93 protein-coding genes, 2 tRNA genes, 3 pseudogenes, 1 CRISPR repeat array and 1 riboswitch are annotated in these 112,449 nt (G+C 41.6%); of the genes and pseudogenes, 52 read left to right on the forward strand and 46 right to left on the reverse strand.

Annotation, left to right across the window (positions count from 1 at the left end; genetic code table 11):
- The 7 genes from V7K84_RS12020 to V7K84_RS12050 form a co-directional block, all read right to left on the reverse strand.
- Positions 1-1,936, reverse strand: a 1,936-nt coding sequence (locus tag V7K84_RS12020) for a tetratricopeptide repeat protein (protein ID WP_334838293.1), incomplete at its 3' end; no start/stop codon positions are given.
- Entirely contained in the window at positions 1,893-3,239 is a 1,347-nt protein-coding gene (locus V7K84_RS12025) for a P-loop NTPase fold protein (RefSeq protein ID WP_334838295.1), read from the reverse strand. The genes V7K84_RS12020 and V7K84_RS12025, both read right to left, overlap by 44 nt.
- 152 nt (positions 3,240-3,391) lie before the next feature.
- Positions 3,392-3,661, reverse strand: coding sequence for a hypothetical protein (locus V7K84_RS12030; protein WP_334838296.1), 270 nt, complete (start codon positions 3,659-3,661; stop codon positions 3,392-3,394).
- A 294-nt stretch (positions 3,662-3,955) separates the two neighbouring features.
- Positions 3,956-5,296 carry a hypothetical protein gene (locus V7K84_RS12035; RefSeq protein ID WP_334838298.1) on the reverse strand — a complete coding sequence of 447 codons (1,341 nt, stop codon included), beginning with the start codon at positions 5,294-5,296 and terminating at the stop codon, positions 3,956-3,958.
- 342 nt (positions 5,297-5,638) lie between these two features.
- A complete protein-coding gene (locus V7K84_RS12040; RefSeq protein WP_334838300.1) occupies positions 5,639-6,556 on the reverse strand; it encodes a hypothetical protein in 918 nt (305 codons plus the stop codon).
- A gap of 660 nt (positions 6,557-7,216) precedes the next feature.
- Positions 7,217-9,205 carry a pentapeptide repeat-containing protein gene (locus tag V7K84_RS12045; protein ID WP_334838427.1) on the reverse strand — a complete coding sequence of 663 codons (1,989 nt, stop codon included), beginning with the start codon at positions 9,203-9,205 and terminating at the stop codon, positions 7,217-7,219.
- A gap of 303 nt (positions 9,206-9,508) precedes the next feature.
- Positions 9,509-10,516, reverse strand: coding sequence for a zinc-dependent alcohol dehydrogenase family protein (locus V7K84_RS12050; protein ID WP_334838301.1), 1,008 nt, complete (start codon positions 10,514-10,516; stop codon positions 9,509-9,511).
- 335 nt (positions 10,517-10,851) lie between these two features.
- Between V7K84_RS12050 and V7K84_RS12055 the strand changes: the two genes are divergently transcribed.
- Together V7K84_RS12055 and V7K84_RS12060 are read left to right on the forward strand one after the other, a co-directional pair.
- Positions 10,852-11,532, forward strand: coding sequence for a HEAT repeat domain-containing protein (locus V7K84_RS12055; RefSeq protein ID WP_334838303.1), 681 nt, complete (start codon positions 10,852-10,854; stop codon positions 11,530-11,532).
- 75 nt (positions 11,533-11,607) lie between these two features.
- Positions 11,608-12,174 (forward strand): phycobiliprotein lyase, encoded by a 567-nt coding sequence (locus tag V7K84_RS12060; RefSeq protein WP_334838305.1) that lies wholly within the window; start codon positions 11,608-11,610, stop codon positions 12,172-12,174.
- Positions 12,175-12,407: 233 nt separating this feature from the next.
- On the opposite strand, the gene V7K84_RS12065 is transcribed toward V7K84_RS12060, so the two are convergent.
- A complete protein-coding gene (locus tag V7K84_RS12065; protein WP_334838306.1) occupies positions 12,408-12,911 on the reverse strand; it encodes a 2TM domain-containing protein in 504 nt (167 codons plus the stop codon).
- Positions 12,912-13,257: 346 nt separating this feature from the next.
- Between V7K84_RS12065 and V7K84_RS12070 the strand changes: the two genes are divergently transcribed.
- Both V7K84_RS12070 and V7K84_RS12075 read left to right on the forward strand, forming a co-directional pair.
- Positions 13,258-13,974, forward strand: coding sequence for an ROK family protein (locus V7K84_RS12070; RefSeq protein WP_334838307.1), 717 nt, complete (start codon positions 13,258-13,260; stop codon positions 13,972-13,974).
- A 790-nt stretch (positions 13,975-14,764) separates the two neighbouring features.
- Entirely contained in the window at positions 14,765-15,319 is a 555-nt protein-coding gene (locus V7K84_RS12075; protein ID WP_334838309.1) for a peptidoglycan-binding domain-containing protein, read from the forward strand.
- A gap of 167 nt (positions 15,320-15,486) precedes the next feature.
- On the opposite strand, the gene V7K84_RS12080 is transcribed toward V7K84_RS12075, so the two are convergent.
- The 3 genes from V7K84_RS12080 to V7K84_RS12090 form a co-directional block, all read right to left on the reverse strand.
- Positions 15,487-16,143: a DUF4276 family protein gene (locus V7K84_RS12080; RefSeq protein ID WP_334838310.1), complete on the reverse strand. Its 657-nt coding sequence runs from the start codon at positions 16,141-16,143 to the stop codon at positions 15,487-15,489.
- Positions 16,140-17,234 (reverse strand): AAA family ATPase, encoded by a 1,095-nt coding sequence (locus V7K84_RS12085; protein WP_334838311.1) that lies wholly within the window; start codon positions 17,232-17,234, stop codon positions 16,140-16,142. Before V7K84_RS12085 ends, V7K84_RS12080 begins: the two co-directional genes overlap by 4 nt.
- A 404-nt stretch (positions 17,235-17,638) precedes the next feature.
- A complete protein-coding gene (locus tag V7K84_RS12090; RefSeq protein WP_334838312.1) occupies positions 17,639-20,059 on the reverse strand; it encodes a sucrose synthase in 2,421 nt (806 codons plus the stop codon).
- A gap of 470 nt (positions 20,060-20,529) precedes the next feature.
- On the opposite strand from V7K84_RS12090, the gene V7K84_RS12095 reads away from it, so the two are divergent.
- Positions 20,530-21,630, forward strand: coding sequence for an S-layer family protein (locus V7K84_RS12095; protein ID WP_334838313.1), 1,101 nt, complete (start codon positions 20,530-20,532; stop codon positions 21,628-21,630).
- 197 nt (positions 21,631-21,827) lie between these two features.
- On the opposite strand, the gene V7K84_RS12100 is transcribed toward V7K84_RS12095, so the two are convergent.
- Positions 21,828-21,900, reverse strand: a tRNA-His gene (locus V7K84_RS12100).
- 124 nt (positions 21,901-22,024) lie between these two features.
- On the opposite strand from V7K84_RS12100, the gene V7K84_RS12105 reads away from it, so the two are divergent.
- The 12 genes from V7K84_RS12105 to V7K84_RS12160 all read left to right on the forward strand — a co-directional run bounded on the left by V7K84_RS12105 (position 22,025) and on the right by V7K84_RS12160 (position 33,679).
- Positions 22,025-22,408, forward strand: a complete 384-nt coding sequence (locus tag V7K84_RS12105; RefSeq protein ID WP_334838315.1) for a DUF4359 domain-containing protein — start codon at positions 22,025-22,027, stop codon at positions 22,406-22,408.
- Between the two features lie 143 nt (positions 22,409-22,551).
- Complete coding sequence (locus V7K84_RS12110) at positions 22,552-23,277, forward strand: sirohydrochlorin chelatase (protein WP_334838316.1); 726 nt, start codon at positions 22,552-22,554, stop codon at positions 23,275-23,277.
- Positions 23,274-24,053, forward strand: coding sequence for a uroporphyrinogen-III C-methyltransferase (cobA, locus tag V7K84_RS12115; protein WP_334838317.1), 780 nt, complete (start codon positions 23,274-23,276; stop codon positions 24,051-24,053). The genes V7K84_RS12110 and cobA overlap by 4 nt, the downstream gene beginning before the upstream one ends.
- Before the next feature lie 49 nt (positions 24,054-24,102).
- Positions 24,103-24,274, forward strand: a riboswitch (cobalamin riboswitch).
- Positions 24,275-24,296: 22 nt separating this feature from the next.
- Positions 24,297-24,716 (forward strand): DUF1636 domain-containing protein, encoded by a 420-nt coding sequence (locus V7K84_RS12120; protein ID WP_334838318.1) that lies wholly within the window; start codon positions 24,297-24,299, stop codon positions 24,714-24,716.
- Between the two features lie 276 nt (positions 24,717-24,992).
- Complete coding sequence (locus tag V7K84_RS12125; protein ID WP_334838429.1) at positions 24,993-25,730, forward strand: cobalt-precorrin-6A reductase; 738 nt, start codon at positions 24,993-24,995, stop codon at positions 25,728-25,730.
- A gap of 92 nt (positions 25,731-25,822) precedes the next feature.
- Positions 25,823-26,428 carry a PEP-CTERM sorting domain-containing protein gene (locus V7K84_RS12130; protein WP_334838319.1) on the forward strand — a complete coding sequence of 202 codons (606 nt, stop codon included), beginning with the start codon at positions 25,823-25,825 and terminating at the stop codon, positions 26,426-26,428.
- Positions 26,429-26,977: 549 nt separating this feature from the next.
- The gene (locus V7K84_RS12135) at positions 26,978-27,847 is read left to right on the forward strand and encodes an inositol monophosphatase family protein (protein WP_334838321.1); all 870 of its coding nucleotides are present in this window, start codon (positions 26,978-26,980) and stop codon (positions 27,845-27,847) included.
- A 20-nt stretch (positions 27,848-27,867) separates the two neighbouring features.
- Entirely contained in the window at positions 27,868-28,449 is a 582-nt protein-coding gene (locus V7K84_RS12140; protein WP_334838322.1) for a GNAT family N-acetyltransferase, read from the forward strand.
- 275 nt (positions 28,450-28,724) lie between these two features.
- Entirely contained in the window at positions 28,725-29,702 is a 978-nt protein-coding gene (locus V7K84_RS12145) for a 2-dehydropantoate 2-reductase (protein ID WP_334838323.1), read from the forward strand.
- Positions 29,703-30,180: 478 nt separating this feature from the next.
- Positions 30,181-31,374 carry a Fic family protein gene (locus V7K84_RS12150; RefSeq protein ID WP_334838324.1) on the forward strand — a complete coding sequence of 398 codons (1,194 nt, stop codon included), beginning with the start codon at positions 30,181-30,183 and terminating at the stop codon, positions 31,372-31,374.
- Positions 31,375-31,470: 96 nt separating this feature from the next.
- Positions 31,471-32,952, forward strand: a complete 1,482-nt coding sequence (locus V7K84_RS12155) for an ABC transporter permease subunit (RefSeq protein WP_334838326.1) — start codon at positions 31,471-31,473, stop codon at positions 32,950-32,952.
- Entirely contained in the window at positions 32,945-33,679 is a 735-nt protein-coding gene (locus V7K84_RS12160; protein WP_334838327.1) for an amino acid ABC transporter ATP-binding protein, read from the forward strand. The genes V7K84_RS12155 and V7K84_RS12160 overlap by 8 nt, the downstream gene beginning before the upstream one ends.
- Here V7K84_RS12160 and V7K84_RS12165 read toward each other — a convergent pair.
- Positions 33,676-34,254 carry an NUDIX hydrolase gene (locus tag V7K84_RS12165; RefSeq protein ID WP_334838329.1) on the reverse strand — a complete coding sequence of 193 codons (579 nt, stop codon included), beginning with the start codon at positions 34,252-34,254 and terminating at the stop codon, positions 33,676-33,678. The two genes, V7K84_RS12160 and V7K84_RS12165, sit on opposite strands and share 4 nt — an antisense overlap.
- Positions 34,255-34,267: 13 nt before the next feature.
- Between V7K84_RS12165 and V7K84_RS12170 the strand changes: the two genes are divergently transcribed.
- A complete protein-coding gene (locus tag V7K84_RS12170; protein WP_334838330.1) occupies positions 34,268-34,846 on the forward strand; it encodes an NADPH-dependent FMN reductase in 579 nt (192 codons plus the stop codon).
- A gap of 169 nt (positions 34,847-35,015) precedes the next feature.
- Positions 35,016-35,926: a CRISPR direct-repeat array (repeat unit 37 nt; unit sequence GTTTCAATCCCTAATAGGGATTTTGATGAATTGCAAT).
- A 264-nt stretch (positions 35,927-36,190) separates the two neighbouring features.
- Here the strand turns inward: V7K84_RS12170 and cas2 are convergent.
- From cas2 to V7K84_RS12190, 4 genes are all read right to left on the reverse strand, one after another.
- Entirely contained in the window at positions 36,191-36,478 is a 288-nt protein-coding gene (gene cas2 / locus V7K84_RS12175) for a CRISPR-associated endonuclease Cas2 (RefSeq protein ID WP_322666482.1), read from the reverse strand.
- Between the two features lie 13 nt (positions 36,479-36,491).
- The gene (gene cas1d / locus V7K84_RS12180) at positions 36,492-37,496 is read right to left on the reverse strand and encodes a type I-D CRISPR-associated endonuclease Cas1d (protein ID WP_334838332.1); all 1,005 of its coding nucleotides are present in this window, start codon (positions 37,494-37,496) and stop codon (positions 36,492-36,494) included.
- A 276-nt stretch (positions 37,497-37,772) separates the two neighbouring features.
- Positions 37,773-38,297, reverse strand: a complete 525-nt coding sequence (cas4, locus tag V7K84_RS12185; RefSeq protein ID WP_334838431.1) for a CRISPR-associated protein Cas4 — start codon at positions 38,295-38,297, stop codon at positions 37,773-37,775.
- 274 nt (positions 38,298-38,571) lie between these two features.
- Entirely contained in the window at positions 38,572-39,165 is a 594-nt protein-coding gene (locus V7K84_RS12190; RefSeq protein ID WP_334838334.1) for a hypothetical protein, read from the reverse strand.
- 135 nt (positions 39,166-39,300) lie between these two features.
- Between V7K84_RS12190 and V7K84_RS12195 the strand changes: the two genes are divergently transcribed.
- The 5 genes from V7K84_RS12195 (at position 39,301) to V7K84_RS12215 (ending at position 42,433) form a co-directional block, all read left to right on the forward strand.
- Complete coding sequence (locus V7K84_RS12195; protein ID WP_334838335.1) at positions 39,301-39,645, forward strand: hypothetical protein; 345 nt, start codon at positions 39,301-39,303, stop codon at positions 39,643-39,645.
- A 318-nt stretch (positions 39,646-39,963) separates the two neighbouring features.
- Positions 39,964-40,281, forward strand: coding sequence for a hypothetical protein (locus V7K84_RS12200; protein ID WP_334838336.1), 318 nt, complete (start codon positions 39,964-39,966; stop codon positions 40,279-40,281).
- 137 nt (positions 40,282-40,418) lie between these two features.
- Positions 40,419-40,706, forward strand: coding sequence for a hypothetical protein (locus V7K84_RS12205; RefSeq protein ID WP_334838337.1), 288 nt, complete (start codon positions 40,419-40,421; stop codon positions 40,704-40,706).
- A gap of 204 nt (positions 40,707-40,910) precedes the next feature.
- On the forward strand, positions 40,911-41,360 hold the full coding sequence (locus V7K84_RS12210; RefSeq protein WP_334838339.1) for a hypothetical protein: 450 nt from the start codon (positions 40,911-40,913) through the stop codon (positions 41,358-41,360).
- 620 nt (positions 41,361-41,980) lie between these two features.
- The gene (locus tag V7K84_RS12215; protein ID WP_334838341.1) at positions 41,981-42,433 is read left to right on the forward strand and encodes a hypothetical protein; all 453 of its coding nucleotides are present in this window, start codon (positions 41,981-41,983) and stop codon (positions 42,431-42,433) included.
- A 97-nt stretch (positions 42,434-42,530) separates the two neighbouring features.
- Here the strand turns inward: V7K84_RS12215 and V7K84_RS12220 are convergent, their stop codons facing one another.
- The 3 genes from V7K84_RS12220 to V7K84_RS12230 form a co-directional block, all read right to left on the reverse strand.
- The gene (locus tag V7K84_RS12220; RefSeq protein WP_334838343.1) at positions 42,531-43,943 is read right to left on the reverse strand and encodes a tyrosine-type recombinase/integrase; all 1,413 of its coding nucleotides are present in this window, start codon (positions 43,941-43,943) and stop codon (positions 42,531-42,533) included.
- A 176-nt stretch (positions 43,944-44,119) separates the two neighbouring features.
- Entirely contained in the window at positions 44,120-44,953 is an 834-nt protein-coding gene (gene cas6, locus V7K84_RS12225) for a CRISPR-associated endoribonuclease Cas6 (protein WP_334838345.1), read from the reverse strand.
- Complete coding sequence (locus V7K84_RS12230; protein WP_292847330.1) at positions 44,943-45,563, reverse strand: 2OG-Fe(II) oxygenase; 621 nt, start codon at positions 45,561-45,563, stop codon at positions 44,943-44,945. Before V7K84_RS12230 ends, cas6 begins: the two co-directional genes overlap by 11 nt.
- A 109-nt stretch (positions 45,564-45,672) precedes the next feature.
- On the opposite strand from V7K84_RS12230, the gene V7K84_RS12235 reads away from it, so the two are divergent.
- Positions 45,673-46,083: a hypothetical protein gene (locus V7K84_RS12235; protein WP_334838347.1), complete on the forward strand. Its 411-nt coding sequence runs from the start codon at positions 45,673-45,675 to the stop codon at positions 46,081-46,083.
- Here V7K84_RS12235 and cas5d read toward each other — a convergent pair whose 3' ends face one another.
- Genes cas5d through cas3 form a run of 6 tightly spaced genes read right to left on the reverse strand, consistent with a single transcriptional unit; the run spans position 46,084 to position 53,987 of the window.
- Complete coding sequence (gene cas5d / locus V7K84_RS12240; protein WP_334838349.1) at positions 46,084-46,791, reverse strand: type I-D CRISPR-associated protein Cas5/Csc1; 708 nt, start codon at positions 46,789-46,791, stop codon at positions 46,084-46,086. It lies immediately after the preceding gene.
- Between the two features lie 5 nt (positions 46,792-46,796).
- Positions 46,797-47,831, reverse strand: coding sequence for a type I-D CRISPR-associated protein Cas7/Csc2 (gene cas7d / locus V7K84_RS12245; RefSeq protein ID WP_334838350.1), 1,035 nt, complete (start codon positions 47,829-47,831; stop codon positions 46,797-46,799).
- Positions 47,832-47,874: 43 nt separating this feature from the next.
- Positions 47,875-51,189 carry a type I-D CRISPR-associated protein Cas10d/Csc3 gene (cas10d, locus tag V7K84_RS12250; protein WP_334838352.1) on the reverse strand — a complete coding sequence of 1,105 codons (3,315 nt, stop codon included), beginning with the start codon at positions 51,187-51,189 and terminating at the stop codon, positions 47,875-47,877.
- Positions 51,189-51,569, reverse strand: coding sequence for a DUF5615 family PIN-like protein (locus V7K84_RS12255; RefSeq protein ID WP_334838354.1), 381 nt, complete (start codon positions 51,567-51,569; stop codon positions 51,189-51,191). Before V7K84_RS12255 ends, cas10d begins: the two co-directional genes overlap by 1 nt.
- Positions 51,566-51,826 (reverse strand): DUF433 domain-containing protein, encoded by a 261-nt coding sequence (locus V7K84_RS12260; protein ID WP_334838355.1) that lies wholly within the window; start codon positions 51,824-51,826, stop codon positions 51,566-51,568. Before V7K84_RS12260 ends, V7K84_RS12255 begins: the two co-directional genes overlap by 4 nt.
- Before the next feature lie 28 nt (positions 51,827-51,854).
- On the reverse strand, positions 51,855-53,987 hold the full coding sequence (gene cas3 / locus V7K84_RS12265) for a type I-D CRISPR-associated helicase Cas3' (protein ID WP_334838356.1): 2,133 nt from the start codon (positions 53,985-53,987) through the stop codon (positions 51,855-51,857).
- Positions 53,988-54,307: 320 nt separating this feature from the next.
- On the opposite strand from cas3, the gene V7K84_RS12270 reads away from it, so the two are divergent.
- Complete coding sequence (locus V7K84_RS12270) at positions 54,308-55,177, forward strand: WYL domain-containing protein (RefSeq protein ID WP_334838358.1); 870 nt, start codon at positions 54,308-54,310, stop codon at positions 55,175-55,177.
- 264 nt (positions 55,178-55,441) lie between these two features.
- Here V7K84_RS12270 and V7K84_RS12275 read toward each other — a convergent pair whose 3' ends face one another.
- The 5 genes and pseudogenes from V7K84_RS12275 to V7K84_RS12295 all read right to left on the reverse strand — a co-directional run bounded on the left by V7K84_RS12275 (position 55,442) and on the right by V7K84_RS12295 (position 60,755).
- On the reverse strand, positions 55,442-56,080 hold the full coding sequence (locus V7K84_RS12275; RefSeq protein WP_334838360.1) for a histidine phosphatase family protein: 639 nt from the start codon (positions 56,078-56,080) through the stop codon (positions 55,442-55,444).
- A 126-nt stretch (positions 56,081-56,206) separates the two neighbouring features.
- Entirely contained in the window at positions 56,207-57,070 is an 864-nt protein-coding gene (locus V7K84_RS12280) for a fructosamine kinase family protein (RefSeq protein ID WP_334838362.1), read from the reverse strand.
- A 174-nt stretch (positions 57,071-57,244) separates the two neighbouring features.
- On the reverse strand, positions 57,245-58,573 hold the full coding sequence (locus V7K84_RS12285; protein ID WP_334838363.1) for a M16 family metallopeptidase: 1,329 nt from the start codon (positions 58,571-58,573) through the stop codon (positions 57,245-57,247).
- Positions 58,574-58,932: 359 nt separating this feature from the next.
- Positions 58,933-59,304 carry a DUF3011 domain-containing protein gene (locus tag V7K84_RS34255; protein ID WP_442940945.1) on the reverse strand — a complete coding sequence of 124 codons (372 nt, stop codon included), beginning with the start codon at positions 59,302-59,304 and terminating at the stop codon, positions 58,933-58,935.
- Positions 59,305-59,667: 363 nt separating this feature from the next.
- Positions 59,668-60,755, reverse strand: a pseudogene (locus V7K84_RS12295) (ISKra4 family transposase).
- Positions 60,756-60,874: 119 nt separating this feature from the next.
- Between V7K84_RS12295 and V7K84_RS12300 the strand changes: the two are divergent.
- The gene (locus V7K84_RS12300) at positions 60,875-61,414 is read left to right on the forward strand and encodes a DUF4241 domain-containing protein (protein WP_334838432.1); all 540 of its coding nucleotides are present in this window, start codon (positions 60,875-60,877) and stop codon (positions 61,412-61,414) included.
- 164 nt (positions 61,415-61,578) lie between these two features.
- Here the strand turns inward: V7K84_RS12300 and aspS are convergent, their stop codons facing one another.
- The 3 genes from aspS to V7K84_RS12315 all read right to left on the reverse strand — a co-directional run bounded on the left by aspS (position 61,579) and on the right by V7K84_RS12315 (position 64,831).
- Positions 61,579-63,366, reverse strand: coding sequence for an aspartate--tRNA ligase (gene aspS, locus V7K84_RS12305; protein ID WP_334838365.1), 1,788 nt, complete (start codon positions 63,364-63,366; stop codon positions 61,579-61,581).
- Between the two features lie 389 nt (positions 63,367-63,755).
- Positions 63,756-64,415 (reverse strand): hypothetical protein, encoded by a 660-nt coding sequence (locus V7K84_RS12310; RefSeq protein WP_334838367.1) that lies wholly within the window; start codon positions 64,413-64,415, stop codon positions 63,756-63,758.
- A gap of 146 nt (positions 64,416-64,561) precedes the next feature.
- Complete coding sequence (locus tag V7K84_RS12315) at positions 64,562-64,831, reverse strand: hypothetical protein (protein ID WP_334838369.1); 270 nt, start codon at positions 64,829-64,831, stop codon at positions 64,562-64,564.
- A gap of 148 nt (positions 64,832-64,979) precedes the next feature.
- Between V7K84_RS12315 and V7K84_RS12320 the strand changes: the two genes are divergently transcribed.
- Together V7K84_RS12320 and V7K84_RS12325 are read left to right on the forward strand one after the other, a co-directional pair.
- Positions 64,980-65,684 (forward strand): response regulator transcription factor, encoded by a 705-nt coding sequence (locus V7K84_RS12320; RefSeq protein ID WP_334838371.1) that lies wholly within the window; start codon positions 64,980-64,982, stop codon positions 65,682-65,684.
- Positions 65,681-67,216: a sensor histidine kinase gene (locus V7K84_RS12325; RefSeq protein ID WP_334838373.1), complete on the forward strand. Its 1,536-nt coding sequence runs from the start codon at positions 65,681-65,683 to the stop codon at positions 67,214-67,216. The genes V7K84_RS12320 and V7K84_RS12325 overlap by 4 nt, the downstream gene beginning before the upstream one ends.
- 178 nt (positions 67,217-67,394) lie before the next feature.
- Here the strand turns inward: V7K84_RS12325 and V7K84_RS12330 are convergent, their stop codons facing one another.
- Positions 67,395-67,724, reverse strand: a complete 330-nt coding sequence (locus tag V7K84_RS12330; protein WP_334838375.1) for a hypothetical protein — start codon at positions 67,722-67,724, stop codon at positions 67,395-67,397.
- Positions 67,725-67,740: 16 nt separating this feature from the next.
- Complete coding sequence (pyrE, locus tag V7K84_RS12335; protein ID WP_334838377.1) at positions 67,741-68,364, reverse strand: orotate phosphoribosyltransferase; 624 nt, start codon at positions 68,362-68,364, stop codon at positions 67,741-67,743.
- Positions 68,365-68,470: 106 nt separating this feature from the next.
- Here pyrE and V7K84_RS12340 point away from each other — a divergent pair, with 106 nt between their 5' ends.
- Entirely contained in the window at positions 68,471-68,905 is a 435-nt protein-coding gene (locus V7K84_RS12340) for a hypothetical protein (protein WP_334838379.1), read from the forward strand.
- A gap of 148 nt (positions 68,906-69,053) precedes the next feature.
- On the opposite strand, the gene V7K84_RS12345 is transcribed toward V7K84_RS12340, so the two are convergent.
- A tRNA-Ile gene (locus tag V7K84_RS12345) sits at positions 69,054-69,126 on the reverse strand.
- Between the two features lie 295 nt (positions 69,127-69,421).
- Here V7K84_RS12345 and V7K84_RS12350 point away from each other — a divergent pair.
- Together V7K84_RS12350 and V7K84_RS12355 are read left to right on the forward strand one after the other, a co-directional pair.
- Positions 69,422-70,123, forward strand: coding sequence for a hypothetical protein (locus tag V7K84_RS12350; RefSeq protein ID WP_322692395.1), 702 nt, complete (start codon positions 69,422-69,424; stop codon positions 70,121-70,123).
- 54 nt (positions 70,124-70,177) lie between these two features.
- Positions 70,178-71,599 (forward strand): hemolysin family protein, encoded by a 1,422-nt coding sequence (locus V7K84_RS12355; protein ID WP_334838385.1) that lies wholly within the window; start codon positions 70,178-70,180, stop codon positions 71,597-71,599.
- Positions 71,600-71,687: 88 nt separating this feature from the next.
- On the opposite strand, the gene queC is transcribed toward V7K84_RS12355, so the two are convergent.
- Positions 71,688-72,365, reverse strand: a complete 678-nt coding sequence (gene queC, locus V7K84_RS12360; RefSeq protein ID WP_334838387.1) for a 7-cyano-7-deazaguanine synthase QueC — start codon at positions 72,363-72,365, stop codon at positions 71,688-71,690.
- 338 nt (positions 72,366-72,703) lie between these two features.
- On the opposite strand from queC, the gene V7K84_RS12365 reads away from it, so the two are divergent.
- The 8 genes from V7K84_RS12365 to rdgB all read left to right on the forward strand — a co-directional run bounded on the left by V7K84_RS12365 (position 72,704) and on the right by rdgB (position 86,555).
- Positions 72,704-73,786 (forward strand): Gfo/Idh/MocA family protein, encoded by a 1,083-nt coding sequence (locus tag V7K84_RS12365; RefSeq protein WP_334838389.1) that lies wholly within the window; start codon positions 72,704-72,706, stop codon positions 73,784-73,786.
- A gap of 469 nt (positions 73,787-74,255) precedes the next feature.
- Positions 74,256-74,879: a DedA family protein gene (locus V7K84_RS12370; RefSeq protein WP_094347282.1), complete on the forward strand. Its 624-nt coding sequence runs from the start codon at positions 74,256-74,258 to the stop codon at positions 74,877-74,879.
- A gap of 240 nt (positions 74,880-75,119) precedes the next feature.
- Positions 75,120-76,271: a ParM/StbA family protein gene (locus tag V7K84_RS12375; protein ID WP_322637407.1), complete on the forward strand. Its 1,152-nt coding sequence runs from the start codon at positions 75,120-75,122 to the stop codon at positions 76,269-76,271.
- Between the two features lie 5 nt (positions 76,272-76,276).
- Positions 76,277-76,756 (forward strand): plasmid segregation centromere-binding protein ParR, encoded by a 480-nt coding sequence (locus V7K84_RS12380; RefSeq protein ID WP_334838393.1) that lies wholly within the window; start codon positions 76,277-76,279, stop codon positions 76,754-76,756.
- A gap of 412 nt (positions 76,757-77,168) precedes the next feature.
- Complete coding sequence (locus V7K84_RS12385) at positions 77,169-78,470, forward strand: P-loop NTPase fold protein (RefSeq protein WP_334838395.1); 1,302 nt, start codon at positions 77,169-77,171, stop codon at positions 78,468-78,470.
- Positions 78,471-78,511: 41 nt separating this feature from the next.
- Positions 78,512-84,211 carry a tetratricopeptide repeat protein gene (locus tag V7K84_RS12390; RefSeq protein WP_334838396.1) on the forward strand — a complete coding sequence of 1,900 codons (5,700 nt, stop codon included), beginning with the start codon at positions 78,512-78,514 and terminating at the stop codon, positions 84,209-84,211.
- A gap of 242 nt (positions 84,212-84,453) precedes the next feature.
- A complete protein-coding gene (locus V7K84_RS12395) occupies positions 84,454-85,890 on the forward strand; it encodes a phosphoglucomutase/phosphomannomutase family protein (protein WP_334838398.1) in 1,437 nt (478 codons plus the stop codon).
- Between the two features lie 86 nt (positions 85,891-85,976).
- The gene (rdgB, locus tag V7K84_RS12400) at positions 85,977-86,555 is read left to right on the forward strand and encodes an RdgB/HAM1 family non-canonical purine NTP pyrophosphatase (RefSeq protein ID WP_334838399.1); all 579 of its coding nucleotides are present in this window, start codon (positions 85,977-85,979) and stop codon (positions 86,553-86,555) included.
- A 152-nt stretch (positions 86,556-86,707) separates the two neighbouring features.
- Here the strand turns inward: rdgB and V7K84_RS12405 are convergent, their stop codons facing one another.
- The 3 genes from V7K84_RS12405 to thiD all read right to left on the reverse strand — a co-directional run bounded on the left by V7K84_RS12405 (position 86,708) and on the right by thiD (position 89,041).
- Positions 86,708-87,046, reverse strand: a complete 339-nt coding sequence (locus tag V7K84_RS12405) for a P-II family nitrogen regulator (protein WP_012410794.1) — start codon at positions 87,044-87,046, stop codon at positions 86,708-86,710.
- A gap of 360 nt (positions 87,047-87,406) precedes the next feature.
- Positions 87,407-88,015 carry a hypothetical protein gene (locus V7K84_RS12410; protein ID WP_334838401.1) on the reverse strand — a complete coding sequence of 203 codons (609 nt, stop codon included), beginning with the start codon at positions 88,013-88,015 and terminating at the stop codon, positions 87,407-87,409.
- Between the two features lie 192 nt (positions 88,016-88,207).
- Positions 88,208-89,041, reverse strand: a complete 834-nt coding sequence (thiD, locus tag V7K84_RS12415) for a bifunctional hydroxymethylpyrimidine kinase/phosphomethylpyrimidine kinase (protein ID WP_334838403.1) — start codon at positions 89,039-89,041, stop codon at positions 88,208-88,210.
- Positions 89,042-89,684: 643 nt separating this feature from the next.
- On the opposite strand from thiD, the gene V7K84_RS12420 reads away from it, so the two are divergent.
- Complete coding sequence (locus V7K84_RS12420; protein ID WP_334838404.1) at positions 89,685-89,819, forward strand: hypothetical protein; 135 nt, start codon at positions 89,685-89,687, stop codon at positions 89,817-89,819.
- 306 nt (positions 89,820-90,125) lie between these two features.
- Complete coding sequence (locus V7K84_RS12425; RefSeq protein ID WP_334838405.1) at positions 90,126-93,011, forward strand: choice-of-anchor D domain-containing protein; 2,886 nt, start codon at positions 90,126-90,128, stop codon at positions 93,009-93,011.
- Between the two features lie 330 nt (positions 93,012-93,341).
- On the opposite strand, the gene V7K84_RS12430 is transcribed toward V7K84_RS12425, so the two are convergent.
- Positions 93,342-93,776, reverse strand: coding sequence for a hypothetical protein (locus tag V7K84_RS12430; protein WP_334838406.1), 435 nt, complete (start codon positions 93,774-93,776; stop codon positions 93,342-93,344).
- A gap of 119 nt (positions 93,777-93,895) precedes the next feature.
- Between V7K84_RS12430 and V7K84_RS12435 the strand changes: the two genes are divergently transcribed.
- Positions 93,896-95,746: a S8 family peptidase gene (locus V7K84_RS12435; protein ID WP_334838408.1), complete on the forward strand. Its 1,851-nt coding sequence runs from the start codon at positions 93,896-93,898 to the stop codon at positions 95,744-95,746.
- 109 nt (positions 95,747-95,855) lie between these two features.
- A complete protein-coding gene (locus V7K84_RS12440) occupies positions 95,856-96,089 on the forward strand; it encodes a hypothetical protein (RefSeq protein WP_334838410.1) in 234 nt (77 codons plus the stop codon).
- On the opposite strand, the gene V7K84_RS12445 is transcribed toward V7K84_RS12440, so the two are convergent.
- Both V7K84_RS12445 and recA read right to left on the reverse strand, forming a co-directional pair.
- Positions 96,076-96,399 (reverse strand): thioredoxin family protein, encoded by a 324-nt coding sequence (locus V7K84_RS12445; protein WP_094347267.1) that lies wholly within the window; start codon positions 96,397-96,399, stop codon positions 96,076-96,078. The genes V7K84_RS12440 and V7K84_RS12445 overlap by 14 nt on opposite strands.
- A 487-nt stretch (positions 96,400-96,886) precedes the next feature.
- Positions 96,887-97,966, reverse strand: a complete 1,080-nt coding sequence (gene recA, locus V7K84_RS12450) for a recombinase RecA (RefSeq protein WP_289796248.1) — start codon at positions 97,964-97,966, stop codon at positions 96,887-96,889.
- Positions 97,967-98,460: 494 nt separating this feature from the next.
- Between recA and V7K84_RS12455 the strand changes: the two genes are divergently transcribed.
- The 3 genes from V7K84_RS12455 to V7K84_RS12465 are packed head-to-tail and all read left to right on the forward strand — an operon-like array spanning position 98,461 to position 99,908.
- On the forward strand, positions 98,461-98,994 hold the full coding sequence (locus V7K84_RS12455) for a hypothetical protein (protein ID WP_334838412.1): 534 nt from the start codon (positions 98,461-98,463) through the stop codon (positions 98,992-98,994).
- Between the two features lie 12 nt (positions 98,995-99,006).
- A complete protein-coding gene (locus V7K84_RS12460) occupies positions 99,007-99,447 on the forward strand; it encodes a hypothetical protein (RefSeq protein ID WP_334838413.1) in 441 nt (146 codons plus the stop codon).
- Positions 99,448-99,455: 8 nt separating this feature from the next.
- Complete coding sequence (locus V7K84_RS12465; RefSeq protein ID WP_334838414.1) at positions 99,456-99,908, forward strand: HNH endonuclease; 453 nt, start codon at positions 99,456-99,458, stop codon at positions 99,906-99,908.
- A 175-nt stretch (positions 99,909-100,083) separates the two neighbouring features.
- Here V7K84_RS12465 and V7K84_RS12470 read toward each other — a convergent pair.
- A pseudogene (locus tag V7K84_RS12470) lies at positions 100,084-100,950 on the reverse strand (ARPP-2 domain-containing protein); the annotation flags it as partial.
- Between the two features lie 233 nt (positions 100,951-101,183).
- Between V7K84_RS12470 and xseA the strand changes: the two are divergent.
- From xseA to V7K84_RS12495, 5 genes are all read left to right on the forward strand, one after another.
- The gene (gene xseA, locus V7K84_RS12475) at positions 101,184-102,416 is read left to right on the forward strand and encodes an exodeoxyribonuclease VII large subunit (protein WP_334838415.1); all 1,233 of its coding nucleotides are present in this window, start codon (positions 101,184-101,186) and stop codon (positions 102,414-102,416) included.
- 189 nt (positions 102,417-102,605) lie between these two features.
- Complete coding sequence (gene xseB / locus V7K84_RS12480) at positions 102,606-102,833, forward strand: exodeoxyribonuclease VII small subunit (protein WP_334838417.1); 228 nt, start codon at positions 102,606-102,608, stop codon at positions 102,831-102,833.
- Between the two features lie 341 nt (positions 102,834-103,174).
- Entirely contained in the window at positions 103,175-105,469 is a 2,295-nt protein-coding gene (locus V7K84_RS12485) for an ATP-binding protein (protein WP_334838419.1), read from the forward strand.
- Positions 105,466-105,945 (forward strand): response regulator, encoded by a 480-nt coding sequence (locus V7K84_RS12490; protein ID WP_334838421.1) that lies wholly within the window; start codon positions 105,466-105,468, stop codon positions 105,943-105,945. The genes V7K84_RS12485 and V7K84_RS12490 overlap by 4 nt, the downstream gene beginning before the upstream one ends.
- Before the next feature lie 108 nt (positions 105,946-106,053).
- Entirely contained in the window at positions 106,054-110,571 is a 4,518-nt protein-coding gene (locus V7K84_RS12495) for a PAS domain-containing protein (protein ID WP_334838422.1), read from the forward strand.
- A gap of 245 nt (positions 110,572-110,816) precedes the next feature.
- Here the strand turns inward: V7K84_RS12495 and V7K84_RS12500 are convergent, their stop codons facing one another.
- The gene (locus tag V7K84_RS12500) at positions 110,817-111,827 is read right to left on the reverse strand and encodes a chemotaxis protein CheB (protein WP_334838424.1); all 1,011 of its coding nucleotides are present in this window, start codon (positions 111,825-111,827) and stop codon (positions 110,817-110,819) included.
- A gap of 424 nt (positions 111,828-112,251) precedes the next feature.
- Between V7K84_RS12500 and V7K84_RS34260 the strand changes: the two are divergent.
- Positions 112,252-112,362 (forward strand): annotated as a pseudogene (locus V7K84_RS34260) (helix-turn-helix domain-containing protein); the annotation flags it as partial.
- Between the last annotated feature and the right edge of the window lie 87 nt (positions 112,363-112,449).

The following is a 112,449-nucleotide window of genomic DNA, read 5'->3' on the forward strand; positions in this document are numbered from 1 at the left end:
CTTGGGCAAGGTATCCCAAGTTGTGGTAAGTGTTAGCACTCGAATAGCGATCGCCAAATTCGATTTTGATTTCCAGGGCTTGTTGATAATAATCCCGTGCCTGGTCGTATTCCCGCAACTCTTGGGCAAGGTATCCCAAGTTGTGGTAAGTGTTAGCACTCGAATAGCGATCGCCAAATTCGATTTTGATTTCCAGGGCTTGTTGATAATAATCCTGTGCCTGGTCGTATTCCCGCAACCGTTGGGCAACGATTCCCAACTGGTGGTAAGTGCTAGCACTCGAATAGCGATCGCCAAATTCGATATATATTTCCAGGGCTTGTTGATAATAATCCCATGCCTGGTCGTATTCCCGCAACTCTTCGGCAACCCTTCCCAACTGGTGGTAAGTGCTGGCACTCGCATAGCGATCGCCAAATTCGATTTTGATTTCCAGGGCTTGTTGATAATAATCCCGTGCCTGGTCGTATTCCCGCGAATCTTGGGCAACGCTTCCCAAATTGTGGTAAGTCCTAGCACTCCAATAGCGATCGCCAAATTCGATATATATTTCCAGGGCTTGTTGATAATAATTCCGTGCCTGGTCGTATTCCCGCAACCGTTGGGCAACGATTCCCAACTGGTGGTAAGTGCTAGCACTCGAATAGCGATCGCCAAATTCGATATATATTTCCAGGGCTTGTTGATAATAATTCCGTGCCTGGTCGTATTCCCGCAACTCTTGGGCAACGATTCCCAACTGGTGGTAAGTGCTAGCACTCGAATAGCGATCGCCAAATTCGATATATATTTCCAGGGCTTGTTGATAATAATTCTGTGCCTGGTCGTATTCCCGCAACTCTTGGGCAACCATTCCCAACTGGTGGTAAGTGCTAGCACTCGAATAGCGATCGCCAAATTCGATATATATTTCCAGGGCTTGTTGATAATAATCCCGTGCCTGGTGGAACTGTCGCATATCCAGAGAGACATTACCTAAATAAAACAAGGAATTGGCGACAGCATGACGATTTTTCTGCTTTTTGGCAATATCTAAAGCTTGTTGATGATAGCTGTTTGCACTTTCAAACTGTCGTTGCTGCTGATAGCTTTTACCTAACTGATTGATAACTTCGATTTCTAAGGAATAATCAGGAAATTGCTTGGCAATTTTTCCAGCTTTTTCTAAATATTCTCTAGCTTTGATTGGTTTGTGCTGGCTTAAATATGCTTTGCCCAATTCATTTAAAATATTACAGCAATTGCGGAGATGTTCTGGGCTGGGTATTTCTCCAGTTGGGTGATATTCCATCAACAGCCCATGTAATAAATCGATACGTTCTTGTTGTTCTGGTGTTGGTAAGCGTTCTATATCTATGTCTGTATTCAGAGTATTGTCAATTGCCCTATCTCTAGTCAATTCTGTAGTTTTAAAGCGAAATAAACCTGATTTCCAAGCCCAAAAATCAGGTGCAAATTTTGCTAACCGCGAAATCGCATAATCTGGCAATATAAATAAAAGCGGATGGGGTACGGTTTGACGATAAGAATCGCGAACGAAGTTTAAATCCTGTAAAACTGGTGGATAATCTCCAAACACACCAATCGATTTTTCTAAATTCCGAATTAATAAAACAAGTTTTTTATTTGTTTCTTTAGTAATTTTGGCTAATTGCTCCACCAATTCATCCCGCAGAAATCGTAAATTCCCATCAGGAAAATCTAAAACCACAAATTGGATTTCTTGACATTGAGGGTTCTGTTGCAATCCAGAAATTAATAAGTCTATATCGGGTGTAAAGTTAATTTCAATAAAACCTAATGTAAATTTTTCTGCAAAATCGACAAATGTCACTAATTCAGCAAATTCATCTTGATTATAGGCAATAAATTTACCTATTTCGGCTTGAAGTTCACTGTTTTTGTGCTGATTGGAGAGCTTCTTGGAAGAACTCATTTCGCTTCACCACCGGATTTGGATAATTCCACCGTTTATCACCGTTATATTCCAATACGGAAGTATTAAATAACATTAATTGTCCAATTTCATCTTTACTGACATTTTTAGTTAAGCAAACCTGAGCCAAATGAGCATAATGTTCTTCAGGAATAAACCGCTCAAAACTAAATTGTTGCTGTTTAACTGCATACTCTATATCTTCGGACATAATTTTTGCGTGTTTTTTGGTACTCGCTGTTTGACATGCAGAGCGCATCATTTGCATTAACTGACGCACATGGCCACCACTTGCCTTTGCTAGTTCTAATAATTGATTACGGCTCTCAAAAATTGCATCAATATCAACCCGCTTTTTAATTACACTTGCCATCGCATCCAAGCCCGTCTGATCGTAATTTAAATCGCATTTATGCCGTTCAAATTCATAGATATTAATCATCGGCACAATATGAGGATTCCCATCAAATTGATTCAGGGGATTTTTCGGCGAGCAAAGAATTGAAATTGGTACTGTATAAATAATTGTACAATTTAATTCTTGCATCTGAGCCGCATAATCAAAGAATAAATGTTCTGCTACGGCAGGAGGAACCCGATCCAAATTATCGAAGATAATTAATAAACCTTTACATTGAGGAAATCTTTGCCGCAATTTTGCGTAAGCGTCGCTTAATAACAGATTAGTATCAGATTTGAGGCGAGATAAATCTTTTTCTAGAGTTTGCCGAATAGTTGTCTTTTGCTTGTCCGAGCCTTTAATTTGTGCCAGCAATTTGACCATTAGTTTGGCGATAAATGGCGCAGTAGGGCTGAGAGTGGCTTCTGCCTCGACGTTGACTGATTTTTCGACACTTTGCTCGTTTTCTTGAGTAATGTCTTTAAACCATGATTCAAAACTTTTTAATAAATCTTGATTAAAAGTCAAACCTAATTTTCGTAATTCAAATTCAACTTGTTTAATTACAATTAAATATAAATCTGTATACCGGGTATCATTAATATCTGTCTCTTCATTCGCTTCCAAATAAATAACCCGATAATTGTTTTCCCAAAGACTCTGAATTTTTTTTAGCTCTGTACTTTTTCCACAACCGCGATGTCCGGTGAATAAAATTGTTGTAAAATCACCTGCTTCTTGAAAATCCAAAATTGTACTGACATTATCAATAGCCGAAGTTTTCCGCACCAGCGACAGATCGACATAATACCGTTCCATTTCTGCTGGTTCAAGCGGCTCAACATTACAAGCCAAAAAAGCCGCTTTAAGAGTATTTGCACGCTGAAAACTTGAGTGAGGCATTCTTTTGAGCAGATAACAATCACCAACTTTTAAATTTTAAGCGATCGCCCATCAAATTTAGCAAATACAGCTATAGGACTCATAAAACTCAGCGCGCAAGGAAAGGAAATTAGTTATGATTCCTACACTCATTGCACCCCAAACAGCCAAAGCTATGCGTTGTCTCCCCTTTCTTTGGTATCAGCACTTGTAACTCGCTTAACCCTGAAAACTAGTTGCCAAAATTGAAGCGTTTGCAACAATTGCTCTTTCATGTATAAGAAAGGCTTAAGTATTTCCAGGAAATGTATAAATAATTGCTGCAAAGGCTTCATACTTTGCAACAATTGCTTCTTCATGTATAAGAAAGGTTTAAGTATTTCCAAGAAATGTATAAGCAATTGCTGCAAAGGCTTCATGCTTTGCAACAATTGCTGCTTCATGTATAAGAAACGTTTAAATCATTGCAGCAATCGTTGTAATTAACTTATGAGTTGCTCTATAGCGCGTCACTGAGCGCAGCCGAAGTGACCGCACTTCTCTACGAGACGCTGCGCGAACGACATGGTTCGACTCCGCTCACCAGCCGCTCAGTGACCATCGTAGACATCGCAAACCGTCTCCATGAGCATAGCTTGGCGCGGACAGCATCAATTTTCGCTAATTACTGCTGTAAGCCAACCTGGTAGAGAAACAGAAAGTGCGATCGCAATCAGCTTAGAAATATTGAATTTACGTTAACAGTGTTGTTGCTTTTTGAAGAGTGACAACAGTAAACACACGATTCCCATTACTACCAACGACACTGAAGAAGCAGGTTCTGAGACAGGCTGAGGGTTTTGCACAGGCTGATAATTGATAAAATTTCCTTGAATTGGACTGAGTGATGCCAAAAGTTGCTCAATATCGCTAGATATATTAGTGTCATTACCAACACTTTTAGAAGAAATGAGGCGGTTAAACGTTTGGCTACTCGATTCATCAAAATCTCCTGTGAACCCAAGAAAATTTTGACCTATTTTACCTATAAGAGAGTCAATCAGATTATTAACATCAGTTTTTATCCCTAATGGGGATAAATTTAAACTGCTGATATTGTTGACGTTTCCAATCGTTGTGTTATCAGTCTTTGTTAACCAATTGCCATTACCAATAATTTCATTTCCATTGGTAAAAACCCAGTTACCATTACCAATAATTGTGTTATCAGTACCAAAATCCCAATTACCGTTTCCAATGGTTGCGTTGTCACTGCCGAAGTGCCAATTTCCATTACCTAATGTTGAATTATTACTGCCGTTGTCCCAATCCCAGTTGCCATTGCCAAGGGTTGTGTTACTCTTTCCAAATAGCCAGTTGCCATTACCGATGGTTGTGTTGTCATTATTAAAGTTCCAGTTCCCGTTGCCAATGGTTGCGCTGTCACTACCATAATCTGAGTTAAAATTACCAATAGTTGCGTTATTATTACCAAAATTCTTGTTACCTTTCCCAACCGGTGCGTTGCTCTGATTAAAGGTTTGGCTACCTGAATTAGATGTATTGCCAGTGTTACTAAAAGGTATATTGTTACCAAGGACTTCTTTCAACGGATCGAAAGGCGATTGTTGAAGCAGACTTCCAGCACCTGCGATCGCATTACCACCGCCTACAAACGGGTTACTACCGCCTGCAAATGGGTTACTTCCTCCTGGAATCGCATTACCGTTACCTGCCAAAGGGTTAGTAGCCCCACTTGGAATCGGATAACCGCTGTTTGCAAAAGGATTACTACCTCCTGCTAATGTGTTGTCAATACCCTGGAAATAGTTATCACCCAGAACTAACTTTAATCGCTCAAAGATTAATTTCTGAAGCCCACTGCCACCATCGCCTGCAAACGGGTTAATACCGCCACCTGGAATAGGATTGTTACCGTTACCTAATAACAGATTGCTACCACCCGTCAACAGGCTGCCTTTAGCAGCAGACAAACTGTCATTGGCAGCAAAGGAATTACTGTTATATAGGTTGCTAGCGCCACCTGTACTTAATGGATTAAATCCACCATTTATGGGATTGACAGCAGACGCTTCCATTGGCACTAATTCTCCTATTTTTAGTTAAAAAGTTATGGAGTCTTCAGTACTTCTTATATCAATTATGATTTTGCGAAACTCAAAATCTCTCTAAAATAAAGGCTTTAATAATCTTACCGTCAAACTAAGAGAAGATATTGCCTAAACCTTTACCTGAGAAGAGTTTCGGGCGTAAAATAGCAAACTAGTACAATAAGGCAAAAGGCACATCAGCGATAATACACGCTTTTCCGGTTTATCGAATAATATGTTTATTTGCGCCAAGCTGTACTAGCATACTATGTACTGAAGAACTCATCATTGTTCCTTTCTATTTATCTGTTGGTTTTCGCAAATATTGTATTAAGCGAAGGGGTTTTGTCCACCTGTAGGAAATGGCGAGGTTTGTCCACCTGTAGGAAATGGCGAGGTTTGTCCACCTGTAGGAAATGGCGAGGTTTGTCCATCAGTAGGAAATGGCGAGGTTTGTCCACCTGTAGGAGATGGCGAGGTTTGTCCACCTGTAGGAAATGGCGAGGTTTGTCCACCTGTAGGAAATGGCGAGGTTTGTCCACCACCCACTTCCTTGTCAAGCTTTGAGTTAACTAGCTTGTCAATAGTAGCCCTCAAAGTGAACCCGTCCGGTATTTCAGTTGTGCTAATACCATAGGTCTGGCTGCTACTACCAGTCAAAGGATCGTAGCCACTACCTTGGTTTCCGCCGCCTGTGGATGGAATACCGCTACCTGTGGATGGGATACCGCCGCCTGTGGTTGGGATACCGCCGCCTGTGGATGGAATACCACCACCTGTGGATGGGATACCGCCGCCTGTGGATGGAATACCGCCACCTGTGGATGGGATACCACCGCCTGTGGATGGGATACCACCGCCTGTGGATGGAATACCGCCACCTGTGGATGGAATACCGCCACCTGTGGATGGGATACCGCCGCCTGTGGATGGGATACCGCCGCCTGTGGATGGGCTACCACCGCCTTTGGATGGGTTGACACCGCCTGCAAAGATATTCCAGAAGTTGTCGCCAGCGAAAGGATTACCACCATAGGCTAAATCAGGCTTACTGCCGCCACCGCCAGCAGCAGCACCGCCACCAAATGGGTTACTGCCACTTTCTCCATTACCAACACCACTGAATAGATTTTTGACGCCTTCCTTACCGACAACTACTTCCAAGCGACCGAAGGGTGATTGGCTAATCGAATTGTTCCCACTAGTAGAGGAGTTACTGCTACTGCTATTACTCAAATCTTCTGCCATTAGGATTAATCCTCTTATTGTTTTGATGAAAATTTTGCTAGATCGCCAATACAAAATAGACAAAAATCAAGTGTGCTTTATAACTTTATTGTTGTCTTTTTGTAAGCAGAACTAGTTAGTAGCTATTAAATTATTTGGTTATCTTCACTTAGCAAAGATAATCTATTTTTAATCACTGCTACTCACACCTACAATGTATATAATTTGATTTTGAAGGACAATGAAAAATATTTTGATGTGTTTATCAAATTTTTAGATATTTGTAGACAATGATTTAAAAAACTTAACTAAAATATTTTGATAATAAAATTAAATTCGGGTTAAATATTATATTGCAATGAATAATCTTTTGATAAATTTACCAAATTTTTAGATATTTCATTTATCTGTATTTATCCTGGGTTCTATCAGTTTTAACCAACGTTGTAGCGCCAGACTGATAACAATAAACAGCACAGTTACTTCCACCTAAAATAGGTAGTTTGGCACAATAAAAGCAATCTGTGTGAATAAAAGCAAACAAGGTTGAAATGCTTTTTCTGCCTGCCCTCTGCCCCTACTTCCTGCTTTATCCCAACGATAATTATTTACGCCGACCTAGTTATCTTGCATCATATTAGCACCACTACGAAGTGCAGCGAAAAAAGTCAGGTGCAGGGATTACTTCAGATAAATCAGCAAATTCAATCCCGGAATTGTACGCGAAAGTGTCCACAAAACCAGCGTAATGTAAATTAAACCCAAACTCCATTGATACCAAGCAAGTGCAGAGATGATACCTGGTAAATGTTCGTCTCGCAGGCGAATGTCGTTAAATCCTAATTTAACTAGATTGTTGAGGCTAAAATCATAGTAGTTGAGCCAGTTCCAACGGCGATCGCCCAACAAGGGCATATATCGTTCCCGAAATGTCTGATTCCTTGGTATCACTGGCAAACGCCCAATCAATAATCGTAACTGGCGAAATGTGCCGTCTTCTGTAAAGTAAGAAACGTCCATTAAGTCATGATAACGACCTTGTTGGTAAAGTCGGATTAATAAAGCCATTGGGACGGGGACAATAATTATCAAAAGACACCCCAATGTCAGCCAAGGTTGTGCAGCATTGCGAAAAATCGCTAGTAAGCTGAAGAATTCTAAAACACTAAAACTGACTAATATCGAAATGGTTTCATAAGATGTAGGAATAATTGGTATGGGATGCAGCCGACGATAACGATCCACTAGCCAAAATAGTAAGCCGAAATATGCGATCGCAACTCCTCCCACACCAAAAACTAACCAAAAATTTGTTCCATAGCCACTCAACAACAGCAGTACACTCAACGCCAGCCAACTCCAAGCTTGCAGCAACCACCCAACTATAGAAAGGGTTTCGCCAACAATTAAGCGATCGCTTAGTTTGGTATATTTTTCTAAATCGATGTCTGCTATGGTGAGTAACTCACTACTGTTGCGAAAAGATTTTACCAGACGACGCTGGGCGATCGCTTGGGCTTGAGTTGCAGAAAAACCCAGATTCATCAAACTTGCAACAGTTGCACTATTAATATTTGTAGCCGTCAAACGATGCCCAAACTCGATTAATCGCAGCCGTTGTTTTGTGTATTCCAGTTCATTAGCATCGGCTACTTGCTGTTGCTGACGGAAATTTTGCCCCAAATTCCGCAAGATGTTTTGATTACCTTGTAATGTTGGGATGCAGAACATCTTACCAATCTCACCGGGATTACCTAAAATTTTCGCTTGGTTAGAGTTAAAAGTTAAACCAGGTACGCTTAAACAAGCCTCTTTAGCAAACCTGGCATCACTAAAATCTGCTTGGTTAAGAATATTTGCACCTTGCAGATTTACCAATTGGTTAAACTCCGCTTCTCGGAAGCTTACACCTTGCTCAAAAGTCGCTTCTGTTAAAAGGAGGAACTGATTAAAATCGGCTTTAGTAAACTGGGCTTGATTGGCAAAATCTACTTCAGAAAAATCAGCATTTCCTTGCCATTGGACACTACTGAATTTAGCCAACTGCTTAAAAGTTGCTTGGTTAAAGTTGGCAGTTGTCTCAAAAATACTACCTTGAAAATCAGCCAGTTCCCGAAATTTGATTTTTTTAAAGTTAGCTTTTTCAAAAAATATACTGCCCTGAAAATTGCTTGGTTGCTGGAAGCTAGCACTGGTGAAAATAACAGGACGAGCAAATCTAGTTTCAGTCCAGTTAGTGGGTTGGAGAAAAGTTGCACCTTGGGCATCAACAGACTGAAGAAAAAATGTATTGGAGAACTTGACTTCGCCGTTGAAGCGAGTTTGCACCAGTGTTAAGACACCACGAAAGACGGCGATTTCACTGGCTGGGGTTGACTCTGTTCCCAGAAGCGATCGACAATCTTTGGAGTTGGGTAAAGCTATTGCGAGTGACTCTAGACAAACGAAGCGCAAACGTTCTAGTTTTTCTTGTTCGGTAGCGGTAAAAATGGGTGCGATCGCTTTTGCATACAGTGGTGTTCTTAAACCTAAATCGCTACCGACAAAATCTCCCAGAATCAAAGCATAGCTGAGGTCTAAACCTAGAGGTTTTGTACCTAGTTCTTTTCGCAATAATTGGTAAAAAGCATCACGGAAGCTGGCGTTTTCTGGGCGTAAATCGATCGCCATTTTTTGCAAATCTACGGTTAAATTTCCTTCGCGGAGTATGGGTGTGCGTAGTCGTTCTTGTAATAATTCTAGGGTTAAGGGTGTGCGTTCTGGTTGTGTTTGTGCTGCCGAAGCTGGTAGGGGGAGGAGGAGAAGAAGTAAAACGCAAAGGAACGCTAAGGGAAGCGCGGAGGTACGCAGAGAAACTCCTTTGTGTACCTTTGCGTTTAACCTCTGCGTGCCTACCCTGCGGGAAGGCGTTCGCGTAGCGTCTCGTAGAGAAGCGCCTATGCGTTTAAAAGATAAATTATGCAAATTGTTCGATCATTCGTCATTAATTAGCAGAACAATTTTACCTGCCACAGACCCGCTTTCAATTAATTGGTGGGCTTTAGCTGCTTCTTTTAAGGGAAATTTGTGACTGACATGGATTTTTAATTTGCCTTCATCGATCCAGGTGGCACATTGTTCGAGAATTTCTGCATGATGGTGGAGACTATCTTGTAATCCTAGCAAGGCTGGTGTCAGCATTAATTCTAAACCGATGCGGAGGTTGCGAGTTCTAGCAGTTTTCCAAACAGTATTGGCATCTGGTTCGAGAATGGTAACAATATCGCCATAGACTCGCACTGCGGGGAAGGTTTTGTGAAAGGTTTCGCCGCCTACGGTATCAAAAGCCAAGTCTACGCCTTCGCCACCAGTCCAATCTAATACCGCTTGCACAAAGTCTGTTTGTTTGTAAAAAATTACACTATCGGCACCAAGTTCTTTGACGAAATTAGCTTTTTCCTCAGAACCCACGGTGGTAGAAACAGTAGCACCTTTGAGTTTTGCCAATTGAATTGCTACATGGCCAACACCACCAGCACCTGCATGAATCAAAACCCGTTCTCCAGGTTCTAATCGTCCCCGTTCATATAAAGCTTCCCAGGCGGTGATTAATACTAAAGGCGCTGCTGCTGCTTCGGCAAAGGAGATAGAGGCGGGTTTACGTGCCACAAACCGCTCATCCACAACAGTATATTCAGCGTAATTCCCTTGGTGTGCGCCCAAACCACCATAGCAAAAATATACCTCATCATTTACGCGAAAACGCTGAACGCTAGCACCCACTGCTTCCACGATCCCTGCACCATCACATCCTAAAATTGTCGGCGTGCGATCGGGGTAGAAACTGCCTCGACTCCGAAGTTTAGTGTCAATGGGGTTAATGCCAGCCGCCACCAAACGCACTAAAAGTTCAGTATTCCCGACAGGAACAGCGGGGTTTGGCACATCCTGTACTTGCAGAACTTCGGGACTGCCAGCTGCTGTCATCAAGACTGCTTTCACAACTCTTTCCTCCTGGCTTTAGATGCACGTTCTTATGCAACTTTAGCGTAAGAGGGCGGACACAAAGCTATGTTTGAGGGAAAAGTGCGATTTTTGGCGACAAGGTGCGATCGCCCTACATCTATATTCAACAAAAAACAAGCCACTGGAGCTTTGAAGATTATCCCTTAATTACTGCTAAATTAAATATATAATCTCACGTAAGTAATATTTATTTATTCTTCACTCATAATTGAGCCATTTTGTAAAGTCGCCAAACTCCTACTTCAGTAGGGCGACAGCGTGATGAACAGATCGGGTAAATTAAGATAAGTAAAGAAAACGCTTTGAACTAAATGGCAGCTCTAAGCTTACAAGAAATTTTTACTCAGCTAGAAAGTCCGAATTTACGCGATCGCATGGTAGCCCTTGCTAATCTGCGTCACGTTGCGGCTGAGGATGCAGTCCCTTTGATTAAAAAGGTACTAGACGACGAATCTTTGCAACTGCGATCGATGGCAATATTTGCTCTGGGAATCAAGCCAACGCCAGAATGTTATTCTATTTTGGTAAAAATTCTCGAAAATGACCCCGATTATGGTATACGCGCTGATGCCGCTGGTGCTTTAGGATATTTGGGTGATGCCAGAGCCTTTGAGGTGCTTTCACGGGCATTTTATGAAGATACTGATTGGCTGGTACGTTTTAGTGCAGCTGTTTCTCTAGGTAATATTAAAGACCCCCGCGCCCGTCAAATTCTTCTTCAGGCATTGGATAGCAAAGAAGTAGTGTTACAACAAGCTGCAATCTCTGCACTGGGAGAAATTCAAGATATCGAGTCTGTAGATAAGATCCTACGCTTTGCCGAATCAGATGATTGGTTAGTCAGGCAGCGTTTGGCAGAAGCCTTGGGAAATCTTCCCACTCCCAAGAGTGTCTCAGCTTTAAAATACTTGGAAAAAGACAATCATTTCAACGTTGCTGAGGCAGCCAGAATTGGCCTCAAGAAGCTTGAGGAAATAGGCAATCAAGCTTAATATTAAAGCCTCCTGTTACCTTTTAATAATAATTAAGTGGGAATTTTAGCATTTTGATGCAGGGTAATTTGATTCATGAATATTGAAGAGTTTTTTCAGTTAAGTACTGGTAAATGGTTTTCTCATCGTACTAGTCAACATTTGGCTTTTAACCAATCGGAACATAGCAAGTCAGATATCATCATTGAGGCGTTGGCATTAGATCGTCCAGAAGTTATCAAGCTGTGTCAAAGTTACAACATTAATCCTAGTGCTGCTTCCTGTGCTACCAAAATTACCTGGAACGGCACAATGGACAAGGATCAAGCAAAACACACTGGTTCAACTGTGTTAGTTTCGGTACCTGATGCGGATAATCCGGCCCAAGGCAAGTTACTGCGAGAAATAGTTGATGCCAATAAAACTCCAGTTCCCGGACGCTATAAATTTGACAGTGATGGTGCTTTAATCCTAACTACAGAGGATGAAACCATCTTTTCAGAGGAACGTCTGTGGTTTGCTAGCCCCAATTTGCGAATGCGGGTAAACGTCCTCAAAAGTTTTGGTGGATTTAGTATCACTTCCTTCACTTCTGAGATTCGCATGGGTGGCTTTCCACCAGCCGAGAAGGTTTCCGAGACGGCTAATTCAGTCTCTAGTTGATCGCAAAATATTACCCCCGTTTCTAGGCTGCGGCGTACACACAAGTCGAATTACCCCCCTTAATCCCCCCTTATAAAGGGGGAAATAAGAAATCTTGTTCCCTCCCCAATACATACGGGGAGGGTTAGGGTGGGGTAAAATCTTGGTTAATCAGCTATTTCAGACTTGTGCGTACACCGTAGCCTTCTGAGGGGAATTAAGTAGAGATGGGTTAGCGTTAGGGAAAGTTTTGATTAAGCCTGTAATACTTTAAACCACTTATTCAAAACTGTGCTGATGGTTTTCTTAATCTGATGGTTACGACTCCATTTTTGGAATGCCATTTCATACTCTTCACCTTTGATTTGAAAGGTATTCCAGACATCAAGCGCTACAGGCAATCCGCAGAATAGTAAAATGTACAGAGACCAAGAAATTCCGCCACCAGTGATTAAATCAAGCAGTATCAAAAAACCATTTAAAATGGCATATTTGCTTAGGCGTTTCTGAAATCTTCTGATGCGGTAGGCGTCAAAAGCTTTTCGCTGTTGAACTTGACCCTGTTGTAATATCCAATCGCGTTCTGCTAATTTTAAAGACTCAGGTGAAATTTCTAACTCAGCAGCAATTTCTAATATATGCTCATAAGAAAATTCTGTGTCTTTATCATCTGCTTGACGAGCGATCGCTAAGTGCAGAATTTGTTGGACATCTTCTTGGCTATACGAGCGGATGCTTTGAGGTTCAAACGCCGTCATAATTCTTTCTCTTATATTACTTTTAATAGAAATTTGCTGCCCGACAGATTTTAAGCAGCTACGCCAGTACTATCTCTATTATTCTTAGATTAACAAATCTAGATGCTGTCCGGCATTGAATGTATGGGATTTTTAACTTTGGGCATTGGGATTAGGGGAGAGGTGACAGGTGACAGGTGACAGGTGAGAGGTTACAGGGAATAATCTTTACCCTGTAACCTGTCCCCTTTACCCTATTCCCTTCCTCACTCTCCACCAATCTAAAGACTCTCCAAACATCCAGATATTATCAAATGCAGCAGAGCATAATAACGAAATAACAAGCATTAACAAGGAATGTAACTCAATGGTTGAAGAAAATGGATCGATTCGTACCCTATCAGTTGATATTGGCGGTAGTGGCGTTAAGGCTATGGTTTTGGATATTACGGGGCATCCTGTAACGGAAAGGGCGCGTTTAGATACACCTCAACCTGCGACACCGGAGGTTGTAATTAATGCAATTGTAGTGTTAGCCGCCGCTCAAGGTGAATTTCATCGCGTTTCGGTCGGTTTTCCCGGTGTGGTGCGGTCTGGAGTCACGGAAACAGCGGTAAACTTACATCCAGATTGGATCGGATTTGATTTGGAAACAGCATTATTAAAACACTTAAACAAGCCTGTACGGGTGATTAATGATGCAGATATGCAGGGATTTGGGGCGATCGCAGGTAAAGGTGTCGAATTGGTGATTACTCTGGGTACGGGGTTTGGTTCGGCTTTATTTGTAGATGGTAAGTTAGTACCGAATATGGAAATGGGGCATCATCCGTTTCGCAAAGGAGAGACTTTTGAGCAGCAGTTGGGGCGTGCAGAGTTAGAAAAAATTGGCGAGAAAAGATGGAATAGGCGTTTAGAAAAAGCGATCGCATCTTTGCAACATCTGTTTAATTATGACTACCTTTACATTGGCGGTGGTGAAGCTGTGAAAGTGAATTTACAGCTACCGTTAAATGTCAAACTTATCCCCAATATCACTGGTTTATTAGGCGGTATTGCTTTGTGGCGCGATGATAAAAGGTAAAAAGTTTTTCAATATCCACAACTGAGAGTACTAAGCGATATCTAAGGGCGGCCTACGCCTACACACTTTTTGAGTAAGGTGTATTCTTGCTCAAAGTTTCAAAATGATATAAAAATTAACACAGATTAGACAAGAGAATTGCACAAACATTATGTTCAGTGCCCCTGTGTAATTTTTTCATGTACTATCTAAACTTTAACTCAAATTCCATACCGTGCAACAAGGTTGTGCGGTTTCATTCTTTTGAGGTGAAAGTGTGCGCTTTCCGAGAATAGATTGAAAGAGCGACATAAGTTGCAATACAGTTCAGAATGAGCAACAAAACCCTTATATTTATCGCGTATTCAAAGACCAATAATCCTTAACCCAAGCGTATTGACATAAGTTGTGATTGATAAAAAGTATTTGAAATTAAGAGCTTTTAATCAATAGTTAAAAACTACCTCAATGAATCCAGTAGTATTGTTACTCGCAGTATAAACATGATAAAAGCAACATCAGCATACCAAGGACGAGCTAAATATAACTAGATAAATTTGTTTGATGGCATTCCCTGGCGATCGTATAGTATGTTATTGTCTAAACCATTGATTTAGATAGGATGTCTGATAACTTGATGGCTTGATTAATGATATTAATCTGATTAAATGGAATCGGGGGTGAGCAAATATGAGCATGAAAATATTACTTGAAAAAATTAGTACATGACTTTTGGATTTGGTCAGTATGTACTATCCCGGACAGCAAATGTTGGTTAAAAGAAATATTGGTTGAAGTAAAATAAAAGAAAATGAATGAAATTGGCCTGATGATGACGGGCGTGTTAACAATAAGACAAGCATCTGGGACCAATTTGCCACAGCAGCAATTATTTCAGATGGAAAATGACGTAAACCAGTCAAAACAGAGTCAGTTAGAGATAGCTGCTAAAGTTACGCCACCTGAATTTATGCAGACAGATGAGATTTCCCAGGTTTCTCTCTCAGCGTTAAAACTAGAAAAAGAACACATACTTCAGAAAATTAGTAAAAAGAATCTGGGACTAGTTTCTTCTAACTTAGGTAAGCCTAAGAAATCTTTTCAGTCTGAAGGTAAAGTCCGTACAAAGGCTACAGGACGATTTCAGAAGTTTAGTAGCCAACCTCTACCGACTCTTTATTTCGGTAGTTCTGGTATTGCTGTTAGAGCATTACAACAGCTATTAGTGTCTAACGGTTATCCTGTGAGAGTGGATGGGATTTTTGGCGCAGTAACAGAGACTGCTGTCAAAGCCTTTCAAAACCAGCAAAATTTAGGTGTGGATGGAGTCGTTGGTCAACGAACTTGGAGTGCGTTGACAATTTAGTGAGGAGTTAGGAGTTATGAAACTTCGTATTATTCATAATTCCTGATTTATTTGTGAAAATCTAAGAAAAAATGACTTTTGTAAATTAGTAATAATGCTGGAAACTTTCTAAAATATGGAGTACACAAGTAACATTTTTACTGTCTTTTGAGGGCAATATATTCTCTTCAAGCGTTACTGTCGTTGATATTTTCAAGACGGGTTAACCATTGATTGAAATGCTGGCACTGCTGACGTATTGTATCCAACCCAATATCCATTGCAATCAAGGAGCCATGTAATGGCTTTTCATATCCAAGGCAGCATCTGATGATTCGTTTGGATGGGGCTGTTGTTGGGCCTTCATTAATATGTTCAGGTGAAATAAATAAGTTACGCTCTGCCTGTAGGCTATCTACTATACTTTGGTCAAACCATGCCAGAAAAGCTTGTGGATTGCTGTACAGGAGTCCCTCAAACTCATGAATCAGTAAATTGGCGAAAAAATTTTTGTGTTTAATGTCTGCGCTCATTTGCTGCTCAAGATATTCAGCTTTCTGAAATGGGTCATTCGTACTAGGCAGAGAACTGCTTCCTGGAAAATCATTTGGCAATCGATATAAATCAAACATCGTAGTGACGAACGCCGAACCATCCTCAAGGCATTTACGATTTAATTGCGGCTTGATCTTTGCATAACTCACTACTCCGCCCTTAGTTGTTGAGCTAGTTCGCACAAGAATGGGGTTAAGATATATGTCTTTTCGCTGAAGATGTTCGCAGAGTACTTCTTTTACAAAAGTTTCTTCCGTCTGTCCTTCTACAAAAACGTGTATTCGGATCATCGTGAAGGTCTCCCGCCAAGGATGTTCTTCTTCCACAGTTCTCCTAAGCTGTAGTCTTCAAGCCATTCGTGTAAATCATCCTCATTCAATCTTCGGAGTGATGATTTACCACGATCGCGATCTACAACAATTACATCTTCCGCCCTAAATTCATTGAGCAGTTCAACCGACTGAGTTGAAACAATAACTTGTTTTTCTTTTGCAGCAGAGCGAATTAACGATGCAAGAACAGTAATTGCATACGGGTGAAGACCTAGCTCAGGTTCATCAACCAAAATGGTTTCGGGTTGAAAGGAAGTAGGTTGCAAAAAGACAGTAACTAGACATATAAAACGAAGTGTTCCATCCGAAAGAAGATGAGCTTTAAACGGAACATCCTGACCTTGCTCGACCCATTCTAACTCGATCACCTCATTGTTTTGTGGAGAAGGACGTAGATATAAATCACCAAAGAAAGGAGCAACAAGTCGAATTGTTTTGACAATTCGCCGATAAGATTGCGAATAATTTTCACTTAACAAATATAGGAAAGCTGCAAGATTGCGTGCGTCAGAACGCAAGTAAGCATTATCATTAATCCTGTGTGGTTGCTTCACATAAGCGCTGTCGCTTGTATCATGGAAATGATAAACCCGCCACTGCCGCATGGTGGGTAATATGTACTTGTCAATTCTTGTTCCGCTACCCCGTAAAGCATTAGTCTCAAAATGACCACTACCGATTTCATACTCACCCCTCATGTCCCACCAAAAAGACTCTTTGGAAAACATCAGACGGTTGTCTTGAGTTGGTTCAAGCGTAGCAAGATACCCATTCTTTCCAAAATAAAGCTCAATCTCTAATTGCTCAGTTGTTTTACGGCCAAAATGCAAGATCGCATCAGGACCACCCTGGCGGCTTACCAAAACTTGCAGATTCATCTCAATCATCTGCTGAACCATGCGAAAGAAGCCTATGAAGTTAGATTTACCCGCACCATTACATCCAATAAGTACGTTTAGTTTCAAAAGCTTAAGGTCACATTCAGCAATAGACTTAAACCCCTTCAAAACAATCCTTGATACTTGGCTGTCACTGGTCAGATCCCTCATAGAATGGTTTCCTGATTTTTAAGCTTTTGGGCTGCTCGTTTCACAAATAGACCTTAATGTTAATTGTGATTTAGCTGATTTAGCCAGGGTCAGCACATTTTATCAATAATTTGTGGTAAATTCGCATTAAATCTTGCTTGTTGATAATGTTTTATATGTAGGTGTAGCCGGTCGTAGACATAGGTTTCGGATCTGGAACATTAATAAAAAGGTAAATCCTTATTGTTGCGTTAATACATAAATAAAGCTTTTTGTCCCGAGTAATTTTAGATGCCCTTACATACGCTTGGGTTCAGCCCGAAATCCTTTGTAGATGCGTTGCATTGCAACGTCTACTACATATCAAAAATTCTTAACCCAAGCGTATTGAGTTAAATATGGAACAGCTTATCCCTTCTAACTTATTATCGGTACTGATGCTGTTCTAATAGCTGTTGCGCTCTTGGTTTGTAAATTAAATAGAACAAAGCCTCAATATAGCGCAATAAATCTTCTCGATTTTCCTTGGAAGTAAAGTTCCAGAAGCCATAAATTCGCGCTAATGATAGCAGCTTGCTAGTGTGAATTTTCCAAGTATAGGTGCTATAAACTCGGTCAATTCCTCGCTGGGAAATTTCACTCCAATAGTTAGGATTTTGTTCGCATTTAGTGATGAAATCCACAATTTTGGTGGCTGTCTCCTCTAAATTCGTTGGGTTAATCAAAAATCCATTCACCTTGTCTTGAATAATCTCTAATGGCCCGCCAAACTGTGTGGCAAAAGTCGGTAATCCTGAAACCATCGACTCTAAAATTGTCAAACCAAAAGCTTCAAATAAAGCTGGTTGTACAAAAATTCCCTGGCGATCGGCAATGACTCGGTAAATTTCACCGGAATCGGTTTTGGAGAGACGTACACCCAACCAACGAATTTTCCCGTGGAGATTGTACTGGTCAATTATTTGGTAGAGTTTAATAATTTCGTTGCGTTCTTCGTTATCATCTGATTCTTCGACGCGTAATTTACCCGCTACTAAAATTAAGTTGTAATGCTCTTGTAATTCTTTACTTTGACCATAACATTCAGCTAAACCTGTGAGGTTTTTGATGTGGTCAAGACGCGCCATTGAGAACAGAGGGCGCTTGTTAGGATCGTCGAGTTTGCCAAAGATTTGTGTGGGATCTTCCAGAGTAAAGAGGGTTTCTGCAAGGCGTTGGCGATCGCTCTCCACGCGGTCTTTATTTCGGGTGTATGGGAAGTAATTATTTTCGTTTACTCCCGGCGGTACGACATTAAATTTGGGACTAAATAATTCAATGCCATTGGTTACATGGTACAACTCCGGCATAGTGAAGCACTTATAAGATTCGTACTGTCCCACACTATCTGGTGTCCCGACAATTTCTTGGTAGGTGCTGCTAATCACAAAATTGGCAGCATTCATCGCAATCAAATCAGCGGTGAATTGCAAGGAAAAATGATATTTATCCTCTAATTCTTGCCAGTAGAGGTTACTGAACAAGTATTTAGATTTTTCCAAAGCATGGGCAACATTGCATTGGGTAACTTTCAGCCGTCGCGCCAGCAAGAATGCTATTAAATTCCCATCAGTATAGTTTCCAACTATTAAGTCAGGTGTGCCGTGAAATTCTGCCCGTAGTTCTCTTTCGGAATCAATGGCGAAAGTTTCTAGATAAGGCCAAAACTCAAACCGAGAAATCCAGTTTTGAGTCATGTTAGGGTTAAATTCCCGTAAAGGCACTCGCAAAATCCAGGCATTTTCGGTACCGTGGACTTTTTCTAGCCGTTGATTACAAAGAGTGCCATCACTATTGGGAATCAAACGGGTGAGAATAATTACCTTTGGCTCGACATTCAATTTCTCTAAACCCGCAAGCAGGACATCTTCTTGTAGCTGCTTCTCTAGGCTCTTTGCCTGGTCAAGGACGTAAACTACCTGGCCGCCGGTATCGGGACGCCCTAAAACTCCCTCTTGCCCAAACCAACCGTGGGCTGACACCAAGACGATTCTAAAAATCATCGGGATGCGAGAAATGAATGCTTCTAGGGTTTGAGGATCGGCAGAATCAATCAATTCATCGAGAATATTTAGGGTTTCCTGCACTCGTGCTGCGGTGTTACCCCAACCCGGCTCAAAACCCATTGACTGCAATTGGAAGCGCAATTGTTCGTAGGGTTCATCTGCGGGGCGATTATTAACAAAACCGATCGCTTTCTTAACTTGCTCGGAAAGTTGCTGCTGTGATTGAATGCGATCGTTAATTAGCAGTTGCACACCGTTGTAGTGGTGCAGGCGCAAGAAATTCAATAAGCTGTCCAGTAATTCTTTGGGGTCTTGAAAGATTTGGCTGGATAGATAGCGGTTGAGAAATTGTACTCCCTTACCAATATTTTTGGGGTCGCGGATGACTGGAGTGTAGTCATAAAACGGGCCGAAGTCCAATTCTAGCAGGTCGCCCTCGTTGGGATGATATTTGTTAACCAAGCGATCGCGCAGATCCAACAAATCCTGCACCGTCATCGGCTCAATGCTTAAGTCTGATGTCAACCAATAAACTTCTTGGCTGGCAATCTTAGAACGGATGATGAAACAGAAGTTTGAGTCTTCTTGAATAATTTCCTGAGTATAATAAATGAGTTTGCCTAACTCCGAGGAAGTGTAAAAGCCTTCAGGTTTCTGAGACTTGGAGCAATACTCACTATATACATTGAGTATGTCGTTCCGTAGCAGGTACTTCTTTTCTTGTTGGCGTAATTCACTAATAAAGGAACGTAAATCACTTTTTTCTTCACTATCTAAGACTGCTTGAAGCAATTCAGACATAGCAACTCCATTAAATGACGATGTTTGCATTGCTAACTTTCTAGGCGAGACTAATAAGCCTCTACCTTTTGTTAGACATATATAAACACGAAACAACACAGATAAAGTATATTTATCTGTGTACCTTACAAGTATCAACTTTTCAGCAGGCACTTAAATCATGTTCTACTTTACTTAAAGTATCTATGACTCAGTATTTTTGGATCTCACTAAAGGAATACAATTTTTATTTCTTTTGATAGAGGTTAGTAAATAACTGCATCATAACATTTGGGGCACAAATTATCACGCCCTCAATTGCTTAATTTAATCTTTACTATATCATTTATTTGTGTATATTTTGCGGATGGGCACATACAGCATAATTCAGAATTCATATAATCAGAATAAGCTGCGCTAACAGAAGTAAAATAGGCTTTGCTAATGACATCAATATTAAGGCTAAAACATTTTTAATTGATAAATATAGCTTGATTTTCGCTGATGGAAATATATCGATACAGGCTACTGGCTCTGTTTTTTTAAAAGATAGCAGCGTACAGGCAGGTAGAAATTTGTTGGTGCAAGCTAGTGACTCTGTTTCTATTACAAGAGATAATTACTCTGATATTAGTATAAAAGACAACATATATATACCAAAGGCAAATAATATTTCTGCTGAAGATGTTCATATCCAAGCACGCTCTGTTTCTTTAAATAACGGGTCTGTAATCTCGGCGAGAAGAAGAGATGCAAGAGAAAGAGGCTTACTTACAGTAAAAGCGAACCATATTAATTTGGATCAAGGATGGCTTGATGGTGATGATATTGTATTGCAGGTAAAAGATTTAATACTGATGCGTAATTTCAGCGCCATAAATATTTATAACTATAATGATAAGGGTGGCAGTATCAGAATTGATGCATCACATGGCTTTTTCGTTGCCAGTAATAATAGCGATATTGATGCCAATGTATTCTACGGGAACGGTGGAAAGATAACCATCACCGCCACTGGCATTTTTGGTTTAAATGTACCTAATCGAAAAGATGTAATATCCCGATTCCCGGCAGTAATATTTGAGGCATTCGTCAACGATGGCAAACCATATAATATATATATCTCCTCATCTATGCTGCCTACAAATGATGTCACGGCGTTTTCGGAGCAAAATCCCTCTGCAAGCGGTATAAAAACTATTAATATACTTGGTATTAGCCCAAGATTAGTACAGCTGCTACCCACAAATCTGGTTGATACTTCCCAGTTACTTGACACTAGCTGTAACCCTAGAAGCAAGCAACAAGCTAGTTCATTTATCATCAGTGGACGTGGCGGTTTACCCCGCAATCCCTATAACTTTCTTTCTCCTAATACAGTTCTGGTAGATTGGGTAACGCTCAATCCCAGCACCAGAAACCGCAAGAGTCCACCTGTTACCATCAAACCTACTACTGCTACCCCAAAACCGATTGTAGAAGCTACAGGGTGGGTGATGAATACAAAAGGGGAGTTGGAACTTACAGCGAATGCACCCAGCACACCTCATGGTTCATGGCAGAACCTTGTATCTTGCGGTGCTGCTTCTTAGATGTTAATGTCCGTTTTATAATACCCAGACTATTAAGGATGAACTTGGTCACGACTTTAGGATTGCGATCGCTAGTTTGTAAGTCTATAAAGCTACAGAACGCATATCCTTATCCTTGTTAAAGTTATGGTTACGACGATTTACACCATCTAACCCACCTTCTCCAAGAATATAGGTATTAATATGAAATTATATAGGGCGAACGATGGGAATCGAACCCACGAATGGTGGTACCACAAACCACTGCCTTAACCACTTGGCTACGCTCGCCATTCAACAATTTGAATTATAGCAACAATTTGGCAAGCGATCAAGAGTTTTTCTTCAAGGAACGGACTTAGTTGATTTAGAGTCTCTGGAATCTAACAATTACAATGAATTTTACTTGGCAAATATGAAACCATTGACCATCATCGCGTATACTGGAGCGGCAGTAGGACTCGCCGCCTTGGGTGTGACAATGGCGAAAACCAATCCCAGTCAGGTTGAATATGAAAAATATGCAGTTCAACGCTTGACAAAATACTTAAAAACCGATGTATGTAAAAAAACTACGAATATTATTGAAAATTTAATCCGTTTTAATTGTGATAAGTTGGTTGACTCGGCTAGCCCGCAAATCCAAGAAATTATTGCCAAGACTACAGAAAGGCAAGATTTTCTTATTTTTAGTGTTTACCGTACAGATTTAAAAATAAATTCTTGGATGCCTTCGTACAAATTTGAAACGGTAGGAGCTTTCGATCAATTTTATACTTACACTGCTGAAGAACAATAAGGTAAGGAGTAGGGGGAGAATATAAAAGTGATTAAGAATACTTCTATTTAGTAATTAATAATAGTTTCAATAATTACCAGAGTACTTATTATCCCCAGCTTAATCTTAAATAAGAATAGTAACTAAGAATTCAAGCTTTACCGATGTCATCTGCCTATCTACTACTATCTCACGGAAGCCGCGACCCGCGCCCAGAAATTGCTATGCAGCAACTAGCTAGGCTGGTATGTCAGAAATTGTCAAGCGAACATTTGGTTGGCATCGCCGCTTTAGAAATGAGTCCTCAACCTTTACACGAGCAGATTCAACAATTTGCTAAAAGCGCTTTTGGCGATTACACACAGTCTCAAAATGAGAATCGTCTCAAAATTGTACCGCTATTTCTACTGCCGGGAGTGCATGTGATGACAGATATTCCCGCCGAAGTAGCACTCGCACAACAGGCTGCTGGTCAAGATATCATCATTGAGTTGCAACCATATTTAGGCTCTCACCCTAATTTAGAGAAATTGCTGACAAAGCAAATAGCTGCTATAAAAGCAGAAGCATGGATTCTCTTAGCTCATGGTAGCCGTCGCCCAGGTTCGCAAGAAAGTGTGGAAGCAATGGCGGCGAGTTTGGGAGCCGTGACTGCTTATTGGGCTGGGCCTCCTAGTTTAGAATCACGGGTGAAAGAATTGGTAGATGCTGGTTATCGGGAAATTGCAATTTTGCCATACTTTTTATTCGCTGGTGGAATAACCGATGCGATCGCCACCTCAATAGAAGAGCTAAAATTACAATTTTCTGCGGTGAATTTCCACTTGGCAGAGCCACTGGGAGCAAGTGCAGAATTAGCCGAGCTAATTTGGGATTTAACAGAGAGATGAACCGCACAGAAAAGCAGGAGAACAAGTATTTGGGAAAGGTTTATTTAGTAGGTGCGGGGCCAGGAGATCCAGGATTAATTACCCTGAAGGCAAAAGGTTTGTTGGAATGTGCAGATGTAGTTATCTATGATGCCTTGGTGAGTCCGGCCATTTTGGCAATGATTAATCCCCAAGCCGAGCAAATTAATGCTGGTAAACGTGCGGGGAGACATTCGTTGTTGCAGTCAGAAACAACTCAATTGCTGATTGATAAAGCGCAGGATAATGCAATTGTAGTGCGACTCAAGGGTGGCGATCCCTTTATTTTTGGTCGCGGTGGCGAAGAGATGGAAGAATTAGTCAAAGCTGGAATATCAACGGAAGTAGTGCCCGGTATCACATCGGGAATTGCAGCAGCAGCATATTCGGGTATTCCGTTGACGCATCGGCTGTATAGTTCGTCAGTCACATTTGTAACTGGTCATGAAGCGGCGGGTAAGTATAGACCGATAGTGAATTGGAGTGCGATCGCTCACGGTTCCGAAACCATTGTAATTTATATGGGAATTCACAATCTGCCTTATATTGTGGAAGAATTAATTACAGCTGGGTTGAATTTAGAAACCCCTATTGCTTTGGTGCGCTGGGGTACGCGGCCAGAACAAGAAGAATTAATTGGGACACTGGAAACAATAGTCACACAGGTAGAGGAAACTGGATTTAGTGCGCCTGCGATCGCAGTTATTGGACAAGTAGTAAATATGCACAGTATTTTATCTGGTTGCCGTCCAGTTTGATAGTTGACAAAAAACCTATTGTTTCGTATTCTCCGATAACCCTAGTGTACGATCGATAAGGTGATTCGGTTCTGGTGGGAGTCAGCTACCAGAGGTAACGGGGAAAGTTCGGTGCAAATCCGGCGCTGTCCCGCAACTGTGAACCAATTTGAGATTCAGAAACTAAATCGAAAATCTCAAATTGAGTGAGTCAGGATGCCCGCCGAAATAGATTTATTAGTTTCACATATCTGCGAGGTACAGATGACTACGACTGTAAATATTTCCCCAACCAGTTCAATGGAAGTTGCCGAACATACTTTATTCGTTTGCAAAACCTGTGCCAGTGTTTGGCAAAATGGAAAACGCTTAGGTGAAAGTGGTGGTGAAAAACTTCTACACCAACTTCAGCAGCTGGCACAAGATTGGGAGTTACGAGATCGATTCCCGATTCAGGAAGTTGAATGCATGAGTGCTTGTAATCGTTCTTGTGTAGTCGCCTTTGCTGCCAAAGGCAAATTAACATATTTATTTGGTGATTTAGCTGTTGATGGCAGTGCCTCTGCGGTACTGGAATGTGCTAGTCAATACTATGCTAAAGCAGATGGTTTACTGCCTTGGTCAGAGCGTCCAGAAGCAATGAAAAAGGGCATTTTAGCAAAGATTCCGCCTTTATCTCAATAGACCTCTTGCATAAATCACAAAATTTGAACCCCATCCCGATGCTTTGCGGTGTACACACAAGTCTGAAACAGTTTAATCATTATGGGTTTAAGCGTAAGTTTTACCCCTCCCTAACCCTCCCCTTATAAAGGGGAGGGAACTGAATTTCCTGTTTCCCCCCAATATATCGGGGGGATTAAGGGGGGTAATTCGACTTGTGTGTACACCTACCATAGCGATGCTTTGGGGAGGAGATTAAGGGGTGGGATGTTAGGGACTTTTACAAGATATCTAATGATGCGCGTTTTGATTTTGGGTGGGACGGGTGATGCAGCAGAATTAGCTGCCAAAGTTACGACTATCCAAGGGTTAGAAGTAATCACTTCTCTAGCTGGCCGCACCCGCGAACCGTCAATACCGCTGGGCGATTTACGGGTTGGAGGCTTCGGGGGTGTGGCTGGATTGGCTAGCTATCTGCGAGTCATGCAAATCGACTTATTAATTGATGCAACCCATCCTTTCGCTAGTCAGATTTCCTTGAATGCGGCAGATGCGGCAACGGAAGTTGGAGTCCCCCGTCTGATGTTAATCCGTCCGCCTTGGGAAAAAGTAAGTGGCGATCGCTGGATTGAAGTTGATAATGTTGAAGCCGCAGCAACAGCCCTGCAAAATCAGGCACAGCGAGTGTTTTTGACAGTTGGCAGACAAGAACTCGCCGCTTTTGCTCATTTGGAGAAAATTTGGTTTTTGATGCGGATGATTGACCCTCCTGGCGAAGATGCTTTAGTACCGCCGGGGATGATATTGTGCGATCGCGGGCCTTTTACCCTCAATAATGAAAAACAAATTCTGATTGAGAATAACATTGATACCATCGTCAGCAAAAATAGCGGTGGCGATGCGACAAAGCCCAAGATGATTGCCGCGCGAGAACTGGGCGTAAAGGTTGTGATGGTAAATCGTCCAGCCGTACCGCCAGGGGAGCAGGTTAATAATGTTGATGCTGCTTTGGCGTGGTTATCAGCTCGCTGCTAGGTAAATAGCCAAGATCGATCGTACTATCTTTCCTAATTCCGTATAATACACGGGAGCCTTCTACAAGATCCGCGATCGCAGTAACGACTTCCATGAAAAATCTAGCTCTATCTGCCATAGCCCTCGCCACCACATCTGGATTAGTTTTCGGGACAATGCCAGCCGCTTCTGCTTTAAGTTGGAATTGGAATTATTCTGGTACTGGCATAGCGGCGAACGGTACTTTCACCACTAATGACACTCCTAACGATTTGGGTTTTTACTCAATTACTGGAATTACTGGTACGCGAAATGGTGAAACAATAACCGGTCTGCAACCCGCTGGGACTCCAATACCAGGAAACGAACCTTTTGATGTTGATAATTTAATTAGTCTTAATACTCAGCAGTTAACAGGTGATGGTTTTGGGTACTCCACTTCGGGAGGAAACTATTCTAGTCCATTTTTCGCGAGTTTTTTGCCGACACCAGGTTATTTAGAGGTATTTTCTGCGCCGCCAATCATACCAGATTTTGAAAATTTAGGATTGGAAGATAGTGAGTTACCTATTAGTTTTTCTGCAACCATAGTCGCTGTTCCTGAACCCACTTCTATCCTTAGCCTACTCATTCTTGGTACTCTTGTTGGCGCACCTTCATTACTCAAACGCCACAATCTATCCAAATTTACTCAGAAGAAGCTCGAAAAAGTTTCCTAAAACCATCAAAATTCAAAATTATACCCTTACAGGTAAGCAAGCTACGCGTAGCGTCTTGTAAAAAAGAGAGTTTCAGATGGGAATTTAAAGCCCGATGGTAGCTTGCTTACCTGTAAGGGTAACTTTAGCTAAGTACAGTTTTGCGTAAAAGCGTAGCGTTTTGTATGCAAGCCGATGCATTCACGATGCAAGCCAACGCATTCACAATGCAAGCCAATGCATTCACAATGCAAGCCAACGCATTCACAATGCAAGCCAACGCATTCACAATGCAAGCCAATGCATTGGCATTGTAGAGTATTGCCAAATTTAATTCGCTATGAATTAATGAAATGCTGTACTAAGTGTTGACAAGTGTTGACGTTCGGTCTTAAACCCTTAAATTTACGAGAAAACTTGCGATTTCTCTATAGGCTCTTGGAGACACACAGATTAAAGTAATATAGCAACGGTGGTATCATTGCATCAAAATGATACCGTAATTTTGTCTAGATATAGAATTCTATCGCCCTGCGGACGGTAGATTATTTCTAAAAGGAGTTTGCTGCAATGTCCACAAAACCAACTACTCGATTAATTTTAGAGACTTTACTCCCCCATCTCAAAGTAGCAGCAGCCTATGCCAATTTTCTACAACCAAAAATTGCTGCACTTCCTGCCAAAGAACAAGCAAACAACTTTTTTAGTGCCGCCCTTACTGACGCAGATGTGGCTATTCAAAATCTGGTAGAAGTAGTATTACTAGGCACTTTCCCAGATATTCGCTTTTATGGTGAAGAATATGAAAGTTCTAATAATACCAAATATTTTCGCGCTACCGAACTCGGTTCAGAAGGTGATTACTTAGTCACACTCGACCCGATTGATGGCACTAAGTTTTATATGGATGGACATTCTAATTACCAAATTATTCTCAGTATTCTAAATACGGATGACTTTGAAGCAGTAATTGCGATTTCTCCTGCCCAAAACATTTATTTTTACGCCCTTCGAGGTGAAGGTGCTTTTAAAGGCACGCTGGAGATGAACTTAGAAGCCTGTGCCCCATTAGATATAACATCCGCCAAACCTTCTATTTTATTGGGATGGGGAATGAATTCCATCGCACATTTATTAAAAGATCGATATAAAGTAATCGATATAGCGAATGATTACTCTAGTGATATTCAAATTCCCAATCTCAATGGTATTCTCACTGGTGATTTGAGTGGAGCAGTTATCAAATCGGGCAAATTTCTTGATAGTGCTGCACTCGCTTTTATTGCAAAAGAGGCTGGCTGGATTGTAACTACTCTGGACGGTTCGACTTTACCGCCACTGCATACTTGTCAAAACTATAGTATGCCTGGATTGATCGTAGCTGCCTCAAAATCTGTTCATCAAGATTTATTAGAAGCAATGCAAAGTCTAACTATTTGAGGGGTAATCAATATCAAGTAATGTTGCATCTACAGGTTGATGTTAAAGATGAGTTAGTCCAAGGTATTCGGTCTAGATCGCTAATGAAAATATACTCTCCACGACTCTGTTTAGAACCACTAGAACCATATCATGCCGAACTGCTTTTTGATGGATTACAGAGTGCGAGTATATACAAGTTTATTGAAGATATGCCGCCACAAAGCGTTCAATCACTTCGCGATCGCTACATGGTTTTGGCACGTCGTCAATCACCAGATGGAACGGAGATTTGGTTAAACTGGGCTGTCTGGTCTCTTGTAGAGAAATACTACGTTGGATATGTTCAAGCAACAATTACTATAGATAATAGTGCAATGCTTGGATATGTGTTTTTCCCTAATTTCTGGGGACAAGGTTATGCGATCGAAGCCGTGAAGTGTATGATTAATTATTTAGTTGAGACATACCAAAATCTTAATTTCCGCGCTGACGTTGATGTAGAAAATCACCGTTCTATTGCCTTACTACATAATTTGGAATTTGTCAGAGCGACATTTTTTCAAAATATTGAGTCTAACCAAGATGAATTCAACCACGAAGTACAGTACCGCAAACATTGATAAATAATTAATTCAGATAATACCACTTTCTACAAATCTCACCCCGCTTTTTACTGCTACGGTGTACACACAAGTCTGAAATAGCTGATTAACCCAAGTTTTTACCCCACCCTAACCCTCCTCTTATAAAGGGGAGGGAACTAGATTTCCTATTTCCCCCCTTTATAAGGGGATTAAAGGGGGTAATTCGGCTTGTGTGTACACCGTAGGCTTTTTACTGAGGGTAAAAGCGACTGGATACCGTCTTCCACGACTTATATAATTCTTTTGAAAAAATGAAAATCTGTATTGTTGGCGCGGGTGCAATTGGTGGATATTTAGGGGCGAAATTGGCACTAGCAGGTGAAGAGGTGACACTAATTGCGCGTGGTTCTCATTTGGAGGCAATTAAAAAAAATGGGCTGAAGTTACTTATGGCAGACGGTTCCAGCCAAATTGTTACTCCGATGGCAACGAATGATATTCAGTCAGCAGGGACACAGGATGTAGTAATTTTAACTGTGAAGGCTCACAGTGTAGCCGCGATCGCACCCTCTCTCCCTACACTCTACAATCCTCACACGATGGTGGTGACAGCCCAAAATGGCGTTCCTTGGTGGTACTTTCGTCAGCATGGCGGTGAGTATGAAGGTACGCGGATTCAATCTGTTGACCCCGATGGGATTATTGAAGCTAGTATCGGTGCTGAACGCGCTATTGGTTGTGTGGTTTACCCAGCAACTGAGATAATTGAACCAGGTGTGATTAAGCATATTGAAGGCGATCGCTTTACTCTTGGTGAAATTGATGAGAGTAAAAGCGATCGCATCCAATTATTGGCACAAACTTTAAAACAAGCAGGATTCAAAGCCCCAATCCGCAATCAAATCCGCACGGAAATTTGGATCAAGTTGTGGGGAAATGTGGCGTTTAATCCGATCAGTGCCCTAACTGGTGCGACTCTAGAAGATATTTGTCGCTATCCCCTCACCCGCGAACTAGCGCGACAAATGATGACTGAAACTCAAGCGATCGCAGAAAACTTAGGTATAAAGTTTGGCATTACTTTAGAACAGCGAATTAATGGGGCAGAAAATGTGGGTGCCCATAAAACCTCGATGTTACAAGATATTGAAGCCGGACGCGCCACGGAGATAGACGCTATTGTTGGCGCGGTGGCGGAATTGGGAAAACTTACTCAAATTCCCACACCTTATATTGATGCTATTTATGCCAGCGTCAAGTTACTGGAGACGACCAAATTAAAGGTTTAATTTGACTTTCCTTGACTTTTGATAGCATCTGGAAAGCAGCGGATGGAAAGGAAAGTTTGTCTTCACCAGAGTCTTTCAGTTCCTCACCAAAACTCTGGTTTTTAGCATTATATGCGTAAAGCAGGATAAGTGTATTTGATGAAAGTTAAAAGGTCAAATTCTTATAGAGTTAGTTAATCAAAAAATGAAGTAGGGATGGAATATTTCGTATTCTATCCCTATTTAGGTTTAACTTTCTTTGATTTGTAACAGATTTAAAACTAAAACAGATGAAACATTGATCCAACATTCATGTTTCATTTACTACAGTAATTACTGATATCTACATAAGTATAGCAAGTGTTTTGACCGCTCAGGGAACTAAGGCAAAAAGAACATGCAGTTTACTTGCTGTTTGTTTAAATATATTAAGTGTTTAATTATATCATAGATAAACACAAAAAAATTCTTATTGTTGATACTAAGCGCATTTGATAACATGAATGAAAAATTGTCTCTTGTGAATGAAATCGATAATATGATTGATACCGATAGAGCAGGTAGATACATAGAACAGCTTACTGGATACAAAGCTTTTATACCTAATCCTTTACCGCCTATACCCAAATTATGTATTGATGATGAAATGTTAGAACTTTTATCACAAGCAGATAGAGCATTAGGTCGTTTAGATGGATCAACAGACGCTTTACCTAATCCCGACTTATTCGTGTTTATGTATGTTCGTAAAGAGGCAGTGTTGTCAAGTCAGATAGAAGGAACACAAGCTTCTTTGATAGATGTCCTTGAGTTTGAATCCCGTACAGTGGAACCAGACAACCCGCAAGATGTAACCGAAGTTGTCAACTATATTGCAGCAATTAATCACGGACTCGAAAGATTAGAGAATAATTTTCCTTTATCATTGCGATTGATCCGTGAAATTCATAAAGAATTATTGAGAGAAGGTCGAGGTTCTGAAAAGGGTTCAGGAGAATTTCGCCGCAGCCAAAATTGGATTGGTGAGGGAAGATGTAATTTAAAGGAAGCTACTTATGTTCCACCTCCACCCCATGATATGCAAGAAGCTTTAAGTAATTTTGAGAAGTTTTTACATGACCCTGCTCCAATGCCAGCTTTAATTAAAATTGGATTAGCTCATGCTCAGTTTGAAACAATTCATCCTTTTGAAGACGGCAATGGAAGAACAGGACGCTTACTAATTACTCTCTTATTATGTGAAAAAAATATATTAAAACGTCCTCTGCTCTATATATCTTATTACTTCAAAAAATACCGTTTGCAATATTACGATCATCTCCAATCTATCAGGGATAATGGGGACTGGGAAAGCTGGCTTAAGTTTTTTCTGAAAGGTGTATATGAAGTTTCTCAGGAAGCATCCACTGTTGCTCGTCAAATAGTTAATTTAAAAGAAGATCATCGTAAAATAGTAATGGAGAGAATGGGAAATCGAAAGGCAGGTAATGCTATAGCTTTACTCGAAAAGCTCTATTACAAGCCAGTTTTTAATATAGAAATGGCTCAAGAATTTACCCAATTATCATACACTAACGCTAACATTTTAGTCAGAGAATTATGTAATATAGGAATCGTGGAAGAAGTTACTGGAAATAAACGTAACCGAGCTTTTATTTATGAACCATACCTGTCTATTTTTAAAGAGTCTTAACAACAAAGTAAATGCAGATTCAAAAGCTTCTGCACAAAACTTATAGTTACACTCAAACCTTTTGATAGCTATGGAATTTATATAATTATCAAGTTCATGAAAAAAAAAGTATGGCTATCAACGATACTAGTTATAGCATTAGTAGTCAGCATCATCGGACATAGTAATTCTCTCAAAGCTGCCTCACCTTTAGGGAAAGACACGCTGACGTTGATTACTTCCCCAGATTATCCTCCTTATGAGTTTTATGATACGAAAGGAGGCGATCGCCAAATCGTTGGCTTTGATATAGATATTGCCAAAACCCTTGCTGAAAAACTTGGGTTTAAACTTCAAATAATGGAATCCGATTTTAATGGCTTAATCCCTGCACTCCAAGCAAATCGTGCTGATTTTGTCATGGCTGGGATGACACCAACTCCAGAACGTCAAAAAAATATTGATTTTTCAATTATTTATTACGAAGCCAAAGATACCATTGTCGCTCCTAAAGGTAGCAACCTCAAGCAACCCCAAGACTTATCAGGAAAAAAGCTTGGCGTACAACTAGGAACCATACAAGAACAAAATGCTCAGAAAATTGCTAAAAAAGTTGTGGGTATTCAGCTAAAGCAACTCAACAGAGTGCCGGAAGTAGTTCAGGAAATCAAATCTGGGCGAATTGATGCCGCAATTGTTGAGGATACCGTCGCTAAGGGATTTGCCCAAGCTAACCCAGATTTAGAATTTAATACAATTCCCTCAGAGCAGGCAAGTGGATCGGCGATCGCTTTTCCTAGAGGTTCTTCTTTTGTAGAACCGTTTAACAAAGTCCTTCAACAAATGAAGGACGATGGCACATTGGCGAAACTAGTAACCAAATGGTTTTCAGAGAACACTACCGCTAACCCTGCATCCTCAACTGCTGCCAAAGGCGGATTGAATCTCGACTTCACCAGAATCCTTCCCGACATTCCCTTTATTCTGCGGGGAATCCCGTTAACTTTGTTGTTTACCCTATTATCTGTAACCTTGGGGTTAATCTGGGGAACAATCCTATCTCTGTTAAAAATTCTTGGCATCAAGCCGCTAACCTGGGTTGCTAACGCCTACACTTCTGTTTTTCGAGGCACACCTTTGCTATTACAGTTGGCATTAGTTTACTACGCAACACCCCAGCTTACAGGCTATGACATTTCCGCATTGGAGGCTGGGGTGCTAACTTTTACTCTGAATTCTGGCGCTTATATGTCGGAAACCATCAGAGGTGGGATTCAAGCGGTAGATAAAGGACAAAGTGAAGCGGCGATGTCTATGGGTGTTCCCTATTGGTTGATGATGTGGGATGTGATTTTGCCCCAAGCATTAAAGAACATTCTCCCAGCGTTGGTAAATGAAACTATCGGATTGCTCAAAGATTCCGCGCTGGTGTCAACGATTGGGGTGGTAGAAATATTACGCAGCGCCCAAATCGTTGGTGCAAACAAATATATTTATTTTGAACCACTGCTATTTGCCGGGTTAATCTACTATGTTTTGGTAATGGGTATGACCTTGGGTGCATCCGCTTTAGAAAGGAGGTTACGGGAAAGTGAGTAATGTAGTCATTCGCACGGAATTCTTATCTAAATCCTTTGGCAAACTTGACGTACTCAAAGATATTTCCACTGAGTTTTACCAAGGGGAAGTGGTTGCCATATTAGGCCCTTCTGGTTCGGGTAAGTCTACCTTTTTAAGATGCATAAACTTGCTAGAACAACCCACCAGAGGCAGAATCTACTTTCACGACCAAGAAATTACCAATCCCAAGGCAAACATTGCTAAAGTACGTCAGCATTTGGTGATGGTATTTCAACATTTTAATTTGTTTCCCCACATGAATGTGCTGGAAAATGTCACCTACGCACCCATCAAGGTAAAAGGAATAAACAAGCAAAAAGCAGAAGAACATGGCTTAGAATTGCTTGCTAAGGTAGGTTTAGAAGAAAAAGTGTCTGTCTATCCCTCCAAATTATCTGGGGGACAGAAACAGCGAGTAGCGATCGCGCGGGCATTAGCAATGGAACCAGAGATGATTTTGTTTGATGAACCCACCTCTGCACTAGATCCCGAAATGGTCAAAGATGTGCTGGAAGTGATGAAAGCTTTAGCACTATCAGGTATGACAATGGCGATCGTTACTCATGAAATGGGCTTTGCCAAAGAAGTTGCCAATCGGATTATGTTCCTCGATCGGGGAAGTTTAGCAGAAGATACTACTCCTAGCGAGTTTTTCCAAAATCCTCAGTGCGATCGCGCCAAGCAATTCTTAGAAAAAATGCTTTAGAACATCAGAAATTCGCCGCTTTTTTTGTATTCTTGAAACTTTTCCAAAACAGGGCGATCGTTTGGCATTAACGTCGGTAAGTCAGCCAAATCAAAGAATTCCAGCGCCAGCGATTCTCCATCTAAGCAAGCGAGGCTGCCTGACCATTCAACGGCTCGCAAAATCAAAATGAAGGTTTGGACGCGATCGCCATTAGGATAAGTTACAGTTTCAAAGGCTGGATTGGAAGAAAACCCCACAGGTGCAAAACGCTTAACCGTTAAACCAGTTTCTTCAAAAACTTCTCGTGCAGAACATTCTTCGGCAGATTCACCTACTTCAGGACAGCCACCAGGTAGCCCCCAAATTTTGAAATCACTCCGTTTTTGCAGCAAAACGCGCCCCAAATTATCTTCAATAATCACACGTGCGCCAAACATCAGAAGTAGGCGATCGCCTACTTCTTGTCGTAGCTTGCCGAGATAAGAGTCTGACCAATTCGCCATAAGAGAAAGTTTGTAAAGAAAATCTAAAGGTAGCAAACAGCGATCGCCTGAAAACAGGATAATGCAGCTGAACAGGTTAATTATTCCCATTAAACCTAGAATTATGGCATCTACACCGAAAATCCTCGCCTTTGCTGGCAGCACCCGGATAGATTCTTACAACAAAAAACTGGTAAAAATCGCGGCAGATGGCGCTAAGGCAGCAGGCGCAGAAGTGACTTATCTAGACCTCCGCGATTTGCCTTTACCTCTATTTGATGAAGATTTGGAAGCTCAAGAAGGACTACCAGCCAACGCCCGCACTTTTAAAGACTTGCTGATTTCTCATCAAGGATTGCTGATTGCTTCGCCGGAATATAACAGTTCGCTCACAGCAGTTTTGAAGAATGCCATTGACTGGGCATCCCGTCCAGCCCCAAATGAAGCACCATTGGCTGCTTTTGCAGGGAAGGTTGCTAGTATTATGAGCGCTTCCCCAGGCGCTCTTGGTGGTTTGCGGGGATTGGTTCACCTGCGGTCTATTTTGGGAAACATCAAAGTTTTGGTGCTTCCCGACCAAATAGCAGTAACCAAAGCTTATGAAGCCTTTAATGCTGATGGCACGTTAAAAGATCCGAAACAGCAAGAATCTATTGAGCAGTTAGGCGATGGCTTAACAAAGATATTGCTGAAGCTTAACTAAATTCTTCAGGTGTTCAGTAAATAACGAACACCTATAGAAATCCGGTTTGATTCCTGAATTTACTTGCGTGGGCAGGGAACAGGGAATAGGGAATAGGGAACAGGAAAGAAGGGATAGATCCGTACTGAGTCTTGTTCAAAAATCAAATAGGAGTTCTATATAAGTAAATGTTTCAATCCCTAATAGGGATTTTGATGAATTGCAATGATTAATTTATACACAGGGATTGTATAGATTATCTGTTTCAATCCCTAATAGGGATTTTGATGAATTGCAATTGGTCAAATTGGGGCTGCGTTAAGTGTTAAGGTTGGTTTCAATCCCTAATAGGGATTTTGATGAATTGCAATAGTTTCCATTGAGCCAAGACAACACGTAGAAATTGTTTCAATCCCTAATAGGGATTTTGATGAATTGCAATACCACCGACAAGTCGTCAGCAGTGCTAGAAGATGTAAGGGAAGTTTCAATCCCTAATAGGGATTTTGATGAATTGCAATACTACTTGGTGGACATCAAGCCAGGTGATTACTGGGGTTTCAATCCCTAATAGGGATTTTGATGAATTGCAATTTCGAGAAACACGATAAATTAGGGGGTGGACGTTGGTTTCAATCCCTAATAGGGATTTTGATGAATTGCAATAATTGGAAGGTGATACTGCTCCGGTAAATCCTCAAGTTTCAATCCCTAATAGGGATTTTGATGAATTGCAATAGAAGAAAGCACAACTGATGAATCGAATGAGTCAGGTTTCAATCCCTAATAGGGATTTTGATGAATTGCAATCCTCTTCAGAGTACATTCTTTACGTTCAGGATTCTGGTTTCAATCCCTAATAGGGATTTTGATGAATTGCAATTCTGCTGAAAAAGTACAAGATATTTTGCATGGAATGTTTCAATCCCTAATAGGGATTTTGATGAATTGCAATTCAAGGTGTAAGTTCCCGGTGCAATTAATTGTGTAGTTTCAATCCCTAATAGGGATTTTGATGAATTGCAATACGTCTTTGATTTTCTTAATTTGTTGATTAGACATCAGTTTCAATCCCTAATAGGGATTTTGATGAATTGCAATAGCGGGAGCCTGAAAGCCAAGCTGTATTTAGTTTTCAAGGTACGGTTGCGCGATTCCAGAGCAATCATAGCATTAGAGAATTCGTTTGGAAAGAGCGCCAGGAAAATTTAAAGGCTGAAATCGTATTTTGATAAGCATTTCAGAGATTGCGCGGATGAGGGGCGACTAATGGGTTGAAAGCCTTGCTGAAGTTGGGATAGAAGCACTTTTTTATGACTGTGGAATTTGTACACCTACCCTTCCGCGCATTTGAGATACAGGAACCTAGCTAGAAGGAGACTCAGCAAAGAAAATTGTTTCGTCTCGTGGCTGTTCTCCGCCAATGCGTTCGACTTTTCGCTGACAACAGCCACAGAGAAAATAAAAACGAACGCTGTCAGTGTCGGGTTTAATCAATTTAGCTAAACGCGATCGCAGTTTAGCATACTGAGTGAGAGTGATATCGCACTCGAACACACTCAGTTGCATCCATTGTCCGTAAGACTTCAAAACCGAATGGATTTTAGTCCGACGCTTATCTTCTGGAATGTCGTAGCTGACAACAATATACATGGGAGTGGGGGAGTTATTTGAGAATTAAAGGAGGATATTTATCGATTTCGTTCATGAGGTACTTACTTAATAACCTCGCTTGAATTTCAAAGGCTTCTTGGTAGGTGCATTTGTTTCCCATCACTGGATGTTTGAAACTCGATAGTTTCTTTTGTTGGTAGGCGCGAAGAAATGTATGCAGCCCTTCTTTGGTTAAAGACACAGCACCACTGAGCGGTTCGGTGGTAAAGTCAGTTAAGGTTAGCGATCGCTTGTTAATCAGCGACAACACTACAGCATCCACTATTAAAGGACGAAATTCTTCCATCAAGTCTAAGGCTAGGGAAGGTCTACCATAACGCTCGACGTGTAAGTATCCTAGATAGGGATCGAAACCGACAATATTTAAAGCACTTTGCACGTCATGACGTAGCAATGAATACCCAAAACTCAGTAGGGCATTAACTGGATCGGTTGGTGGGCGGCGGCGTCTGGCTTCAAATCGAAATTCTGGGGTTTTAATTAGCTGTTGAAAACAACCAAAATAGGCTGCACTACCAGCACCTTCTAAGCCTCTGAGAGAATCAATACTGCTAGTTTTTTCGATTGGTGCGATCGCGTTTTCCAATCGAGTGATGTTATTATTCAGGTCAGTATCGAGATGTTCTCGCTGAGTGCGAAGTAAGCTATGGCGGTAATTTTTCAATTTACCCCGCACAAATCCTCTAACTAAATGTATTGCTGGTTGTGATTCTCCCACAGCTTGCCATTGAGCTTTACGAACAAAGATATTTTTAGTAGCTTCTGGTTCTAAACGTCCTAAATATCGTCCGTTTTGTGTGAGAAATGTTAAACAAATATGACGTTCTAAAAGTTCATTAACGACGGCGGGAGAAATAGTAGCCCGTCCTAGTACTACAATTCCCTCTATTTTAATTAAAGGGATATCCAAGATGGTTTTTTGTTCAGCTTTGACGGTGAGACGTTCGTCAACTTTACCGATAAAAGCATCGGCTTGTGTTACGTAAAGTGTTCCCATGATTTAATCCTTAATTAATTGAAAATTGTCAAACTCAAGTCGATGCAACAAAGGTGCAGCTTGATACATCAAAGATGCAGGTCAATACAACAAACATGCAAGTCAATGCAACAAACATGCAGGTCAATGCAACAAACATGCAGGTCAAGGGACTTTAAATTTGTCATATAAATGAAAAATCAGACACAAACAAAGTCCACCTATGCAAACTTTAGATAAATTCGCGTTAGTTAGGTATGTGGATGTAGTAGGAAATTTTATGAGCCAAGATAATTTTCAAAAATTAACTTCTTGATAACTTTTGACTTTATCAGTTGCTTTGGGCAAACATTGCGAATAAAGACTACATCCTTGGCAGCGTTTGCTGTAAACTGGTTTTGGCATTGCTCCTGTTTCTAGGAGATTTGTGACAGATTCAATAGTTGCGATCGCACTTTGCCGTAACTCTGAATTAATCTCTACTAATTGCCGTTGATGGGAGTGGGCATAATAGATATATCCAGTGTTAACTGCTTGTTCTGTCATCTCTTCTAAACATAAGGCTTGGGCACAAACTTGCAACTCATCGTTATCCCATTCGCCTTTACGTCCTCGTTTGTATTCTACTGGGTAAAATTGACCAGATTCGGCTTCAATTAAATCAGATTTGCCAATGAGTTTGTATTGCTCAGACTTCAACCAAATTGCTCGAACCTGCCAAGTTTCTCCTCGCTGTACATCGCTTGTAGTGTGGACGCGATCGTGTAAAGTTGTACCTTCAATTGTGTATTGATTATCGGTAAACTCTCCTGCACAAAACATCCGCCAACAGCGATTTTGTCTTGAAACCACGTATTATCAATACTTTCAGCTTTTATTGTCTTAAAAATGCTCACTAAATGCTCAAACCACCACTCTTATGTACAAAATGCTGTTTTTTAGTAATCTTTGACACACAGTATTCGTGTTCAAATAATGCTCAAATGATTGAAAGGTAATTTGAGGTGGTTACGGTCAAGGCACGATATAGCACCCTTTCCAGGAAAGTGTTACTTCAAACTAACACTGTAGGTAACACTTTTTTTGTTAGTCTGCACTAACACTTTGAACGGAAGGGGTAGAAGGGGTTATCCTGTGCTTTTCTCAATATCTCATCACACAGTAGTGATTGCTTCATTACTTCAGGGTAAGCAGCCTTGAATAACTCTGCCTCCTTTATCAGTGCTTCTGATACCTGTTGAAGCTTAGATTCCTCTATAGATAGTGAATGTTTCAGTTCCTTGATTCTGTGCTGTATAGCATCCCTGTCAGCGGTAAGTTGGGTGAGTTTGGTATTGCTGGGTGGTAATAGAGTTTGAGGGTTGGCGATCGCTCGTTTTGCTATGTGTTCGCATTGTAAAAAGTATTTGCGGATTACCTTGCCTTGTTCTGTCTGAGAGAACATACCGAGTGATTTGAAACCTTCAATAGAAAGCCTGACGTCCTGTCGTGGTCTACCTCCAGTACTTTTCCGGCAACTTCTGGAAAAGTCTACATTTTCTACAAGTGCCTTTTCTATAGCATCTAAACAGGGGTCCTTCCTGGAATATCCCAACCACTGCCAAGCCTCATCAAGGTCTACAGGGAATTTTTCGTCAGACTGGTAAATAGATAGTGCTGTAGACTGACTGAAAACTGATAAGTTACTCATTTGCTTGTCCTGTATATGTAGTGTTCAGCAGTTTAATGACTTGCTGAGGTCAAGTAATAAAATATTGCAGTGTGACGCTTTATTAGTACTTAGTGGGAAGGTTCTATTTGATCTGTTGTCACAAGAGAAAGCATCATGGGTGTAATGCTGGATTTAACGCTTAAGCAAATAAGTGCAAGATGTACAAACAAAGAAATATCTAAATACATTGCCTCTATGGCAGAATTACCAGAAGGTATTAGTGTTTGCAAGTTTTTGGTGATCTTTCTGCACTCTGCTAGAAAAGCGCAACTTAGACTTAATGCTGAACTGGCTGAAAAGGGGAACGATAGGCGACTAGAGACTTATTCTCTACCTGAAAGAGGAGTCAAAGTAGTTGACAAACAAGACATCCATTTTCAAGTTCTTACCTATAAGGTAGTCGTTGTAGTGAGTCAAGATAAGGAAAAAATAGAGCCTGTTTACTCTACAAGCATTTAACAAAACTATTCATGTCGGAGCGCTATCAGTTGGTGGCGCTTTTTTGTTGGGTATTTTTCTGACTTGCCTATGTCAAAGGTACTATCTCCTCTTTTTTCGTGCCCAGTTGCAAATACCTGCAAGAAAAGAATTTTCTACGTCACAGTATACGTTTCAGCCTGGTTTCTTATTTATCTGTTATAAATAATTGACACTCTGTTATTCGTCTGTTATGAATAAGAAAAGCAAGCAACAGCAGGGGATTCAGAGATTAATCGATTCCATAGCGCTGTTGATGCCCAGTACACATAAAAAAAATAAACTATGACGCCTAGAGGTATGCCAAAAGAAGGCAAAAGAAAACCCGGTGCTGGCAGAAAAAAGAAGTATGCCGGAGAGGTAATGCAAAAGTATGTCCCGATCTCTATCGCTGACAAACTAGACGACATCTATTTACTTCTAATTGACCTAGAGAGAGAAGTAGCAAAGTGGGAAAAAATCTGTGAAGAGAAAAGTACTTCCCCGCGCTATGAGCAAGCTCGTAAGCTTGTTACTGTGCTTAGGGTTCTCCTAGACAAACTAGGGATTGATGCTAGTGCTATTTACGCACAAGACAATGAAGAAAATAAATCAGCAGATGAATCACAAGTTGACTAACAAGATCAACTAGTTATTTCATCAGTTCTCAATTGCACTCAATGACGACAATAAAACGCGCCACCGAATGAGGTACCAACTCAGACGATGACGACTTCTCACTCACGTAAAACGACTACGCTAGGAGCCATATTATTATGACCGTTAATCAAGCCACCGTCCATTCTTCCACCGTTTCTATTCCCGCTCCTCTCTACAAAATTGGTCAACAAGTTGAATGGAAAGATGGTGAATATTCCATCGTGCATGAGTTTACAGGGATTGTTACTGGTCAGACTTGTCGTATCGACTGTGAAGGCAGTAAATGGAGTTTTGCTATAGCAATTACAAAGGCTACAAGAGATGGACGGTTACTAGATTCTCATATCGGTGGGCATTTCGCTGATGTAGCTGAAAATCGTTTGTGCGTCAGCATCGAGCATTAAGTAAGTGAGCATTTTCTGAGTGCTGACTAGGGTCAAATATCAATTTCTCGGCAACATTTACACCAAACAAGAAAGACTTACTAGGGCTGCAATTCCTCAGTAAGTCTTGTAAACGATTGATTTTGTCTGTTAACTCAAACATCCCTTTGGTAGTTACCAGCTATCAAAGGGAAAACAAAACAAAAATATCTAATAATCAACATCATGATAGCACTACCACACAGCAACACTACCAACTTCCTAAACTCTAGCAACACAAGTGGATTACCTGCGGCTTGCGATTATGCATCAATGTATTGTGACAACACTGCCTGTATAATGGCATCAAGTCAGGAGCGAGATGAGAAGCAATCGGCAAATGATTTAACCGAAGTTGTCGCAACTAACGCAAAAACCGCTTGCAGTAAAAATCTCGCACTGAAAGAACAAGCATTACTAGCCTTCAAGCAAGCCTACGCTCCTAGTCAATCTATGGAAGCTATAAGCAAGTATTTTAAATCCTCTGATATAAGAGATAGGATTTCAGAACGCAACGCCTTTAATCTAGCGTGTGATAGAGACTTAAGCGTTCGTGGTGGAAGTAAAGCATTCTGGGAAGCGGTGATTAAGTGGTGTGAGGTATACCCTTGCTCACAAACTAACACTTCAAACTAACACTCTGACTAACACTTTTTATGTTAGCCCAGACTAACACTTTCACGGGAGGTATACCCTGTACTGCTGTGCTTTGCGAACGTTTAAATAGTCGATGCCGCTCATAAGTTGTAGACGTAATTTTACAGTGTCTAGCGTAGAAAGTTTTCTAATACCTTAAGGTCTTAGAGAACTTTTTATTGCATTGAGCTTTGGTGCGATCGCAGCCACGAGTCATTGCTGATAAGTTTTGTGGGGTATGGATGTCTTAAGACTTCCTCTCGTGAACCAAACAGAGTGCTTGAGACGTGTTCACAGTTTTTAGGCGACTGCTATTCATAATCTTCCCAATAAAACGATACGTAGGTATACCCTCCCATCAAACTAACACTTCAAAGTAACAGTTTTAGTGTTAGTCAGAGTGTTACTTTGGAGTAACACTTTCTACGAAGGGGTATACCTATCTTGTTGTTTTCTGGATTCTAAATATTTGGCATTACGACAAACAACTAGTAAGCTTTGAGTAGAGAAATCCACTAGGTTGAATGATTTATTGAACGCATCCTATATAGCATGGTATGTAGGGCAGGATTAATTCGTTTCCCATCCAAACATACAACTTGTACCAAACAGGAGCTTTGATGATGGTCGATAACAAAGTAAATTTGACCACGGATTTTTTTACACTCAGTTGCCACGGATCACCTTGCGTCGTGGATGCACGACCATACATCGGTGATAGCTGGATAGTAAGAGCTACGGATGAAAAGATTACTAGTAAAGGCGTGATGACAGTTAAATGGCAGATGGTAGCACCGCAAGGGAAACGAGAAGCCAAGCGAATAGCAGAGAAAGCATTGAACATCTATCTAGATTTTGGACGGTTCCTTGTGACAGATGAGGACTACTCAGAAGTAGAAAAGGAATGCATCAAGACTCACGACGTACAAGGGTTGCGGATGCTCACAGCACTGTACCAAGGGGATGATAAATTGGACTACAGAAAAAGGATTGAGAAGCTCATTAAAGTTAATGGACTAAACAAGCCACACGAAAATGCAATAAGGATAATCGAAAACGGAATCGTCAAATAGCCACAAAAAAGAGGGCATCATACCCTCTTAATAGAAGTAACACTTCTTAGTAGCACTTTATTTATGAGGGTATATAACCTTCCTCTTTTTTTTGTGCTTACTTTTTATCCTCAAGAAGTTTTTCTATTAACTCTTGCTGTTTTCTAACTTGCTCTTTTAGTAGGTCGAGTTCAGTTTGCTGCTGGGTTTGTTGATTAGCAGGTAACTCAGGGTTGATTTGTGTTGCATATTTTGCAATATCTCTGTAATGTTTTTTTGACATCTCGTCACTATGCTCGCACCACGTGTTGACTATTGCTGCATCTCGTCCTAAGTCGAATATTTGATGAGTAATGAATGTATGGCGCGTATTGTAACAGGGTAGATATTTTTTCACCTTGCCCAGCTTGATCAACTCAGGGATAATGCCTTTATTGCGAGATGCCTCATAACCGTGCCATACACGTTGCAGTGAATCAGCGTTTATCGCTTTCCCTACTTTGTTTTTGAATATATTTTCGTTAGGTTCCCCTTGTGGAATAGATTTTAAGAGATTCCATAATTCACCATCTTTAGGCATGGGGAACATGCGTATTGTGTCGTTCTTGGTAGACTTATAGATTTTAAGGCGATTGTTGTAGTTTCTCCTCAACAGTATCCTTTCTCTATTCCATTCGATATCTGTCCACCAAATAGCAATCGCTTCACCCGTTCTACACCCTGTGAGAAACTTAAATTTAATAAGATTGTAGTAATGCTTGACCCTATTGTTATCGCTTTGAATGTATTTTAGTATCTCTTGCGCTTCCTCCCATGTGTAAGCCTTGCTCGTGTCTAGTACATCATCGTCATTTTCTACTTCCTTGTTTTGGTCAATAGTGCGATTGCTCCTAGTCTTGGTATTGATGTCTTCTGCCAGTCCATCAAAAAGATTCTGCGTGGTCATCTTTTGCTTGATAGCCAATCTGTAAGCTTCTGATAAACAAGACAGAATTCGTTTAACCGTTGAATGACTGTAATTCCTTAATAGCCAGCTACGCACTTCTAAGGGTTGCTCACCAACCTCAGCGAGAGATTTTTTAATAGCGCGTAAATACTCGCCTCTGAATTTTAATTGATATACGGTTTCTGAAAGACTCTCTCTTCTGAACGAACAATACATATCCCATACTTCCATTAGGGATAGTTCAGGCTTGGGTGGTAATTGGTTATCTGACGTTGCAGGCTCCCTAGATATCCTTAATTTTGCTTGTAACCCGTACTCCTTCAAAATCTCCTGATATCTTCCCAGGTCAAAATTTCCTTGCCCATCATCAAGCTTCCCATCCTCAAGTTCTATCTGCAATCGTCTTTGCAACTGGCTAGCCTTGCTTTCCCAGCCGTCCATTAGTGAGATACCTGTTGCTAGCTTTATTTGACCCTTGTTGCAATAACTTCTAGGGAAGCAAGCCTTGACACTCCCTGAGTCTACCCTGACGGCTACTTGACCTTTTTTTGATTTACCAGTTGGCGTTTTACTACTGTTTACCATAATGCTCAATTAATGCTCAAAATGTGGATTCCAGTTTTTTAGGTAACTGATTCTCAAACATTGTAGCAATCTTATTGTCCTCAACGATGAGGACAATAGGCATATTGATTCAATGCCGCAATGGAAATATATTCGGTTTGGTTCATAATTGAGGTAGTTTTAAATGATTATTAAAATTATGGAGAATATCGCCGCCGTGTCATTCCCATTCCCATAGTTGTTTTGCGACCAATTCCTGCATACAAAGCAAAATCAGCTAAAGCATTAAGTTGCTTAATTTGTATGGGTTCAATTGCCCCCAAAATCTTGTAGTTAACTTCGCCAATAATGCCAATAAATTTACTACGAGAGTCTGCTAATATTTCTGTGTGAATGTTGACAAAAGAAGGAAATATTGACTCAATGGCAATCTGAGTAAATTCTATGCCACTGTACTTATTCCACCGCGAAAGTAGGGAATTAAAAACAGATTCTCTGGTAGGAAGAGTAGTATCATACTGTCCTTGACGAAAGGCGGTAGGCGTGGAAAAGGTAAGATTTATGGAAGAATTGCTATTGCTAGCTTCTTCGTATAATTGAGCATAAGTGCTGGCATTTGCCCAAGGTTGAATAGATTGGGGTGTGCCTTGAATACTGGTAATATACAAGTCAGCCGGGCCAAGATGCCAAGGGCGATTGGGATTAAGATTTAGCCAGAGTTGGGTAAGTTTGCCAAATAAAGTGTCATCTAATAAAGAGATGCGCCACCAACAAGGAGTTCCGGCGGGAATGGGTTGTTGATGTGAGTATTGCAATTTAGATCCCCCTTTACCTCCCTTCAAAAGGGAATTAATTTGTAAAGGGGAGAGGGTGAAAGCTTTATCTGCGGTGGAATCGTGCAAGCGATCGCCTAATGTGCTATCTACAGAACTAACAAGGGTTAAAAATAGGGCGTGGAGATGTCTACCTGTAAGATACTGTGGTGGAATGGGCGATTGGGGTAGCAAATTCAACACTAAACTATGAGGCATACTTTCTCTTTTTGGTTGTAGACTGAGTGCTTCTTGACTCTACAGTAAACTCAGGAATTTCCTGGAGTTCAGCATCACTCAAACTATACTGTTCACAAACGAGACTTAGGCGATTTCCTGGAGTTTTGACAGCGTTAACAGAATGGGTTAAATCACCTTGAAAATAAACTAAAGTATTGAATTGGGGCTTAATTTGCCCAAGTTGGCGTTTGTGCGATCGCAATACCAGTTCTCCCCCTTCCATATCCGCAGGTACGCGCACATAGAGAACACTCACAACCGCAGGCGGTTCAATGGTTTTGGAGTAGGAACGTAAGGAGCGATCGATATGCGGATCGACACGGGAGCCTTCTTTTAGCTGCAAAGGATTGAGGTAAAAAGCATTACAACTCGGCTGGAGAGCCAAATCGAGATAAGGCTTGAAGTAGGGAAACTGCTGTTCTACTTTTGCTAATCCAGAACGCTGAAATACTACAGAAAATCCTTTAGTGGCGACAAAATCGCGGTTGAGGTTGTTGATAGCGAAGTAAGGACAAGCTTGGATTTCTCCCCACAAGTTGTTTAGGTAATCGCTGGGGAAGGCGTTGGATTGTTGCTGGTAATGTTTCACTGGGGATAGAGGAGCGATCGCTGAATGTGGTATCTAAAATTTTAAAGACTATCGAGTGATGATAGTAGTATTCTTTTAAGTGAGAAAAACTACATAGCGAGAAAGACCAATGAGAATTGATGATTACAATGCAGCAAAGGCACTAACTGAAAAACTTAAAGAGAACTTACCCATTAAAGCACGAGCCGGGAAGGAGTTTTTAAAGACATTAAAGCAAAAAGGAGTAAACGCCGATCCAGACAGAGAATTTGAGATTGATTCCGTTGGCTATTCAGGAGATGAAGGCGGGATTATGTGCGGAGTAAAAGAGCCAAATAATCCCGAAAGTAAAGAACAATATATTTCTTCTATTACTCACCTAAAAATTGATCCTAATCATTCTCTAGCTGCTGAAGTACAGGCTTACCAACGCCAGCGAATACGTAAGCTAATGTTGCAAGATTCCAGAGGTTTTAAAGCCGAGTTAATGACGATAGAGCCTCGAAACAATAAAAGCCGTGCTAAAGGTTTTGGGAAGTGATTAACTCCGAAAACGATATTCTATCCGAACTGGAATTTTTAAATTTTGAATGCCATCAAATTGATAGTATTGACCTCGAATTTGGACATTCTGAATTAGACTGACTGGAGGCATATTCACAACATCATAGCTAATCACTTGATTCGTGAACATGACATCTAACGGATTTAATGGATGTGTACAAGTGAATATACCTTCATAAATTTTATGTTTCGGTAATGGTTCAACCGTCACTTCGGCTTTGCTCATCCATTTACCCAAGCGAATCCACTTTGGTAGTTTGAGTTCTTTTTGAGATATGAGAAAAAACTCAAATAGACTTTCTGGTGCTATTTCCTTTGCTCTGCCAAAACTAGGGATATTTTTCTGTATTTTTTCCATTTCAACATGGTAGTTATTGTTAGCATACTTCCAGGTGTTGAGGATGGAAGAATGATTGAGCGATCGCGCCGGAGTTACATAAATTTCCTGTTGATTGAGTGGCGTTAAATGCTCCTCATATTTTGGCACTTGTTCAGGACAAAAGTAGCGATAGGAATGTTCTTCAGCAACGGTAGTAGAGTAGGTTTTGCTATCAACTAAACCCAACGCATAACAGAGAGCATAATTGTGAATAATTGCCTCTGTTTCATACAATCGCCCGATTTCACGAGTTGCGTAATAGAGGCTGTCATGAAGTTCTATTTGACAACGGTAAATAAACACCATATTGCTTACTCCGCTACAGCAGCAGCTTTCTTATTACCCTTGGGATCTTTCTTCGCGTCTTTCTTACCTGATTTAATAATCCATGTTTGAGCATAAACAGATGATTCCGCATTTGCTTGACTCAACATTTCTTGCAATCGAGTTTCATCACTGGTGATAGATTTCACTTCACTCAAAAGTTGTGTGAAGGATGCACCAACAAAATCAGTATGAGAAATGCACTCTTGAGACATTAGAGCAGTAATTGCTTGTGTAGCCGCCTCTAAAACCTCGTCTTCATTGAGCGGATCGGGAGGATTAATTTGCTTTGGAGTTGCATTGCTCATTACGTCATATATCTTTTGTGTCCAGAGAAGATTACTAACAATCTCACCATCAGCGAAAATGACTCCAACTAACTCATTACGCACTCTACCAGTACGGGTAGTCTGCGCTCCGTAATGGCGTGTCCTGAGAATATTATTGAAAACGTAAAGAAATCCAGCTTCAGTGGGATCTTTGAGCGTGACAATACTGGGAAAAAAGACTTGAGGTAAGATATGATCTTGACTATTAATACGGCTGGTTACTTCCCCTTGACGGCTCATTGTCCCATTTTCAAAAGGTGCATTGAGGGTAAAGTTAAGATGAGAATCATCAAAGGGTGTAATAGAGTAAGCTGTGTCTACAACTACTTTAGATTTCTCAGAACCAGAATCACCAATAGCAAAACCGTAGAGAATACAATCAGGAGTAGTTTTGCTGAAATCTACGTTGTAGTCGCATTTTTCCCAGTCACCAATTTTGTAGTTACGTAATAATTCTCTACCTGTTAAACGTTCTGGTGTAGACTGCTTGCGCTTAAACATTACCAAGCGACTAATAGGTTCTTTGTTTTCAATTCCAGCACGTACTCTTGCTTTATTTAGTTCGCCATCTGTCTGAAATAAAGGATAAGATTCTGTAACACGAATAGTAATGAAATGAACATATTTTCCCATTGGTTTAGCAGGGATTACATCGTGAAAAAATTTAGAATCGAGTGTTTTCAAGAATTTCATGATTTGATTGCTCCGATTTAGTTATTTGGAAAAAAAGAATAAATTAGACTGATGCTTCAAGTTCTAATTCAGGAATATCATCAGGTTCATCTTGCGGACGTGCTTTACGTTCTTCATCATCTGCTAGACGATAAAGGTATTCACAGGTATCTCTAATTAAATTGAGTTGAGTACCTGCTAAACGTGCGCGATCGCTTTTAAAGCTTCCCTCAAATATTTCTTTTACAAAATACTTAGAGAACTCATAAACTGCTTGACGTTCTTCTTCGGAAGTTAAGGCAGGTTTCCACTTACCATCAATTAAAGTTAATGTTGGTTTTCCTTCAGCCGCTCTCCGTCGCACATTGTTCATCAGCTTGGCTAGACGAGCCGCTACCACATCTATTAAAGAATCAGTGTCACTAGCCATAGATTTATCAATTTTCAAAATTACATCAGCAGCTTCATCAATTGGTTTGAGAATTGCATTAGCTTTGGCATATTGACTTTTAGAACGATAAAAACGACGGTAGAGTTCTGTTAACTTACGCAGTTGATTCACAGCTTTTCCTTCTGGTTCAAAATAGTGATAAAAATCCAAGTATAGGCGAACTTTCGCCATAGGTACAGAATCAATTTTGTCTTGCTTTCGCAACCATTTATTAAGGTAATGGAAGACATAGAGGGGACTGGTTTCTAAATCTCGTGCCAAATCTGCTAACTTTCCCCAATCTGGATCGCCATCTTTTTTACGGTTAACTTCCAAGTGAATAGAATAAGCAGCAGTGAGAGTATTGAGGGGAGAAAATTCACGATTTTCTGAACTACGAGGTAGAATGCTATCTAAACGATAGTTATCTTTTTGAATCAAAGAACGAATCGCTTGATGTTCTCCATCAATTAAAACTGTTTGTTCAAAATCAGCACCACTAATGAAAGGTGGTACAGGTGATTCTGATGCTACGACTTTCACATCGAGAACAAGCGGTAACGCTAATGCTAACCAAGCGGGTGTTACCCAAGATTCTGTATCTGTAGCCTCTCTTCCAGGCGGTAAGCCTAAAAAGAAAAATGTCAGAGTTTCATGTTCTGGAAAGCTAATTTTGAAAGTGCGATCATCTTCTGGTTTTAGATTTTCTTTAATCAAGAGAGAATCAACTTTTTGATAATCATCAATTTGAAACTTTGCAACTTGATTTTCTGCGATAAAATGCTTACGCATTTCGGCATCAAACCGAGTTCGAGAAAATTGATTGTAAGCCTTTTGCAAAAATTTATTGGTTTCTGGGGTAAAAAAGTAAGTTGGATAAAGGTAGAGATAACGATATTTGCGTCCTTCAAAATCTGCTCCTACGGCATTTGTTTGGTTCATCAAAATTTGTCTCAACATAATTTCAATTGACCAAATTGAGCAAATTTGCCGTTTAGCAGCTTGAGCATTAAATAAAATCTGACGATTACTGTAGACTTGAGGAGCAAATAAAGTCGCTGATTCCATCTGTTCAGTTACAGTATATGAAGAACTAGAAATTGCACAAACGTTTTCTCGTCCTCTACCTGTAATTTTGGCGGCATTATAGCGTTTAAGTTCAACTAAAAATGAGTCTGGGTTTGGTTCTATAACTGCGCCTGTTGGTAAAAAAATAACTTGATTGACATAAGTTTTTAAGTCATCCCAGCCATCGGGCATATCCTGAAACTCTGCTAAAATTGGTCTAATAAAAGCAGCAATATGATTTACCATTCCTTTCATAATTTTCAGAATTTGAGCAAAGCTTAATCCTGAATGATTACGAAAGTATTTTGCTGCTAGGTAATACCAATCAAGAGGTACACCACCTGTTTTTTTCAAAGATTGAATTTCTCTGACGGCTGGAATTTCTGCTGACAATTCCAAATATTCAGCTAGCTTTTGTGTCAAATCCAAATCTGGAATACTTTTTCTCTGATTTTTTGTTAGCTGTTTCTGCCAATCATTAACTTTTTCGCACCAACTACCCCAAATCCCTCGACACAAAACATCACCAAATTCTGCCAAGCGATCAATGCGAATTTCATTAGCAATTTGTAAATTTAAGTGTGCTGATAGTTCGCCTTGTGCTTGATAATTCAGCAAGCTTTCGCCTCGCTTACCAGCAGAAGCAGGTTTTGTGTCTGGAAGTACCCGAGAAGCAGCATTAATGCTAACTTCCATTAATTCAACTACATCAAAAAATAACCAGTAATAATCTGCAAATTTAAAACCCTTGCCATCACGATTAAAACCTGTCTGTCTTTCCTTCAGTTTCTCTGCACATAAGTACTTTATTTTGGTAATAACTTGTTCAGGAATTCCATCAGTTGTAATCGGAGGAGCATCAACAGTAGCTAAATAGACAACGCCATCAGGTAGATAGAGTAAGGGTGTATAAAAATCTTCAGGATGTGCTGCAATTAAAGCATTATTGAAAATATTTGTGAGAATTCCACGATTTTCTGAAAGGGAATGATAAGTAAGTTGTAATTGATGATTGCTTAATCTTGCAAGCAATGTAGGTAAACGACCATTTTCTACATCTCTCGGATGTTTAATTACTGAAGCAAATAAATCAGATAGTGAAACTAAGTCAATTAGAACCTGTCTAATTCTGCTATCTAGTCTTTCATCATTTGAAGGTTTTAATCCACGAGTAATCAACCCTAAATTTGAATCATTTTTAACTCCTGCATTGCTGCTAATTTCAATAATGTCATCGATAAGTTCTTCCCATTCTTCACCTAGTAAGTGGTATAAGCCAAAATCTAAAATCTTTTTGTTAATGTACCCACGTCCCAAGTTCGGAGCATCTTCTTTTTTTGGTGGTTCTTCTTCCCAATTGCGAATGATAAAATTTTGTTCTAACCAATCTCGATAGTCAGGGAATTTTTCATAGTCATGCAGCAAGTAAGAAACAATAAATACAGAGGATTGCAAATCTTCACAATTACGCTTAACTGGATTTGTGCCTATTCCTTCTGCTTGTAACTTCCTCAAAATCCGATAGCTGGGAAATAGACCATTAAGTAAGTGAGCAAGTATAGATTGGTCGCCAGCGTTGTCTCTACGAACAGGATTTTTACCTGCGGCTGCGCGTTTGGCATTTATAATTTCTATCGTGACTTCAAAGAATTTACCGCCTTTAGCGGTTGCGCCTGCTAACTGCCGAATTAAATTAGGTAAGACATAATCTGCAAACTTTTCTAGGATGCGATCGCCTTCATTTCCTTTTGCCTTTTTTACAGCTTCTTTAAATAACCGAATTGTGAGAAGTTCGCGTTTGACAGGCGATTCATCATCTTCATCCTTTCCTGAATCAAAATCTGGTACTTCTTCCGGTAAATCATCATCAAATTCGTTCATTAATTTGCTTCCTCGCTTTCAATAGCTTGATATTCGAGTATTTTTGCTTGTTGAATAATCCATAATTTACCTATCACATCGGCGGATTCTAGCCCAGTGATTAATATTTCAATAGCTTCACGCCAATCAGCAAATGTGTAGCGAGAGAGTAAACGAATAATTACAATTTCTGAATAGTTAGAGGGATTATATTTCAGACGATTTCCAAAGCCGCGATCGCAAGTGACTAAACATCTACCCTCACGGCGACAAACATCAATAACTTCGGGATCGGGTGCAGAACTTAAGCCTTGTCCTGGTACTGTTGCAACATCGTGTCCTGCTAATTGCAATAAAGTTACAACGCGCAAGTCGATATTTTCATCTAGCTTTAATTTCACGCACTTGCTTCCTTTTTTTTTGTCAAAGGAAGTTCCACAAAAACATCCCGCGCCATCTCTGCACCGTAGGCGATACAAGCCAGTACATCTTCTCTTTCTATGCTTGGATAAGCTTCAAGAACTTCTTCAATTGTTGTACCACCAGCTAAATAATCAAAAATTAGAGAAACCCAAATACGATGTCCGCGAATGCACGGTTTACCAAAACAAATGTTCGGATCGATGGAAATACGAGAAAGCAAATCATTGTTAGTCATGTAGCTTCACCTCTAATAGCCTCTAGTTCTAACATATCCATCCTTCATCATCCTTTGGCTTCCAATGCCAAGTTAAGGTTTCCAATAACAGCGCATCTTGTCCAAAAGTAATGGTGTAGCGGGGATGGCTATCTTCTGGCTCGTCAGTAAGGGGGTAAGCTTGAAAATGCATAGGTAATCCGAGAGTGGCGCGTAAAAAGTTGCGATCGCGGTCTGAAATGAAGCACACTAGTTTACGTCTACTCACAGCATCACTAATTTGGTTGATACCGTAACCGTGTCGTTGCGAAATCTCTAAACCTTGTAGTTCGTGTTGTTTATCTGGTAAAACTTGCACCTTACCAGATTTAGCTAATTCTCTCAGATTCCCTGGATAATAGAAGTGCCAATCTTCCCGCACATCCCGATAGCCTTTGAACTTTAGATAACACAAACCTTTATCAAAGCGAGTAGTAATTACTCCAGCTTTCTCGGCTTCTACCATGAAGCTATTTTTATCCCATAACTCGAAAATAAAGTTATTGAGAATACCAGGAAGATTATACATTTTAAATCTTTCTGCTTCTGGCTCATCTGGATTAGTTAAGTCATAAATTGCACAATCTAACTGGCTACTTCCCCGAAAACTTCTAGCCTCATCAATAATTTTTGTTTTTCCTTCACTCTGACAGCGATAAAACTGTGCGTTCATCTGTTTAATGCTAATTCCCAAAGCATTTTGAACACTAGTACCAAATTTCTTAGCTACCTCTGGATATTTCTCTTTGATATGATAGTTTCCTTGCAGCTTTGAATAGATATAAGCTGACTGTATACCACCCCATCGCTGAGGATATCGCTCAAACTGATTTTTAAATGTCCAAAATTTATCAATGGCATTTTTAAAACTAATGCGGTCATAAGTTTCACCATCTTCTAAAGGATGAGATTTGTCTACAAATAGCCTTGCAACAAGAAAGTTAGGTATTAAAGCATAAGCTTGATAAGTTTCAAAACCTTCATGTCTGCCAACCCTACCAAATCGTTGAATAAAGTTTCCCGCATCAGCAGTTTCAAAAACTAAGAAATTAATCCGAAAGTCTACCCCAACATCAATTGTAGACGTACCCAAAAGTAAATCTGCTTCGGCAACTGATTGAGACTTTTCTGTTTCTCCAGTTAAGCCAGTATTTTCTCTAACCTTCCATCGCGGTTCAAAAATAGGTTTTAACTTATCTATTAGTTTTTTAACTGCTGCGATGGAATTTAAAATAATTGCACCTTTGCTGTTAGGATAGTCTTGAAAAAACTTTAAAATCACCGTTTCAGCATTTTCTTCTATCCATTTATAGCTAGAACTAAGATTAGACTCTATTCCTTGAGCAAAGCATAAGTTAATAGGTTGACTAATCTGCCGCCACCCATCGGTTGAATCATCTGATGAAAATTTGTAAGCTCCAACAGCATCTGGAGCAATTTCTTTATATCTAAGTTGAGCCTTTTCTAGAAAAGTCTTTAACAATTCGTTAGGTGTAGCAGAAAGGAAGAGAAATTTTTTATGATTATCGCCAGTGTGTTTAATTAAAAGTATTGTATTGATAACACTAGCTATTTGTGACGATGAAAATATATGAAATTCATCATAGATAAATAATTTATAATTTTCATCTATACCTCTGAATAACCTGTCAGGATTATCTATCTTTCCTCTCAAGTAGTAAAAATTATGGATGTAATGGAAAATATCAGGGTTCGTCAGTAGAATTTCATAGTTAGTAGAAAAATCTTCTATGCCATCTCGTTTGGAAGACAGCTTACCAGTAGCTATATATTTTTCCAAAATAGCCGCATTTAAGCGATTAATTTGAGGTTCGTACTTGGGTTTAAATTTATCTTTGTATCCTTGAACCTGTTTTTCTTGATCTCGTGCAAGTTCATTTGTGGGATACATTGCTAAAGTGTACGTGCGATTTGTCATCGCTGACAAATAAGCAGCCAAACTTTTACCATCGCCTGTTATCGCTCTATTGAAGACAACATCAATATTTGGATCTTGTAATGCTTGATAGGTTTCTGCTTGATGCCAAGAAAGCGACCAATCTTTAGGTAATTTCACCCCGTTAGGTGTGTTAACGGTTTGAGAATAGACAGGTTTGAGATTTATGCTGTAATTTTCGGACATATCCTTGGAAATTCCTTGTAAATGCTTAGTTTATCTAAATTGCTATGTTGAAAGAATGACAAACTTATGAATTCAAGCAATTTCTGCCACCAATGGCGGCAGTTTTTATATATGTGCTAAGAAATACCACTTACAAATTTCTGCAACCATTGGTTGCAGTTTTTAGATGGGTATAAAACATCTCCAGCCTATTTCTCGCACCAATGGTGCGAGTTTTTCAATTTACTTAAAAACTGTCCGTAACTCGTTGTTATTCCCTATAATGCCATGCAAAATAGAAGTTGCCAAGATATATCCGTATAAAAGTGTCCGTATAAAATATGAGTCGAAAAGGTCAATCTATTACACTGTCGATATCAGAACGTGATAAAGCCGAGCTAGAAGCGATCGCTCGTGAATTCGGTATGATGTGGGGAGAGGAGCAGCCTAATATCTCCAAGTTAATTAAAGCGATCGCTCAACGTAAGTTACTCATCGGTAACAATAACGATTGGAAAGAACCACGCATCAGGGCATTACATCGCTGTATCAATGCGTTGACAGATATCGGGCAAATTGAACAAGCTCAAATCATTGCAAACTTACTTCTCGAACGCAGCGAACTATCATTACCACTGCGGGACGAAATCGAACGTTTCTTAGAGAATTTGCCCCCACCTTGGCGCTTAGAAATAGACCGCTATATCTTGCGCGAACAGCCCTTTCAGCTTTCCTATCAAGATGCAACTGGACGTTTATTAAATTTTACGGTTCGCCACGCCAAAGCAGCACCCCATGAAAAGCGACAATATCTTGATTGCTGGTGCGAAGAGACAGAAGGAAACTTTGATATCCCAGAACTGGTTCACAACTGGAGTTTGCGATTAGACCGAATTACGGATGCGGCGGTGACTTCAATTTCCGGTGAGTGGCGTACTAATTTGGATGAGATAAAAGTAGAAATGCACTTATTAGCAAATTTGGCTTTTGCTTATCAAGCTAAACCAGAAGATGATATCCATGAATGGCTATCAGATAAACCAAAAGTTCGACGAGTGATTAGGCGAGTATCGAGTACATTTTGGTTTATACGGGAAGTGATGCAGTATGCGCCAGATTGTGTAGTGATATTACCAGAGAATGTGCGCGATCGCCTCAAACAAAAACTCCTCACCCTCTGCCAGTTATACGATATTGAAACCAGGAGTTAAGTCTTGTGGGATAGGCATCTTGCCTATATTAGGCAAGAACCTATGAAAATAGATCGGTTCGGCAAGGCAGAAATCCTCATAATCGATCAAATTAATTTCCTATTTACTGAGAGCTTTGTCAACCCACGCGATTGCTATTAAGGCGGGCGAAGCAGCGCCTTCCAGTTAAAAAAATATCCAATTGTAGGGGCGCAAGGCCTTACGCCCCTACAAATCTAGAAATAATTTGGGATAATTTATTTTTTGCAAGTCCCTAAGAGACTATTATGTTCCCGGACGAGAGCGAATGCGATCGGGTATATGATGGCGATCGCCTAATATTTCTAATAAAGGGCCATTAACGTCAAATTTCACCATACTTACCGACGCGACCAAAATATTCACCCGATAGCGATAGCGTCCCAAATCAATACCCAGTAAACTGCAAAGCATAATCCGAATCGTAGCTTTATGAGAAACTACTAAAACATTACCTTGGGGATGTTTTTCTTGAATTTCAGCAATTACAGGCATAGAACGGTTAGCAATATCTACCGCAGTTTCTCCACCTAGTGGTGCATTCCAAGCTGGTTCTGTCACCCATTTAACATAGTTTTCTGCGTAATTCTTTTGGGCAAACGATTTACTCTTAGTTTCCCATTCGCCGTAACTACCTTCTCTAAGTCCGTCACGCAACTGCATATCTATACCGATAGCATCACAAAATGGCTTGGCAGTTGCAATTGCGCGCTTCATCGGGCTAACATAAACCCCTTCCCACTTCAATTGTTGATAAACATCGGCAAAAGCGGATGCCATCTGCATACCTTCAGAAGTCAACTCCGCATCAGTTTCACCGCAGAAATTACCACTTTGACTAAAAGTAGTTTCTCCATGTCGCAGTAAATATAAATTGAGTGTCATAGCTTGTATGCGATTAGGATAAAGGAGTTTGTGCAAAAATAAAATAGCATCAATCTCGCGATCGAGTCTGTGACACCAGGACAAAGTAATCAACCAAAAAAGTCAATCAACCACAATCCGCATCCCTTATCGTAAAATCTGGTCAATCATCCTATTGGCTTGCGAATCGTAACTACCCCCAAATAAATTGAAGTGATTCAAAATGTGATACAGGTTATAAAGCGTTTTTCTCTGCTCATAGCCTGCATCTAACGGAAACACCTCGTTGTAACCTTTATAAAACGCTGCTGGGAAACCACCAAACAATTCGGTCATGGCGATATCAACTTCTCTATCTGCAAAATAAGTTGCTGGATCGAATATTACAGGTTCTCCCGATGCAGTACACCCAGCATTTCCGCCCCATAAATCGCCATGTACTAAAGAAGGTTGCACTTGACGATCTGCCAAGAGTTCAGGGATAGCTGCTAATAACTTGTCTTCTTTGGGGAAATTACCTCCCCGCCGCCTTGCCAACTGAAATTGATAACCCAGACGATGTTTAATATAAAATTCCGTCCAGTCTGCTGTCCAAGTATTAATTTGAGGTGTGGAACCAATGGTATTGTTAATTTTCCAACCAAAAACTTGACTATTGCTAGCTTTATGCATCGCTGCTAACTTGCGTCCCATTTCTAGCCACGAATTGCTGTTACCGCTACCAAGTTCCAACCATTCCAGAACGATGTAACTAGAATTATCAGCAGTACCCCAGCAAATTGGTTTGGGGATGCGAATACTAGCTGTTGCTAGCATTTCCTTTAAACCCAACGCCTCAGCTTCAAACATTGCTACTTGGGATGCAAGGTTTTGTTTGACGAAGTAGGTTATCTCACCATTAGAGACAGCATAACCTTGGTTGATACACCCGCCACCAACCGATCGCCGTTGCTGACTCTGGAATTTTTCGCCAGTCACCTGGCTAATATGGGTGTCGATTTGAGTCCACATGATTAAATTGGGGAGTGGGGGATGAGGGGGCAGGGGAGCAGGGGAGCAGGGGAGCAGGGGGGCAGGGGAGCAGGGGAGCAGGGGAGCAGGGGGGCAGGGGAGCAGGGGAGGCAGGGGAAGAATAATTAATTATTGATTAATTATTCTTCCCCTGCCTTATTCCTAATTTTTAATTTACGGCTTGACGAAAATTACACCATAAGCTTCAGGAGATAGATACTCTTTGGCTGCTTGCATCAAGTCTGTTGCATCTTGGCTCTGAATTATCGCTGGGTAGTTAAAGGCGGGTTCCAAATCTCCCACCAAAGATTGATAATAACCATACAACCCAGAGCGATCGCTTGGTGTTTCGTTACCAAATATAAATCTGTTAGCTACTCGCTGCCGTATACGAGCAATTTCTGATTCTGTTATCAACTCTGTTTGTAGTTTGCCAATGTGTTGAGCGATCGCATTCTCTACAACTGGTAAATTTTCTACTGCGCATTTAGCTGAAATATAAAATACCCCTTGTAGCTCGTTGCTCATGTTGCTCACAGAAATTGAAGAAACTAATCCCCGTTCTTCCCGTAAATCCCTCACTAGTCTTGATGTGCGTCCGTGTCCTAAAATTCCGGCTAAAACATCCAATCCATAGGTACGATCTAACTGAGTCATTCCTGGAACCCGCCAAACCATTACTAGCCTTGCTTGTTGCAGACTTTCATCGATAAATTCTCGACGAACAATTTCTGTAAATGGTGACTCAGGATTTAGTGAGGAGTGAGGAGTAGGCTTGCCGTGACTTGTACTGAGCGTAGTCGAAGTAGCGTAGCCGAACGGGAGTGGAGAGTGGGGAGTTTTAGTGGCTTTTGTAAATCCTTCCGCAACAGTTGCAATTAATTCTTCCACGGGCAAATTGCCCACAGCCACAGCCGTAATTGACTGGGGTTGATACCAATTAGCATGAAAATCTCGCATCTGCTGGGGTTTAAGTCCGGCAATCACCGATTCTGGCCCCAATACTGCACGGCGATAGGGTAGACGATCAAAAGCTGTCTCCATCGCCCGCCTATATGTACGCCGTTGGGGATTATCTTCTGAACGCCTAATTTCTTCTAAAACTACCAATCGCTCGCGTTCAAAAGCATCATCAGGAATACTCGCGTTCGATACTACATCTATTTGTAGTGGCGCAAGCTCGGCAAAATCTTTGGGGGCAGTAGTTATATAGTAATGAGTATAGTCTTGGCTAGTAGCGGCATTGGTGACAGCACCCCGTTCTTCAATTCGACGTTCAAACTCGCCACTTGCCAGTCGTTCTGTTCCTTTAAAAATCATGTGTTCTAAAAAGTGAGCCATACCGTTAATGGCATCAGGTTCTACAGTAGAGCCAACTTTTATCCACAAGTTGAGGTTTACGGCTTCAACTGGCATTTGCTCGGCAATGATTGTCAAACCATTGGGCAACTTGTGCAGCGTCGGAGCATTGAGACGGGGAAATTTCCGCAGGGTTGAGGTCATTGCTACTTGTGTGTTAGGAGCATATTACTCTCTTATCTTATCTGCGACTCTAAAATAAGCACTGCGATCGCTTCTCGACAAAAAAAGAAGCGATCGCATTAGCAAGAGACGCAAACAAGACTTGACAGCTTGTGTACTTCATCAACTTGAAATTAGCTGTATATACCCGAAACATCTATCCAAAGTTTTGAAACTTTGGATAAATGCCTACTAGACACGCACTCGAAAGCAATGTCTGATTAACATACATAGAAATCAATACCCTCTTAGAGTTGATAAGGGCTTTACTTATAAAAGTTAGCAGAAGTAAGTTTCTTAATTTCTGCCTAACTATCTATATTGATGCAATGCCCAGTCTCCTATCTGTCATATCTATCGTTGCGATCGTATCTATCGTTTCGATCGTTTCTGTCATATCTATCGTTTCGATCGTTTCTGTCATATCTGTCGTTTCTGCGATCGCCAACTGAAAACTCAGCTCGGCAACCATTTCTCACCCAAATACGATTTCTCCGATAGCCCCAATTTCCTCTACAACTGGTGTTAGACAATTGCCTGACAAGCCTCACTCTGCCTCTTGTATCTACCGAACAAGTATTCCTTCGATTATTTTGGCTTGAACAAGTTATTATCTCTTCAGCCGAAGCTGGAGCAGCAATACTCAAAAGTGTACCGATACCAAGACTAGCAACCAGAAAGGTCGCAGCAATTGTGGGAAGGCGCATAATCATAATAATAAAATGCTAGATTTCTTCCAGATTTCAGAAACAAAAACTATAGTAATTCTAGCAAATTGCATTCAGAGCCAATGCATAAATCAGATTAAATGCAAAAAATATTTGCATTTTGAACTTCATCAAAGATAACAGGTTCTATCAAGCACTTAAGCATTCTAAGGGTTTGAAGTATTTTGTGCTACAATATCTATTTCAAGCGTTATACAAAAATGCAAAAATGGATACTATTAATTTTTATAAAGCTTTAAGAGGTGAAAAACTATCTAGTTCAATTGGAGATATTACATTTACAACCCATTATGTTGGGGAATTAATTATAACTTCAGGAAGATTAGTAGGGAGCATCCCAGTTTTTATTTAGCGAGCAAATATTAATCCATTAAGATAGGCACAACGATGAGCTAGAACTTGAGGAACGTTATCAATTTTCCATTGTGCCCCAGAAATTTTAATTCGACGATCAATCTGCTTAACAGTGGACTCTACAGCACCAGAACCAATTGAGCAAATCTGTTCGGCTTGATAATACTGGTAATTGACTATACGGTGTCGATGTTTCTCAATGTAAACACAGAAATTAAGAGCTTGTTTGATTTTACAGTCAGCAAATAAAGCGATTGCCTCATCTACTTTGCCCTTCCAAAGTAAACTTTTTGCCTTGTTGTTTCTTTTGATTGAACCACCTACTTTATGTAGGTTTTCCATGAGATGAAACCAATCGAGTATTTCGCGGCGTTCAATAGGAGGAGTAAATTCACGAATAATATTCCAAATTCCGTCATGTCCATCTCCAATACAGGTCAGTATAGGAGCCATGATTTGGCTGTTGACCCAATTGACTACAAGATTATTTTCTTGGAATGAGGCTGCGTAGTTTACCGCCGTAGGCATCGCAGCCAAGTTGTGCAGACGTACAGCTTTATAACCTTTCCAGTCACAGGGTTGTCCAATTGGTGTACGAATACGAATATTTCCACCATCTACACTCAACTCTTCAACTGTTGACTCTGATAAAGGTAATTCAAAATTTTGACGGTGTACAAGTCGCTGCTGAACACTTTTCGATACTTCAACCCCAGTCAAATATTTAACATCTTCTGCCGCTCGTTGGTATGATACTGAAGCGCTAGTTCGGAGGCAACAGGCTTCTAAATATGGACTCAGTTGGCTATGAGGCAAGAGTTATAGCTTTTGTGCTTGAGAACTTGTAATTGGTAGCTCTCCAATGATACTTTTTACTTTTCGTTTATATCCTGTGTTTTCTCCCGTGACATTTTCGATAAAAAAACCCCTACTTCTGGCATGACATATTCTTGCATTTGAGAACGTACTACTTCTTCTATCTTTGCCAAGCTTTTGATTTGCTCACTATTGGCGTTTTTGTACAGTATCTTCGCTATTGCACGAGAGTATTCTATGACCTGTTGATGTTCTTCGGGAGTCATGGATGCACCTGGTATTGATCACTTTATTGTCCCTTGATAGTGTCTAATTACTCCCCTACCTCATATTTCTGTAACAATCTTTTGGTCTTACTTATTTATTATTGATGGAAGAATAAAAACTGGGATGCACCCGATTAGTAGCTTGCGATCCACTTGCTTTTCCTGATAGTGAAGCTTTTCAAAAGTCTTTACCAATTGGTAAATATCCTGTTTTCTTAATTGTTGAGCATTATCCAAGAAATAATGACCAAAGAGTGGCTTATGCCATAATTCGTATTAGCGAACAAACTCCCGTAAATTGGAAATTAGGTATTTGCTCTGATGAAGAACTAGCTTCGCTTACAGAAAATGACACCTTGGGTTATCCAGTTGATTCTGGAACCGGTTGCTTTATGGATTTTGATGCAGTAAAAATTCTTGACGATTCAATATACTATGCATACATTGCTAATCCCCAAGAAGAAAGCTTGATAGACCTGATTCAAGATGAATTAAGAAAAAATTACAGACCTACATGGGATTGGGCAAATATTTGTATAGATAAATCTACCCAATTAAATATAATTGCCTTTTCATCAGGGTATGGAGATGGTATTTACCCAACCTACTTTGGATACGACACCGAAGATAAAATTGTTAACATTGTCACTGAGTTTTGAATATTAAAATAATCAAAATTGCTGTCGGATTATACAAGTAGTATTCCAACCCAAAGAGCGCTCCAAAACACTGAGTGATAGAGCGCACCTTGGGTTGGCTTTTTTGGTATTAGCAATGAAACAAACGATATTGCTGTTTATGCCGCTTAATTGGATAAAGTCGGTTAAGACTTTGGTTTATAAGTCGAAGCAACGTGTAATTCTTTCAACTGTTTAGCATCTACACTCGAAGGCGCATCTGTTAACAAACAACGTGCTTGTTGTGTCTTCGGAAAAGCAATTACATCCCGAATGGATTCTTCTCCAGCTAACAACATTACCAAACGATCTAAACCGTAGGCGATGCCACCATGCGGCGGTGTACCATATTCAAATGCTTCTAAGAGAAAACCAAATTTACTTTGTGCTTCTTCAGGAGATAAACCGATCGCTTCAAACACTTGCTGTTGAATTTCTCGCTGATAAATCCGCAGACTTCCGCCGCCAACTTCTACCCCGTTGAGTATTAAGTCGTAAGCTTGGGCGCGTGCAGTCTTTAAATCGCTCAAATCATCAGGATGTGGTGCTGTGAACGGGTGGTGTAATGCTTCTAGACGCTTTTCGTCAGCATTCCACTCGAACATTGGGAAATCTGTAATCCAGAGTAAGTTGATTTTTTCAGGATCGATTAAGTTAAATTCTCTAGCGATCGCTTGTCGTAATCTATCTAAAGTTTTATTAACTGTAGCAGCATCACCAGCCCCAAACAACAGCAAATGTCCAGCTTTTGCACCTGTACGGCGCAAAATTTCTTGTTTTTGTTCTTCGCTTAAGTTGTCTTTAATTGCCCCAATGGTGTCAATTTCGCCATCATCCCTAACGCGGATAAAAGCTAAACCTTTAGCACCGGCTTCGCTGGCTTCTTTAAATAAATCGCCACCTGGTTTAATGCGGACATTAGAAATTACATCGTTACCGTTGGGAATGGGGAGGATTTTGACGATACCACCATTGGTAACAGTGTCCCGAAAGACTTTAAAACCAGAGTCTTTCAAGATATCTGAGACATCAACTAATTCCAAACCATAGCGTGTATCTGGTTTATCACTACCGTAGCGTTCCATCCCCTCAGCATAAGTAAGACGCGGGAAAGGGCGCTGTAACTCAATGCCTTTAACTGTTTTGTAGATATGGCAAACTAAATTCTCGTTTAGTTCGATAATTTCTTCTTGGGACATGAAGCTCATTTCCATGTCCAACTGCGTGAATTCTGGTTGTCTATCGGCGCGTAAGTCTTCGTCACGAAAACAACGGGCAATCTGATAATATCTATCTAAGCCGGATACCATCAGCAATTGTTTAAATAGCTGGGGTGATTGCGGCAAAGCATACCATTCACCAGGATTGACGCGACTGGGTAGAACATAATCCCGCGCTCCTTCTGGGGTAGAACGGGTAAGAATTGGGGTTTCGACTTCGATAAAACCTTCCAAATCTTCTAAATAACGACGCATGGCTTTGACAATTTGATGACGCAGTTGCAAATTTTGCGCCATACGTTCGCGTCGCAAATCCAAATAACGATATTTCAGCCGTAAATCTTCCCGCACTGTTTCGGTGTCAGCTACAGAAACTTGGAAAGGTAACTGTTTGCGAACAGCATTCAGGAGTTCAATTTTATCGGCGTAGATTTCTACCTCGCCTGTGGGGATGCGGGTATTCAACGATTCTTCAGGACGTTGTGTTACCCTACCAGTGATTTTGACAACATATTCATTTCGCAGGGCGTTCGCATGTTCGTAAGAATCTGGGGTGCGTTGCGGATCGCTGACGATTTGGACAATTCCAGAGCGATCGCGTAAATCTAAAAATATCACACCACCATGATCGCGGCGACGGTCTACCCATCCGTAAAAGGTAACAGTTTCTCCAATATGTTCTTTTCGGAGTTCGCCGCAATAGTGAGTTCGCATAAGTCTTAGTTATTGTTTCCGGGCTAGATTGGCAAGAAAATGTCAAAGCCTTCCCATTATCTAGCATCAATAGTAATTGTAGTAGTTCTGGTGAAAGAAAAAATCAAATAATCTCACCCTATATATACAGCATCTTTCATGTATTTGAACCACACCCAATACTTGTCGGGTTTTGGGGGAAAGGGACTCATGTTAAAAGGGAAAAAACCTTATCCAGAAAGGCAGAGGGCAGGAGGCAGGAGGTAAAAACCTTGCTATTCCTGAGATTTACGCTTGTCATTATCTCCTAATCTACTTGGCAACTCTATATATCGAGCCTTCCACTCCTTTTCCCTTTAACCGAGTCCTAGGGGCGCAAGGCCTTGCGCCCCTAGCGCGTGGTCTATTTACTATTTTGGTTGATTAGGACGATTTTCTTGGGGAGAGGCTCCGCCATCGCCAGGAGGATGAGGTGGAACTCCCAATGCCGCCTTTAACTGGGCTTCTGTAACTCCTAACTTTGTCGCTGCGGCTGCAAAATCAGGTCTGGGTGGGCGTTGATTGCGATCGCCTTCGCCTGGATTTGGCGGATTGGCTGGAACTCCTAACGCCGCCTTTAACTGGGCTTCTGTAACTCCTAACTTTGTCGCTGCGGCTTTAAAATCAGGTCGAGGTGGGCGTTGATTGCGATCGCCTGGATTTGGCGGATTGGCAGGAACTCCCAATGCCGCTTTTAACTGGGCTTCTGTAACTCCTAATTTTGTTGCTGCGGCTTTAAAATCAGGTCTGGGTGGGCGTTGATTGCGATCGCCTGGATTTGGCGGATTGGCTGGGACTCCCAATGCCGATTTTAACTGTGCTTCTGTAACTCCTAACTTCGTTGCTGCGGCTGCAAAATCAGGTCTGGGTGGACGCGGCCGTTCGTTTGATGGTTCGTTGGGCGGTTGTTGCGCCTGTGCAATTCGATTGAATTGATTAGCGGCATTTGCTTGATTGAGTGAAAGAAAACCAAATGTGCCAACCAGAACAGGAATCGCTGTTACTACTAGTACTCTACGAATATTCATCATTAAATCTCCAAAGGTTTATATTTCTAATTAAGTCTTCTCAAAATAACAGTTTGCCCTGTTTCTAAATTACAGTTTTGTAATTTAGAAACAACAATACTCTGACGAGATCGCCGCTGAGGGCGAGGCGAAAAGCTAGGGTGCATAAATTAACGGTTATTGCGTTCTACCCGATTTTGAACTGCTTCTGGATTATGAGCCTGGGGACGTTGGGGAGTACGCTTTTTCTGATGGGGACGGGGTTTAGAATGTCTGATTTGTGGTTTTTTCTCAGATATTTCTGGTTTGTTGGGCTGTTGTGAAATCTCGGCGTTCCGATGAGATGGATTAGCGGCATTTGCCTGATTGGGTGCAACAAAACCGAATGTACCAATCAAAAAAGGAATTGCTGCTACAGCTAAGACTCGACGGATATTCATAAAAATCAACCTTCAAAAGCTAGGGTGTTCATATTTCTAATTGAGCCACCTCAAAATTACAGCTTTCCTATTTTCTAAATTACAGTTTTGTAATTTGAATAAAAAATAATGAATTTAGAATAGAAGAAAATATGAATTAATAAATGCTGTGAATGTTCTGTTTGTTGAAGATGAAGCGAAAATTGCTAACTTTGTCCGGGCTGGATTAAAGGAGCAAGGATTTGTTGTAGACTACTGCGATAACGGTGATGACGGATATCTGCGGGCATTAGACAACGAATATGATGCGATAATACTCGACATTATGATGCCGGGAAAAGATGGACTATCAATTCTAAAACTATTACGGCGGCAAGGTCGGAATGCTCCGGTGATTTTGTTGACGGCTCGGAATGAGCTAGACGATCGCTTGCAAGGGCTAAATTTGGGAGCGGATGACTATATCGCTAAACCGTTTTTTGTGGAAGAGTTAGTGGCTAGAATTCATGCAGTTGTGCGCCGGAGTGTGAGCGATGTCTACGACGGGCTACGCCTACGCCAAAATCTACTTTGCGTTGGACCGATCAAACTCGATCGCATCACCAGGGAAGTCACTTGCGATCGCCAAGCGATAGAACTCACCAGCCGCGAGTTTAATCTTCTAGAATATCTCATGCGTTCTCCCGGACGGGTTTTCACTCGTACCCAAATCCTGGAACACGTTTGGGGCTACGACTTTAACCCCAACACCAATGTTGTGGATGTTTGTATCCAGCGAATTCGTAAAAAAATTGACCCCCTTGATGAAGCAGTCTGGATTGAAAGCATTCGAGGGGTTGGATATCGATTTCGCAAGCCAGATTCTTCATCATGAAACTTCCTTCGTTTCGACTCCGCATTGCTCTGTTGTCTGCGGCTCTAGCTGGCAGCACATTAGTCGGATTTGGCGCGGTTTCCTGGTTTCAGATTTACAATGCTAAGATTAGCCGCCTGGATGCAGAACTGTTAAATCACTTGATGCGGGCAACTCCGAACTTCCCTCCACGAGAGGAACCTCCCGCTGGCGCAGCCTTTCTCAGAAGAGAAAACTCACGAGAACGCTCCCGATGGCAGTTTTACGAAGATTCATTATCTTATTCCTTCGGAACCAATACAAAAACCCCTGTCGCCCTAGTGGTGCTGGACGCAAATAACAATATACTTTATCAATCCAACTCCCTACCTACCGACCTTGAGGTGAATCGTCTGTTGCTGAAGCGTCTTGAGTTGACACCTTTACCACCGCCCCCGAAGAGAGAACCACCACCTTTACCCTCCAATAGAAATCCATCCTTTGAGCGGCCACCACTGATTCGTCCACGCCCACCTCAATTTGTCACAGAGAATACGGCAACAGCAGTCTGGCGGATTGGCGCAACTAAATTTCCCAATGCTCGGGTTGCTATTGCCGTTAGCTTGCAAGCCGTAGATCGAGATATGGCCACCATTCGCAATATCTTCCTGATTTCAATACCGGGAGCGTTGCTGTTGGTTGCGGTGGGGGCATGGTTGGTTTCTGGTGGTGCTTTGCGTCCCATTCGTCAATTAACTGGTGTAATTCAACAGGTAACTGTCAAAGGGCTAGATCAGCGGATTCCCATTGGGACAACTGATGTTGAATTTGTCGAACTGATCCAGGTGTTTAACCTAATGTTGTCACGCTTGGAACGTAGTTTTACCCAAGCTTCCCGCTTTAGTGGTGACGCGGCTCATGAACTGAAAACCCCACTGACTATTTTGCAAGGTGAACTAGAACGAACACTCCAACAGGTCGATCCCGGTAGTGAAGTACAACAGCGCTTAAGCAATCTGTTAGATGAGGTGCGCCGCCTGAGTGGAATTATGCGAAAACTCTTGTTGCTATCTCTGGCAGATGCCGGAAAAATGAGCTTGTATCTGGTTGAAGTGGATATGTCTGAGTTGCTGATGGAGATGCTAGAAGATATGGAAATGCTCGCTCCCCATTTGACAGTACAAACTGACTTTATTGATGGATTGCGGGTAAAAGGCGATCGCGATCTTTTAATTCAAATTTTGCAAAACCTATTTAGTAATGCAATTAAATATAATCTCGCCAACGGCTGGATAAAAATTCGTACTCATCAAACTCCAACAACTCTTCACGTTACTATTGTCAATGCATCAGAAGATATTCCACTAAGCGATCGCGATGTCTACGACGGGCTTCGCCTACGCATTTTTGACCGATTTTATCGCGGCGATCCCTCACGTAACCGCAAGGTAGAAGGAATCGGACTAGGACTGAGCCTAGCCCGAGAAATTGCCAGGGCACATCGGGGCGACCTTACCCTTGATTTAACACCTTCTGGTCAAACAGCGTTCACCCTCACCTTACCGATGAAGTGATCCCTCTTTTGTTACTACAGGAAGTCGGAAAAAATAAGTACAATACCGCCTTTGGGAGGGCGATTGATTTCTCCGTGTCCTCTGCGCCTCTGCGGTAGCCTGCGGCAAGCCGAAGCGTCTACGTTATTTTGTAACTCGCGCGTAAGTCCTGAAAGCGATCGCCTGGCACTTGCATTGATTAATTCAAAGCATCAGCGATCTTAATACCAAGGTGCTGCAATGCTTTTTCTTTGACAAATTCAGCTGCACTACGAGCCGATTCCGCCAAAATAGTATCAGTGTTTGGAGTCAGCTTCAGCGCTCCTCCCAGATATCCCAAAGCTTTGCAATAATCATCAGTCAAGTTGGTAGATGCCAGTCTCTTTACAGTTTGATGATCGCCACTCTGAAAAGCTGTTAACGCTTTCTGGTGTAAATCATTTTCTGGTTTTCCTAGTACTTCAAGAATTGCGCTCACAGCTTTATTGACTTTTTCTTGTGTTAGTTCTGTGGATACTGTTGCTTGCATGTTTATCTCCTTTTGTTCATGAATTTGCAAGTTGTCGGTAGCGTTCTTGAACTTCCTGAATCGAAAACAAAGTTTCAAACTTCAACCCCGCTGACTGGTACAACTCACCTCCCCCTTGTTGTCGATCTATCAGTGAAATTACTTGATTTACGGTATAACCCGCATCTTTAAGACGCTCAACCGCTTTGAGAGCAGATTGCCCAGTTGTGACTACATCTTCCAAAACTACTACTTTTGCGCCCTCTGGTAAACTGGGGCCTTCTATATAAGCTCTTGTCCCATAACCCTTGGCTTCCTTGCGAATAATCAGCGCTGGTATTGGGCGGTTTTCATAAACAGAAACTATACTCACTGCTGTCACAATTGGATCGGCTCCCATTGTTAAACCACCTACAGCCTGTGTATCTACAGGTAATAAAGGAAATAGTAACCGTCCGACTGCCAAAGCGCCTTGAGGATGGAGTGTTACCTGTGTCTTATTGACGTAATAAGAACTACGCAGCCCAGAAGATAGGAGAAAATCACCCTCTTGATAAGCAAGTTGGCAAAATAAATCTAGTAGCTTGTGGCGTAAAGTGGTCAAATCAGAAGTGGTTGCCCAAATATCTGAGTGGGTAAGAGTTTCAGTAGGATACGTCATTACAAAACATTAAAAGTTGTGCTACACCAAAGATTGAACTCATCAGAGTTCTGAACTTCAGCATAAATTAAGATTCGCCTAAAGCAAAAGTTGAGGAGTCAGAAACGTGCGTATAAAATTTAAAACCTTTGGTGGTTTATTGGTGCTGCTTGCTGCTGGTATCGCTTTTCCCTCTATTGCATCTGCCCAAACGGCAACACCCAATTCTGAAACTATGAATGATGTATTTGAACGAGCTTATTTTCGTCACGATCGCAATTTCTACGAAAATAGTAGCAGCCTCAAGCGTCAGCTAGACTCATTTTTTGGATCTGGTTCTGGTTTCGGTGGTTCCTTCCCAGAAAATGAAATTGCCCGCGACGCTAATTTAGTTAATACTTTATATCATGATGCCATGACTCAGCAAGTTGGCAACGATCCTTATATCCGTACTCCTGATTTACCAAATCCTTATGACACATCGTTGCTCGTGTCTCCTCACTATAGCAACAAACTCAAAGTAGGAACTGAATTCAGGTTTGAAACTTTACCATCTCGGTAAGATTGGGGAGTGGGGAGCAGGGGAGCAGGGGAAGAAGAACTATTAATTATTTATTGATCGATTCCCAATTCCCAATTCCCAATTCCCACTTGCCCTGAGCGAAGCCGAAGGGATGCCCAATGCCCCATGCCCATTTTTGATGATTCAGTGCGCCCTGCTGGAATCGAACCAGCCTGAAGACGAATTATGAGTTCGTTGCCTCCCCAATCGGCCAAAGGCGCTTGTTTTTTAGGTTATGGGTTGCTACGAGAAAATTACTTCAACTCTTAAGTCAACCTTATTTGCTAATTTTAGAGTGAGAAAAATACCTCACGCACTGAGTTTAGCCAATCCCATGAATATAGCACAAATTTAACACGTGTGAATACTGGACAATAGTTTATTAGATTTTTATACTACATAATTTGATCATAGATATAGTGCAAACTAATATTGATTAAGTTCCTTTAAGGATTGAGGTCAAAAGCTTCACTATTCTTAAATAGACCAGCATTCTATTGCGATCGCTTGTCAACGATGAAAATAAATTCTACTGTACTTCTTACTTTGATTTTGTTAATTCTGATGATGGGAGCAGGTTCTGTGAGCGCGTTTTTGGGCTTTGAACTGGGGAGTTCAGCACTTAAAGGCGTGACTACACCAGATGGGCGTCCCACAACCAAATTTGCCAGCAATAAGGCAAATAGCTCTCAACAGGGAGGGCTAGTGCTATTAAAAGAGGAAGAAATTCTGAAAATAGTCAAGGCGCGAATTGAGGGTAAGACCAAAGCCGCTAAATCGGAAAAGCCCGAAGAAGATGATGAAGAAACCAATAGCAGCAAGCAGAAGCCAGAGGAAAAACCCCCAGAAGTAGTTGAAGAAAAGCCCCTACCAGGTTTTCCAGTTACTGCCCAAAGTCAGGGTGTAACAATGACTGTGCAATCTGCTCGCTACTCTGGTGGTGATTTACTACTGAAAGTGAAAATGCAGAACAAAGGTAAGGATTCTGTGCGCTTCCTGTATAGTTTTTTAGATGTTACCGATGACAAAGGACGAACCCTGAGTGCTAGTACAGAGGGTTTACCTACAGAATTGCCTGTAAATGGGCCAGCATTTTCAGGTACAGTGAGCATTCCTACAGCTTTACTTGATGATGTCAAGAAAATATCACTTGCTCTCACTGATTATCCCGCTCAACAATTGAAGCTAGAGGCATCGAATATTCCTGTAGAAAGGTAGATGGCATTGGGCATTGGGCATTGGTAATTATCTACTATTCCCTATTCCCCCTAAATGGAGGACGTGAGTTTTACACGAGCTTTGGCGGTGAGTGTTTTTCCTAATTTAAGTTTGATAGAAGTGGCGCTGCGGTTGTTATCAGTGCTACTACTGATTACCATAAATGCCTTTTTTGTGACGGCGGAATTTTCGATGGTGAGCGTGCGGCGATCGCGTATTCACCAGCTAGTTAAGGCTGGGGATATTCCAGCGATCGCTGTAGAAATGTTACAACGCAGTATTGACCGACTGCTATCTACCACCCAGTTAGGCATTACCCTCTCTAGTTTGGCACTGGGATGGATTGGCGAAAGTACGATTGTCGTGCTGGTGAATGCCTGGTTGAGATCCTGGCCTTTACCCAGTGGGATGACTACCTTCCTCGCCCATTCCCTATCAATCCCTATCGCCTTTTTCTTGATTGCCTATTTGCAAATTGTGATTGGAGAACTATGTCCCAAATCCTTAGCCATGCTCTACTCAGAACAGCTAGCGAGGTTTTTGGGGCCTCCGGTAAAAGCGATCGTGCGTTTTTTTGGCCCCTTCATCTGGATTCTTAACCAATCAACTCGTTTTTTATTACGAATTTTTGGCATCCAATACACAGGCCAAGGCTGGCGACCGCCTGTAACTCCCGAAGAATTGCAACTGATCATCTCTACAGAATGGGGGTCTACTGGTTTACAGCGTGCAGAGCGAGAATTGCTCAACAATGTCTTCGAGTTTGGGGATGTCATGGCGCAAGATGTGATGATCCCGCGCACCAGTATTATCACACTGCCAAAAGATGCTACCTTCCAGACATTACTTAGGGAAATGGCTTCTACTGGTTACTCTCGCTATCCCGTAATTGGTGAATCTTTAGACGATGTTCGCGGTATTGTTTATTTTAAAGATTTGGCACAACCTTTGGCTGTAGGAAAGCTCAGTTTAGAAACACAGATCCAACCTTGGATGCGTCCTGCTCGGTTTGTTCCCGAACACACGCCCTTGAGTGAACTTTTGCCCATGATGCAGCAAGAGAAACCCGCTATGGTCATGGTAGTGAATGAATTTGGCGGTACTGTGGGACTAGTGACAATCAAAGATGTGATTGCCGAAATTATTGGCGATCCCAGCGACCTTGAAAGCAGTGAAGACTTACTGATTCAGATGTTAGGTGAGCAAAAATTTTTGGTGCAAGCACAAATCAACCTTGAAGACCTCAACGAAGTTTTGCATCTCAATTTGCCCCTGACCAGAGAATATCAAACACTAGGGGGCTTTTTGCTGTATGAGTTACAGAAAATTCCTGCCAAAGGCGAAATATTTTGTTATCAAAATCTCGAATTCACCGTGGTATCTATTGTTGGTCCACGCCTGCATCAAATTCAACTGCGACGGTTAGAGGAAGAGGGGAGAGCAGAGGAGCAGAGGAGCAGGGGAGCAGGGGAGTAAGAATTTTAGATTTTAGAATTTGGGTTTTAGATTGAAATTTAATCCAAAATTGTCAATCCAAAATCTAAAATTGAATTGTCCAATGCCTCTACTGTGCATACGCCACAGGATCGACAAGTCCCAATTCGGCAAAAGCTGCTAGCCGTAAGCGACAAGAATCACATACGCCGCAAGCAACATCTCCACCTGCATAGCAAGACCAAGTTAGTTCCCAAGGAACTCCCAATTGGTTCCCCAGTTGGATGATTTCGGTTTTTTTCAAGTTGATTAGGGGTGCAACAATCTTAATTGGTTGTCCCTCACGGCCTTGTTTGGTTCCCAAGCGAAAAACTTCCTGCATTGCTTGGATATAGTCGGGGCGACAATCAGGATATCCTGAATAATCTAGGGCATTAACGCCGATATAGACACGCTCTGCTGCGATCGCTTCGGCGTAACTAAGAGCAAAGCTTAAAAAGATGGTATTACGAGCCGGAACGTATGTGACAGGAATATTTTGAGACATTTCATCCAGCGATCGCTCCTGGGGTAAATCAATGGCATTATCGGTAAGGGCCGAACCGCCCCATTGTCGTAAGTCAAAGCTAACTACCTGATGTTTTGCGATCGCAGCTTTTTGAGCGACACTGAGCGCTGACTGTAACTCTCGTCGATGTCGCTGCTGGTAATCAAAGGAAATAGCATGACATTCACAGCCATCAGCTTGAGCTTTGTACAGAATTGTGGAAGAGTCTAATCCCCCAGATAACAGAATTACAGCTTTCATCTCGGTTGCAAATTTTGGATTTCAAATCACTGCATCAAACCTTAACAAGACGCCAGAAAGCAATGCCAAGGAGAATTTATACTTAGGTCTTACTAAAAGGTTTAAAGTTAATAAAAAAACATATATTTTTGTAGAAAGTGCAAAATTCAAAGGAAACTCGAAATATCTATACAAAAGATATTTAGATTACGGGAACCGATCGCAAACTTTGAAATTCTTCATAAACATAGGCTCTATGTTACCATCTGGATGGTTTTAGACGGATCGTAACCGGCTTTCGAGTATAAACGCCAACGGCCGTAGCGTCTCTAAATTTGGTGGTTGAGGAGAGAATAATAGTGCAAAATAGCATGTCAGTGGCAGAACCGAATCCATATACACAGCGCAACCAGCCACGACCAATCCGCATAGGCGTGATTGGAGTGGGTAACATGGGACAACACCACGCTCGCGTGCTGAGTTCAATGAAAGATGTTGAACTAGTCGGAGTGGCAGATATTAACGTCGAGCGAGGATTAGAAACTGCCAGCAACTACAAGGTGCGTTTTTTTGAAGATTACTGCGATCTGCTACCCCTTGTGGAAGCAGTTTGTGTAGCTGTTCCCACCCGTCTGCACTATGCCGTGGGCATTAACTGTCTGTTAGCGGGAATTCATGTTTTGATTGAAAAACCGATCGCAGCCAGTATTTCTGAGGCAGAGTCTTTAGTCAATGCTGCGGCTGAGTCTGGGTGTATCCTGCAAGTGGGTCATATTGAGCGTTTCAACCCAGCTTTTAAAGAACTGAGCCAAGTTCTAAAAACAGAGGAATTACTGGCGCTAGAAGCCCACAGAATGAGTCCTTACTCAGATCGGGCAAACGATGTTTCAGTTGTGCTGGATTTAATGATCCATGACATCGACCTACTTCTGGAATTAGCTGCTTCCCCAGTCACAAAATTGACTGCTAGCGGTACTCGCTCCCTAGACTCTGGTTATTTAGATTACGTAACCGCCACCTTGGGCTTTGCCAATGGTATTGTTGCTACTCTGACTGCTAGTAAAGTCACCCACCGCAAAATTCGCCGGATTGTCGCCCATTGCAAAAATTCATTTACTGAGGCAGATTTTCTCAAAAATGAAATTTTGATTCACCGACAAACCACTGCCAATTCTCTCACCGACCACCGACAAGTACTTTACAGACAAGATGGTGTAATTGAAAAAGTCTACACCAGTAATATTCAACCTCTGAGTGCAGAATTAGAACATTTTGTCAACTGCGTACATGGTGGCAATCAGCCTTCAGTAGGTGGCGAACAAGCTCTCAAAGCCTTGAGGCTTGCAAGTTTAATTGAGCAGATGGCGCTGGAAGATCGAGTTTGGAATCCCTTGGACTGGCAATCTGAACCAAGGGTACAATCTTTGACCCCGACAGCGTAGAAGAATAGGGGATGAGGGGGATGAGGGGGACAAAGAAGGTGAAATTTTCTCCCTTCTCTCACCGTGCTACCCCACAGCCCCAACTTCAGTAGAAAACCTAGAGTCTGTTTTTAAATTTGCCATCAAATCTTTAGATCCTTCCTAGTCTCTTTAAAAAGCAGGCTAAGGAGGATCTAAAAAATTAGAAAACAAAACATAGTGGTTCATTTCATTAATTTTGTGAGGTTTGTAGTGAGCGATAAATCGTTCAATCTTAAGGGCTAGAGGTACTTACGAACTTTTATAACTCTCAACATTAATGAAACAGACACCTAGCTTCCACTTGTCTGACTCTATTTTTCAGTTGTGATGCCAATTTTTAGTGCAGCCAAATTCCCTTAACTCTAGCAAGCAGGGATAATTACCCTTTAAAAAAGCTAAAGCTGAATTTAGCAACAAGACTAGTCCAGCAATTTCAGGAATTGACTCAATGCTTGAATGGATAACTAATACTATCAATTATTTTGGCTATTGGGGAATCGCGCTACTAATGTTCCTAGAGAACCTTTTTCCCCCCATTCCTTCAGAATTGATCATGCCACTTGCTGGATTTACAGCAAGTCCATATCAACCAGGAGGGGCAAAGCTAAATATCATTGGTGTATTTTTCGCAGGACTTTTGGGTTCTGTATTAGGCGCACTTATTTGGTATTATCCGGGTAAGTTTTTAGGCGAAACCCGTTTGAAAGCTTGGGCTGATAAGTATGGCAAATGGCTGGCTATATCTAGTAAAGATATTACCAAGGCCAAAGAGTGGTTTGACCGACAAGGTAGAAAAGCAGTATTAATTGGTCGTCTTGTGCCAGGAATCCGCACCTTGATTTCTGTTCCCGCCGGGATCAGCAATATGCCCTTGCTACCATTTCTGTTTTACACAACATTAGGTAGCGCGGCTTGGGTGGGTTTGCTAACATACTCAGGATACGCATTGGGTAGTCAGTATGAACTTGTGGACAAGTACCTTGCTCCTGTATCTAAAATCGTACTTGGCGGTTTGGTTCTAGCATTTGTTTTCTGGATATTCAAGCGCCAGTTAAGACGTACTAGAAGATGAAACACGGACGCTTTTGGTTTGAAAGCAGTGAAAACAGGGGTTACATCTGGCCAAAATTCGCCTACACTATGCCAAATAATACTAGATATGCGAAGGCATGAGCTTATCGGAGGTATCGACCGAATTAATTTTTGGCGTATTTCTAGCTACACTTGACGCAACCTAGAATTTCTGGTTGCTCGCATTTTTGTAAGATGAGCATGACAACTTTTTACAGTTAAGTTTGAACTAGGAGCTTTCATGACAGACCAACCTTCCGCCGCTACCCCCATCAATGCTGCTGCTATACCCATGAATAGGGTGTCGGCATCGACTCCCATCAATGCTGTTAATAATACTCCCAAGCCAACCGGTGTTCCAGGGAAAACTATTCTCAGTGTTGACTTAGGCAGAACTTCCACAAAAACTTGTGTGAGTCGTGAACCAGGCAGTGTGGTGTTCGTACCTGCCAACGTCAAGCAGATGTCAATAGAACAAGTACGCGGTGGTGTTTTTGAAGCCAGAGCTACTGACCCCTTAATGGATTTGTGGCTGGAGTATCAAGGAAATGGATATGCTGTTGGTCAACTGGCAGCCGATTTTGGGGCGAATTTAGGAGTCGGACAATCTAAGGTAGAAGCTGCACTGGTAAAAGTTTTAGCAAGTGCTGGCTACTTCAAACTCAGAGACGATATCTCAGTCGTACTTGGTCTGCCTTTTCTTTCCTTAGAGCAATTTGAAAAAGAAAAAGCACAATTGATTAGCCAAGTAGGTGGTCCTCACGTGTTGAATTTCCGAGGCGAATCTGTGTCGCTGAACGTCAGTAAGGTATGGGTAATGCCAGAGGGCTACGGCAGCTTGCTGTGGTCTGAAGCTCAACCCAAGAAAAACCCTGGCAGTCCCGATTTTACAAAAATATCGGTGGCGATCGTCGATATTGGTCATCAAACCGTCGATCTTTTGATGGTAGATAACTTCCGTTTTGCCAGAGGTGCTTCTAAGAGCGAAGACTTCGGGATGAATAAGTTTTATGAATTGGTGTCTGCCGAAATCGAGGGAGCAGATAGTCAATCTCTAGCACTGATTTCCGCTGTCAACAAACCCAGAGGTGAACGCTTTTATCGTCCTAAAGGCGCTAGCAAGCCCACCAACCTAGATGATTTTCTTCCCAACCTCACAGAGATGTTTTCTCGCGAAATTTGTAGCCGTGTGCTAGCCTGGTTGCCAGAACGCGTTACCGATGTAATTCTTACTGGCGGCGGTGGTGAGTTCTTCTGGGACGACGTTCAACGTCTGCTCAAGGAAGCAAAGATTAATGCTCATTTAGCAGCACCTTCCCGTCAGGCGAATGCTTTGGGGCAGTATATTTATGGAGAGGCACAATTATCCTCCAATCGCGCTGCTAGGGCATAAAGCTGATGTTCCAATGGTCAAAAAAGGTAGTTAAATCCGTCACGTTCAACCCAGAGCTTGCTGATGAAAGCTTGTTAGCGCAAGTAGAAAGTTATTTGGAAAAACAACCAGACAAGACTTTCAGCGACCTCTGTAAAGAAGCCTTGTGGCAATCTTTATGTGTACCGGAATCTGTACAACCTGCTCCACAAACAGCAGTAAACACACCGATCGATCAACAAATCGGTGAACTGCAACGTCAAGTGGCTGGACTTGAGGAACGTTTTTTTGCCAAGGGATCTAATCGTTTGGAGGCGATGGAACATCATCTACTGCAACTTTCTCAACAAGTTGCACAACTGGCGCTCATAGTCAACGATCGATCGTTCATTCCGTCTCCAACTCAATTAGAAGTAGTAAATAATACTTCTTATACTGTTGCTACCCCTCCTCAAGAGGTTGACCCCGTAATCAGTCGCCTTAGTCAGTTTCTCGATGATTTTTAAGGAACAATCAGGTTTGTGAGCAGTTTTTGCTCATGTTAACAATCCTTAATAGTATTAACTATTAAGGATTATTAATGTTTATACAGAGATGTGATATCTGGCAACAAGCCATTTTGCATGGGAGTCGCTAGAACATAAAGAACCTCCGCCAGCCGCGTAAGTTGCGAAACCCGCCTTCAGCGCTGGACTGATCGCAACGCGCTGTCTTTCTAGGCACGCCATCAAGTTGTTTATTAAAAGAGCGATCGCACACTAAAAACTGATGTGCAATCAAAGTGGGATAAAGTATTATTTAGGGCTATAGTATAAAGTTTTTCTCTTCTAGCAATCTACAGTAGGAAATTACCCAGTTATACTGAGCTACACGAGTGTAAGTCAAAACACCGTTTGATATCAGTTGAGATTTGTCAGCATGAGTAATACCAGTTTTTGGAAGCCTGCTTATCAGCTTTTTAAGCCAGAGGAACCACTCACTACACCTGAAGAACTGAAAAATTTTTATGTACAGCGAGAGAACAGTCCTGTAGAGAATTTAATCACTTTCTTGGATATGGAAGACGACCCAGCTAAATTTTTACTAGCAGGTCACAGGGGTGGTGGCAAAACTACAGAACTGCGGCGATTAGAACAACATTTGAACAGCAAGTATACAGTAATTTGGATTGATACTGTAACTGCTCTTGACCAGTACAACATTGGTTATGCTGAGGTTGTAGTCCTAATTGGAATCAAAATTTTTGAAAAAGTTATTCAACGAGACTGGGGTTTAAAAGACGATTTATTAAATGATTTGCTAGAAAGTCTAAAAACTGTAGTTTATCAAGATGAAGACGCTGAAAATAGTGGTCTTGAACTTCCAGAAATTATTAAAAAACTAGGTCTAATTCTGAAACAAGGTTTAACTCGGAAAGTTACTACAACTCTAAATATTCGTCCGCAGCTTAGTAAAATTATTGAGCGAGTTAACGCCATTATAGAAGCTGCTGAGAAAAGAAACAACCAAAAGTTACTGGTGATTGTAGATGGTCTTGACCGACACGATCAAGTTACAGCTTTGGAAATGTTTGCTAGTCCATTGCTGACTCAGCTAAGTTGCCATATTATATATGCGATTCCGATTTCACTTAGGTATTCTCCAAGCTTTCGTCAACCAATGGAAAGCTTTCAAAAATGCTTAGATTTAACTAATCCACCTGTATTTGAGTGCGATGAAAATTTATGTCCTACTACAATCCCCAATCAACTTGGTAGAGACATTCTTAATAGTGTAATTCATAAGCGTTTAGCAAGTTTGGGTGATGCTTATAAGGGTTTATTTAATCCAGATGCGCTAGAACTAATTTCGGAAAAGAGTGGCGGTGTGATGCGTGACTTGGTGCGACTGGCTCGTACAGCTTGTGAAGTTTCTTTAAGGCTAGATTTGATATATGTAGACTTAGATGTTGCTAAAGAGGCTGTGCAAGAAGTTCGCAGAGAATACAATTTGAGTGATTACCATTTTCCCGAACTAGATAAGGTTCACCGTACAGGTTGCTTAACTACTAACACCCATAGTTTGCCTAACAAAGGTCAGTTTGTTATTTGTGATGAGCTTTTGCAAAACAAATTTGTATTAGGTTATTACAATCGCAGTAAAAAATCCTGGTTTGATGTGAACCCTATTCTATTGGAAGATTTACAACGTTGGCAAGCTGCTAACGCTCCAAAACTTTAATAGTTGTTTTCTCTCCTAATTAGCAATTATTCATCAAAAAAATGCCTTTTAACGAAGATAACACTTATTCTATAAGTGCAAATGACGCAACAGAGCTAAATAAATTAGTTAGCTTCTTAGAATTATCTAGTGGGACAACGACAATTTTTGCTATTGCACCGGAGAGTGGGCCACAACATCCGGTAGTCGAGGAAATCAAGTTACTTTTAGCAGATGGGGATCATACTTTTAAAGAACCTCAAAACTTTTTTTACAGTGATAATTCACTCTATAACTTTCTCTACAGTTTAGATGAAACTGGGCTGCATAATTCTCAAACTAAACGCGAATTGATAATGGCATTTGGAATTGACCAATTGCCGACATCACGCTTGAAACAAGAGATGAAGCAGTTGAATTTAGGGAGAGACTCGCTATTTGGTCGGGAATTAGTCATAATTTTTTGGCTGAATAAAGAAGAGTTTTTAGAAGAGTTTCGTAACCGTGCGCCTGATTTCTGGGATTGGCGGGGTAAGTTGGTGAAATTTGAGGCACGTCCACCTGTAAATCCCCTATTTTATCCTTATCTGGAGTGGTTGATAGCTGAAAATTCCTATCTCAAAATCAGTGGCGTGATGCAAGTCCAGCGCCAAGTGGATATTTTTCTGGATCAAATTTATGTTTCACTGCAAGCAGTAAGGCGACAGCAGATTACAGAAACGTCGAAACTAGACCAAGAGATGACTACATTTCGCAAAGCTGAACATGGGTTTAGCATGAGCATATCTAGCCCCTACGATTTAGACGAATCTTCTTATTACGAACCAGTTTTACTAAGTTCAATACCCATTACTAGCACTAAAACAGTAACACAAAGAATTGATTTATCCCATGCAGTGCGGGAGAACCAATACTGCGTGATTCTTGGCGCTCCAGGTGCGGGTAAGACAACGCTACTGCGTTATCTAGCCTTACATTTTGCCACAGCAAAACGTGATGGCAATGAAACAGTAATAGGTGGTGAACCCCAAGAAGAATTGGGTAAAGCTCTGTTGCCAATTTTCTTTCGTATTGCCGATTATGCAGAACGACTACAACAAGAACCTGAGTTAAGTCTGTTGAATTATCTGCACCAATTTTACCGCCAGTGGGAAGCTTACTTTCAAGATGAAGTGGAAGCGGGAACAGAGATGGCGGCGCTACTATCAGAAAAAATGCGCCAAGGGCAGTGCTTAATGCTGCTGGATGGGCTAGATGAGGTATTTGAACAAGAAAGCCGCAGGCTGATTGTGGAAAGAATCGATCAGTTTGTGAATGCTTTCTCTAGTAATAAGTTTGTCATTACCAGCCGCATAGCTGGCTACCGCGATGTGAAACTGAGCAGCCGTTTTGCTGAGTTCACTATTGAAGATATGGGTAGCGAACAGGTAGAAAAATTCCTGGAACGCTGGTGTTTGGCGATAGAGCGAGCGCAGCAGCCAGAAGCTAGTGAGGCGCAATGGCAAAGAGCAGGAGATGACCAAGCAAGGAAGATTTTAGAGGCAATAAAAGATAATGAGGGTGTAAAGCGCTTGACAGCGAATCCTCTACTGTTGACAATTTTGGCACTGATTCACCGCAATGGTGAGCGCCTACCTAACCGTCGGGTAAAACTTTATGAATTGGCAGTGCAAACCTTGACCGAAGATTGGCAGTTAGGTAAGAAGTTGCCAGATGCTCCAAAAGTGCTGCTGAACCAAAATGAAGTAGTGGCATTTTTAGCACCACTGGCTTACTGGATGCATGAAGAGAAGCCCTCTGGTTTGGTAACTGAGGCAGAAGTTGAACAACAGTTAGCAGCAAAGCTAGCAGAATTAAATGATACTGACCTAGAATCAGACTCAGTGCGGCTTGCCGTGCAGGAGTTTTTACGAAAAGTGCGGGAAACCACAGGTCTTTTTGTGGAACGTGCGCCAGGAGTCTACGGCTTTATGCACCTGACGTTTGAGGAGTATTTTGCTGCACGTTATATTGCTGACAATGAAGTAAGCGATATTTTAGCAATTATCCGTAAACATTTGCATGAGCCGCGCTGGAATGAGCCGATCCTACTGGCTTTAGGCTATTACGGAATTTATTCTCCTAAACAGGTTAATAAGCTAGTTGAGCAGCTTTTCAGTAATATTGAGGCTTATGAACCTGTAATTCAAGCTGGTAAGTTAAAAATAAAAAATGTATCATCACAGGATGCAATTATCATCTGGTCAGATTTGCAAGAGGAATCAACTATTAACTGTAACCAGTCGGAATTACGGTTGAAAGATTTATTATTTGCTGGTGAGGTTTTAACTCAAGTTGAGGTCAATAGCAGTCGTCGTAAAAAGCTAATTCAAAAACTAGTTGTTACCTATCTTAGTTTGGATACAGACTTTGACGATGAGACAACTAAACAACTGTTAAGGCTGTTACGCCAAATTGAACTGTTTAACCAGAAAAGTGAAGTTCTGGCACGACTGAAAGAATTTGCTAATGACTCAACACTTACTGAAGAGATCCGGGTAAAAGCACAGACAGCTATTCTTTATGTTGCTTGTTGTGAATCAGGGGCAGGATTAGTTAGCTGTGCCATTGATATTGTCAATCAGCTAGAGCCTACTATATTTTGTCGTCTTAGAGAATTGGTTAAAGAACTAGGTGAAGAAATGACACCTGCTCTAGAAAATAGTCTGGAAAATCATGGTGGGGATCAAGACTCTCAAAGCGCATTAAACTTACTCACCGCAATATCTTATATTCGTACAGATAAATATACAAAAGCTGTTGAACTTCTAGAAGAAATTAATGCTCAGACAAATGTCAAGCACAGTGCTTATATAGCTTGGTCAATTGCAACTTGTTATCAGGAACAAGAGAAATTTGATAAAGCAATTGACTATTATCAAGAATGCTTTGAGAAACTAGCCTTATATATTCATCCATCAGCTTTCCTACTGTTTTGGAGAAATAGGGGTATTTGTCATCGCTTACACACCAAATACGAGCAGTCACTAGAATGCTTCCAGCAGGCGTTAGCTATAGACAGAGAGTTTCGCAAGTCTGAAGATGAAGCAAGTGATTTGTGGAATATAGGTAAAACTTATCAAAACTGGGGTAAGTACGAAGAAGCGATCGCCTATCACCAACAAAGCCGTGATATCTATGAGCAATTGGATCTAGAAGAGAATGTAGCGAATCAATGGTTCTGGTTGAGTGCTTGCTATCGCGATTGGGGCAAATATAAGCAGGCAGTTGAATTTCAGCAACAGTGTCTAGCAAAACGGCAGAAGTTAGAAAATCAATCAGATATAGCTTTAGGATACTATCAGCTAGGTCGTATCTATAAAACTTGGGGTAAGTACGAACAGGCGATCACTTACTACCAACAAAGCCGTGACCTGTATGAGCAATTGGGTCAAGACAAAAATGTAGCTAATCAGTGGTACAACTTAGCAGGTTGCTACCAAGAATGGGGTAAATATCAGGAAGCCGTAGAGTGTGAGCAAAAGGATTTGGCAATTCGCCAACTGATGGATGACCAACCTAACATAGCGGATGCCTATAAGCAGTTAGGAAGCATATATCAAGCATGGGGTAAGTATGAAGAAGCGATCGCCCACTATCAACAAAGCTGTGATCTCTATGAGCAATTAGGTAAAGAGAAAAATATCGTTTACCAGTGGTATCTGCTAGCTGATTGCTATCGTGATTGGGGTAAATATCACCAAGCCGTAGAGTGTGAGCAAAAAGATTTGGCAATTTGCCAGCAGTTAGATGACCAAACTAGAATAGCTCTTGCTCATTATCAGTTAGGACGTATATATCAAGCATGGGGCAAATATGAACAAGCGATCGCCCACTATCAACAAAGCCGTGAACTCTATGAGCAATTAGGTAAAGAGAAAGATATAGCTAACCAGTGGTATCGGCTAGCTGATTGCTATCGTGATTGGGGTAAATATCACCAAGCCGTAGAGTATGAGCAAAAAGATTTGGCAATTCGCCAGCAGTTAGATGACCAAACCAGAATAGCTCTTGCTCATTATCAGCTAGGACGTATATATCAAGCATGGGGCAAATATGAACAAGCGATCGCCTACCACCAACAAAGCTGTGATCTCTATGAGCAATTAGGTGAAGAGGAGATTGTAGCAACTATGTGGTACTGGTTGGGTGATTGCTATCGAGAATGGGGTAAATATGAACAAGCACTTGAGTGTCAACAAAAGTGCTTGGCACAACGTCAAAAGTTAGAAGACCAACCAGCTATAGCTAGTGCCTACTTTCAACTAGGCTCGATTCATCAAGCTTGGGGCAAATATGAACAAGCGATCGTCTACTTTCAACAAAGCCATGACCTTTATGAGCAATTGGGTCTAGAAAAAGATGTGGCTAGTCAGTGGTACAACTTAGCTGTGTGCTATCGAGAATGGGGTAAATATCAACAGGCTGTTGAGTGTCAGCAAAAGTGCTTGGCACAACGGCAAAAGTTAGAAGACCAACCAAATATAGCTAGTGCATACTTTCAACTTGGCTGGATTCATCAAGCTTGGGGCAAATATCAACAAGCGATCGTCTACTTCCAACAAAGCCGTGAACTTTATGAGCAATTGGGTCTAGAAAAAGATGTGGCTAGTCAGTGGTACAACTTAGCTGTGTGCTATCGAGAATGGGGTAAATATCAACAGGCTGTTGAGTGTCAGCAAAAGTGCTTGGCACAACGGCAAAAGTTAGAAGACCAACCAAATATAGCTAGTGCATACTTTCAACTTGGCTGGATTCATCAAGCTTGGGGCAAATATCAACAAGCGATCGCCTACTTCCAACAAAGTCGTGACCTCTACGAGCAATTAGATAAAGTAAAAGATGTGGCTAGTCAATGGGACTGTTTAGCTTATTGCTACCTTAGTTGGGGTAAGTATGAACAGGCCGTTGAATGTCAAAAACAATATCTTTTGCTACATCAAGTGCTAGAAAACAAACCCGAAATAGCTAATGCCTATTATTGGCTAGGACGCATTTATAGAGCTTGGGACAAGTATGAGCAGGCATTAGAGTATTTTCAGCACAGTTACAACTTGTACCAGCAACTAGATTTAGGTAAGGATGTAGCTATATGTCATAGAGCAATTGGTGAGAATCAACGCTTGTCAGCAAAAAACGTTCCAGATCGAGCAGTAGCTTTTGAATTACTGGTGCAAGCTGAACAAAATATCCTTCAAGCCATCCAAATAAATACCACACGAGACTATAAAGAAAATCTTGCTTACGACTACATTATCTTTAGCTTAATCTGCTCAGAACGCTTACGTCTGTCGTCTTTTGATGACTCGTCACTGCAAGAACAAATTACCCAATTTGAAGAATATTACAATACTGGCTTGACATATCTTACCGAACTGGGGCAGATAGTAAATCAAGCAGATGAAGGTCTTGATATCGCCCGTGCTTATATAGAAGTCAGCATCTTAAAAAATCTTGACCGAGCCGAAGAACTAGCTCAAGAATCCCTTCAAGTTTTTCAGGAGTACAATCGCCGGAAACTAGAAGCTTCATCTCGTAAACTCTTGGGCGAAATATACTTGAACCGCGCCCAGCATCATCAATCAGATACTAAAGTAACTGCTACCCAGTTTTTAACAGAAAGTCTGCAAATCTATAGAGAGCTTGATTTAAGCGAAAAAGCAGCCGAGGTAGAGCAGCTAATGCATTCAAATCTAGATCATACTGGAATACTTAGCGATTAGAATTCCCACTACATAAACCAAGCCTGCGTAGATATGATATGAAACGTCTACGAAGGCGGATTTTAATTGTGAGCCAAAAGGCGCTGTCTAATAACAAGTTGTTATGCGTCTACACACTCCATTGCAAAAAATTGCTAACTTTTGTGTTGAATCTTATTAGTACATATTTTTACTAGATTCTTTTTTTACTCTCCACACTGTATAAATGCTAGAATCCTCAAGTAGACAGTTAGGATACCTAGATGCCAGTTGTAGCTAACTCAATCAAGTTTGGTACAGACGGCTGGCGGGGCATTATTGGTGACGAGTTCACCTTTGAACGCCTAGCCCTGGTCGCGCCAGTTGCCGCAAAAGTATTATATGATACGTATTTTTCTACGGTTGGTAGCCGGACAATAATTGTCGGTTACGATCGCCGATTCATGGCTGAAGACTTTGCTCGTGCTGTCGCCGATACTGTCAGTGCTGTCGGCTTTGATGTGCTACTGAGCGAGAGCTATGCCCCAACCCCAGCTTATAGTTGGGCGGCAAAAGAACTCAATGCTTTAGGGGCACTGGTAATTACAGCCAGCCATAATCCTGGTAAATATTTGGGTTTAAAAGTCAAGGGTTATTTTGGTGGATCGGTACCGCCAGAAGTCACAAAAGAGATAGAAGATCAGTTGTTGGTGGGAGTACCGCTAGCAGCTACCCCAGGTAAGCAAGAGAAATTCGATCCTTGGCCTAGTTATACACAAGCGTTAGAACGTAAAGTTGATATCGCCAAACTTCGAGAAGCGATCGCATCTGGTAAATTAACGTTATTTGCCGATGTCATGCATGGCGCTGCGGCTAGCGGATTGGCGAGACTACTAGGCAATCAGGTTAAAGAAATCAATAGCGATCGCGATCCCCTATTTGGTGGCGGTGCGCCGGAACCCTTGCCTAAATACCTTTCAAAGCTATTTGAAGTCATCAAGGCTGACCGAGAAACCGATAAATCAGGTTTAACAGTGGGGTTGGTATTTGATGGAGACTGCGATCGCATTGCCGCAGTAGATGGAGAAGCCAACTTCCTAAGTTCCCAAGCCTTAATCCCGATATTAATCGACCATTTAACCCTGCGGCGCGGTTTTACTGGAGAAATAGTCAAAACTGTTAGTGGTTCCGACTTGATGCCCCTTGTGGCAGCCCTACATAACCTCTCAGTCTTTGAGACAGCAGTTGGTTATAAATACATCGCTGACAGAATGTTAGCAGCAAAAGTGTTGCTGGGTGGCGAAGAGTCGGGCGGAATTGGCTATGGCAGTCATATTCCCGAACGCGATGCCCTGTTGTCAGCTTTATACGTCCTAGAGGCGATTGTAGAATCTGGTTTGGATTTAGGTGAGTATTATCGCTACTTGCAGAAACAAACAGGGTTTACCTCAGCATACGATCGCATTGATTTACCCTTAGCAAATATGGAAGTGCGATCGCGTCTTTTGCAACAACTACAAACCCAACCCTTAACGGAAATTGCAGGGTTAGCAGTAATCGATTGCCAAACAATTGACGGCTACAAGTATCGCCTGGCTGATAAAAGCTGGTTAATGATTCGATTTAGCGGGACTGAACCAGTTTTGCGCCTGTACTGCGAAGCCCCAACAATTGAGCAAGTCCATCAAACTCTTGCTTGGGCGAAACAGTGGGCGGAGTAAAATTAATTATTAGTCATTTGTCCTTTGTCCTTTGTCCTTGGTAAATGATCAATGACTAATGACCAATGAGCAATGACCAATGACTAATGACCAAATTACTTGTAGTAGCCACAGGAAATCCAGGTAAGTTGCGTGAAATGCAAGCTTACCTAGAAAATTCTGGTTGGGAATTAACCCTCAAACCTGAAGAATTGGAAATTGAAGAGACGGGCGAAACTTTTGCCGCTAACGCTTGTCTGAAAGCGTCACAAATTGCTAAAGCTACGGGAAACTGGGCAATTGCTGATGATTCAGGCTTGCAAGTAGATGCCCTAAATGGCGCACCAGGGGTTTATTCTGCACGTTACGCCAAAACGGACTCAGAACGGATTGCTAGGATATTGAGCGAATTAGGCAATGAGGTAAATCGACAAGCACAATTTGTCTGTGCAGTAGCGATCGCTCGTCCCGATGGTGCGATCGTATTAGAATCTGAAGGTGTTTGTCGCGGCGAAATTCTCCATACACCCCGTGGTGATAGTGGTTTCGGCTACGATCCAATTTTTTATGTGCAAGAACTACAATTGACCTTTGCTGAAATGACACGGGAGTTGAAAAGGTCAATTAGCCATCGAGGCAAGGCTTTTACGGCTTTACTTCCGCAATTGGAGAGAGTTAATAATTAGGAGAGACGCGATTAATCGCGTCTGTACAAGAGTTAGGAGAGACGCGATTAATCGCATCTGTACAAGAGTTAGGATTTATGAATTCTGCTAAATCTTCATTCATTAGTCCTGACTTATAACTTTTAACTCTTAACTCTTAACTCCTAACTTCTTTAAACTGCTTCTGTGTTCTTTTCGCCAGTGCGAATCCGAATCACTTGCTCAACAGGCGAGATGAAAATTTTACCATCGCCGATTTCACCAGTGCGGGCAGCAGCAATAATTTTGTCTACCACCATATCAACCTGATTGTCGTCAACTACGATTTCCACTTTGAGTTTTTGCAGAAACTCAACGGTGTACTCAGAACCACGATACCGTTCAGTTTGACCTTTCTGCCGTCCGAACCCCCGGACTTCAGAAACAGTCATGCCAACAATACCAGCGTTAACTAAAGCAATTTTCACCTCATCTAGCTTAAATGGGCGGATAATAGCTTCTACTTTTTTCATCTTCTTTACTCCTGACTTCTACTAGCTTCGTTTATATATCTAACCAGATCCGCTGTCTGAAGCTGTAACTAGCGGTGCTTTTCCTAAAAAATATGTAATAATTACAACTTTTTTAAAGTGTAAGTGCTTTACTTGAGGGTTGATGACATCAAAAGCGGCAAGGATTTATAAATTGGATAATCTTTGAGGTTCTAACATAAAGAAGTTGCTGCCAATTTAGCATTTTATGTAGCTTTTATAACCTAAAAATAGATCGTTTCCACCATTTAGCAGATTTGTTTGGATATTTAGAGAGTGATTGCAGCCAAATTATACGGTCGCCCGAAAGCCTGCTACTGCTGCTGACTGTGGGAATGTCAACTAACGTTTCTGGTGTTCAAACAAGGGACGCACAACGAAATATCCAGCACTAAAGGCAGTCAGCATGATTAACAAGATCGTAATAATTAACCACCAGCCATTGAGTCCCTTGATATCTGGCTCAGTAGTAGAATAGTAACTGACTTGTTGCTCTTCTATAAAAACTGGTTCTGGTATCGGAAAATTCATTTCCATTACAGGTGCAGAAAAGTCTTGGCGGCGGCTTTTTTCGGCTGGTTGTTTGGACGCAACAGATGGACGCGAACGAGAAACCCGCTGAGGTGAACGCGCTTGTGTTACTGGCTGTTTAGCAGTACTTTTAACGTCACCAGAAGCTTGGTTAGCTTGGGGATAATTAGCTGTAGCATGGGAATCCACAAAATTTTGCAAACGAGAAAAAGACTCAACGACTTTGGTAATTTCTTGGCGTAATAGTTGATTTTCTTGTACTAGTTGCTGATTTTGGGTGGTGAGTGCATTTAGCCTCGCCTGTGCTGCTTGCAACTCTGTTGACAATTCCCTGTATACAGATAGTGGTACAGAGGGAGGGTAGGCTTGAGTACTCGGTGTTGGCGAATTTTTGTGAACAGAACCTATGGTTGTTCGCATCGGGGGCTTGGTATTAAAAATCAAAGTAATTAGATCGTACAGAGATGCTAACAGAGATAGTCACCCCTGAAACTATGCCCAAGAATAATAGAAAAATACCGAAAGGGCAAAGATTTTTTATTTGGGCATTAGAGATGAGGTACTGAGAAAACTTTTCTCTAGCCCCCATCCCTAATGCCCAGTCTCCAATCCCTAATCCCTAGTCTCTAGTCCCCACAATGGGAAGAAATGTCCCACAGGGCCTTGCCCTTCGCCAATCTCTAGGGCGTAAGTGAGTGCGGTAGTCACATATTCCTTTGCCTGTTGCACTGCGTGCCACAAATCTTTTCCTTTAGCTAGATTAGCAGCGATCGCAGCCGATAGCGTACAACCAGTACCGTGGGTATTTTTTGTCTCTACTAGCTGGCAAGTCAAAACTTCCAATTTGTCCCCATCAAACCATATATCAACGCCACGCAAATCTCCCTGCATACCTCCACCTTTGACTAAAACAACCTTTGTCTTTAAAGTCTTGTGAATAATTTCAGCAGCGGCTTGCATATCCTCTAAAGAATTAATTTGTAACCCGCTCAAAATCTGGGCTTCATAGCGATTGGGCGTGATCATAACCGCTTTGGGAATCAAGGCATGGCACAGAGTCTTTACAGCATCATCATCAATCAATTGTGCTCCCGTACGTGACACCATTACTGGATCGACTACTAGATTACTAATTTGTAAAGCTTCCACTTGCTGGGCAACAGCAAAGATAATTTCCTGATTGAGCAACATTCCAGTTTTGGCAGCTTGTACGCCAATATCCTCAACTACTGCCTGAATTTGCGCCACAACAGCCTCTGTTGGCATAGCATCAACTCTCTTCACTCCTAGAGTGTTTTGTGCCGTGACGCAGGTTATAGCACTAGTACCGTGGACACAGTGAAAAGCAAAGGTACGTAAATCAGCTTGAATTCCGGCACCACCACCACTATCTGAACCAGCAATGGTTAAAGCAACAGGTATTCTGGAGTTTATTTCAGTGTTCATATTATGAAGATTAAGTAAATTAGCGTTATCAAACCAAACTATCTCAAAGATTGACGAACTAGACTAAAATCCTCTTTCTTCCTGCCCCATCGCAACCAGAATCTGACTTGAGAGTTCTGAATCCTAAGTAAAAAATACTAGTACAGCATCGTGTAAAGGAACATACCATTTCAAATGGCGCAAGAGCTTGGAATATAATTTTTTTGACTTTTGACTTGCAGTACTAGTCCTTTCTTTCAAAATAAAATATTTAGAGAAACTTCATCAAATCCTTGCGCAAAGCGCTTTTTATTCTCATATCACCCTGGAAATTAATAGAATTCCAGCAGACATATCCATAGTTTTTTGAGTTTTGTTGTAAAAAAACTTACCATATTACGGGCTTTTACTGATATCAAGTGCTATTTGTAAAGGTTAGTTTTAACTAAGTTCACAACGCTCAGTTACACCGCTTAAAACAGGTTCAACTAAGTTGTTACATTAGTCCCCTTAACTTAAAGGGTCAACCTAACTAAAGTTTCAACCAATTTCACTTTGATCGCTTTAACTTTAAGTCCCCAGTTATCAGTTAAGGGTGAATTTTACCATGCAGATTTGGCAACCCCCTGACCTAAAACAATGCATAAAGTTCAGAGGAATTACTATGCCAAATACGATCGTTTTATCGAATATAGCAGATGCTAAAGCTGGTTTTAAAAGAGCAGCGATGTCTACGACGGGCTACGCCTATACGGCTGTTAAAGATACGATTCAATTCAACTCCATGCAGTCTTACTAAGAGCATATCTGACGACAAGTCTAGAGTAGAAGCATCTATGTGTTAATCGTCCAATTACTCTCAACAAAACTCTGACGATTGACGGTATCGATATTCCTAGTTTAACCATCAACGGTTGACAGGAGAAAAATTTTTCAGGTTTACAACAGCGTTTCTATAATCGCCGCGATTTGAAGTCGCGCTCGGATAACTGTGACTGTCCTTAACAGTGCAGATAGATGACTCATTCAAATAACTACTTAGCAACTAAATAAAGTTGCTGAAATTGTACTACCAATTTCCCTTACACATATTCGGAGTAAACAAATGGCTGGCACAACATACTACGTTTCTGCAACAGGAAGTGATAAAAATGATGGCTTAAATAAAGATTCTGCATTTCTCAACTTGGGTAGAGCCGTGTATGAGATGAAAGCAGGCGACACGCTCTACGTCATGAATGGAAATTATCAAATGAAAGGGGTTACGCTTTTTAACTTGAATGGCTCACCAGATAACTGGACAACAATAAAAGCTTATCCAGGGGCTACACCTAAGATAACAACAACGGGAAGTGGCATTAATATATTGAGTTCATCCTACGTGCGGATTGAAGGACTTGATATAAAAGGCAATCGAGAAAACATCACTCTCGAATATGCCTTACAAGAGAAGGATAACCTTAATAACCCCTTGACCAATAGTAATGGTATTGCTGCTACTGCATGGAAAAACGCTGATGGTGTAGGTGGTACTAATCCCCATCATATTGTCATCACTGGTAACACAATCCGTAACTTTCCAGGTGCAGGCATAGCATTCAGTAATTCAGACTATATAACTGTTGAGAAAAACATTGTGTCTGGAAATGCTTGGTATTCCCCTCACGGCAATCAGGGAATAACCTCTCTCCGAAGTTTTAATTTTGATAACAATACCACTGACTACAGAATGATTTTTCGAGACAACATTGTCTACGATAACCAAAGTTTAGTTCCTTGGAAAGGAGGAGGCACTGGCAAAATCACTGAGGGACATGGGATTATGTTTGATACTACCAATGTCAGCAAAGATAATGTGGCCTATACAGGTAAGGCATTAATTGCAAATAACATCACTTACAACAATGGAGGTGCAGGCATTAATGTTTTTGAAGCTACCAATGTTGATGTTATCAACAACACGGCTTATAAGAATGGCCGGGTTCTGAAAGATTCTGGAGAGATTGGTGTTACTTACTCGGAAAATGTACGTGTCTACAACAATATTTTGTATGCAAGCGACAATCAATATGCTAACAGAATCAAGTATGCCACAAATGTCACCTTCGATCGCAATCTTGTTTATAACTCGAACCTATTCCAAGCTTCAGATAATTTAAATGCTACAGGATTACAGAATCTTTTGGGTCAAGATCCTCAATTTGTTGATGCAGACAAAAAGAACTTTGCACTTAAACCTGAAAGTGTTGCGATTGATGGTGGTTCTAATGCCTTCAATAGCATCACTAAGAAGACTCCTCAGGATGGTGATGGGAATGGCAGTACAGTCATTGATATTGGTGCATACGAAGCTCCCCGTAGCTCTAGCAAAACCCCAGAAATTCAAGTTCTGAATGGCACAGTTAATATTATTGATGGCAACACCGTTATTAACTTTGGCGAGACCCTTGTTGGTGAAGCCTTGAGCAAAACCTTTACGATCAAGAACACCGGTATAGCTGTACTCAACCTAAGTAATCTTCAACTTCCCGACGGATTTAGTTTGGTCGGAACTCTTCCAACGAGCCTAGCTGTCAATGCTTCCACCAATATAGTGGTGGCACTCAACCCCACTACACCCGGCATCTATAGTGGCAGCCTCAGTTTCAACAACAACGATATTAATGAAAGCTCCTTTGACTTTGCCATTAGTGGCACAGTTAGTACCCCGGAAATTCAAGTTCTCAATGGTAGTGTTGACATTACAGATGGCAACACTACTGCCATTAACTTTGGTGAAACGACTGTTGGTGACAGCTTGACCAAAACCTTTACCATCAAGAACACCGGTACAGGCGCACTCAAGCTGAGTAGTCTTAAACTTCCAGACGGATTTAGTTTGGTCGGAACTCTTCCAACGAGCGTGGCTGTTAATGCTTCTACTACCATAGTGGTGGCACTCAATCCCACTACATCCGGCAGCTATAGTGGCAGCTTCAGTTTAAACAACAACGATATTAATGAAAGCCCCTTTGACTTTGCCATTAGTGGCACAGTCAGACCCGCTCCTGTCCCGGAAATTCAAGTTCTCAATGGCACTAACTCCAATGACACCTTTATTATCCAACGAGGCGATGGCAATTACAGCATCACTAACTTTGGTGGTGTAGGTACTAGTTCAAACCCTTCGGCTGCGGTGGTTGCCAAGATAGACACCTTGCAATTTATTGGGACTGAATTGACTGCGAGAAATCTGCAATTAACTCAAAATGGCAACAATTCAGAAATCAGCTTTGGAAATGTGGCTAATACCAAAGTCACTCTGCAAAACTTTAAGTTAGAAAACCTAGATAACTTAGCCGCATCGACAACAAGACCTGCCATCGGCAATATTATATTTGACGGAGAAGCCAGTGTTACCAAAAGCTTTGATGTGATTGCTGCCAACTCCACTCAAACGTATATTTCTACAGCAAACACTGTCACTTTCCTCAATGACTTGAACAATAACATCAGCGGTTTTTACAGTTCCAATGATGTGATTAATGGTCAAGGGGGTAATGATACTATCAATGGCAGCGGTGGTGACGACCTGCTGCGGGGTGGTAATGGTAACGATCTTCTCATTGGTGGACAAGGCAATGATACTCTTGTGGGTGGTACAGGTGCTGACTCTTTCCTCTACGACACTAATTCCATCTTTAATAGCGCTGTTGTGGGTATTGATACTATCGCTGACTTCAATCGCTCTCAAGGTGACAAGATTATTCTCGATAAGACTACCTTTACTGCTATTACTTCTGTTGTGGGAACGGGTTTTAGTAATGCCAGTGATTTTCAAATCAGCAGTTTAGGGGCACTTAGCAATGCTGTAATTGTTTACGACCGGATGACTGGGCAGTTACTTTACAATCAAAATGGTAGTGCTGCTGGTTTCGGCACTGGTGGTGAATTTGCACAACTTACTGGTGCGCCCAATCTTACTGCCTCTGACTTCATCATTCAAGCATAGCTGGGTCGGGTCAACTGAGTAGAAGTGTAATCTAAACATGAATCGAGTTTTAAGGCGGCTTTCAATTAGATAGAGCATACCCATAAGGGCGCAATAAACATAGAAGTGAAAAAGAATGTAGAGATGTAGCACGGCTACGTCTCTATAAGGGTTTTGGATAATCTATACTTAATTTATGGAGATGTTTAATAAATGGTAGTTAAGTAAAAGCCATTCCAAAAAACATCTTTCCAATAAAAACGTCGTTGCCCATGAATAATATCACCACTAGCGATCTAACTTTTTGACCAGAAATAGCCGTCTTATTTGGAACTTATAGTTTTAATATAACTACTGCTGTGGTTGCGATCGCAAGTCTTGTAATAGCCCCTGCAAAAACTTCCCCCATTCTGCTGCCAAAGGGATTTCTGTAAACGGAACCCGCACTGAGTTAGTAGATTCAGAAAATAGAAATTCTAATTCTATAGAACGACCTTTCTCCGGTGGATTGTTTACATCTACTGGTTTTTCATCTACTAAAACCTGGATTTGTTTGATATCAAGCAAAGATAATGTTTCTAGTTTAATAGGACCTTGAGGCGTCGGTTTTCCCCAAGTGATATTGTTTTCTTTTTGACCTAATACAGCATAAATATCATACTTAGCCCGTTCAAATTGCTCTGCCCAAGTGCGATAGGCTTCGACTTTTTGATACTCCTTCGAGCCTTGCCAAGCCAACCAGAAAAACATTACTAACAGCGGCAACCACAAAAGACCACGTTCCATCGTTAAAAAAAATCCTCAGTCTTGGGTGAAACTTGTAACTAAAAGTGCAAAATCTACCAACAAGGGGTGCAGATAAGTTATGGTATGAGCAAACTGGCAAAAAGCGGTGATGAGTTAATATGAGAAAACTTATATTATGGTGCTTGTTTGTCATTGGGCTGGGAACTGCCATATTTGGTTTCCTGAATTTTCAGGGATTGGCAGCTAAAGGAGAGTTTGAGACGATTTTGCTTGATTTTCGGGAAGATATTCCATCATCTGTGGTGGAACAAGATTTGCAAGCGATCGCCAAACAGTACAACGTTACACCCCAATTAGACAACAAGTTTTCCAAAAAAGATAATGTGTATATTATCAAGGGCGATCGCCAACGGCTGCAAGAACTGAAAAAATCTCAGTTTGCCCAAGCTACAGAATTCATTGAACCAAACTATATCTACAACAACATTCCCCAACCAGGTAAAACCGCTTGGCTAGGTGAATTTTTAACACCCCAAGAAGATGAAGAAGCAAGTCCTTCATTAACTGGCCCTAATGACCAATATTACAGCAAGCAGTGGAACTTGCACAAAATCGGTGTTGAAGGCGCATGGAGTCAAACCAAAGGCAGTGGTATCACAGTCGCAGTCATTGACACTGGAATTACCAAAGTTCGCGACTTGTATGAGACAAAATTCGTCAAGGGCTATGATTTTGTTAACGACCGAGAAGAAGCCACAGACGATAACGGTCACGGTACTCATGTTGCCGGAACTATTGCTCAAGCCACAAATAACAAATATGGTGTCGCTGGAATTGCCTACGAAGCTAGTCTGATGCCGCTGAAGGTACTCAGTTCTTATGGCGGTGGTACCGTTGCCGATATTGCCGAAGCGATTAAATTTGCTGCTGATAAAGGCGCAGATGTGATTAATATGAGCTTGGGTGGTACTGGTGAAAGCCAGTTGATGAAACAAGCGATCGAGTATGCTCATAGAAAAGGTGTAGTTATCATCGCCGCAGCCGGAAATGAAAACACCAACGGAGCAAGCTATCCAGCCCGCTATCCCTACGTAATCGGCGTTTCGGCAATTGGCCCAGATGGCGAAAGAGCGCCCTATTCTAACTTTGGTGCCGGGGTAGATATATCTGCTCCTGGTGGTAGTGAAGCTGGTAAGATTCTCCAAGAAACTATCGATGAAAAGGGTGAAGGGGTATTTCTGGGCTTCCAGGGTACAAGTATGGCTGCTCCCCACGTTGCTGGTGTTGCGGCATTAATCAAAGCTGCTGGTATCAAAGAACCAGATGAAATTTTAAAAGTCCTCAAGCAGTCGGCGCGAGTTATTCAGGATGATGGTTTGAACTATTATGGCGCTGGACAACTCAATGCAGAAGCAGCAGTTAAACTAGCCTTTAGCGGACAAATCAGTTTTCCCGATTTCTTCCGGTGGTTACGGGATAGCGGCTATCTTAACCCCGGCTTTTGGATTGATGGTGGTGCGGTAGCACTGTTACCCAAGTTTTTAATGGTAGTTGGTTCCTATCTGCTGGCTTGGTTTTTACGCGTTTACTTCCCCTTCACTTGGAGTTGGTCTTTATCCAGTGGACTAATTGCCGGCAGTTCTGGGTTATTCTTCCTCAAGGGAATCTATATTTTTGATCTTCCTCAATGGCCTTTCCGGGTTTTGGGCAGTTCAATTCCCGAACTAGGTAATACCCTCCAGGGAACTGATGCGTTGAATCCCGTATTTGCCAGCGTATTGATTCCCATTGTGTTAATGGCATTGCTGCTGGGACATCCTAGTTGGAAATGGTTTGCCATTGGTTCAACATTAGGTGTAGCAGCCTGCTTGACAGTAAGTGCATTTTTAGATCCATCTGTTTGGGGTTTGGGAAGTGGTAACATAGCACGCCTCTTCCTCATCGCCAACGCCCTAATCTGTTATGGACTTGTTCGTTTAGCATTGAAAAACGAAGAGAAAATTGCGTAAATTGAGAATGGAGAATGGGGAATGGGGAATGGGGCATTGGGCATTGGTTATTAATTGTTCTCCCCTGCTCCCCTGCTCCCCCACTCAGCACTCACCACTCAGCACTGTTATGAGCATTACACTTACAGGTACAATCGAACGCCGTGATATTGGTACAGGCGCATGGGCCTTAGTCACAGAAGAGGGTGTTACTTACGAAATCCTCAGAGGGGCTGATAAAGACTTACTCAAAGCCGGACAAAAAGCAAAAGTTAAAGGACAGGTGCGTGAAGATATCATGACAACTGCCATGATTGGCCCCGTCCTAGAAGTCAAATCTTTTGAGGCAATTAGTTCTGATTAGCTGTGGAATCCAGAACCTCTTGAAGACGGCTTCTAAACTCCCCTTTGGGATGACCTCCTTTTACTTCACCAACAATCTGAAATTCCCCCTCTGGAGAATTGCAAAGGATGTAAGTAGGCCATCCCATTTCTGATTTATCGGGATATTGAGTCAATAAAATCTTGCGATACTTGCGGTAAGCAGTCGTATCTTGCATCTTTACATCGATAAACTCTAAACCCAGTTCTTCAGCCACCTTTTTGTCATAAAAAGACATTTTGTGGCAGATGCCGCACTCTTCTGAAGAGAACTTAATTACAGCTAAACTCATGGGTTGGCTACTCTTTGATTCTAGGCAAAGTTTTTTAGCATAATGCTATGAAATATTACCATATAGCTGGCCGTTAGTGTCAACTTCAGGCTAAAACCCTAATTCAACATTTTTCCTCCTTCTCTGATTCTAGTGGCATAGCAAGCAAAAAAATTGTGCATTAGACGTAGGTTGGGTGGAGCGGAGCGCAACCCAACAGATATCAGTGGTTTTGGCAAAGCCTCCAACGCTACTTGCTACAACGCGGGGAGCCCGCGCAACGCAGTGGCTCCCCAGCCTACAATTTTTTTGCAACATTTTAGCCTTGCCACGCCACTACGCCAAAATATCAAGTAGGATGTGTTTATTACTCCAAAGCTATTCACTGTCTGGATTTAGGCTTGCATTCAATATACCAAAATCGAGATTTTTAGAAAAAATAAGGTGCGTTATCTATCTTGGTAACGCACCATCTATTAGCAATTGCAGATTAATAAATCCACATTTTTTATTCTTCTGGCTCTAAATCGACTTCTTCCTCTTCATCTTCTTCACTGGCTTTAGCTACAGAGTTAGCAGAAACAACAGCACCTTTATCTAGCTTTTCACGCACCAGTTTCTTAATTTCTTCAGCAAATTCAGGCTTTTCTTCTAGATACTTAATGGCGTTGTCTCGTCCTTGGGAGATATTATCGCCGTTGTAACTATACCAAGCTCCTTTGCGGATAATAATGCCAGTTTCTTCTGCTAGGTCAACAACACAACCCAAGGTAGAAATACCTTTACCAAAAATAATGTCAAATTCCGCTATTCTAAAAGGCGGCGCTACTTTATTTTTGGCGACTTTGACCTTAACGCGATTACCATATTCGTCTGTACCTTTTTTCAAGGTTTGAATCCGACGAATATCCAAGCGCACCGACGCGTAAAATTTCAATGCGTTACCACCAGTAGTAGTTTCTGGGCTACCGTAAGTAACACCGATTTTTTGCCGCAACTGATTGATGAAAATTACTGTACAACCAGATTTACCAATATTCCCAGTAATTTTACGTAGGGCTTGGCTCATTAACCGCGCTTGCAGTCCAACATGGGTGTCACCCATATCGCCTTCAATTTCAGCGCGGGGAACCAGTGCTGCTACTGAGTCAATGACTACAATATCAACCGCAGCAGAGCGAACCAGCTGATCGACAATTTCCAAAGCTGATTCGCCAGTGTCAGGTTGAGAAATCAGCAAATTATCAATATCTACACCCAATGCCGCAGCATAAGTAGGGTCTAGGGCGTGTTCAGCATCAACAAAGGCAGCAATACCGCCATTTCTTTGCACTTCGGCGAGGGCGTGTAGCGCTACTGTAGTCTTACCGGAACTTTCCGGCCCATAAATTTCTATTACCCGACCTTTGGGTAAACCACCACCCAATGCTAAATCTAGGGTAAGCGCTCCACTAGAAATTGTTTCCACCCGCATCCGGGTAGCATCGCCCAGGCGCATGATTGCCCCTTTACCAAAGCTGCGCTCAATCTGGTTGAGCACCATAGTCAGTGCTTTTTGCTTGCCAGAAGTATCGGTGTTGATAGCCATTCCTGTCTCTAATGCCTCTTAATATATGGTTTTAAGGAGTGTTGGTTTCGGAGTTTGAGTAGAACAGATATACTATTTTAACCAGAAAATTCTGGAATAGGACTTCTCAAATCAAAAAAGGTGTGTGACAAGATCGTAACTCGATCGCTACCAGATTAGGGTAGTTTTGCACAATGATACCAACTTGCATTCAGAGATAGCTTTTTTTGGCTGGGTAAGCAAGGGTTTTCAAAGAAAAAATTACCTAAACAACTCACCTTACGCAGTGCACATAGTTTATAATGCTTGATTTTGGAGGGATAAAAGCTTAGTACAACCCAGCACGATCAATCATTAAACCGTTGAATTTTGCTTACTCACAACATAAACCTTAGTAGTCCCCGGCATCGATAAGTTTAGTAAAGTTAGCGTTCTTGTTGAAAAGAAGCTGTTGGCATGAAAATTATATACTGATAAAATTGTAATATAAATCACATTTATTATTCTAAGCAAACGTGAATAAGTCACAGGCTATTAAGCTACTTGAAAGTGAGGCATGGACAAAAGCAGATGCTATGCGTGCTTTGGAAATAATTGACTTTAGTACCAATCCTGATGAGATTACCATTCGTAGAGCTATTTCGCGTTTTGCTGGTTCTGAATTAATTAAGCGTCAGCGTCTTCAAGCGGCCCAGAAAGGTCTGGTAACTAAGAAAACTAAAGAAATTGAGTTGAAGGAGCAGGAGTATGCTGCCAAAATTGACCAAGTTAAAAAGTATCCGAAACAGGAAAGAGAAAAATACGATGCTGAAATTAAAAGCTTGGCTCAGAGAAATAATATTTTAGAAGTTGAACTAAGGACAATATATTCTCAAAACAAAAATTTAACAGAAGTGAATGAACAACTCAAAAAAGACAATAAATCTCTAAAAAATTTAGTCGATCAAATTAAACTTAAACTAGCTATGAATACTAAAGAAATCCTCAAATATGAAGATAGTGAAATTCGGAAAGCAGTTATTACTTTTTTCAAATGGACTTTAGGATAAAGCACTGAATATATGACCGATCAAAAAGGTAAAAAAAGGAATTTTAGAGGAATGAGTTATCGGGCTGTTCAACTCGCTAACTCAAAAAATCGGAGTAAGCTTCATAAAAAAAACCAAACTTGGCTAAAAGAAAATTTTTACAAGAATATTGGCTGGGATAATGTTGTTACTCTTTATCAAAAAATAGAGGAATTTATAGATAATTATCAACTTGAAGAATTGACACTTGAAGAATTATTTATTGAGGCTGATAGGATTGGTAATAGATATCTCACTAATCAAGAAATAAATGAGTATAACCAAAGATTATCTAAAGAAGTTAATGAAGTTGCAGAAGAAATAGATAAGCAGTTTCCTGAAACAGAGATGGAATTTATTGATTTTAGTCAAAATACCAATATTAAATATAAAAAGAAGCATAACCAAAAGACATATAAAACAGTAAAGCTTTAGCAGAAAACATGGTTAATATTGAAGATAAAGACCTTAAAGAATTATTTGATCTTGCGGACACAATCGGCAACAAGCGATATCACAGGCTAACTCATGAAGATTTTGAAACTTATAGAAAATTCGATTATTGGCGGTATATTAATGGTGATTTTGAGTGTGGAACAACTCAAGAAAGTAAAGATTGGGTGAGAGAAAATTCTAACTGGTATTGTCCAATTTGTGGATCTCACTACTCTGACAAAGGTGGTAAGACGATAGATCACAAGCTACCTCGGTCACAGTATCCTTGGTTATCAATGGAATTCAGGAATTTATGGGTTATTTGCCAGGTTTGTAACAAAGAAAAGAGTGAAATGCATTGGTATAAATATGAACACTATATATTTGTTCGCTATCCGAATATTTATCCTGCTGTGAAAATGGCACGCCCTAGCCAGTTACTCCAGTCTCTAAAGGATTAAACCAAAATGATTGGTACAGAGGCTTTTACATCTGCATTAGAGCATTAAAGAGTTACCAATGTTGCAGAGCCTAAAAAGTGCAAGTTATACGCACGACAGCTTCCTCCTTCGGAAATTGGCGAATGTATTGAAATTAAATTTTTATAAATTAGTGCTGAATCTTAGCAAGACAATATCACCTTTTACCCTTGACTTTTTTCAATGCTGCTTGTCTTACTTCCGCATTGAGCAAATAACCAAAACCCACCTTTTCTAAACGCAGCACAAATTCCTCTCGTGTATTGCCCAATTTACTAGCTGTAGCATCCAAATTCCAATTATGCTCTGCTAAGTGACTCAGCAAATAAACTCGGCGAGTCTGCATTCCTGATAAGCGGTAAGTCTTCAAATACTCCAATTCACCATTTTCTCGAATAATCGCTTCCCCAATATGATTTTCTTCGTTGGGGTTGAGGTCAGTAATAAATCGTTGTAACATGAACGAACCAGCAGTATAGACTTTTTGGGAAATTAACTTACGTCCTAACAGTCCCTCAGCCATGAAACCCTGAAACGATGCCCAATCTGAACGCATATTTTGTACTGCTGCCCTCAAAGCTGTTAAATCATTAATTTTTGACTCATCTAAAGATACACTCATGGGAAAAGTTGTATCGTGCAGTAAAGCGTATTGGTACAATAACTCACCATAGAAATCTTCTAATAAGCTATTGTGCAAAAGTCGATAGTCCTCTGGTGTCGGTACTACAAAAGGTGATGCTAATGCTTCGGCAACAAATACTAATACTCCAACCTGTCGAGAGTGAATTTCAAATACCCGCAAAGCATCTTCAAGTCCAGCAATGTAACGTCCACTAAAAGAGCTTTCCATTCGGCTACCCAACCCATGAGAAAGGGCATACTTAGAATATTCACTCCAGGCAATATCAGGGCCAGAAAAGAACATTGATAAAAAGCCTTCCATTGCCAAGTGCAGTGGCAAAAATCTCAGTTGATTACTAGATTCCCGCTTCACCATCCGGTGCATTAACCGGACACTGGCGAGGGTGTGGGGGATAGGGTGTGGGTCATTGAGCGGTCAAATGCTTGGATGGAAAGATGCAAAATCCTCGTCAAGAACTTTGAGAGAACTTTAGCTAATGCGACTGCCAAGGTTAATCTTTGTCTTATTCGGTTAATGCTTAAGAGGCTTGCTGCACCTTCTTAGATGTCAAATGGGTTCTATAATGATATTTGCTAAGATTTGCTTAGGCTTTTGCTTTCGTTATATCTTTGATGACTTTCGACCTTCCCGACTCTCTGATTCTCGATACAGCGCTTTCGGTATCTGGATTAACTGACTATATCCGCTTGCTGTTAGAGCAAGATGAACAATTGCGGCAAGTTTGGGTAACTGGCGAAGTTTCCAGCGCTAACCACCATCGCAGTGGGTTGTTTTTCACGCTGCAAGATCCCGATCGCACCGCCGGAATTAAGTGTGTAGTATGGAATAGCCAATTGCCAAAACTCGCCCAAATGCCTGTTCCTGGCGAACAGATAATCATTTTGGGCAGCATTCGCGTCTATCCGCAACGGGGAGAGTATCAGTTATCAGTTTGGCAAACTCTACCTGCTGGTGTTGGTTTACAGGCGTTACGCTATCAACAACTCAAAAATCGCTTGCTGGCTGAGGGGTTATTTGACGCGCAAAGAAAGCGATCGCTCCCCACTCATCCCCAAACGATCGCTGTCGTCACTTCACCAACGGCTGCTGCTTGGGGTGATATTCAAAAAACCCTGAAGCAAAGGTATCCAGGTTTACACGTTTTATTTTCTCCTGCGACCGTACAAGGCGAGCAAGCACCAGAATCTATCGTCAAAGCAATTGAGCGCGTGGAAAGAGATGGTCGTGCCGAAGTGCTAATTTTATCGCGGGGTGGTGGTGCGGTGGAAGAGTTGGCCTGCTTTAATGATGAACGAGTGGTGCGATCGCTGGCTAGTTGTTCCATTCCTATAATTACTGGTATCGGCCATCAACGAGATGAATCTTTAGCAGATTTAGTTGCAGATGTATGTGTGCATACACCCACTGCGGCAGCGGAAATGGTTGTGCCAGCACTTTTAGAGTTGTATATTGAGCATCGGCAGCGAGTTGTCGCTTTACATGAGGCGGTGCATGACTTTAGAGAAAATGCTGAGAATAAACTGCAAGTATTACGTAATCGTTTGCGACGTTTGCGGTTAGATCGGCAAGTGCAGCAGGAGGTGGAAAAGCTAGCTTGGAAGCGTCAGCATTTGGTGCAAATTACGACGGGGCGATCGCAGCAAGCAACGCAGCATTTAGAATTATTGCGGCAAAAGTTGGCTAGTCTTGACCCAAAAGCAGTGTTACAGCGTGGTTATGCTGTGGTGAGAAGGGAAGATGGAGCAATCGCTCGTTCGGCGGGGGAGTTGGCTGTGGGAGAAGAGTTAGTGATTCAGTTGGGGCAGGGTGGGGTTAAAGTGAAGGTTATGGAAGTAAATAAATGAGTAATGAGTAATGAGTAATGAGTAATACCCATTACTTATTACTTATTACTCATTACTTCAAAATTAAAGACAGTTGGAGTCGGGGATTTAAACCCCAACTTAACTGATACTACGTGTAATGGTTGGGGTCTTGAACCCTTGAATTTACGATAAACGAACCGCCAAGACGCCAAGGACGCCAAGAGTTGAATGGTTAAACGTAAGAGTGCTTCTAGTTCTGAGGAGGCTTGGAATTATGAAGCGAAGGTGGCTGAGATAGAGGGAATTATTACTCGCATTGAGGCGGGTGAGTTGGAATTGGAAGCTGTGTTTGACCAATTTGCAACTGCTGTAGAGTATTTGCGTCAGTGCGAAGGTTTTTTGCAGCAGCGACAACAGCAGGTAGATTTGTTGATTGAAACATTAAGCCAAGAGTAGAAGCTGGAGACTCTAGTTTGAGTCTAGGCTAGTAGTGTGAATATAGGAGTTCGCTTTTTAAGTGAGGTACAAAATACAGGACTCAAAATCTAATATATAAAGCCATACAGTTCAGAATGAGCAACAAAACACTTGTAGAGACGGCGATTTATCGCGTCTAAATCCCTGTGACAAAACTTAATTACGAATTACGAATTACGAACTTGTACTGAGTTTCGACTGCGCGGTAATCGAGCGAAGTCGAGATTCAACTACCGCGTAGCCGTTGCCGCAGCCTCTCCAAGAGTTGTATTACGAATTATTTAAGCCAAAGTTCTAATGAAGAGTTGGATAAACAGAGAATGACTGATGAGATCATAGATTTGACAAATTGCGATCGCGAACCGATCCACATTCCCAGTTCGATCCAGCCTCACGGGGTTTTACTGGTTTTGCAAGATCCCACCCTGGAAATCCTTCAGGTGAGCAGTAACACCCAGGAAGTCGTTGGCCGTCATCCTGATGAATTGCTGGGCAAGCCGCTATCAGATTTACTCAATGTCAAGCAAATTAAACTAATTCAACAATGTCTGGCAGAGGATTTTGAGAGCGTTAATCCCCTAAATATATCCATCAAACATCAAAATAAATCAATTCATTTTGATGGCATTGTCCATCGTTTAGATACTATTATTATTCTGGAATTGGAGCCGAAAAAATCTAAGGTAAAAACAGGCTTTTTTGACTTCTATCAACAGGTAAGAGGAACCATTACCCGGATTCAGAAAGCACCCACACTACTGGAAATGTGCCAGATTGTGGTGACAGAAGTCCAGCGAATCACTGGTTTCGATCGCGTCATGGTCTATCGATTCGATCGCGAAGGGGCAGGCAGTGTCATCGCTGAAGATACTAATCAGGAAATGCCCTATTTGGATTTACACTATCCGCCCTCTGATATTCCTAAGCAAGCGCGACAATTATACACCCTCAACTGGCTGCGGCTGATTCCAGATGCCAGCTATCAGCCTGCCACCTTAATTCCAGTTAACAATCCTTTAACAAATCAACCGTTGGATCTCAGTCTCTCGGTGTTGCGGAGTGTTTCTCCATTACATCTAGAGTACCTGCAAAATATGGGTGTGACCGCCTCCATGTCTATTTCTCTGATGCACGAGCAAAAGCTTTGGGGATTGATTGCCTGTCACCATTCGTCACCCAAATATATTTCTTACAATATCCGCACCATCTGCGAGTTCATTGGACAGGTGATGTCTGTGGAACTGAGAAATAAAGAAGCGAGTGAAGATATTGATTACAAAAGTCAATTAAAGTCATTACAAACTCAATTTGTGGAAGGCTTATCTCAGGCTGAGTATTTCCTGGATGGCATGGTGCAACTGAAATCTCAATTACTCAATCTAGTCAGCGCCACGGGAGCGGTGATATGTAGTGGCGACCAGTATATTCAAGTGGGTAAAACGCCATCTGAGTCAGAGGTTCGCGCCTTACTTGATTGGATTAAACCTCAACTGCATCATAACTTGTTTGAGACGCGATCGCTCATGAAAAATTACCCTGCTGCTGAGTCATTTAAAGCGATCGCTAGTGGCGTGTTAGCCCTGGAAATTTCCCAATTTCACCACAATTACATTCTCTGGTTTCGCCCAGAGGTAATTCAAACAGTGAATTGGGGCGGCAACCCCAACAAGCCTGTAGAAGTTTTCTCAGATGGCAGTTTAAGAATGTCTCCTCGCAAATCCTTTGAATTATGGCAAGAAACGGTGCAAGGATCTGCTCTGCCCTGGAAACCTTGCGAAGTTGAAGCGGTTGCGGAACTACGAAGTCTAGTTGTGGGCGTTGTGTTGCGACAGGCAGACAAACTAGCATCGATGAATTTTGAATTACAACGGAGTAACGAAGAACTTGATTCTTTTGCCTACGTTGCCTCACATGACCTGAAAGAACCGCTACGGGGCATTCACAACTACGCTAACTTCTTAATGGAAGACTATGCAGACATATTAGATAGCGATGGAATAGCAAAACTGCAAACCTTGGTGCGGCTGACGCAGCGAATGGAAGACTTGATCAATTCCCTCCTCCATTTTTCGCGGTTGGGACGCGCCGAACTGATCCGGCAACCAGTGAATCTAAACGAGTTAGTACCCCAGGTAATCGCCACCTTGACCATTTCCCGACCGCAAAGCGAAGTCGAGTTTCGCATTCCTCAACCCCTTAAGACAATTCAATGCGATCGCGCTCAGATTAATGAACTCTTCAGCAACCTAATCAGCAACGCCATCAAGTACAATGATAAACCCCAGAAGTGGGTCGAAATTGGTTTCATCGAATCGGGGCAAACCAACCAAATCTCAAAAGAATTTCTTTCCCAGTCCCCATTACCCCTTATCCCCACTCCCCAGTGCTTCTACGTTCGTGATAACGGCATTGGCATCTCCCCAGACCATCTCGACAAAATCTTTGAAATCTTCCGCCGCTTACATGGACGAGACGAATTTGGCGGTGGGACTGGGGTAGGATTAACCATTGCCCGCAAAATTGTGGAGCGTCACGGTGGTAGAATCTGGGTGGAATCAACCCCCACAAAAGGTAGTACATTTTACTTCACCCTGTCAGCGGAGGCAAATACATGACTCAGATTTCAGTCTCCCCGATGCAGCAAACGCCACTACTTTTAATTGTCGAAGATAGCAACGAAGACTTTGAGGCACTGCAACGATTTCTAGGGCGATCTACTATTGCGATCGCTATTCAGAGGTGTGTGAATGGGGAACAAGCCTTGGCGTTTCTTTATCGAACTGGCAGCTATGTAGAGCGCCAGACTGCGCCCCGTCCCGGCTTGATTGTGCTTGACTTGAACCTGCCCGGAACCGATGGACGAGAAGTGTTACGCCGGATTAAACAGGATGACAGCTTGAAGATGATTCCGGTGGTGGTGTTTACTACCTCTAACAATCCTAAAGATATTGAAGTATGCTATCAATATGGTGTCAACAGCTATATTGTTAAACCAATCAATTTTGCTCAACTGAAAAGAGATATTCAAATGCTCGTGGAATATTGGTTTGAAGTAACGACATTGCCTGATTATCCGCAGGATTCGTTATGATAAAATCTTTACATAGATGAGGATTTTAGCGCTATTTTTAAAACACTAATTTCTCTATAATAACCTGCGGAATGTGGGCTTTAACTCTATCCGCTCAATTAATTTTACATGTCTCAGCAACAGCGCACCCTCCTAATTGTCGATGATTCCCCAGAAGATCGAGAACTCTATCGGCGATATTTGCTGCGCGATCGCGAATCTTCTTACACGATCCTAGAAGCAACGCTGGGACAACAAGGGCTAGAACTTTGGCAGCAACATCAACCTGATGCTGTGTTGCTTGATTATCGACTGCCCGACATGGACGGACTGAAATTTCTGGCACAATTGCAACCCTCGACCCAACAGCCTTGCCTACCTGTGATTGTCGTCACTGGGCAGGGCAATGAGGCGATCGCAGTTAAGGCGATCAAAGCGGGCGCACAAGATTATATTATCAAAGAGCAAATCACCCCAGAAGGACTGCAAATAGCAGTTAATGGGGCAATTGAAACCGTGCGGTTACGCACCCAACTACAACAGCGTATTGAACGAGAGCGTGTAGTCGCACATATTACCCAGAAAATTCACCAATCGCTGAATCTGGATGAAATTCTTCAAACAACTGTAGCCGAAGTGCGAGAATTTCTACACACCGATCGCGTCTTAGTTTTTCAGTTAAAACCTGACGGAAATGGCACAGTAATAGCAGAATCAGTTGGGACACAGTGGCGATCGCTGCTTTCGTCTACTATGTACGATCCCTGCCTTGCTGAGAGCTACATTGTCTCGAATCGACCGCAACCTGTCAGGCAAGATCCCGCCGCGATCGAGAATTATATCGAACGTTATTATCAGGGGCAAGTAAAGGCAGTATCAGATATTCACGATGGCAGTCTTGACCCCTGCCACGGTGAATTGTTGGCACAGTTTCAAGTCAGAGCTAATCTGATTGTACCAATTCTACAAGACAACCAGTTTTGGGGATTGCTCATTGCTCATCATTGTACCTCCCCTCGATTTTGGCAGCCCTTAGAAATTGACTTGCTTAAAGAGTTGGCAACTCAGATGAGTATCGCCTTACGACAGGCAGAACTGTATCAGCAGGCACAGCATGAACTAAAGGAACGCCAACAGGTAGAAGCAGAACTACGCCAGAGCGAACAACGGCTGCGATTGGCACTATCAGCTTCGCGGATGGGAACGTGGAACTGGAACATCCAAACCGGAAAAATTTCCTGGTCGGATAACCTGGAAGCCTCATTTGGACTGGAGCCAGGAGAGTTTGACGGTTCATTTGAGATGTTTGCCGCGCGAGTCCACCCTGACGATCGCGATCGCGTTCTGGCAGCCGTCGAGCGTGCCATCGCCACCGGAGAAGACTATGACATTGAATTTCGAGTCGTATATCCTAATGGCACGATTCGGTGGGCACTGAGTCAGGGTAAGGTATTCTACGACCAACACGGGCAACCAATTCAGATGGCGGGTATCGATCTAGATATCACCGAACGCAAACGATCGGCCGAAACTCTGCGCGAGAGTGAGGAACGTTTTCGGCAGCTTGCAGAAAATATTGATGCGGTGTTCTGGATCAAAGAAGTGTTGGAAAATCGAGTTAGCTATGTTAGTCCTGCATATAAACGCCTGTGGGGATTGAACCCGGAGGAATTGTATCAAGGACAACAAGTATGGGTCGATCGCATCCACCCAGAAGATCGAGCAGCGATAGACAGAGCGTTTCATGAAAAAGCTGTCGCCGGGAAATTTGATGAAGAATACCGGATTATTTTAGCCGATGGTAGTATTCGCTGGGTTCACGATCGCTGCTTTCCCCTTCGAGATGAAACCGGAGAGATTTATCGGTTTGCAGGTATTACCGAAGACATCAGCGAACGCAAACAGGCAGAGCAAGCCTTGCGAGACAGTGAAGAACGCCTGCAAATGGCACTGGAAGGTTCTGGTGGCGGTCTCTGGGATTGGAATATTGTTACCAATGAAGATTATTTAAGTTCCCGATGGCTGGAAATGCTGGGATATGAGCAAGGAGATTTACCTGGGAAGTTTAGCACTTGGGAGCGACTGATTCATCCTGACGATAAAGTTTGGGTGATGGAACGGTTGAATGCTCATCTTCACGACGATTCGGTATCTTACAAATTTGAATATCGAATGTTAACCAAGTCTGGGGAGTGGAAATGGATAGCCAACCACGGAAAAGTAGTTTTGCGCGATCGACAGGGCAATGCACTGCGTATGGCAGGCATCCATCATGATATCACCCACCGCAAACAGGCAGAACTTTCTTTGCGAAAGAGCGAAGAACGCTTCCGCACCTCAGTTGAAAATATGCTGGACTGCTTTGGGGTATACCGTGCTGTACGGAATGGGCGGGGACAGATTGTCGATTTTGTGACTGAATATGTCAATAGTGCGGCTTGTTTCAACAATCAAATGACTTATGAGCAGCAGATTGGGCATGGGTTGTGTGAATTACTACCAGGGCATCGTGACAGTGGATTGCTTGATGAATACTGCCAGGTAGTAGAAACAGGGCAGCCGCTTATTAAAGACAGCCTAGTTTATGAGGATAATTACGGGCAACAACGCTTAGTTAGAGCCTTTGATATCCGCGTGGCTAAATTTGGAGATGGATTTGTTGCCACCTGGCGAGATATCACCACTCGCCAACAAACCGAAGAAGCCTTGCGCCAGAGTGAAGAATTTAAAAACCGCATTTTAGACAGCAGTTCTGATTGCATCAAGGTATTAAGCCTTGATGGGCGGCTGCTGTACATGAATACAGGTGGACTGTGTTTGATGGAAATGGATGATTTAAATTCCTATCTCAATAATGAATGGCTCTGTTTCTGGGAAGGCAGTTATCGGCAACAGGCAGAGGACGCACTTGCTGCCACTAAAACAGGCAAAGTCAGCATTTTTAGCGGATACTGCCCAACTGTAAAAGGTACTCCGAAATGGTGGGAAGTGGTCGTTAGCCCGATTTTGGATGCTTCCGGGCAGCTGGAACGAATCTTGTTGATTTCACGAGATATTACCGATCGCAAAAAGATAGAACTCCTCTTGCAGGAGAGCGAAGCCCGGTTGAAATTGGCGTACAAAGCTACGCAATCGGGATTATGGGACTGGGACATTACCCGCAACAGAACTCATGTATCTGAAGAGTACATCAATTTGTTTGGGCTTGACCCAACCACAAAGGAAATCACCTATGAACTGTGGTTAAGTCTCCTGCATCCAGACGATTGCACCTCAGCCAATGAAACGGTGAGTTGCACCATCCAGCAACAGCAAGAGCACTATGAAGATGAATTCCGCACCATACATCCTGATGGCATTCGCTGGTTAGCCGCTAGAGGTCAGGTTTTCTATGATGCTGCGGGCAATGCGGTACGGATGGTAGGTAATGTACAGGATATCACCGATCGCAAACAAGCTGAAATTGAACGCGATCGCCTATTGCAACTAGAACAAGCAGCCAGAGCCGAAGCCGAACGCGCCAATCGCATCAAAGATGAATTTTTGGCGGTTCTCTCCCACGAATTGCGATCGCCTCTTAACCCAATTCTCGGCTGGACAAAACTGCTACAAACCCGGAAATTTAGTGAAGCCAAAACAGCCGAAGCCTTAGCCACCATTGAACGCAACGCCAAATTGCAAACTCAACTGATTGATGACTTACTTGATGTCGCCAAGATTCTACGCGGCAAACTCAGCATCGAGGCTACTCCTGTGAATCTGGCATCTGTCATTGAATCTGCGATCGATACAGTAAATACAGCAGCCCTTTCCAAATCAATTGTGTTGCATTCCATACTGCCAAATATTGGGCGAGTCTGTGGAGATTCCAACCGCCTTCAACAAATCGTTTGGAACTTACTTTCTAACGCGATCAAGTTTACCCCCAAGGGAGGACGCGTAGAAACCCGACTAGAGCGAGTTGAGGATCGGGCACAGATTATTGTTAGTGACACTGGCAAGGGTATTAACTCAGATTTTCTCCCGTATATTTTTGAATCATTCCGTCAGGAAGATGTCTCAATCACCCGCAAGTATGGGGGGTTGGGATTGGGGTTAGCGATCGTCCGGCAGTTAGTTGAGGCGCACGGCGGCACGATCGCGGCTGATAGTCCGGGTGAAGGCTTGGGAGCCACCTTCACAGTCCAGTTACCACTGCTAAATATTGAATCGGAAATCAAGCAGCCAGATGAATTGCCACAACCAGCACTCGAACTCACGGGGATTCGAGTCCTCACAGTTGATGACGATCCCGATGCTCGTGAACTACTAACAGTATTGCTTACTGAATACGGAGCTACAGTCTTAACTGTTACCTCCGCGGCAGAAGTTTTAGCAAACCTGGAGTCTTTTCAACCCGATGTTTTAGTCAGTGATATTGGGATGCCCGAAGTCGATGGTTATTCCCTAATCCAACAGATCCGCACCTTAACCCCCGAAAAAGGGGGAGAGATTCCCGCGATCGCTTTGACTGCTTATGCCAGAGTTGATGATTACGAGCGAGCTATAATCAGTGGTTATCAGCGGCACGTTAGCAAGCCTCTAGATCCAGAAGAGTTAGTTCAATCTGTGGTGGCACTCGCACACAGCAAACTAATACCAATTTGAAAAATGATTGCGACAGATGAAGCTATCCCACTAATCATTTTTGTGTTATAAAGCTTAATTTTGTTAAAGAATGAAAACGAACAATCAAGGTTTTCAAGCATATTTTACAAAGACAAGTAGGGATTTTTAAAATAGTGGGATAGGTTCATGGATTCACACCAAGCCAGACGTACCAAGGCAATTCCCAATCCAAAATCTAAAATGGTATAAACCATCCCATTCCTGAAAATAATTAGGTTTAACCTTCAATCAACACCTGTGTTTGGATTGACCTTCAAAAGCACTTCTCGAATAATGGCGGAGGAATCCTTGGCAGAGTGTGCCTCCTCTTTGAATCTTTGTGCCGCCAAGATTTGATTGCGAGCCTCCATCCTTGAAGCCATACGATGTGATAAAGAAGCTTTCTCTTCTAATGCCCTCAAAGCGATCCATAGTGCATCTTCCACCTTATCAGACTGCGTGGCCAGCAAAGTTTCTGCTGAAAAAGCATGACCCGTGCGGCACCGGAAGCGCAATAAATTTCCTTCTTCGATTTCCCAGAGGATACCGCCGCAGTCAGGACAGCCAAAGGTTGATGGTTTACCAGGTCGTTCGCTTTCGTTTTCTACTGCTTCCAAATTCAATTGCGCTATTTCAGTTTCAAACTCCATCTCGTTAGGTATAGGGTTTTCTGGTTGTACTTCCATTGGCGTATTAACTAGAGCTATTAAAGTAGAAGGAATATCTGAAAGTGGCAGAATATGGTCAATATCCTCTACGTTCTCGATCGCATTACGTGGCATAGCAGCATACAAAGCATCGTCGGGATTTTGGACAATTGCCACGCCGCGCCGCATTTTTACAGCCATTAGTCCCGCCGTGCCGTCGTCAAGCAAACCTGTTAGTAGCACAGCAATCACTCGTTGCCCATAGGCTCGTGCTGCACTGCGAAACAATGGATCGATCGCGGGACGACAACGGTTTTCTTTTGGACCCAGCGTCAAACGCAAATATCTTTGTTCTACCAGTAAGTGGTAGTCAGGCGGAGCGACATAAATCTGACCATGAACAATAGCTTCGCCGTTCTGAGCGTGAGACACTGGCAAGTTGCCAGCGCGACTTAATATTTTTGGCAGAACACTTGTGCCATGACTGGATACATGAAGAACTATAATCACAGCAGCATTAAGATTGGGCGGCAAATGCTTGACTAGATAAGTCAGCGCCTCAACTCCACCTGCTGATGTTCCAATGACAATAATATTGTGTTCAAGCATTAATGTAAGGATTTCACTAGGATAGCAGCGTGGTCAACAAAAGCACGTTTACTGCCAGTCTTGAGACTAACGCAGCCAAAAAATTTGCTCACCTAGCTTCGAGAGGATTTATTCTTAATTTGAGGAATAATACTTTAGACGAATAGCACGAAATGCAATTTTGCGTCTCTAAAAGGGTTTTAAATACTTATCTGCTGAATAAACATTTGATGCTCTATTAGACCTCTTGCAAAAGTCCCAGATGCGTGGGACAAGTAGATGAGAGTTGGGTAGCATCTATGACCTACGAACAAGTAAAGAGCCTGAAACCAGAAGATTTTAAACGCTTGTGTGGTGTACGTCTGGAGACTTTCAACCAGATGCTAGAGGCTGTGCGATAAGCCTAACGGCATGGCTTCGCTTACCGCACAGTCTACCAAAACAAAAAACCGGACGGCCAGGAAAGTTTTGCTTGGAAGACCAATTGTTGATGACATTGGAATATTGGAGAGAATACCGAACTTACTTTCATATTGGGCAATCTTGGGGAGTAAGCTGTTGTGCTTTTAATTTGCACAAACAGCATTTCCCTTGTTTTTTATTTTTCTTCCCCATTTAATAATAAGCTCTCCATCATTTAAGA

The organism is Nostoc sp., assembly GCF_036917315.1.
Lineage (GTDB): Bacteria > Cyanobacteriota > Cyanobacteriia > Cyanobacteriales > Nostocaceae > Nostoc.

Excerpts from the sequence above, each read along its gene's own strand:
- V7K84_RS12485 (WP_334838419.1), top strand. The coding sequence starts at position 103,175 with ATGACTGATGAGATCATAGATTTGACAAATTGCGATCGCGAACCGATC.
- V7K84_RS12355 (WP_334838385.1), top strand. The coding sequence starts at position 70,178 with ATGGAGGACGTGAGTTTTACACGAGCTTTGGCGGTGAGTGTTTTTCCT.
- V7K84_RS12190 (WP_334838334.1), bottom strand. The coding sequence starts at position 39,165 with ATGAGTAACTTATCAGTTTTCAGTCAGTCTACAGCACTATCTATTTAC.
- queC (WP_334838387.1), bottom strand. The coding sequence starts at position 72,365 with ATGAAAGCTGTAATTCTGTTATCTGGGGGATTAGACTCTTCCACAATT.
- V7K84_RS12395 (WP_334838398.1), top strand. The coding sequence starts at position 84,454 with ATGCCAGTTGTAGCTAACTCAATCAAGTTTGGTACAGACGGCTGGCGG.
- V7K84_RS12315 (WP_334838369.1), bottom strand. The coding sequence starts at position 64,831 with ATGAATATCCGTCGAGTCTTAGCTGTAGCAGCAATTCCTTTTTTGATT.
- cobA (WP_334838317.1), top strand. The coding sequence starts at position 23,274 with ATGAACCGCACAGAAAAGCAGGAGAACAAGTATTTGGGAAAGGTTTAT.
- V7K84_RS12140 (WP_334838322.1), top strand. The coding sequence starts at position 27,868 with ATGTTGCATCTACAGGTTGATGTTAAAGATGAGTTAGTCCAAGGTATT.
- V7K84_RS12205 (WP_334838337.1), top strand. The coding sequence starts at position 40,419 with ATGACCGTTAATCAAGCCACCGTCCATTCTTCCACCGTTTCTATTCCC.
- V7K84_RS12045 (WP_334838427.1), bottom strand. The coding sequence starts at position 9,205 with ATGGCGATCGATTTACGCCCAGAAAACGCCAGCTTCCGTGATGCTTTT.
- V7K84_RS12090 (WP_334838312.1), bottom strand. The coding sequence starts at position 20,059 with ATGTCTGAATTGCTTCAAGCAGTCTTAGATAGTGAAGAAAAAAGTGAT.
- V7K84_RS12375 (WP_322637407.1), top strand. The coding sequence starts at position 75,120 with ATGACAGACCAACCTTCCGCCGCTACCCCCATCAATGCTGCTGCTATA.
- pyrE (WP_334838377.1), bottom strand. The coding sequence starts at position 68,364 with ATGACGTATCCTACTGAAACTCTTACCCACTCAGATATTTGGGCAACC.
- xseB (WP_334838417.1), top strand. The coding sequence starts at position 102,606 with ATGGTTAAACGTAAGAGTGCTTCTAGTTCTGAGGAGGCTTGGAATTAT.
- V7K84_RS12495 (WP_334838422.1), top strand. The coding sequence starts at position 106,054 with ATGTCTCAGCAACAGCGCACCCTCCTAATTGTCGATGATTCCCCAGAA.
- V7K84_RS12060 (WP_334838305.1), top strand. The coding sequence starts at position 11,608 with ATGAATATTGAAGAGTTTTTTCAGTTAAGTACTGGTAAATGGTTTTCT.
- V7K84_RS12025 (WP_334838295.1), bottom strand. The coding sequence starts at position 3,239 with ATGCCTCACTCAAGTTTTCAGCGTGCAAATACTCTTAAAGCGGCTTTT.
- cas3 (WP_334838356.1), bottom strand. The coding sequence starts at position 53,987 with ATGTCCGAAAATTACAGCATAAATCTCAAACCTGTCTATTCTCAAACC.
- V7K84_RS12385 (WP_334838395.1), top strand. The coding sequence starts at position 77,169 with ATGAGTAATACCAGTTTTTGGAAGCCTGCTTATCAGCTTTTTAAGCCA.
- V7K84_RS12460 (WP_334838413.1), top strand. The coding sequence starts at position 99,007 with ATGACCGATCAAAAAGGTAAAAAAAGGAATTTTAGAGGAATGAGTTAT.
- V7K84_RS12310 (WP_334838367.1), bottom strand. The coding sequence starts at position 64,415 with ATGATGAATATTCGTAGAGTACTAGTAGTAACAGCGATTCCTGTTCTG.
- V7K84_RS12155 (WP_334838326.1), top strand. The coding sequence starts at position 31,471 with ATGAAAAAAAAAGTATGGCTATCAACGATACTAGTTATAGCATTAGTA.
- V7K84_RS12055 (WP_334838303.1), top strand. The coding sequence starts at position 10,852 with ATGGCAGCTCTAAGCTTACAAGAAATTTTTACTCAGCTAGAAAGTCCG.
- V7K84_RS12420 (WP_334838404.1), top strand. The coding sequence starts at position 89,685 with ATGCCAAATACGATCGTTTTATCGAATATAGCAGATGCTAAAGCTGGT.
- V7K84_RS12125 (WP_334838429.1), top strand. The coding sequence starts at position 24,993 with ATGCGCGTTTTGATTTTGGGTGGGACGGGTGATGCAGCAGAATTAGCT.
- V7K84_RS12070 (WP_334838307.1), top strand. The coding sequence starts at position 13,258 with ATGGTTGAAGAAAATGGATCGATTCGTACCCTATCAGTTGATATTGGC.
- V7K84_RS12040 (WP_334838300.1), bottom strand. The coding sequence starts at position 6,556 with ATGGCAGAAGATTTGAGTAATAGCAGTAGCAGTAACTCCTCTACTAGT.
- V7K84_RS12170 (WP_334838330.1), top strand. The coding sequence starts at position 34,268 with ATGGCATCTACACCGAAAATCCTCGCCTTTGCTGGCAGCACCCGGATA.
- cas1d (WP_334838332.1), bottom strand. The coding sequence starts at position 37,496 with ATGGGAACACTTTACGTAACACAAGCCGATGCTTTTATCGGTAAAGTT.
- cas6 (WP_334838345.1), bottom strand. The coding sequence starts at position 44,953 with ATGCCTCATAGTTTAGTGTTGAATTTGCTACCCCAATCGCCCATTCCA.
- V7K84_RS12425 (WP_334838405.1), top strand. The coding sequence starts at position 90,126 with ATGGCTGGCACAACATACTACGTTTCTGCAACAGGAAGTGATAAAAAT.
- cas7d (WP_334838350.1), bottom strand. The coding sequence starts at position 47,831 with ATGAAATTCTTGAAAACACTCGATTCTAAATTTTTTCACGATGTAATC.
- V7K84_RS12120 (WP_334838318.1), top strand. The coding sequence starts at position 24,297 with ATGACTACGACTGTAAATATTTCCCCAACCAGTTCAATGGAAGTTGCC.
- V7K84_RS12110 (WP_334838316.1), top strand. The coding sequence starts at position 22,552 with ATGTCATCTGCCTATCTACTACTATCTCACGGAAGCCGCGACCCGCGC.
- V7K84_RS12200 (WP_334838336.1), top strand. The coding sequence starts at position 39,964 with ATGCCAAAAGAAGGCAAAAGAAAACCCGGTGCTGGCAGAAAAAAGAAG.
- V7K84_RS12380 (WP_334838393.1), top strand. The coding sequence starts at position 76,277 with ATGTTCCAATGGTCAAAAAAGGTAGTTAAATCCGTCACGTTCAACCCA.
- V7K84_RS12435 (WP_334838408.1), top strand. The coding sequence starts at position 93,896 with ATGAGAAAACTTATATTATGGTGCTTGTTTGTCATTGGGCTGGGAACT.
- V7K84_RS12210 (WP_334838339.1), top strand. The coding sequence starts at position 40,911 with ATGATAGCACTACCACACAGCAACACTACCAACTTCCTAAACTCTAGC.
- V7K84_RS12065 (WP_334838306.1), bottom strand. The coding sequence starts at position 12,911 with ATGACGGCGTTTGAACCTCAAAGCATCCGCTCGTATAGCCAAGAAGAT.
- V7K84_RS12080 (WP_334838310.1), bottom strand. The coding sequence starts at position 16,143 with ATGATCCGAATACACGTTTTTGTAGAAGGACAGACGGAAGAAACTTTT.
- V7K84_RS12350 (WP_322692395.1), top strand. The coding sequence starts at position 69,422 with ATGAAAATAAATTCTACTGTACTTCTTACTTTGATTTTGTTAATTCTG.
- V7K84_RS12465 (WP_334838414.1), top strand. The coding sequence starts at position 99,456 with ATGGTTAATATTGAAGATAAAGACCTTAAAGAATTATTTGATCTTGCG.
- V7K84_RS12275 (WP_334838360.1), bottom strand. The coding sequence starts at position 56,080 with ATGACACTCAATTTATATTTACTGCGACATGGAGAAACTACTTTTAGT.
- V7K84_RS12270 (WP_334838358.1), top strand. The coding sequence starts at position 54,308 with ATGAGTCGAAAAGGTCAATCTATTACACTGTCGATATCAGAACGTGAT.
- V7K84_RS12370 (WP_094347282.1), top strand. The coding sequence starts at position 74,256 with ATGCTTGAATGGATAACTAATACTATCAATTATTTTGGCTATTGGGGA.
- aspS (WP_334838365.1), bottom strand. The coding sequence starts at position 63,366 with ATGCGAACTCACTATTGCGGCGAACTCCGAAAAGAACATATTGGAGAA.
- V7K84_RS12405 (WP_012410794.1), bottom strand. The coding sequence starts at position 87,046 with ATGAAAAAAGTAGAAGCTATTATCCGCCCATTTAAGCTAGATGAGGTG.
- V7K84_RS12220 (WP_334838343.1), bottom strand. The coding sequence starts at position 43,943 with ATGGTAAACAGTAGTAAAACGCCAACTGGTAAATCAAAAAAAGGTCAA.
- rdgB (WP_334838399.1), top strand. The coding sequence starts at position 85,977 with ATGACCAAATTACTTGTAGTAGCCACAGGAAATCCAGGTAAGTTGCGT.
- V7K84_RS12105 (WP_334838315.1), top strand. The coding sequence starts at position 22,025 with ATGAAACCATTGACCATCATCGCGTATACTGGAGCGGCAGTAGGACTC.
- V7K84_RS12075 (WP_334838309.1), top strand. The coding sequence starts at position 14,765 with ATGAATGAAATTGGCCTGATGATGACGGGCGTGTTAACAATAAGACAA.
- cas5d (WP_334838349.1), bottom strand. The coding sequence starts at position 46,791 with ATGGTGTTTATTTACCGTTGTCAAATAGAACTTCATGACAGCCTCTAT.
- V7K84_RS12150 (WP_334838324.1), top strand. The coding sequence starts at position 30,181 with ATGAATGAAAAATTGTCTCTTGTGAATGAAATCGATAATATGATTGAT.
- V7K84_RS12285 (WP_334838363.1), bottom strand. The coding sequence starts at position 58,573 with ATGACCTCAACCCTGCGGAAATTTCCCCGTCTCAATGCTCCGACGCTG.
- V7K84_RS12145 (WP_334838323.1), top strand. The coding sequence starts at position 28,725 with ATGAAAATCTGTATTGTTGGCGCGGGTGCAATTGGTGGATATTTAGGG.
- V7K84_RS12235 (WP_334838347.1), top strand. The coding sequence starts at position 45,673 with ATGAGAATTGATGATTACAATGCAGCAAAGGCACTAACTGAAAAACTT.
- cas2 (WP_322666482.1), bottom strand. The coding sequence starts at position 36,478 with ATGTATATTGTTGTCAGCTACGACATTCCAGAAGATAAGCGTCGGACT.
- V7K84_RS12030 (WP_334838296.1), bottom strand. The coding sequence starts at position 3,661 with ATGAAGCAGCAATTGTTGCAAAGCATGAAGCCTTTGCAGCAATTGCTT.
- V7K84_RS12430 (WP_334838406.1), bottom strand. The coding sequence starts at position 93,776 with ATGGAACGTGGTCTTTTGTGGTTGCCGCTGTTAGTAATGTTTTTCTGG.
- V7K84_RS12085 (WP_334838311.1), bottom strand. The coding sequence starts at position 17,234 with ATGAGGGATCTGACCAGTGACAGCCAAGTATCAAGGATTGTTTTGAAG.
- thiD (WP_334838403.1), bottom strand. The coding sequence starts at position 89,041 with ATGAACACTGAAATAAACTCCAGAATACCTGTTGCTTTAACCATTGCT.
- cas10d (WP_334838352.1), bottom strand. The coding sequence starts at position 51,189 with ATGAACGAATTTGATGATGATTTACCGGAAGAAGTACCAGATTTTGAT.
- V7K84_RS12165 (WP_334838329.1), bottom strand. The coding sequence starts at position 34,254 with ATGGGAATAATTAACCTGTTCAGCTGCATTATCCTGTTTTCAGGCGAT.
- V7K84_RS12215 (WP_334838341.1), top strand. The coding sequence starts at position 41,981 with ATGATGGTCGATAACAAAGTAAATTTGACCACGGATTTTTTTACACTC.
- V7K84_RS12035 (WP_334838298.1), bottom strand. The coding sequence starts at position 5,296 with ATGGAAGCGTCTGCTGTCAATCCCATAAATGGTGGATTTAATCCATTA.
- V7K84_RS12280 (WP_334838362.1), bottom strand. The coding sequence starts at position 57,070 with ATGTGGACTCAAATCGACACCCATATTAGCCAGGTGACTGGCGAAAAA.
- V7K84_RS12330 (WP_334838375.1), bottom strand. The coding sequence starts at position 67,724 with ATGCAAGCAACAGTATCCACAGAACTAACACAAGAAAAAGTCAATAAA.
- V7K84_RS12410 (WP_334838401.1), bottom strand. The coding sequence starts at position 88,015 with ATGCGAACAACCATAGGTTCTGTTCACAAAAATTCGCCAACACCGAGT.
- cas4 (WP_334838431.1), bottom strand. The coding sequence starts at position 38,297 with ATGTTTTGTGCAGGAGAGTTTACCGATAATCAATACACAATTGAAGGT.
- V7K84_RS12135 (WP_334838321.1), top strand. The coding sequence starts at position 26,978 with ATGTCCACAAAACCAACTACTCGATTAATTTTAGAGACTTTACTCCCC.
- V7K84_RS12130 (WP_334838319.1), top strand. The coding sequence starts at position 25,823 with ATGAAAAATCTAGCTCTATCTGCCATAGCCCTCGCCACCACATCTGGA.
- xseA (WP_334838415.1), top strand. The coding sequence starts at position 101,184 with ATGACTTTCGACCTTCCCGACTCTCTGATTCTCGATACAGCGCTTTCG.
- V7K84_RS12390 (WP_334838396.1), top strand. The coding sequence starts at position 78,512 with ATGCCTTTTAACGAAGATAACACTTATTCTATAAGTGCAAATGACGCA.
- recA (WP_289796248.1), bottom strand. The coding sequence starts at position 97,966 with ATGGCTATCAACACCGATACTTCTGGCAAGCAAAAAGCACTGACTATG.
- V7K84_RS12490 (WP_334838421.1), top strand. The coding sequence starts at position 105,466 with ATGACTCAGATTTCAGTCTCCCCGATGCAGCAAACGCCACTACTTTTA.
- V7K84_RS12500 (WP_334838424.1), bottom strand. The coding sequence starts at position 111,827 with ATGCTTGAACACAATATTATTGTCATTGGAACATCAGCAGGTGGAGTT.
- V7K84_RS34255 (WP_442940945.1), bottom strand. The coding sequence starts at position 59,304 with ATGATTATGCGCCTTCCCACAATTGCTGCGACCTTTCTGGTTGCTAGT.
- V7K84_RS12260 (WP_334838355.1), bottom strand. The coding sequence starts at position 51,826 with ATGACTAACAATGATTTGCTTTCTCGTATTTCCATCGATCCGAACATT.
- V7K84_RS12445 (WP_094347267.1), bottom strand. The coding sequence starts at position 96,399 with ATGAGTTTAGCTGTAATTAAGTTCTCTTCAGAAGAGTGCGGCATCTGC.
- V7K84_RS12325 (WP_334838373.1), top strand. The coding sequence starts at position 65,681 with ATGAAACTTCCTTCGTTTCGACTCCGCATTGCTCTGTTGTCTGCGGCT.
- V7K84_RS12440 (WP_334838410.1), top strand. The coding sequence starts at position 95,856 with ATGAGCATTACACTTACAGGTACAATCGAACGCCGTGATATTGGTACA.
- V7K84_RS12195 (WP_334838335.1), top strand. The coding sequence starts at position 39,301 with ATGGGTGTAATGCTGGATTTAACGCTTAAGCAAATAAGTGCAAGATGT.